The following is a 115,343-nucleotide window of genomic DNA, read 5'->3' on the forward strand; positions in this document are numbered from 1 at the left end:
GCCTTCCGCTTTTCCTACTGTCTAGTTCCAGGCGTTAGCTGCTCGAGGTCATAAGTCAATGACCGTAAAAGGTTAAAAAGACAACCTTTTACAGTCCTTGCCTTATTCTTGTCGCAGCTGAACAAACGCCTTCCGCTTTTCCTACTGTCTAGTTCCAGGCGTTAGCTGCTCGAGGTCATAAGTCAATGACCATAAAAGGTTAAAAAGACAACCTTTTACAGTCCCTGCCTTATGCTTGTCGCAGCTGAACAAACGCCTTCCACTTTTCATTACATAAACATAGTAGGTTGGAAGTCTATTGTTATTTGGAGTCTGCCTTTGTCTGTTTCTTCTTGGTAGTATTGTTGTATTTTGTTTAGAACGTCATAGAGTCCAGGCTCGGATTTGTATTTTACCACACATTGATAGCGAAAGTGGTCTTTTATTTTTGCTATTGGTGATGCGACTGGTCCTAATATTATTGATTGATTTGATAAGTGTTCTCTTAAGTAACTGGAAATTTGTTCGCTTACTTTTACTGTTTTTAGTAAATCAACATGAGAAATCGAGACTAAAACTAAGAAATAGAATGGTGGATAGCGAAAAGATCTCCTTATTTTCATTTCTTCTTCATAAAAGGCAACGAAGTTTTGAGATTTTGCTAATTCAATACTATAATGCTCTGGAGAATATGTTTGTATAACAACTTCACCTGGTTTTTCATGGCGACCAGCCCGTCCACTTACTTGGGTCAGCAAACTAAACGTTCGTTCACTTGCTCTAAAGTCTGGTAAATGTAATGAACTATCCGCTGCAAGAACTCCTACTAATGTAACATTTGGAAAATCAAGTCCCTTAGCAATCATTTGAGTTCCTAATAATATATCTGCTTCTCCATCTCCAAATTGCTTTAACATTTTTTCGTGTGCACCTTTTCGACTGGTTGTATCGTTATCCATTCGAATGACTCTCGCTTCAGGAAAATGCTGAGTAAGTGCTTCTTCTACTTTTTGAGTACCAGTTCCAAAAAATCGAATATGTTCACTTTGACAAGAGGTACACTGTTTTGGCATGTATGTTTCATACCCACAGTAATGGCATTTTAAATGATGATTATTTTTATGGTAGGTTAATGAAACCTCACAATGTGGACATTGAATTGTATAGCCACAATCTCTACACATCACGAACGAAGAATAACCTCGGCGATTTAAAAATAAGATGATTTGTTCTTTCTTTTCTAAACGATCGACAATTTTTTCATGTAGAGATGTAGAAAACATTGTCCGATTACCGATTTTTAATTGCTCTCTCATATCAACTATTTCTACTTCTGGCAATGGCCCTTGATTGACACGAACAGACATTGTATTAAGTTCATATACTCCTTTTTGGGCTCTTGCAAATGATTCAAGAGTTGGAGTTGCGCTTCCTAAAACGATTGGACAATGATGAAATTGTCCTCGCCAAATGGCAATATCTCTTGCATGATATCTCGGATGCTCGTCTTGTTTATAAGTTGTTTCATGCTCTTCATCAATGATGATAATGCCAATATTTTCGAAAGGAGCAAAAATAGCTGATCGTGCTCCCACAACAACTTTTACTTCTTTTCGTTGAATTTTTCTCCACTCATCATACTTCTCACCAATCGAAAGTCCACTATGAAGTACTGCTACGTCATTTCCAAATCTACTTTTAAATCGTCCAACTATTTGTGGTGTAAGTGAAATTTCTGGTACTAATACAATTGCTTCCTTTCCTTGTAAAAGGACTTCCTGAATCGTTTGCAAATATACTTCGGTTTTACCGCTTCCCGTTACGCCATGTAATAGATGTATTTTGTTTTGTTTCTCGTGAAAAGAAGATACAATCTGTTCAAATGCAGTTTGTTGTTCTTCCAACAATGCTAATGGCTTTGACTTTACAATTTCTTTCCCCACATATGGATCACGATAAACTTCAACTGTTTGAATAGAAATAACTTGTTTCTTCTCCAATGTCTTAATTGGTGAATCCGTAATACGAAGAAACTCTTTTAATTCCTTCATACTAGTTTGACCGTTCATTCTTAAATATTCAATGATGTCTTTTTGCTGTGGAGAAGATATTGATTCTAATTCTTCGTCCAACACTTTTAAAAGCGATACTACACGTTCTGTTTTTTTATTCGCTTTATTTTTCACTTCATACTCTATTTCTAGTAATCCATCTTTAATCGCTTTTTGAACTAGCGAAATTTTGCTAACTAAATCTTCAATCTCAGTCCATTCTCTTTTCTTTACAATTGAAAATAAAGTAGATAATTCCGGTACTAGTTTTTCATAAACATCGTCAGAAGTAATTTGTACATGCTTTTTATAAACTGCCTTTATAGCAGTTGGAAGCATAGCTTGATAGGCCGAAATTAAAAAACATAGAGTCTTTTCAGATATATAGGAACCAAGAAGTAAAAGTTCTTCTGTTAATACGGGCATTACATCTAGAACCTCTTCTATTTCTTTTACCTTTTCTAACTTGGTAGTTTCGTTAATAGAAAGAACGAAACCTTGAACTTTTCTAGGACCAAATGGAACAATCACTCTCATACCAGGTTGAATCGCATCTTGCCAACGGTCTGGAACTTTATAATCAAAAGGTCGATCAGTTTGTCTTACAGACACATCAACTAAAATTGATGCGTAAGTCATCTTAATTCCTCTTTTAATAAAGAATGTATTTCAAGTAGTATTTCTCTAGCTACTTCTTTTTTTGTCATGAGCGGTAGTGATTTCACGTTACCATTTCGGTTATAAATTGTTACGATATTCGTATCTGTTCCAAATCCTGCCCCGGCTTTTGTTACATCATTCGCAATAATCATATCTGCATTTTTCTTTAAAAGTTTTCCTTTTGCATATTCTTCCACTTGATCAGTTTCAGCAGCGAAACCAACTAAAATTTGATGCGATTTATTTTGACCTAATGAAAGAAGAATATCTTTTGTGCGTTTCATTGGTATTGAAAGTTCTTCATTACCCTTTTTTAATTTTTGATCGTACGTAATTGAAGGAGTATAGTCTGCCACAGCAGCAGTTTTAATGACAACATCCGCTTGAGCATAGTGAGACCAAATTGCATCATACATCTGCTCTGCTGATTCAACATTAATAACGTTACAACCATCTGGTGGTGTTAGATTAGTAGGTCCTGAAACTAGAATAACTTCAGCACCTAATGCAACTGCTACTTCAGCTAAGCTATAACCCATTTTTCCAGATGAGTAATTTGACAAATAACGAACTGGATCAATATTTTCTCGAGTTGGCCCTGCTGATATCACGATTCTTTTCCCTTTCAAAATGCCTGTTTCACTTTGAAAATAATCATTTACAGTTTGAACGATTTCTTCTGGTTCTGCTAATCTGCCCTTCCCTACGTACCCACATGCTAAATATCCTTCATTTGGTTCAATAAATTTAAAACCTAATTCTTTTAATGTATTCATGTTTTTTTGAACAATCGCGTGGTTGTACATATTCACATTCATTGCTGGAGCAATCCATACTGGCTTAGTAGCAGCAAGCAATGTAGTTGAAATCATCTCATCAGCCAATCCATTTGCTAGTTTCCCAATTGTATTTGCAGTAGCTGGTGCAACAATAATTAAATCTGGCCAATCCCCTAAATCAATATGAGCGATTTTCGAACTATCTTTTTCATCAAAAGTATCTATATATACATCATTTCTTGATAAAGCTTGAAACGTTAACGGTGTCACAAAATTTGTTGCCGAAGGACTCATCATGACCTTAACATTATATCCTGCTTGTACTAATTTACTTGTAAGAGCTGCTGCCTTATAAACAGCAATCCCACCTGTAACACATAATAGAATTTTTCTTTGTTCCATTTCACCCTTCACCCTTTCAAATCTTATTTTATCTATATAAATTGTCAAATAATAGGTCTTTTGGATGTACTATGTCTAAGATACCACAAATGAGTTTGAAATAAATGAAATCAAACTCACAAAAATAAGACTGTCCCTAAACTGCGTTTATCACCATGTCTTTAAGGAATAGTGTCGAGCACTAATTTGTCCTTTCAGTCATATGGAGATAATTGCAAATGTTTCGGGACAGCCTTGTCACACGTTCAAATATTAGTCTTCTTTTACTTCTTCCATTTTTCTGTAAGATAGAAGACCTGCATTAATTTCTTCTAACGCTTTACCTACAAATTTATCTGATACTGGTTTTTCTACACGTGAATCTTTGTTTACTTGCATTTCACGTGCACGTTTAGAAGCAACAGTTACAAGTGTGTATTTTGAATCTAATTTAGTTAATAAACGGTCAATCGAAGGATATAACATAGTTTATTCTGCCTCCATCATTCTTTTATAATAATTTGCAACTCGTTCACGCTTTAAGTGTTCACTAGTAATGATCGCTTTAATACGCTCGCAAGCTAATTCAACTTGGTCATTTTCAACTACATAATCATACGCATCCATCATTTCAATTTCTTCCTTGGCTGCATTCATACGATTCATAATAATTTCTTCTGTTTCAGTTCCTCTTGTCACAATACGATTTTGTAGTTCACTCATACTTGGAGGAGCTAAAAAGATAAAGATGCCTTCTGGGAAAGCTTTTTTAACTTGTAGTGCACCTTGCACTTCAATTTCTAAGAAAATATCTTTCCCATCATTTAATGTTTGTTCAACATAATCAATTGGGGTTCCATAGAAATTACCAACAAATTCTGCCCACTCTAGAAACTTATTTTCAGATATTCTCAATTGAAAATCATCTTTTGTCGTAAAGAAATAGTCTACACCATTTACTTCACCTTCGCGAGGATTTCTCGTAGTCATTGAAATACTATATTGTAAATCTAAATCCTTATTTTCAAAAATAGCTTTTCGTACAGTTCCTTTTCCAACACCAGATGGTCCAGAAAGTACGATTAATAAGCCTCTTTCATGCCTCATACATGACCCTACCCTTCTAATCTATAGACAGTTTAAATCATTAAAGGTCAATCCATTATATCATCCCTGAGTTAGAGTCGATTAATCAAATTAACTAGTCTTCTAATTCACATTGTTACCAGATCGAACCTCTATAAAACAAAACTTTTCTAACATTATTCGATATTTTGGACTTGCTCTCTAATTTTTTCGAGATTATTTTTAATTTCGACAACTTGTTTTGATATTTCTAATGAGTTCGCTTTTGAACCAATGGTATTGACCTCACGATTCATCTCTTGAACAATGAAATCTAATTTTCTTCCGATTGATTCTTTAATTTGTAATGTTTCATTAAAAAGATCTAAATGACTAGCTAGTCGAACTAATTCTTCAGATATATCACAACGATCGGCAAAAAGCATCATTTCTGTTAATAATCTTTGCTCATCTATATTTGTTAATTCAATTTCAGCTAATTTTGATTGAAGTTTTTCTCGATAAGATTTCAAAACAAGAGGAGCATGAGTTGCAATTTGTTTCTTACATACTTCAATTGCTCTTAATCTTTCAATCAAATCTTTTTTTAATTGACTACCTTCTTTACATTTCACATCATAAAATTGTTTACATGCATCTTTTGTAGTCGTTAATAATAACTGTTCAAAATTATCATTAATTTGTTCTACTTCACTTACAGTAGTAACTTCAGGCAGTTTTAACAAATCAATCGGATTATACGATGCTTTGTCTTGCCCATTTCCTGTTAGGTTTTCAATAGCTTCTTTATACTGTTTGATTAAGCCTTCATCTATTTGTAATGTACGTAGTAACAAACCTTCAATTGTAACAAAAACTTCAACACGGCCTCGACTTGTATACTCAGATACGATCTTTTTAATCGAATCTTCATAAGCTAACAATTGCCTCGGCATTCTCACGATTGTTTCTAAATATCGATGATTTACTGCTTTCATTTCAATATGTATTTTGTACTGTTCATTTGACAAAATGGCTTTTCCATACCCTGTCATACTTACAACCATTGTTTCACTTCCAATACACAAATTTTCTCTCTATCTTTTAGTATGTATACGGCTTTAAATTTATAAAAGAGAAAAGGTAATAGAGCATACCTCTACTACCTTAAGGAATTATATCATATTTTAAAATTGGAATCCATTTTGTTCTAAAATTATTTTTTCTTAGTAAATAAAGCGCCTACCAGCATGAATGTAGGAACTGCAGATAGTCCACCAATTAAGAACCAATCTCTTAGTTGAATTGGAAGAGTTTTAAAAATAGGCTGCAATGGAGGATAGTATATTACGACGAGCATTAATAATAACGATACAAATACTGCTCCGATTAGATACATATTTCCGAATACGTTTCGATGGAATATTGAATGCTCACTTCTACAATCAAATACATGGATTAATTGAGCTAATACTAAAGTTGCAAATGCTACTGTTTGTGCATATTCTAATTGTTCTGGATGTTGATTATACGAAATAATAAACGCTAACAAGGTTACAATACCTATTAAAAATCCTCTTGAAATAATCTTCCAACCTAATCCTCTAGCAAATATTCCTTCTGTAACAGAACGAGGGCTTCTTTTCATAACGTCGTCTTCAGCGGAATCCACACCTAAGGCCATTGCTGGCAATCCATCTGTCACTAGATTTACCCATAAAATTTGAACCGGAACAAGTGGCAGTGGTAAAGCTAATAACATTGCGAACAACATAACTAATATTTCTCCAACATTCGATGCTAATAAATATCGGATAAATTTCCGAATATTACTGTATATATTCCGTCCTTCTTTAATTGCAGACTTTATCGTTGCAAAATTGTCATCAAGTAAGACAAGTGCAGAAGCTTCTTTCGCAACATCTGTACCTGTTATTCCCATTGAAATTCCAATATCTGCTGCTTTAATTGCTGGAGCATCATTAACACCATCACCTGTCATGGCAACAATATGTCCATTCGCTTGTAATGCTTTTACAATTTTTAATTTATGTTCAGGTGAAACTCTTGCAAAAACTGCCGTATCCTCAACAAATTCTTGAATTTGTTCGATTGATAAAGAATCTAACTCTTTTCCTTCTACGACTCTTCCATTCTCTCTTAATACGCCTAGTTTCCTAGCAATACTAGAAGCTGTTAATTTATGGTCACCAGTTATCATAATTGTTTTAATTCCAGCTTCTTTACACTCTTGTACTGCTTGTGCAACCTCTGCTCTTGGTGGATCAATCATACCTTGTAAACCGATAAACGTTAAATTATTTTCAAGATCACGTTCGTTTAATACAGCATTCGCACTTAAAGGTTTGTATGCTATCGCAATCGTACGTAATGCATTATTTGCATAAGATGAAATTGTATTTTCAACTGCATTTTGTCTAAAAGTATTTAGTTGTTCTTCTCTTTCGTGCCATAAAATTGTATTACATCTTGAAAGCAAAACGTCAGGTGCACCTTTTGTAACTACAAATTGTTCTCCACTTCGATTCTTCACAACAACTGTCATCATTTTACGAGTACTATCAAAAGGAATTTCATGAATTCTTGAAAAATGACCATTTATATATTCACGATCAATCCCTGCCTTATATCCTGCAACAACAATTGCACCCTCTGTAGGATCACCATCTAAATAAACCTCTTTTTTCTTCTGTATCAATTGTGCATCACTACAAATTGAACCAAAGACTAATGTTTGAAATAATTGTTTATTTAACGTTGGATTAATTGAGCGTTCATTATATTTAAACTCTCCGTCAACTACATACCCGTTTCCAGATACGTCAAAGCTTGACCCACCTGTCCAAATATTCGTAACAGTCATCTTATTTTCTGTCATTGTTCCGGTCTTATCAGAACAGATCACAGAAGCACATCCTAAAGTCTCAACTGCTTGAAGTTTTCGTACAATTGCTTTCTTTTTAATCATCCGTTGAACACCTAGTGATAATGCAACGGTAACAATTGCAGGAAGCCCTTCTGGGATTGCAGCAACAGCCAAAGACACACCTGCTAAAAACATATGATAAAGTTCATTTCCTTGATAAACTCCAATAAATACAACAAGGGCAGTTAAAAATAATGCAAGAACAATTAAAATCTTACCTAATTGCTCTAATCTTCTTTGTAACGGCGTCACGATTGAGTCAGTATTTTGAAGCAAGTCAGCAATTTGACCCATAGCGGTTTTCATTCCTGTTGAAACAACAACACCTTTACCGTGTCCACGAGTAACAAGAGTTCCCATAAACCCCATATTATCTTGGTCACCAATACCAACATCATCAGATTGAATTGATTCAAATCTTTTTTGTACAGGTAACGACTCACCTGTCAGTGCTGATTCCTCTATGTATAAACTTGATGCTTCGATTATGCGAATATCAGCACCAATCCGATCGCCACTTGAAAACTTAATAATATCCCCAACGACTAAATCTTTCGAAGGCAGTTTTTTATACTGACCATTTCTTAATACATTAACTTGGGGAGCAGCAAGCTCTTTTAAAGCCTCTAATGATTTTTCTGCTTTTGCTTCTTGAAAATAGCCTAAAATCCCGTTAATTAGAACAATGGCCAGAATGGCAACTGCATCAACAACTTCCTTTAAAAAGATTGATATGATTGTTGCACCCAAAAGTACGAACACCATAAAATCATTAAACTGATTAAGGAATAAGACAAGTTTGGAAGTTTTCTCAGATTCCCTTAATTCATTTGGTCCAAACGTTTCAAGTCTTTTTCTTACTTCATCATCAGTTAAACCGGAGGAAACATTTGTATTCGTTACGTTTAGGACTTCTTCCGCTCTCATCCGATAAAAATTCATTTCTCGTTCACCCCTAAATATACATTAGGTAAGTTGTCCCCCTTACCTCTCATAAAAGCATATTCAGACTCGTCCAAATAAATGATATAATGATGAAAAATAAATACTGCTTAAAGACGAACGGAATTATATGACAAGTCTGATTGAAGTATTGTAAAATCAATACCTTAATGGTTTTGATTTAAAAATAAAGAACCTACATTAATCATATTAATGTTTGATAGATTAGGAAGTGAGACAATGTCTTTTGATGGACTTTTTACAGGAGCAATGACAAATGAAGTTGCTTCGAAAATAACAACTGGAAGAATTTCAAAAATAGTTCAACCAAGTATGTATGAAGTGCTTTTAACGATTCGTGCAAATGGTGCAAATTATAAACTTTTACTAAGCGCACACCCGAGTTATGCAAGATTTCATTTAACCGAACAAAACTATGACACACCATCAGATCCACCAATGTTTACAATGGTTTTAAGAAAACATTTAAATGGTGGGTTTATCGAAAGTATTTCACAACTTGAACATGAACGAATTATCAGTTTTAAAATTCGTAGCAGAAATGAAATTGGTGACGAACAATTACGAACGTTAAATATTGAGTTAATGGGTAGACATAGCAACATCATTTTAATTGATGAAGAACGAAATATTATTTTAGATAGTATTAAACATGTGCCAATGGCAGTCAATCGACACAGAATCATTCAACCTGGAGCTACTTATATTGCGCCACCAACACAAGAAAAATTAGATCCTTACCAAATCATAAATGAAGTTGAATTTAACCAGTTAATAAATCAACATGATATGTCACCAGCTCAAGCAATTGTTCAACAATTCTCAGGTATCTCACCACTCCTAGCAAATGAAATTGTTTATAGAGGTAAAGAAAATCTATTTGAGTCGTTTAAAGTTGTAATGGGTGACATACAACATGGTAACTATTCTCCATCACTTTATCGATCTGAATCAAAAGAACAATTTTATTTTATTGGACTTTCTCATTTAAAAGCCGAACAAACAATTTTTCCAAACTTAAGTGAACTATTAGATGTTTTTTACTTTGGAAAAGCTGAACGCGACAGAGTAAAGCAACAAAGTGGTGATTTAGAAAAAATTCTGCAAAATGAGCTAGCTAAAAATAAGAAAAAAATCAAAAAATTAAATAGAAGTTTAGAAGATACTGAGAAGGCTGAGAAAATTCAACTACAGGGTGAATTACTTACAGCTAATATGTATGCGATAAAAAAAGGGATGAAAGAAATCGAAGTGGTAAATTATTATGATGAAGAAGGTGCAACCATTGTCATACCACTATCACCATTAAAAACTCCTTCTGAAAATGCACAAAGTTATTTTACAAAGTATACAAAATTAAAAAATTCTGTAGCACATATCAAAGAACAAATTAACCTGACAAATGAGGAGAACCACTATTTAGAAACGGTCTTACAACAAATCGAATCTGCATCACCAAGAGACCTAGAAGAAATTAGGGAAGAATTAGCTGAAACAGGCTACGTAAGAAAAAGAAAATCTAAAAAGGCACAAAAAACATCTAAACAAAAAGTTACACTAGATGAATATCTTTCATCAACAGGTGAGTTATTACTAGTCGGTAAAAATAATAAACAAAATGATTATTTAACAAATAAACTTGCTAGTCGGGATGAGCTTTGGTTCCATACGAAAGAAATTCCTGGATCCCACGTTGTCATCCGAGCTAAAGATCCAAGTGAAACTGCCATAAAAGAAGCAGCAATTATCGCTGCCTATTTTAGCAAAGCCCGACAATCTAGTTCAGTACCAGTTGATTATACGGAAATAAGACATGTCAAAAAACCAAACGGATCGAAACCAGGCTTTGTCATCTATGAACAAAACAATACGGTTTATGTTACACCTGATGAAGAACTAGTAATAAAATTAAAGAAATAATAAAAGGTGTCCTTAAATTGGACACCTTTTTTGAATTAATGAATCCCTCTAAGTATTCATTATAAGTATGTTTCTAAATTTCCTAAACACTTTAATTGATACGAACTCAATTTACGATTGATGTTATTCCAATCGATGCGCTATATATGATCCAATTAATAAAACAAGCCCAAAAGCTACTCCTATTATCAGATTAAAATATACTTCATTTTCTTTAACATATTTAATAATGAAAATCGTTCCAAATAATAAAAGTGCTGTAATCCCAAAATATTTCAAAACATCCTTCATTTTCCCCATTTATATCACCCCACAAAGATGATTTATGTTTCGATACAATTATTTATAGTCATGTTTTTTATAAAAATGTAAAGAAAAGTCATTTTTATTGAAAAATTAAGGTAAAATAATCATTTATTCTAATAAATCCTAGCATTTAGATAGGCTTTGTACTAGCAAACTGTTGAAATTGATAATGATTGGGGCACAAAGGTGCGAGACTTCATTAGGAGTAGCGGTACTGGCCAGTTAAATACCTGGATACTAAGCCTAATACCAACGGATAGCAAGCATCCTAAAGTAGATATCTTCAAAATTCATTATTTAATAGCAACAAAGATTACGAAAATTGCCTAAAAAAAAGATAAGCTATAAAAGCTCATCTTTTACTTATCAATCTATTTAATGCTGTTTTCATTTTCTCAATGTATTGTTGATCGTGATTTGAGCACATAAACTTGATTGACGAGTTACCTTGAGTTTTTAATTGATTATTATCTGATAATAAGTGAATAAGTCTATTCACTGTTCCAATACTGCCATCAACAATCTGAACATCTGGTAAGATCTTCTTTAAAATATCTCTATAAAAAGGATAATGTGTACATCCAAGTACGACCGTTCCATATGAATGGATACTAAATGTTGAAAGTTTACTTTTAAAATAATCAATCATTACGTTTTCATCAAAATTTAGATTTTCACAATAACGGACTAGTTCTGGAAGTGGTAATGAATCGACAATACTTTGATCGTCTACTCGAGAAATTAATTCATTATACTTTGTCTGTTTCAATGTTAATGGAGTAGCCATAACTAATACTCTTTTGCCTGTTGTGCGGTTCATTTCAACTGCTGGTTTAACAGCAGGTTCCATACCAATTATAGGAAAGTTATACATCGCTCTTAATTCAGAAACTGCAATACTAGTTGCCGTATTACAAGCGATTACTAACGCCTTAACATCTTCCTCTATAATCATTTCAACTGATTGTTTTACAAATGCACTGACTTCTTCTTTTGATTTGGTACCATAAGGAACATGCAGTGTATCTGCAAAATATACAAATTCTTCATTGGGCAACTTTTTCATTGCTTCATTTAAAACAGTTAACCCACCGATGCCTGAGTCAAAAAATGCAATTTTCATTTTGTTCACCTAATAATAATAGATTTAATGAATTCCTATATGTAATGTTAAATATACTTAAACTTTATAGATTGGAGTATTCATTATAAACTGTCTATAAATAAATTAACCTAAAAGGAGTGTAATGTAAATTTTTCAGAAAAATATTTTTCATTTAACTAATTTAGTTAAAAATTATTGTATTCGGATTATACTTCTAAAAATGTATTAGGATATTTAATGACCCCTTCAACATTAGCGAGTGAGTTTTCTTTTAGTTCTAGAACCATAAAAACCTCATCTCTTACATGAAATGGTGCCTTAATTCCTTTTGAACTTGCAGGTACAAAGCCAAACTTCGGGTAGAATGTTGGATGCCCTAATACGACCACTGACTCCCATCCAAACTGTTTACAACGTTCTAGCCCTTCGTTTACTAGAGAAGAACCAATTCCTAGATTTTGAAAATCTGGTTTGACTGCCATAGGTGCCAAAGCAATCGATTCAACTTGTCCATTTATTGTCTCAATCGTTATACGACTAAATAAGATATGTCCTATAATTCCGTTTACATCTGATTCAGCTACAATCGATAAATTTGGATTAAACAGACTAGATTTTCGTAGATTCTCTATTAAATTCGATTCATTTTCGCCACCAAATGCTAGATTATTCACTTCTCTTATAGCAAAAAAATCAGCGGTTTTTTCTGATCTTATATGAAACATTTATTTTCTCCTTAAAAAGTTAGTTGATTCTACTAATTATGTCACTTTTTTGAAGTTAACTCTATGATAAGATATTATAATAAAATTCAATAATAAGGTGTTGAGTAATTTGCTTGAAGAAACGTTAAAGATTTTTGATGAAAATAGACATCAGATTGGTGAGGCTACTCGTGATGACGTACATAAAAATGGATATTGGCATGAGACATTCCAATGCTGGTTAATTAGTATAGAAAATGATCAGGCATCAATCTATTTTCAAATTAGAAGTAAAACAAAGAAAGATTTCCCTAATTTATTGGATATTACGGCTGCAGGCCATATTTTATCAAATGAAACTGTTGAAGATGGGATTAGGGAAGTTAAAGAAGAGCTAGGGATTGAAGTGAATTTTGATGAAGTTATATCACTAGGAGTTGTCAAAAATAAAATTGTTTTAGACGATTTTATTGATAATGAATTTAGTCATATTTTCTTATTAAAAAGTGATCAGCCTTTTACAGAATTTAAACTTCAAAAATCAGAGGTTTCAGGCATTGTGAAATCCAATTTTAATGATTTTTATAATTTTGCTCTAGATTTAAAAGAATCCATACAAATAGAAGGATTTGAAATAAATGATCATGATGAAAAAATCTTAATAAACAAAACTGTCAGCAAAGAACAATTTGTTTCACATGAGAATGAATACCTACTAAGGGTAGTAGAGTTATTAAAAGAACAACTTTAAGACATGAAAGGACGCCTGCACTTTTAAAATGAAGGCGTCTCTAGTTTCACTTATCAAATTACAAATAATCCTTCAAATACATTTTCTCTCAATATACTACCCTCTTACTATTTGCTTTAGTTAACGCCTGTTCTATATCTTCTACTATGTCCTCCCATGCCTCTAGTCCGACAGATATTCGTAGCAAATTATCGGTAATGCCCATTATTTGCTGTAACTCTCTTGGCACAACGGCATGAGTCATCGTAGCAGGGTGTTGAATTAATGTTTCAGTATCACCAAGACTCACTGCAATTTTTATCATCTTTAGATTATTTAGAATTTCTTGCGTTTCGTCTTTTGTCCCATCAACTGTAAAAGCAATAACACCTCCACCTTTTCTCATTTGCTTAGTGGAAATATAATAGTCTGGATTATTTGGATCACCTGGGTAGAATACATCACAAATCTTTGGATGTGATTGCAAAAATTCAACCACTTTTACTGCATTATCACAATGGCGATCCATACGTACTGCTAATGTCTTTAATCCACGCAATAGCAGCCACGCATCAAACGGAGACATAATACCGCCTGTATCCTTCCTTACGGGTGTCATTTGTTCAGCAAGTTCCTTTGTTTTGCACACAACAATTCCTGCAATCACGTCTCCATGACCACCGATATATTTCGTTGCACTATGCAACACAATATCACAACCTAGCGTTAATGGCTTTTGCAAATATGGCGAACAAAATGTATTATCCACAACCACTGTAATTTGTTTTTTCTTTGCAACTGCCACTACTTTCTCAATATCGATGACCTTCATGGTCGGATTAATCGGCGTTTCTATAAAAATGACCTTTGTATTGTCTTTGATCACGTCCATTAGTTCTTCTTCTGTCGCCATATCACTGAAGTCATGCTGTACGCCAAATTTTCTCTCCATCATTTCTAATAAACCAAATGTACATCCATATATACCCTTTGAGCATACGATATGATCACCAGCATTAATTAAAGAAAACAAGGTAGTAGATACAGCAGCCATGCCAGACCCAAAAGCCAATGCAGCTTCTCCCTCTTCTAAGGCAGCCATCCGTTCCTCCAAAATATGAACTGTTGGATTTCCTAACCTTGAGTAAATATAGTCATTGGTTTCCCCACTAAAGCTTTTTTCTCCATGCTGTGCGGTGGGAAATGTATAAGTCGATGTCTGAAATAACGGTGGTGTTAAGCTCCCTTGATACTCCCTTGATTGATATCCTTCGTGTATGAGCATCGTATCCATCTGTTTGTTCTTCATTTCAAGCTAGCTCCTCTCCATGAAAATTCAAAGTCATTCTATTTTATGAAAACGCTTTCTTTATTGTTCGATATTACATTCTACAAAAAACTGACAATTTCCTGCACAACATTTTTGATAAATCAGTTTTATTTAGCCAATTTTAGTCAGTAATACTCTTTATCTATTTTTAAAGATCAGTTTAAAACCAAAAACCTTCGATCACTTTAACGAAGGTTTTTAATGAAAACTAATTCAAATTAATAAATGATTCGAATACCTATAAAACTTCCGATTAACAAAATAACTGGTAGTAAACAAATTATTATACTAATTTTTGAAGGATTACAAAACAAACCGAAAAGAAACGAAATCCCACTGAATAATAGGATAAAAAATATAGGATCAAAAACTTCAAGTTCAAAAAATACTTTACTCCAAATAATGGCCGATAGAAATGAAAAAATTATAATATGTGCTATATAATTCCACTTTTTATTTGATAAGTAAATCAAGAAATAAACTAGATACGTTATGAATGTAGTAATGTATATAAAAGGTATGCTAATCAATATCACAAAGAATAAACTATCCAAAAAGGACCCCGAACCAATGAAACTCATAAAGCCAACATAACCTACAGATGAACTCGACCCAACGTTATTTTCTATGAAATAAAACAAAAGGTTAATCGATATAAACATAAGGTAGGAAATTGATGAACTTACAAAATATAAAAAAATTTTCGATTCACTTTTCTCCATTCACTCATTCCTTTTACAGCTTTTTTCAGATGATTTTTTGAACAGTATAAATAATTCCTGCAATTAAAAAGGAAATTAAACCGATTACTCCAGTCCAAAGAGAAAATTTAATATTAGACATTCGATGTTCCTTTGTTTCTGAATGAAAATTTGCTCGCTGTTGATCACCACTTACAAACACGCCGGATACAATTCCAGATAATCCTACACCTATAATTCCTACTAAAATAAATAGATTCATAATTTGCATATTATTTATCCCTTTCTTCTTTGGAAAATTAACCCATTTTATATCTATATTCTATATAACTTTTCTTAAGTCCTGCTAGGGTTTTACCTAACCAGTTTCTACTTATCATGTCACGGATTCTCTGTCAAAACACCGTTTCAAAAACAACTTTATAATATAAAAATACCATTGCCTAAAAATAGAAAAACCCTAATCTTTCAATTAGGGTCTTAACATTATTTAATCTTTTTACTATATGAAAAAGAAAGTTTATCATATTCCATTTTATCTTCGTAAAAACGATGTGCGTCAATTCTTTGCAGACCTGATTGGAGCGTAATCAATTGACAGCCATGCTTTTTGCCAAATTCATATAGATAATCTAGAAGTTGTTTACCATGTCCAGAAGAGCGTTTAGTTTCATCGGTCACTAAATCGTACACAAAAACATGCTTTCCATTATAGAGATTCGTTAGTATTATAATTCCTGCAACAGCAACTGTCACACCATTTTCTTCTAAACCAATTAAATGATAACCTTCCTTTTTCATCTCTTCATATAGCTCAAAAAAAGATTGTTCATCTAAATGAGTTCGGAGTTGTTTTAAGACGTGAAACCCCTTAACTAAATCATCCTTCGACTCATAATGTTTAATGAAAGTATGGCTGTTCATTTAAATCCTCCTAACGAAACAAACTAATTTTTTATACACTAATGACATTTTCACCGGTTTCTGCTTCTCGTTTAAACAATCTAGCATATACACCATCTATTTCAAGTAAAGAATGATGTGTACCCTGCTCAACAACAACTCCATTTTCAAGTACCACAATTCGATCAGCAGTTAAAACCGTAGATAATCGATGTGAAATAACAATAACTGATTGTTTCGATTTTCTCCTTTGGATGGCATCATTTATTTGCAATTCAGTTATTGGATCAAGTGCTGAGCTTGCTTCATCTAATATTAAAATAGGTGAATTTTTGACTAAAGCTCTAGCCAATGAAAGTCTTTGCTTTTGACCACCTGAAAGAAGTGCCCCTCTTTCTCCAATTGACGAATTAAGACCATCTGGTAATGAATTTAAATAATCAGATAATCCACTATCCTTTAACGCTTGTATTAGTTCATCATCTGTCGCAGATTCATTCCCAATTCGAATATTATCAGCTAAACTTCCATTCCTTAATTGAACATCTTGAGATACAAATGAAATTGAATTTCTTATCCATTTAGCACTTGCTTTTTCAATTGGTAAGCCATCAATTTCAATTACACCTTGATTAAGTGGATAAAACCCGAGTAACAAATCAACAATTGTTGATTTACCAGCACCACTTGGACCTACTATCGCAACAGCTTCACCGGGTTTAACATTAAATGATAAACCATTTAAAACATAGTCTTCTTTATTGGGGTAGCTGAATTTAACTTCTTTAAATTCAATTAAACCATCAATTCGATCTAACATCTTTCCTTCTTGTACCTCGAATATGGATGCAGGTTCGGATAATAATTTTTCCGAGCGATCCAGTGCTGGACCTGTACGTCGAACAGATAACCAGTTTCGTAACATTCTTTGAATTTCATTTGCAGCAATTGTCACAAGTCCTCCTGCAGTTAACATCTGTCCAGTTGTTATCTGTTCATTCGAAATAAGTAGCACGCTAATGAAGTAGACTGATGCTAACGCAAAGCCATTGTAGCTTCCAATGACGACGATTGACTGCATTCTAGCTTTCAATTCTATAATTGATTCTTTTACGAATGACTTACGAATGTCTGCCACACTTTGAATCTCGTAATCTGTTGCACCAAGAATTCTAGATAGCTGAATACCTGTCACAGACTCACGTAATCTTTCTAAATATCTCGATGCCTCATTTCTTGCCCTGGCTGAGGCTTGCCTAGTTCGTGCACCAACTTTATTGGAAGTCCAATAAAATAATACTCCTAGTACAACACTAGTAATCATTAAATATGGATTGATCCAAAGTAAGACTATACTATAAATAAAAACTCCTTGGACTGAGGCCATAAAAGTTGACCCTTCCCATGCTAAAAAGTTATGAAGAGTATCTGGATCATCGGACACTCTAGCTAATAATTCACCAGATTTTGACTGGTGAAAATAAGAATAAGGAAGTACTTGCAAATGTGTAAAAAGACGTAGTTTTTGCCAATTTGTAACTGACTTTGCAACATGATGACAAAAATACTCATCAATTACCATTAAGATTAAATCGAGAATAGCTGCAAATACAAGTAACCACATCAATCCCCAAAGCAGTGTATTTTCATGATTTGGGAGGATATGATCAATTAGCCATCCCATGCCTAATGTCGGAATTAATGCCGCACATACTTGACTAAGAGCGATAACAAAAGAATCAGCAAAAACCCATTTTTTATGTGGTTTTAGGAAATTAATAACTCTTTTTCCATCGCCTATCTTTTTCGTATTTTTCTGCATCATACAGCACTCTCCTTATCTAACTCACTGTACTGTGCCATATATAATTGATAATACTGTCCTTTAAGTGAAAGTAATTCTTCATGAGTTCCTTGTTCGGCAATTTGACCACGATCTAATAAAAGAATACAATCTGCGTCTTTTACAGTAACGAGTCGATGTGCAATTGTAATTGTTGTCCTACCTGGTATCAGTTTTTCTAAAGATGATTGTACTTTTTCCTCTGTTTCACCATCCAAAGAAGAAGTGGCTTCATCAAAGATTAAAACAGGTGGATGACGTAGAATAGCTCTAGCCAAAGCAACACGTTGTCTTTGACCCCCAGATAACTTTAATCCTCGTTCTCCTACAATTGTTTCAAATCCTTCGTGTAATGACTCAATTAATTCGTATAAATCTGCGGCTTCTACAGCAAGATTTAATTCTTCCTCCGTTGCATCCGGTTTTGCATATAATAAATTTTGTCTTAACGTACTATTAAGAAGAAATGTTTCTTGAGATACAACACCGATATTTTGACGTAATGACTGGAAATCATGTTTCGATAAGTCCTTATCGTCTACAAAAATAGTACCTGATGATGGTTGATACAGACCAAGTATTAACTGGATTAACGTACTTTTTCCTCCTCCACTCGTACCCACAATTCCTATATGTTGGCCTGCTTTGATAGAGAATGAGACATCCTTTAGTACTTCTTCAGTCGAACCTGGGTATGTAAATCGAATATTTTTCACGTCAATATTTCCTTTTACATTTTCAAAGATTGGTAAAGTATCAGGCTGCTCTGATGGTAAATCAAAGTATTCATAGATTCGGTTAAGAGCAGGAATTGCTTGTTGAATTGTCAAAGCATTTTCTGCCAGGGAACGGACCGGCATAAACATAGTCGGAATAAATCCTAACACTGCAATTAATGTTCCAATTGAAATGTCCCCCTGCCAGACGGAGTAACCCCCTATTAACATAATGACTCCTGGAGCACCATTATTAAATACATTTCCCAATCTCCAATTAAATTTACCGAATAGCGCTAAACGTATGGCAAAACTTTTCCAAATAGAAAGTTTTTCTTCTAGTTTTCTATTTTCATTGTCTTGTGTTTGGAATGTACGGACAAGGCGAACAGATTCAATACTCTCTTGTGTATGATTATATAAATCTGCACTCATATCTCGAGCGATTGCTCCCATTTTTCGTACCTTCGTTCCAATCATAAATGATGGAATTAAATAGATTGCAAATACGATTAGCATGACAACTGCTGCCGGCCAATATAAAGGGAACACAGCTATAAATGCTGCAATCGCGGCAATTACTTGCTGAATGAAACGAGGAATAACTGTATTGTTTAAATTTTGCACTGACTCCACATCATGAGTTAAACGAAATAACATATCTCCACGAGGTGTCGTCGAAAAAAATGACATCGGTGCCTTTTGTAGCCTCTTAAACGCGCGTAATTGCATATCTGTAATGACATCCAGACCGATTTTCACTTGAATAAATTCTTGCATCGATTCAAATATTACCTTTATTAAAAATGCGACCATGATCCCAAGAATTAAATAAAGTAGAATGTTTGAATTTGCACTTCCTAATAATTCATCAACAACTTTCCCAGTTAAAATTGGTGGAATAATTGCAAATGCTCCAGCTATTAAAGAAAAAACAAATGCAAGGAGTAAAACTTTCCAATAAGGTTTAAAGTGATAAAGTGTTTCGATTAAGATTTTCATGTATTTCCCCCCTAACTTGTAACATTTTACATTATTTTCATACTATTTTCATTATTTAAAAATCATTTTTTCGAAATAAATGAAAGATAAAACGTTTTTAATAAACAATACATATTTTCTATTTATTTCTTACTCTTAACATCTTATATAAAAAAGCAATTTTTTTCTTCGATAAAAAGAATGAGTTTTCTTACACGCTTTGATGTAAAACAAACAAAAAAATCTACATCCAAAGTTGTAGATTTTTTTTCATACATTATTTATTTTCATCCAATTTTTCTTTTAAGTATTGTTCAGAAAATCCTTTTGGGATACTTAAACTAGTGAATTGTTCATTTTTCACTTGTTTACCAACATATACGATTTGACCAATATGATAACTGTAATGACTAATTTGTCTATTTATTGCTTTTAAAACAGTATGAGCTTCTCCTCGAATAGTGATCGTTTCTAACAAATCATTTACGGTCAAACTTTCAATAGTTGAAAATACAACTTGCCAACCTTTTTCCCAAGCAGCCAATAGTTCATCTTTTGAATCATATATTCCTTCAAATTCTTCATCTCGATTACGCCATGATTTTTCACCATCAGAAGTAAGGAAATCAGTCCACCTTGACAACATATTTCCGCTTAAATGCTTAACGATTAAGGCAACATTATTTGATTCACTAGATGGCTTCCAATGTAATTCATCATTGTTTAATTGCTCCATTGTCCGATCACCCAGTTTTTTTATCCCTCGGAATTCCCATAATACATTTTGAAGAAACAGTTTTTTAAAACTCATGATAAATTTCCTCCACTCTGAACCATGCAACTTAAATATATTTTATTGTATGAATAGTATAAAAATAACACTTACTTTTAATCAACTATTTTGATTCAAACTCGTTTCTTCCTATTAGTTCTCATCATACCATCATGATAATTTTTATAGAGTCAAAAAAAAAGATGACCAACGTCATCTTTTTTTGTTAAACTCCAACTGTCATCCAGCTAGCGTCCTGTGGGTTTTTTCTCCATGCAGTTAGTTTCGCTACATGCTCTTCTTCAATCGAACCTTGTTCTTTAGCTACTTCTACTAAAGTATCATAGTCTGTTAATGAGTAGTAAACTACATCACTTGCTTCGAATTTTTCTAAAGCAGCTGGTAGATTATATGTGAAGATTGAGACAACACCTACAACTTCACATCCAGCTTCTCGTAAAGCTTCTACACAAGTAATTACGCTACCACCTGTTGAGATTAAATCTTCTACAACGACTACTTTTTGTCCTTGTTTAATTGGACCTTCGATTTGATTCCCTTTTCCATGACCTTTTGCAGAGCTTCTTACATAGACCATTGGTAAATTCATTATGTCGCTTGTCCAAGCTGCATGTGGAATTCCTGCTGTAGCAGTACCGGCAATGACATCTACATTTTCGAATTTAGATTGAATTAATTCGACTAAACCAGAAGCGATATTTTTACGAATTTCTGGGTAACCAAGTGTTAGGCGATTATCACAATAGATTGGAGATCTTATCCCTGATGCCCACGTAAACGGATTTTCAGGCTGTAAGCTTACTGCCCCTATGCTTAATAAATCGGCTGCAAAGTTCTTCTTCATATTGTTACGCCCTCCCATTGAGAAATTATTTCTTCATATGCTTCTACTGGATTTTCACTTTTTGTAATACTACGACCTACTACAATATAGCTACTTCCTAATTGCTTCGCTTTTGCTGGAGTCGTTACACGTACTTGATCATCAACACTATTATCTGCTAGTCGTATACCTGGAGTTACTGTTAAGAACGTCTCACTTTCAACGGCATCTTGCACTATTCCTACATCTAAAGGTGAGCAGACAACACCATCTAACCCACTTTCATGCGTTAATAATGCATATAATTGAATTGAATTTTTTAATGACGAAATACCTTGTTCTGTTGCAACTTGTTCATCAGATGTACTCGTCAACTGAGTAACCGCGATTAATAATGGACGTTTTTTACCAAGTGGCGTCCCTTGTTCTAAACCCTCTAATGCAGCTTTCATCATTTTCGATCCACCAGCAGCATGAACGTTTACCATATCCACTTCTAGCTCAGCAATATTCTTCATTGCCTGTTTTACTGTATTTGGAATATCATGTAACTTTAAATCTAAGAAAATTTGATGCCCTAAAGCTTTCAATTCTCTTACAATTGTAGGACCTTCTTTATAAAAAAGCTCCATACCAACCTTTACATATAATGATTTTTGAAACTGTTTAACAAAATTCATTACTTCATCTTTTGATGAAAAATCAAGCGCGATAACCACTTGTGATGACATGTTGTTTCCAGCTCCTTCCAATACATTCTTCAATCGAATGATATCCGTATTTTTCTAACACTTCAGGTAATTGTTCGATGATTGTTGGGCAAACAAATGGATCTACAAAATTCGCAGTACCTACACCGATTGCACTTGCACCTGCAAGGAAAAATTCAAGAGCATCCTCAGCATTCATTACCCCACCCATTCCAATAATCGGAATGTTTACAACTTGACTAACGTCATGGATCATTCGAATGGCAACAGGTTTAATGGCAGGACCAGATAATCCACCAGTTTTATTTGCTAGTATTGGTTTACCTGTTCGTAAATCTAATCTCATTCCGAGTAATGTATTAATCATTGTTAGTCCGTCTGCACCAGCATTTTCTATTGCTTTTGCAATTTCAACAATATTTGTTACATTCGGTGAAAGTTTTACATATAAAGGAACTTCACTAACTTCCTTTACTTTTTTAGTCACTTCAGCAGCAGTAGTTGGGTCAGTTCCAAATGCGATTCCACCACATTTTACATTCGGACATGAGATATTTAATTCTAAAGCTTTTACATTACCAACTTTTGATATTTCCTTTGCGACTGTTACATAATCTTCAATCGTTGAACCAGCAATGTTTGCAATGATTGGTACATCATAATTAGAAAGCCATTTTAATTCTTCATTGATAACTTTTTCTAGACCCGGATTTTGAAGGCCAATCGCATTCAACATACCAGCTTGAGTTTCCGCGACACGAGGTGTCTCATTTCCGTATCTCGTTTCCACAGTAGTAGCCTTTATCATTATTGCGCCAAGTACACTTAAGTCATATAAATTAGCAAATTCTCTTCCAAATCCAAAGCACCCTGAAGCAGGCATTATGGGATTTTTCAAATCTAAGCCTGGCAGTTTTGTTTGTAATGACATCATAATACTACCTCCCCAGCTTGGAATACTGGACCATCACTACAAACTTTGCGATAAGATCCTTCTTCTGTATGACACACACATGCAAAGCATGCGCCAATACCACAGCCCATACGTTCCTCTAATGAAATATACCCTTCCTTTTGACCTTTATATTGGTCTTGTAATGCCTTTAACATCACTGTTGGGCCACACGCAAAATACTGATCAAATTGAAGTTCTTTCTCTCGAATCACATCTGTGACAAATCCTTTAGTTCCCATCGTTCCATCTACTGTCGCGATATAAGTTGGTCCTAATTCAGCAAACTCATTCTCATAAAACGCTACATTACTTGATGCAAAACCTAGAACATGTATCACGTTTATACCACGTGCTTTAAACTGTTTAGAAAGTTCGTACAATGGAGGTACACCGATTCCACCACCGACCAGTAACGCTGTTTCACCTTTTTGTAGTGTTTCTAAATCGTACCCTTGACCTAACGGACCTAACACATCAACCTGCTGTCCAATGCTTGCTTCTTTTAAAAGCTTTGTTCCTTCACCTTCTGCTCGGAAAATCATAGTGAACTCACTGTTCTCTTTGTCGACCCGACATATACTGATTGGTCTTCTTAATAGTGGTGTTAGTCCACCAGTCACTTTTATATGGACAAACTGCCCAGGAGATACAATCTCCTGAACAAGTTCACCTTTTAATGTCATTTCGACAATTTGATGTGCAATTTCTCGGTTTGAGACAATTGTCATGAGTTCTTTTTTTATCATACTAATACGCCAGCCTTTATTTCTTTGTTTGGTAGTGCATAAGTAGAGAATGTTAAGCTTTCAATAACTGACAGAATAGCATTTGCTGTATCCAGTGATGTTAAGCAAACCACACCATTTTCAACAGATTCACGACGAATTCTGAATCCATCTCTAGCTGGTTTTTTACCTTTTGTTAGCGTATTGATTACGAACTGAGCATCTCCTCGTTTAATCATATCTAACATATTGTCTTCGTGCTCATTGATTTTATTTACTGCTTTTACTGGTACCCCATGAGTTTCTAAATGAGTTTTCGTTCCTTCTGTTCCGAAGATTGTGAACCCAATTTCATGGAATCGACTTGCAATATTTACGACTTCTTCTTTATCTTTGTCCGCTACTGTAATAATCACTGATCCGTGTGTTGGGATTTGCATACCTGATGCTACTAATGCTTTGTATAATGCTTTTTCAAGACTTACATCTTTCCCCATTACTTCACCAGTTGATTTCATTTCAGGGCCTAAGGTTGTATCAACAGAGCGTAGTTTAGCGAATGAGAATACTGGTGCTTTAACATACACTTCTTTTCCTTCTGGATGATATCCTGTTTCGTATCCAAATGAAGCTAATGTTTGTCCAAGAATTACTTTTGTAGCAATATTTGCCATTGGTACGTTTGTAATTTTACTTAAGAACGGTACTGTACGACTCGATCTAGGGTTCACTTCTAGTACGAAAACTTCATCTTTATCTGTTACAACAAACTGGATGTTTAGTAATCCTTTAATATGCAAACCTTTTGCAAGTTTAATCGTGTAATCGATTATTTTTTGCTTAGCAACATCTGATACATTTTGAGTTGGGTAAACTGCGATTGAGTCACCTGAGTGAACCCCTGCACGCTCGATATGCTCCATAATTCCAGGAATGTATACATCGATTCCATCTGAGATGGCATCTACTTCTATTTCTTTTCCAGTTAAGTAACGATCGACTAATACTGGATGTTCTGGATTAATTTTCACTGCGTTTTCCATGTAGTGAAGAATTTCATCGCGATGGTAGACAATCTCCATCGCACGACCACCAAGTACATAGGATGGTCTCACAAGAACTGGATAACCGATTTCGTCTGCAATCGTAGCTGCTTCTTCCGCTGTCATTGCAGTTTTACCTAGTGGTTGTGGAACTCCTAATTTTTGAAGTGCTTCTTCAAACTTATCGCGATTTTCTGCACGATCTAAATCCTCAAGAGATGTTCCAAGAATCTTCACACCGCGTTCCACTAATTTATCAGCTAAGTTAATAGCCGTTTGACCACCGAATTGAACGACTACTCCCATCGGTTTTTCTAAATCAATGATATGCATTACATCTTCAATTGTTAGAGGCTCGAAGTAAAGTTTATCTGAAATACTGAAGTCAGTTGAAACTGTCTCTGGGTTATTGTTAATTATGATTGCTTCATATCCCGCTTCTTTAATTGCTCTTACACAATGTACTGTTGCATAATCGAATTCGACCCCTTGACCGATTCGAATTGGTCCTGACCCTAGTACAACAACACTTTTTTGACTTGTAACAATTGATTCGTTTTCTATTTCATACGTGCCGTAGAAGTATGGCGTTGTTGACTCAAACTCTGCTGAACAAGTATCAACCATTTTATAAACTGGTATAATCTGATTTTGTTTTCTGAACTCATAAATTTCTTTATTTGTCGCATTCCAGTTTGCTGCAAGATATTCATCGCTAAAGCCCATTTTCTTTGCCTTTAGTAAGATATCTAAGTCAAAATGATTTGCTTTGATTGTTTGTTCCATGTTTATGATATTTTGGATTTTGTGAAGGAAGAAGAAATCAATTTTCGTAATTGAATGAATTTCTTCTATCGTCATTCCATTTCTCATAGCTTCAGCAACAATGTATAATCTCTCATCATCTGCTTTTGCCATTCGTGCAATCATTTCTTCTTTTGAAAGTTCTTTTACTGTATTTAATTCGATATGATCGATGCCTAATTCTAGTGAGCGAACTGCTTTTAATAATGACTCTTCTAATGTACGACCGATTGCCATTACTTCTCCAGTTGCTTTCATTTGCGTTCCTAGTAGACGATTTGCTGTTTCGAACTTATCAAATGGCCAACGCGGGATTTTCGAAACAATATAGTCTAATGCAGGCTCAAAGCATGCATATGTTTTCTTTGTAACTGGGTTAATCATTTCATCTAACGTTAGTCCAACTGCAATTTTTGCCGCTAATTTTGCAATTGGGTAACCAGTTGCTTTAGAAGCTAGAGCACTTGAACGAGATACTCGTGGATTTACCTCGATTACGTAGTATTGGAAGCTATCAGGATCCAATGCAAGTTGAACGTTACATCCACCTTCGATACCAAGTGCACGAATGATTTTTAGTGAAACATTTCGTAGCATTTGATATTCACGATCACTTAATGTTTGAGAAGGAGCTACTACAATTGAATCTCCAGTATGTACTCCTACTGGGTCAATGTTTTCCATGTTACATACTACAATCGCATGGTCGTTTGCATCACGCATTACTTCATATTCTATTTCTTTAAATCCAGCGATGCTTTTTTCTAGTAAACATTGTGTAACTGGGCTGTTTTTTAATCCACTTGCAACAATTTCTTTCAATTCTTCTTCATCATGGCATATTCCGCCCCCAGTACCCCCTAAAGTAAATGCTGGTCGAACGATGACTGGATAGCCGATATGCTCAACAAAATCATAAGCCTCATCTAGTGAGTGTATAATTGTACTTTCTGGTACTGGTTCGTTTAAGTCATTCATTAGTGTTCTGAACAAGTCTCTGTCTTCTGCTCTATTAATCGCTTCAAGGCTAGTTCCTAATATTTTCACTCCGCAATCTTCTAACACACCAGATTTTGCTAGTTCTACAGCTAGATTTAGTCCTGTTTGACCACCTAAAGTTGGAAGAAGAGCATCTGGTCGTTCTTTACGAATGATTCGGCTGACAAAATCTACTGTTAGAGGTTCGATATATACTTTATCTGCAGTTTGAACATCAGTCATAATTGTTGCAGGGTTTGAGTTTACAAGGATTACTCTGTAACCTTCTTCTCTAAGTGCTTGACATGCTTGTGTACCTGCATAATCAAATTCAGCTGCTTGGCCGATTACAATTGGTCCTGATCCGATCACTAAGATGGTTTCGATGTCTACGCGTTTTGGCATTGTAAGTTCCCCTCTCTTTTATGAGCTTCCATCATGTTCATGAATTCATCAAATAAGTAATTCGCATCTTCTGGCCCCGGTGAGGCTTCAGGATGATACTGTACTGTGAATGCTGGGTATGATTTATGTTTAAGTCCTTCTACTGTTCCATCATTAAGTGCTACGTGAGTAACTTCTATGTCTGTTCCTTTAATTGAATCCATCTCTACCGCATAACCATGGTTTTGAGAAGTAATTGCTACTTTACCAGTTTCTAAATGTTTTACTGGATGATTTGCTCCACGATGTCCGAATTTTAATTTTGAAGTATTTCCTCCATTTGCAAGTGCAAATAACTGATGTCCTAAGCAGATACCGAATAATGGTACTTTCCCTACTACTTCTTTAATCATTTCAATTGCTACTTGAACATCTTTTGGATCTCCAGGTCCGTTACTTAACATAATCCCATCTGGCGCTAAAAGGAAAATTTCTTTTGCTGAAATATTATATGGTACAACCGTTACATCACATTTGCGATTTGTTAATTCTCTTAATATGCCATGTTTCATACCGAAGTCTACTAATACTACACGATTTCCTCTACCTGGACTTCTATATGGTTTTTGTGTTGAAACCCTCTCAACATGATTTGTAAAGAATGGTGTGCTTGTTAATTCTGCTACCACTTCGTCTACATTTGCTTCCATACTGCAGAATTTACCTTTCATTGTTCCAACTTCACGTAATTTTCTAGTTAACATACGTGTGTCGATTCCTGCTAATCCAGGAATTCCTTTATCCTTGCAATATTGATCCAAGCTCATTTTATTTCGGAAGTTTGATGGATGCTCAGCATATTCCTTTACAATTAAGCCATGTACGGCTGGTACAATGCTTTCGAAATCCTCTAAGTTAATCCCGTAATTCCCTACTAAAGGGTAAGTGAAAGTTACGATTTGTCCACAGTAAGATGGGTCAGTTAATACTTCTTGATATCCTGTCATTCCTGTTGTAAATACGATTTCTCCTGTTGTTTCAACTTCGCTACCAAAACCTTCTCCTACGAATACTGTTCCGTCTTCTAATATTAATTGACGCATCATACTGTTACTTCCTCTCTTTCGTATACTAGTTTGCCATTTACCATTGTCATTACAGGCCAACCTTTACATTCCCACCCATTAAATGGTGTGTTTTTACCTTTTGAAAGAAAATTCGTTGAATCAATCTCTTCTTCCAGCTCTAAGTCAATTACGGTTAAATCTGCTACCACTCCAACTTCGATTTTTCCTCTGTTAAGTTTAAAAACTTCAGCCGGCTTTGTAGTCATAAAGTCTAACAATTGTTTTAAAGTCATTTTCCCTGTTTGCACAAAGTGAGTATTCAATAATGGAAAGGCTGTTTCTAGTCCAACAATTCCGAATGGTGCAAGCTGCATACCTTGTGCTTTTTCTTCTTCTGTATGTGGGGCATGATCTGTAGCAATCATATCGATTGTTCCATCTAAAAGTCCTTCAATTAGTGCTACTCTATCAATTTCACTTCTTAAAGGAGGATTCATCTTAAAGTTTGTATCCAGTCCTGGAATATCATCTTCACATAGAATTAGATGATGTGGTGAAACTTCTGCTGTTACATTGATTCCAGCACGCTTAGCATCTCGAACCACTCGTACAGACTCTTTTGTACTGATGTGGCAGACATGATAGTGACACCCAGTTGCTTCTGCTAATAAAACGTCTCTAGCAATTTGAACACTTTCACAGATCGATGGAATTCCGTTTAGTCCATTCTCTTTCGAAAATTTACCTTCATGTACACACCCTTTTTGAATTAACGTATTTTCTTCGCAATGTGCTACGATTGATACATTTAACTCAGCAGCTTTTTGCATTGCTTTATACATCATTTCTGCAGATTGTACGCCAACTCCATCATCGGTAAAGGCGAATGCACCATTTTCTTTTAATCCTTCAAAATCCGTTTGCTCTTCACCTGCTTGGCGAATTGTTATTGAAGCATATGGGAGTACATTTACTAGGGCTGTTTCTTCTATTTTTTGATTTAGAGCTTTTAAATGTTCAACTGTATCTGGTACTGGACGAGTATTTGGCATTGAAGCGATTGTTGTAAAACCACCTCTTGCTGCCGCATTTGTACCTGTTTTAATTGTTTCTTTATGTTCCCCACCTGGTTCACGCAGATGAACATGTACATCTATAAATCCTGGTGAAAGTAATTTTCCATTTAAATCTACTTGTGTAGCTTCATCATCAATGACTGTCTCAGCAATAACTGATATCTTCCCATTTACGACTAACACGTCTCGCTTTAAAAAATCACCATTTTCTTGTAAGATGACACCATTTTTAAACAAGTACTTCATTTTTCATCTCTCCCCATACAGTTGGTAAGGCTCTTTTTAGTACAGCCATTCTTACATATACACCATTTTCCATTTGTTTAAATATTCTTGAGCGCTCACATTCTACAAGCTCACTTGCTATTTCCACATCACGATTAAATGGCGCAGGGTGCATAATAATACTATTTGATTTCATTTTTGATTCTCTCTCGATCGTTAACCCATGTTTTTGCAAATAATTTTCCATGATATGATTTGTCTCTGAATCATGACGTTCATGTTGAACTCTTAACAGCATCATCACATCAACTTCTTTTACTAACTCATCTAAGTCTTTATAAATTCCATGTGGATTTTTTTCATCTTTCCATTCATCAGGGCTTGAGAAGAATACTTCAGCTCCTAATCGTGTTAGTGCTTCAGCGTTTGATCTGGCAACTCGAGAATGTCTTAAATCACCTACGATTGCTATCTTTAGACCATTGAAACTACCAAATTCCTGCTGGATTGTTAACAGATCGAGTAAGCATTGTGTTGGGTGATTACCGCATCCGTCTCCCGCATTTAAAATTGGCATTCCAGCGTCTTCTATTTCTTGAAAATATTCATCCTCTGTATGACGGATGACGACCGCTTCTACTCCGATTGCTTTTAATGTTTTCACAGTGTCATACAATGTTTCACCTTTTTGAATACTTGAACTTTCAACAGCTAAATTGATTACGTCTAATCCAAGTTTTTTCTGTGCTACCTCGAAGCTAAAGCGAGTTCTCGTACTATTTTCAAAAAACAAGTTTGCAACAAATGTCTGACGTTCTAAGTTAGTTTTTTCACCATTTGCAAAGTTTTGTGCTACTTTAAGCAAATCTTGTATTTCTTCTATAGTTAAGTCAGACATTTTAAGTAAATGATTCATTCGTCTTCCCCCTCTTGAATTTAAATGAATATCATCTGGTATTTAATGTTCATACATTTAATCTTTTGTTTAAAATGCTTTTTCATTCTTCATATCAATATTTCGATCTCCACCAATTTTTTCAGGGAGTACTAAATTTAGTAATACTCCTATTAATGCTGCTAATGCCATTCCTTCAAGAGTAAATACATCCCCTACATGAATTGCTGCTCCACCAATTCCTAGTACTAAGATGACAGAAGCGATAACTAAGTTACGTTGTTTACTAAAATCGACTTTATTTTCAACTAGAACTCTTAATCCACTTGAAGCGATGATTCCAAATAGTAGAATCGATATACCACCCATGACTGGTGTTGGGATTGAGCTAATAATGGCTGAAATCTTTCCTATGAATCCGAACATCATTGCGAAGATTGCTGCACCGATGAAAAGGTAAACACTGTACGCTCTAGTGATTGCTAATACGCCGATGTTTTCTCCGTAAGTTGTCGTTGTTGGACCACCGATTAAACCAGCGATCATTGTTGAAACTGCGTCTCCAAATAATGAACGGTCTAACCCTGGATCCTTAATTAAATCTTTATCGACTACGTTTCCAAGTACAACTTGATGACCGATATGTTCTGAAATTGTTACGATTGCGACTGGTATAAAAATAAGTAGTAATTGTACTGTAATTTCTGGTGTGTAATCTATAAACGGTACTGAGAAATCCGGTACTGCTAACCATTTCGCTTCAGCGATTTTCGTGAAATCTACAATTCCAAAACAAATCGATGTGATGTAGCCACCTATAATTCCTACTAAGATTGGTATGACTGATAAAAACCCTCTTGTAAATAACGCTGTTACAATTGTTATGGCTAAAGTGATTAAAGCGATTGTTATTGACGTTGAACTGTATTTTGCGTCTGGACCATTCATTGCCATGCCAACCGCTACTGATGATAAGCCTAATCCGATTACAATGATGACCGGACCAACTACGATCGGAGGTAATACTTTAAATAACCATTTAACGCCAACTTTGTTAATTATCAATGCGATCACCGCATATACAATCCCTGTGATGAATACCCCTACAAATGCTGCTCCAGTACCAAGATTCTTTATTGCGAAACTCATCGGTGCAATGAAAGCGAATGATGACCCTAGGTATGATGGTACCTTTCCTCTCGTAATTACGATGAAGACGATTGTTCCAATTCCGCTTGAGATTAATGCGATTGAAGGTGAAATTCCGATTAAGATTGGTGCTAATACTGTTGCGCCGAACATCGCAAATAAGTGTTGAATACTTAAGAAAAACCATTGACTTAGGTTAGGTTTTTCATTTATCTCTAATACCGGTTTTTGTTTTATCATTTCAATTCCCCCATTTTTCCCCAATAAAAAAACTCTTTGCGTTATACACAAAGAGTCCAATACGTTGCTAAGAAGGCAGCAACTAACTAGACCCTTTGGCGGCCTCTCTGGACCACATTAAAAGGGACTTTAATTTTCGAATATACTTACTTTATCATGATCATCTGTTTCTTTTAACGCTACGACTACTTTTTCGTCACTTGAAGTCGGTATGTTTTTACCAACATAGTCTGCACGAATTGGGAGTTCACGATGTCCACGATCGATTAATACAGCTAATTGAATTTGTGCTGGTCTACCTAAGTCCATAACAGCGTCCATTGCGGCACGTACTGTTCTACCTGTGTATAACACATCATCAACTAATATTACTTTTTTATTTGTTAAGTCAACAGGAACATTTGAACCTTTTACTAATGGTTCTTTATTTTCTGTCTTAGTTGTTAAATCATCACGATATAATGTGATATCTAAATCACCCATGATGACTTCTTTACCTTCGATTTGCTTAATTCGATCTGCAATTCGTTTTGCTAAATAAACGCCTCTAGTTTTAATTCCAACTAGAACTACATCTTGAATTCCTTTGTTGTTTTCTAGCATTTCATGAGCAATACGTGTTAATCCTCTTCTAATTGCAAGTTCGTCTAAGATGATTGCTTTTTCGTTCATTCGATACCCCTCCTACTCATATTTTGTAGAAGCAAAAAACCCTCTTGCCCGATGGACAAGAGGGTAGCACAAAAGGATACAATTATCCCTTTTATATTCCGCTTCCTTCTCAACCTCACGGGGTTGTGTTAAAGGTTCATTCAACTGTTTTCAGTATGACTCATACTGCTTTTATTGTCAACAGTTATCTTCTTAAATGTTCTATTACATCTTCCATTACTTTTGGAATTGGAGAACTGAATTCTATATACTCGTTTGTTTTTGGATGATTAAATCCTAAAACAGCTGCATGAAGCGCTTGTCCACCAATCTCTAATGTTTTTCGAGGACCATACTTTGGATCTCCTGCTAATGGGAAACCTATATATTTCATATGAACACGAATTTGATGCGTACGACCTGTTTCAAGTTGACATTCAACCAAAGTAAATTCTTCAAAGCGTTCAAGCACTCTAAAATGAGTTACCGCTTCTTTACTATTTTCATCCGTTACTGTCATACTTTGACGATCATTTTTGTCTCTTCCAATTGGTGCATCAATTGTGCCTTCTTCATGAGCAATTACACCGTGAACAATTGCAATATATTTACGTACAGTCGTTTTTTCACGTAACTGTTCTGCAAGCTTCTCGTGTGCTACATCATTCTTGGCAACCATCAATAAACCAGATGTATCCTTGTCAATTCGGTGAACAATTCCTGGTCTTAATATACCATTTATGCCTGATAAGTCTTTACAATGATACATTAACGCATTAACTAAAGTACCAGTTTCATGTCCTAATGCTGGATGAACAACCATTCCACGTGGTTTATTAACTACGATTACATCCGAATCTTCATAATAAATTTCTAAAGGAATGTTTTCAGCAATAATTTCTAATGGCTTTGGCTCAGGAACTGAAACAGATATTTCTTCACCTTGTTTTACTTTATAATTACGTTTTACTTTTTCACCATTCACTAATACTAAATCTTCTTTTAACCAAATTTGAACTTGTGAACGAGACCACTCATCATTTTGAGCAGTTATAAACGTATCAATTCTTTCTAAATGTTGTTCCTCTTGTACTGTAAATGCAAAAACTGTCATTGCTTAACTCCTCTTTTATCTTCCAATAAAGTAATTATAAATAATAAGATGACCCCTACACATAGAGCTGAATCAGCAATATTAAACACAGGAAAATCATAATTAAATATATAAACATGAATAAAATCTACAACTTCTTTTCTAAAGAAGCGATCGATAAAGTTTCCAATTGCCCCACCTAATACAAGACCTAATGATAAAGACATTAAACGATCCTGTTTAGCATGTTTTTGAATAAAGTAAATAACTGCAACTACAAAGACTAATGTAATCAAATAAAAGAATCCCATTTTGCCTTGAAGCATTCCCCATGCTGCGCCTCTATTACGGTGTGATGTTATGTAAAAAATATTTTTTATAATTTCAATATTTTCACCTAAATACATCTTTTTTAAAACTGCCAGTTTTGTCAGTTGATCAATTAAAATGACAATCACCGCAATTATATATGCCATATTTATCCCCTACCTTTTAGATATCTCATAAAATTTTAGCATAGGGGAAACTTTAATACAATGAATACTAAATCAATAATGATTCCGTACAAAACTAAAGTCGTCAATTGTACGCCCCATTGGAAGTACTTTCAGTTTCTCAATCGGAATTGGTTCCCCGGTTTTTTCACAATAACCGAATAATCCATTATCTATTTTTTGTATCGCTAAATCGATATCATATAAATCATTTTTCATATCATCAACAAGAGTTTGATGTTTCATCGTGTCTTCGAATAGTGAAAAGTGATTAACGACTACTGTATCTCTTATTGGTTCCGTAAATAAACGATGTAGCAATTCATTCTTAATCATTTCGAGCTCTTGCCTAATATGGTAAATTTCATTGCTCATCTTGTTCACTCCCAATTATTAATGTAACAATAATTTTCCCATAAGTGACTTTGATAACAGGTGAAACTTTTTCCTATTTAGGAAATACAATTAGAAATTACCAGTAATAGAAGCATTAAGAAAGAGCTATTTTAGTTAAAATCGCTACATTACACACTTGGGTATTTCATCTCTGATAGTAACTGTTTTTTTATCGGTATGTATATGTGCTTCCACGATACATTTTCATCTACTGAATTTTTTTGTTTCACTACTTCCTTTAATGTCTTGCACCCTTCACGTCAATCAAAACAATTCTTTTTGTTTAATATTTAAAATAAACATTAACAGATCGTTAAATAAAAGTATTTTCGAAATGCTCATTAGAAAAGTTTACTATCCTTACAAAAGAAAAACTCGGAAGGAACTCCGAGCATAAAATACTATTTTTATCTGGTTAAACTCATGCAAAAATTATTGGTTTAATGATCATAAAAATAAATAAAGTAACACCCAATACAGATGCAAAATAAAAACGAGTATTTACTTGTTTCTGTGCGACAAGAATTTCTAAATCCAACATTACTTCCTCATTGTTTTTCTCATCATTTAGCCAATTTGCTATAATTTTTTGTTTAGGAGTAATGAATCCAATTACAATGATTTGTATCAATATGTATAAAACTAAAGAACCAATTAACCATAGTTGGGTAAAAGAACCATAATTCCCGATTAAATATAAGACAAGTCCACTTAATACCGCAATGGTTCCACCAATTTTCGGAAATAATTCTAGATACTTAAAAAAACGATAACTAGCCCGTAATTCTTCCACTGTTTGACTTGGTCTTGTTAAAACGTGACCAAAAAAAGTAGGACCAACTCCAATAATAGCTGATAATACATGAATAAGAATTAATAATTCCATCTACCCAACCCCTTTCATCCAACAGTTAAAATATATGAAAAAAACATAAAAAATAGAGCCGAAAGTTTTATTCTTTCGACTCTTTTTTTAGTTGGAAAGCATTAACTTAAATATCCTTTACAACACTTGCACAGCGTAGGCATAGTGTTGGATGATCATTATCCTTACCAACTTCTTCAGTAACAGTCCAACAACGTTCACAAGTTTCACCAGTTGCAGGAGAAATTACGATACTTGATGTATCAAATTTCTGAGCGTTATCTGGTACTTGTTCACTTGTTTCGGCAACTTCAACTTGAGAAACAATTAATAATTGTTTTAACTCTTCATTAATTGAACTTAATAAAGTTGCAACTTCATCATTTGGATAAATTTTAACTTGAGCTTGTAAAGATTTACCGATTACTTTTTCATTTCTTGCTACTTCTAATGCTTTTAAAACATCATCTCGTAGATCCATGAATTTTTCCCATTTTGCTTCTAAAGCTTTTGTATCTCCATAATCATTTGTATCTGGCATTTCAGTTAAGAAAATGCTGTCTGCATTTTTTTCAGGCATATGAGACCAAACTTCTTCAGCTGTATGAGGTAAAATTGGTGCTACTAAACGAGTAAGAGCTTGTAATGATTCATGTAATACTGTTTGAATCGCTAAGCGATCTTTATTTTGTTTAGGCTCAATGTAAAGTACATCTTTCGATAAATCAAAGTAGAATGAGCTTAACTCAGTCGTACAGAAGTTTTGAATCGTATGATAAACTGTCGCAAATTCATATTTTTCATAAGATTCCTTAACTGTATTTACTACCCCATTTAATTTAACAAGCATGTATTGATCTAATTCACGAAGTTCACTAAACTCTAAAGCATCTTTCTCTGCGTTAAATCCATCTAAGTTTCCTAATAAGAAACGGAACGTATTACGAATTTTACGATATACTTCTGCAACTTGTTTCATTAATGCATCAGAAATACGTACATCTGATTGATAATCAACTGAGGCAACCCAAAGACGTAAAATATCTGAACCATATTGATTCATAATTTTTGAAGGTACTACGATGTTACCGATTGATTTACTCATTTTACGGCCTTCACCATCTAATACGAAACCATGGCTTACTACCGATTTATAAGGTGCTTGACCAGTAACTGCAACACTTGTGCTTAATGAAGAGTTAAACCAACCACGATATTGGTCAGACCCTTCTAAATAAACATCAGCTGGGAAAGATAATTCTTCTCGAATTGCTAAAACAGCTTGATGCGAAGATCCGCTGTCAAACCATACATCCATGATGTCTTTTTCTTTCGTAAATTTACCATTAGGAGAACCCGGGTGAGTAAAGCCTTCTGGCAATAATTCTTTTGCTTCTTTTTCGAACCAAATATTTGATCCATTTTGTTTAAATAGATTTGAAACATATTCAATTGTTTCCTCAGTGATAATTGCTTCACCATCTTCAGCATAAAACACTGGAATTGGAACGCCCCATACACGTTGACGAGAAATACACCAATCACCACGGTCACGAACCATGTTAAACAGTCTTGTTTCACCCCAAGCAGGGAACCATTTTGTGTCTTGAACAGCTTGCATTAATTCATTACGAATTGCTTCAATTGAAGCAAACCATTGTGCAGTTGCACGGAAAATAATTGGTTTCTTTGTTCGCCAATCATGTGGGTATGAATGCGTAATAAATTGTAATTTAAGTAAAGCACCTTTTTCTTCTAATGCTTTAGTAATTTCTTTATTTGCTTCATCATAGAATAATCCTTCAAAGCCAGGAGCTTCTTTTGTAAGGACACCTTTTTCATCAACTGGACATAATACTTCTAATCCATATTGTTGGCCAACACGGAAGTCATCTTCACCGTGTCCTGGTGCTGTGTGTACGCAACCTGTCCCTGCATCAGTTGTTACATGATCTCCAAGGATTACGACAGACTGACGGTCGTATAAAGGATGTTTACAAACGATACCTTCAAGCTGCTCACCTTTAAATGTGTTTTCTACAACTGAATCTTCCCAACCTAACTCTTTTGAAACAGATTCTCTTAATTCGCTTGCTACAACAAATTTTTCGCCATTTACTGAAACGACATCATAATTTAATTCCGGATGTAAACAAACAGCTAAATTTGCTGGAATTGTCCAAGGTGTTGTTGTCCAAATGATGAATTTCTCTCCACCATTTAAAAGATCCTTACCATTATCAACTGCAAATGCTACATAAATAGATGCTGATCGTTTATCTTGGTATTCAATTTCTGCTTCAGCTAAAGCAGATTCACTTGATGGTGACCAATAAACAGGTTTAAGTCCTTTGTAAATTAAACCTTTTGTTGCCATTTTACCGAATACTTTAATTTGTTCTGCTTCATATTCTTTTTCAAGTGTGATGTAAGGACGGTCCCAATCACCTAAAATACCTAAACGCTTAAACTGTTCCTTTTGACGTTCAACTTGCTCATATGCATATTCTTCGCAAAGTTTACGGAACTCTGCAACTGTCATTTCTTTGCGGTTAACTTTTTTATTCGCTAATGCTTGCTCGATTGGTAATCCATGAGTATCCCATCCTGGAACATATGGAGAACGATTACCGTTCATATTATTAAAGCGAACGATAAAATCTTTAAGTACTTTATTTAATGCATGACCCATATGAAGGTCACCATTTGCGTAAGGAGGGCCATCATGTAGGATGAATGATGGTTTTCCTTCATTATGTTTTAAAACTTTTGAATAAATATCTTGTTTATTCCATTCTTCTTGGATCTGAGGTTCACGTTGTGGTAGATTTCCTCTCATCGGGAAATCGGTTTTTGGCATCAATAAAGTATCTTTATACTCCATTTCATATTCCTCCTATTTTTTCAGTAATAAAACACTTATAATTGTCGAGTTCACATTAACGCATTGTATCCATCTTATAAATCTTTTATTAGTAATCTTGTTTTTTTCATTAAACTTTCACTAATGAAACATTTACTACTTCATTTTTACAAGCTAAACGACCATTCGTTAATATGAGATCAATTCGATGATAAGATGATAGAAGAACACAAAAAAACCTTCCTCATCCCAAAAAAGGGACGAGAAAGGTTCCCGTGGTACCACCCTAATTGACTTTAAAAATTACTTAAAGTCCTCTTAGCATTCATAACGTGAATGAAACGTCTTTTCTTACTAATTTTTCAGAAAAGCACTCTAGGGTGATTTTCTTTCTATATTCTACATCAAGCTTACACTATCCTTGACTCGCTTTCTAGACTAAATAGAAATACTCTTCCCTATCACCGATTTACTATTAATATTTAATAAATTATATGTAAAACTTTACAAATCGTCAAGGCTTCAGTGATTAGTTTGCAATTTCTTCTGATTCTTTGTCTAAAATATGGTCCCAATCCTCATGATTTAACATTTCTAATTGAGTTTCAATCGCCATACGTAGACGTGTACGGAACACTTTAGACTGTTTTTTCAGTTCCTCGAATTCCATTGTAACTTTTCTAGATTTAATTAATGATTCATTTATAATTCTGTCAGCATTTTTTTCTGCTTCTTTAATAATTAACTTTGCTTCTTTTTGTGCATTACCTTTTACATCTTCAGCAGCTTCTTGAGCAATTAGGATCGATTTGTTTAACGTTTCTTCAATCGTTGAAAAATGTTTTAGTCTATCTCTCATATCTAAAATTTGTTCTTCTAATTGTTTCTTTTCTCGAATGACTATTTCATAATCTTTAATTACTTGGTCTAAAAACTCATTAACTTCGTCTTCGTCATATCCACGAAAACTTTTACCAAATTCTTTATTATGAATATCAAGTGGTGTTAAAGGCACTTTATGCCACCTCCGTGTATATTTCTAATTATTAGGTTATTATAAACTTTCGACAGTTTCTACGTTTTCCCTTCAACAAATTGTGACTATTTTTTAACACCGTAGTAAATCCGCCATTTTTCCTTTTTAGACAATCCATCAATCGACAGTAAAATCCCTCTACCAAACCCTTTTACTGATAGTAAATCTCCTTCACCACATTGGAATGAAGTCGAATCTACTATTTTTTGATTAACTTTTACATGTCCGGCTTTTATGACAAGTTGTGCTTTTTGTCTAGAAATATTATAAAACTCACTTAATAACACATCCAAACGAAGTGATGATACTGTACTATTCTTGGTTTGCCATTCATCTTCAATTTGAATTAATTCATTTAATTGTATTTCCATTAATTTAATCGGCGATTTCCCGATAGAGTTTAAGTTATTTTCAACAAAACTTGCTATTTCTTTCGCAACAATTATTTGTACGACTTCGTTTTTTAGTAAAATATCACCAAATTTAGCACGTGTCATCTTAAGAGACATTAGGGTCCCTAATATTTGCCGATGGGATAATGTGTGAAATTTTGATGCATAGTTAAGATTAAAGGCAACAATTGAATAATCTTCATCTGAAGGTGTGTAGTAATTCGGATAAATCAGCGCACGTTTTCTTTCACTATCATCTTGTCCTCCAAAAAAAGAAACCAAGCATTCAGATTGACTACCTATAATTGAACTCATTATTGTTTGTTCTCTTAAATCTAAAAAATCAGTTAGCTTATATGTATATCGTTCAAGTACATGTTCTTTCCAGCTAATTACCTGATCTACAAATAGATGTTCCTCTTTTCGATAATGGTCGTATATACTCATTGATGTGGTCCTCTACTTCTAATTACTCTTTTCATATTAATAAAAAAGAGAACCCCTAAGATTCTCTTTTTTAGAAGAAACGTGAAATACTCGCAATTCCAATTCCAGCAAATTCTAATGCAATTAATGCTACAATTGGCGAAAAATCAAACATTCCAAAGGATGGTATGATACGGCGAAATGGCTCCAAATATGGCTCAGAAATTGCACCGATAAAACGTCCAAAGCCTGAATGTCGTACTTGCGGAAACCACGATAGGATAATATGAATAATCAAAATGATTTTATAAATTGCGATTGCTTGAATTAAAAGAAAAAAAATATAGCTCATTTATTTACCACCTTTTAATGGATTGTTCTTCCTCAAAAAGCATATCAGTTATTGTTCCTGAAATATCAACATTATCTGGGGTACAAATGAATGTATTTGATCCTATTTTTTTAATATCTCCACTTATTGCATAAACTGTACCACTTAAAAAATCAACAAAACGTTTTGCTTGGTCAATTTGCATTTGTTGAAGATTAATGACTACAGCTTTCTTCGATTTTAGATGATCTGCAACATCTTGTGCCTCTGCATATTCACGCGGTTGCGCTAAAACAACTTTTGACGTCAAGGATGCTCCTCCTGGTATACTTACTAATTTTTGCTTTGAACTATTACGTTCTTGATGAATTTCTTCATTAACATGTTTGGAAGTTACTTGCTGCTGCTCTTCATATTCATAATCATCTTCATACTCATCATCCATTGCAAAAAAGTTTTTAACTTTCCCAATTATACTCATAACTAATTACCTTCCCTTTCCTACTAAATCAGTTCCTATTCGAATAAATGTAGCGCCTTCTTCTATAGCAATCTCAAAATCATTAGACATACCCATTGATAATTCATGACATGGGATATTTTCTAACTTCAATTCTTGTATTTGCATTTGTAATTCTTTTAAGTTTTTAAAACAATTTCTTATCATTTGCTGATCTTCAGTAAATGGAGCCATCGTCATTAAACCTACTACTTGTACTTTATCCAACTCTGCTATCTCTCTAGCAAACTTTATGACATCGTTTGGATTCATTCCATGTTTTGATTCTTCACCAGAAACATTCACTTGCACAAAGCATTTCAAAGGTTTTATAGCCCTTTTTTGAATTTCTTCTGCCAGTGAAATACGATCTAAAGAGTGTAAATAATCAATACGGTGTATGATATCTTTCACTTTTCTAGTTTGAAGAGACCCAATAAAATGCCATATTATGTTTTTATTCATATAGTCCTGTTTATTTTGTAATCCTTCAAAACGGTTTTCACCAAGTTGATTTAATCCTACTTCTAAAACCTCTTTCGCTACCTCTACAGATACTTCTTTTGTAACAGCAATTAATGTAACGTTATCTGTTCGATTTGAACGCAACTTTGCTAATTGGATTTGTTCACTAATTCGTTCAAAGTTTTGTTTTACAGTCATGATGCTATTTCCTCCAACCAATAAAGCTCATCATTCTACCAGTTTTTCCTTCATCTCTTCGATGTGAAAAAAATGTATTCGGATTGCAGCTTGTACAATAGTTAGTCATACTAATATTTTCTTCACTAATCCCAGAATTAATAAGCAATTGTTTGTTTGCTTCTTTCAAATTTAATGCGTATTTTCCATTTAACTTCTTTGTAATGACTTTATGAGGAATATCATCATTAAATGCTTCACTCACTTTATTCATTACAAAATCATCTACCTCATAACAACATTCTCCGATTGAAGGACCAATAACAATTTGAATATCTTCTAGTTTTATATTTTCTTCTTTTAACCATTTATCGATCAGTTTACCGCCTATATTAGAAACGGTACCCTTCCAACCAGCATGGGCAAGGCCGATATATTTTTTTGTTGGTTCAAGGAAGTATAATGGCACACAGTCTGCATAACATGAGGTTAGTAAAACCTCTTCTTCATTTGTGTAAAAGCCATCTGTATCTGGAATGCTACTTAAATAATCAGTAACACCTTTCCCCTGATCATCTTTTGATACTTTTAAAACATTATAACCATGTACTTGCTTAGAACAAACCCACTTAGATGTTGAAAACTTAAGTTGATCTGCGAGTAATTCTCGATTATTTATGACATGGTTTGTTGAATCATTTACATGTAAGCCTAGATTAAAAGAGGAGAAACAACCTTGACTAACTCCATCATTTTTAGTAGTAAAACCAGCAACTAATTGTTTGTATGAGTCTTCCCAAGGTTGAATCTTAAAAGTACTTTCAGTCGATTGAATGAAGATTTCTTTCATATTTTTAGGACCTCACAAAACTAGTTTAGTAATTCCCATTTAGGGTTTCCTATATTTTACCATAGATTTCATATTTTTGATTATTTTTGACAAAAGACGCTATATTTTTATGTGAATTTAATAGGATTTGGAGTTTTTTCTTCTAAATCGACTGTCGAATGATATTTTACTAAGATGACATCTTCACCAATTTTAACAATGTCACTCCAATAAATGGTCATCTCTTCTTCCTTACTAAAAAAATTTAAACCCTTACCTGGCTTTGTTAAAATAATTGATGTAATTTTCCCACTAACTTGGTCAATATCTAAATCAACAATATTTCCTAATTTTTTACCATCAGCAACATTCACAACATCTTTTACTTGAAAATCAGAAATTCTAGCCACTCTTACTTCACCATCCTTTTTTTAAAATATATGAAGTAAAAGCAATATATATTGATTAATTCGAAAATAAAAATGTGTTAAACAATGTATGATTTCCCATTCATTGTCTAACACATATTTTATCGGATACCATTCGCTTAATTGAAGTAGATAAAGTTATTAAAGCTATTAGATAAATATGTAATCCAATTTTTTATGAATTTAAGGACGCTTATTCATATTTTAGGACGTACAGTTCCAAGATGATTGGAGTTCGTCGTCTAATTTAATGATGTGTGTTGACGTCTAGTTCCAAGCGTTAGCCCCTCGAGGTCATAAGTCAATGAACTGTAAAGGTAAAAAACCACCTTTCCAGCTCCTTGTCTTATGCTTGTCGGGGCTGAGCAAACGCCTTCCACTTTTCGAGTTGTCTAGTTCCGCAAGCTAGCTCTTCGGTAATATTCCATTAATCTTTGAAGTGGAAAAACCACCACTTCTTCAGATGAATGGAGATATTCCCTTCTGAGCTGGGCGAGCTTGCTCCACTTTTCATAGTTGTCTAGTTCCGTAAGCTAGCTCTTCGGTAATATTCCATTAATCTTTGAAGTGGAAAAACCACCACTTCTTCAGATGAATGGAGATATTCCCTTCTGAGCTGGGCGAGCTTGCTCCACTTTTCATGTTACCCCTGAATATTTTTATTCATTTGTTTAATTGCGGATTTTTCTAGTCTTGATACTTGAGCTTGTGAAATTCCGATTTCTTCAGCAACTTCCATTTGTGTTTTCCCTTGGAAAAATCGTTTACTTATTATCATTTTTTCTCTATCATTTAAGCGTTTCATGCCTTCACGTAATGCTAATTCTTCTACCCATTGCTCGTCCTTATTTTTATCATCACTTAGCTGATCCATTACAAAAATTGGATCTCCGCCATCATTATATATAGGTTCAAATAACGAAACTGGATCTTGAATTGCATCTAGTGCAAAGACTATTTCTTCATGAGTTACACCTAAAACTTCTGCTATTTGAACCGGTGTAGGTTCTTTTGAATTTTCTGCTAAAAGTCTTTCTCTAACTTGTAATGCCTTATAAGCAATGTCTCTTAATGATCTAGACACCCTTATTGGGTTATTATCCCGTAAATATCTTCTAATTTCACCAATAATCATCGGTACGGCATATGTTGAAAATTTAACGTTTTGACTTAAATCAAAGTTATCAATTGATTTCATTAAACCAATGCAGCCCACTTGAAATAAGTCATCGACAAATTCTCCACGATTATTAAAACGTTGAATAACACTAAGAACTAGACGTAAATTTCCATTTACAATTGTTTCTCTAGCACTTCTATCACCGCTTTGCATCGCATGAAATAACTTACGCATCTCATCATTCTTTAAAACTGGAAGTTTTGATGTATCTACTCCACATATTTCTACTTTGTTTCGTGTCATGATGTTCCCTCCTATTTGGAGTTGCTGTACTATAGGTAAGTATCTCCTTCGGTGGAAAATTTATGCACGAAAACATATTTACAAAATATTTATCATTTTACATTCAAATACAAAAAAAACGACTAGATGTTGATGGATCTCAACAACTAATCGTCTTATATAATTTTCTGTTATTAAAAACTTTGTTGGCCTTAAAAATAGAGATTTGCAGACTACCACTCCAGATTGCTCGCTCTTTCGTGAGGTGGTCGGTGAGCCTCATTTAGCGGCAGACGCGCCTGCGGGGTCGCACCTTTTTGATACTCCCATAGTAGTCTCGCATCTTCCGTTCCAATCTATTTCCATATATCAGTAGTTTAAAAAACATCAATCTTTTAGAAAATTGCCGTTTTATCAAACCATTTTATTGAATTCTTTTCTTAGTCTTTTAATAATGCGTTTTTCTAAACGCGAAATATATGATTGAGATATTCCAAGCATATCAGCAACATCTTTTTGTGTTTTTTCTTCTGTTCCATCTAGTCCAAATCTAAGCTCCATAATCTGCTTCTCTCTGTCATTTAATTGATCTAATGCTTTTGTTAGTAAAGATTTATCCACATTCGCTTCTAAATCCTTTGTGATAATGTCTTCTTCAGTTCCTAATACATCAGAAAGTAATAATTCATTTCCATCCCAATCGATGTTAAGAGGTTCATCAAAGGATACTTCTGATCGATTTTTATTATTCCTACGTAAATGCATTAGTATTTCATTTTCGATACATCTAGACGCATATGTTGCTAATTTAATTTTCTTTTCTGGATTAAATGTATTAACAGCTTTAATCAGTCCAATCGTACCAATGCTAATTAAATCTTCAATATTAATCCCCGTGTTTTCAAACTTTCTAGCGATATAAACAACTAATCTTAAATTTCTCTCAATCAACAATGATCTAGCTCCAAGATCACCATTCGGTAATTTTTGCAAAAGTTTTTCTTCTTCTTCACGTGTCAAAGGTGGCGGTAATGCCTCGCTACCTCCTATGTAAAAAACTTCATCGGCTTTCAAACCAAGTTTTACTAACAGCTTATAAAATCCTAATTTTAGTTTTAAGAAAAATCGATACATTTTCTACCTCCTATGCTATTTCATTAATAGTTCCCTGCATCATTTTTGGGTGTAGGATACACTCATATAAATTGTCTGATGACAAAGTAACATGGCTTAATCCTAATAATACAGATTTCGTAGAGTACCATTTTCCATTAATTTTTAATCTGACTAAAGTAGGTTTAATTGCTACAAGTAATTGATTACTCTGACCAATACTCTTATATGGTACAAAAGAAGCATGAAAAAAACTTAATACATCTAGTGAATCTTTGTTTTGTAACGTATTTTCTGAATCTCTTACTAAATTAACTAGCTCTGTAGGCAGTCCGAAATCATTTGTTGAACAATCTAAGATAATTACCGGTTTTCTTGAAAGAGGTTCGTGTAGCGAGTTACCACTATCCATCAATCCTCTAACTTTAATTGTCGTATTTCGCCAAACGATTTCCATTTCATACATCTCATTTAATTTCCATTTCGTAAAGGCAATTTGGTGAATTGACTTTCTAGCATAAAATATGACGATTGGGATCATCCCTAAAACAAAGTACCAGCTTACAGGATCACCGTAAAACGATGATTTGGTTAAATTATTCGAATTTGCATTAAATAAATAATGTAATCCTAATAATGCCCCTCCTAACAAGAAGGTAGAAAAATAAAAGATACTAATAATTTGTAGAAAAGTAATAATGCGTTGTCTTCCAAATGCTGAAAATACAATAAAAAACGATAATAATATTTTCATAAAGGGTGAACTAACAACATATGCATATGGAGTAAACGTTAATAAAACAACGATTGAACCTAAAAATGCTCCAATTAAAGAACGAAAAATAGATACATTTCTCTTCAGCACTAAACCTGTGAGTTGAATAATTAAAAAATCCATTAACAAGTTTAATAACCAAACAAGATCACCATATATCACCAAATTTGTCGCCATCCTTAAAAAAGTATTTCATTTATTTGTAAGTATAGGATGAGCACGGTAAGAAGTCTGTCAAAAAAAGGGATATCTAACAAAGAGTTTTTCGACAGAAAAGTGGAAGACTTTTTAAAATAATAATATTTTTAGAAAGGCTGTTTTCGTAAACTTTGTCGCTATTAAAAAATTCCGCGGTGCTTGCCCACCTTTGGGACGCACCTTCCGTTCCGATCTTCTTCTTTATTTTAAGTTTGATTTAAAAAGAGCCTATTTAAAATAAACAAATAAAAAAACCAAGTTAGGTGAAATCAATCATCCTGACTTGGTTTTTATTTATTTCGCAAATTAGCGTTTTTTACGGTTACGTAAAAATGCTGGGATATCTAAGTCATCAAGACTTGTGATATTTTTAGCTGGTTCAACAACTGGCGCTTCTTCACGAACAGTTTCACGTTTTACAGTTGTTTGAATAGCTTGGTTCGAAGAAGAAATTGATGGTCTTGCCATTGGCTTTGGAGTAGGTGAAGGTGCAACACCTTCGAATCCAGTCGCAATAACAGTAACAATAATCTCATCTTTTAAGTTTTCATTAATAACAGAACCAAAAATCATATTTACTTCTGCATCACATGCAGTAGAAACAATATCAGCAGCTTCTTGAACTTCATATAAGCTTAAGTTCGTTCCACCCGTAATATTCATAAGCACACCTTGTGCACCATTGATTGAAGTTTCTAGTAATGGACTTGAAATAGCTTTTTTAGCTGCTTCTGCTGCACGGTTTTCACCACCAGCAACTCCAATACCCATTAATGCAGATCCTTTATTAGACATAATAGTCTTTACATCTGCAAAGTCCAGGTTAATTAGACCAGGAACTGCGATTAAGTCAGAGATACCTTGAACCCCTTGACGAAGTACATTATCAGCTTCACGGAATGCTTCAAGCATTGGTGTGTTACGATCAACGATTTCTAATAATCGGTCATTTGGAATAACGATTAAAGTATCAACACTTTCTTTCATTGCAGCAATACCTGTTGCAGCTTGTGTTGAACGTTTTCTACCCTCAAAAGTAAATGGACGAGTTACTACACCTACAGTTAAAGCACCTAACTCTTTTGCTACTTGAGCAATTACTGGAGCTGCTCCTGTACCAGTTCCGCCACCCATTCCAGCAGTAACGAATACCATGTCCGCTCCTTTAAGAGCTTCTTGTAATTGTTCTCTACTTTCTTCAGCTGCTTTTTTACCCACTTCAGGATTAGCACCTGCGCCTAAACCACGAGTTAATTTCCCACCAATTTGCATTCTAATGTCTGCTTTTGATAGGTTAAGAGCTTGTGCATCTGTATTTACTGCAATAAAGTCTACACCTTGTACTCCGTGTTCAATCATTCGGTTTACGGCATTATTACCACCGCCACCTACACCAATTACTTTAATTTTTGCTAACGCATCTAAGTTTGTATCAAAATCTAACATGTCTGATCCCCCTACTATTTCAAATTCAGTACAAAATTAATCCCATAAATACTTAAAAATGCTCTTAACTTTACTCATGACACGTTCTTCATCCTGCTGTTTTGGTTTTGAATTTGAATTTGAAACAGCTACAGGCTTTCGTTCATTTGATTCGAATGCAATATTAGAGCTAAGTTTTTTACCACGCATTTTCGATTTATAAAAAGCATATTTTATTAATCCTACTCCAGTAATATATTGAGGCTCTCGAACGCCAATATAATCTGGTGTTGCAATTCTTACATTATTTTTGAATACTTGTTGAGCTAGTTCTATTACTCCAGTCATAGAAACAGTTCCCCCAGTTAGAACAAATCCTCCTGGTAAGTTACTACCTCTCATTCTAGTTAATTCATTTTGAACCATATAGAAGACTTCTTCAAGCCTAGCTTCAATAATATCCGATACTTCTTGTTGACTATATTGTTGGTGTTGCTCACTACCCATAATCGGCACACTCAATACTTCCTCCGATAAGGCTGTATCATAGAAAGCGTGTCCGAATTTCACTTTAATTTTTTCGGCATCTTCTGTTGAGGTTTTAAGCCCCATTGATAAATCTTTTGTGATATGTTCTCCGCCAACAGGAAGAACCGAAGTTGCCATCAGTACACCTTCTCTAAAAAGAGAGATGGTTGTAGAACCACCACCGATATCAACTAAAGCTACACCTAAATTTTTTTCATCTTGTTTTAGTGCGATTGTACTAGCAGCCATTGGTTGTAAACAAATATCAGTAACCTCTAATCCTGCACGTTCAACACAACGTAAAATATTATGTACAAGTGTCCTTGAACCAGTAATCAAAGTACCTTCCATTTCAAGTCTAACACCTATCATTCCTCTTGGATCTTTCACTTCTGAAAGGCCATCTACAATGTATTCATGTGGAACAACATCAATAATTTCTCTTTCAGGAGGAATTGATATAACTTGAGCCTGCTCCATTACTCTCAATACGTCTTCATTATCAATTTCTTTATTTTCTTTAGAAACTGCCACTACACCGTTAGTGTTAATTAACTGCACTTGGTTTGCACTAACCCCTACGATTACCTTGTCAATGTGAATGCCAACCATTCTTTCTGCTTGGTCAATCGCTTTTTTAATAGATTTAACTGTTTCATCTATATCAACTATTGACCCACGTTTTAAGCCCGAAGATTTAACATTACCTACGCCGATAATGTTTAGTGTGTCATTAACTAGTTCTCCAATGATTACTTTAATTGTCGAAGTTCCAACGTCAAGACTCACATAGATCTCATTGCTGTTCATGATGGCACCTCCTTTTTCTCTCTATCTATTATAATCGAACTTCAATTCATTCTTAAATAACATATATGAAAACTATTCAACATTTAAAGGGATTTATCCTCTTTTTAATTTTGATTTTTCATAATCTTTTTAATTTTTTTTATTAATATCTATTTAACTAATAGTCTACACTAACATTAACAGATAAAAAAGACTTGAAAGTACTGATTTCTAAAGTTTAAACAGTTATTTCATTACATTTTTACTATTTGAATCGTACGGTGAAAAATATGCCCCAACTTCAAGATGAATGATTCCTTTTTGATTTTTAGGTATTGACTTTAAAATCAGTGGGTAATTAGACATTTTATTAGAAAATTTTCTAATTGTTGTTCTTACTTCATAACCTTCATTCATATAGACAGTTACAAGTAAAACATCATCTTTACTTGGAGTATACTCAACCTCAGAAATTGAATGAAAAATACTTTGAGGTAATTTAGCAAGTTCCGCAGCCATTTCTTGTAATTCATCACCTTGGTTCCAACCTGTAAGTTCTGGGACCATTGTATTTCCTAGAGAATTATTTTCTTCAAGTAAAATACCACTTTGTAAAAGTAAATACTTCTTCCCATTGAATAGAGCTTGTCCAACAGGATAAAATTCTTTTATTGTGATTTCTACTTTGTTTGGGAACCTTTTATTTACAATTGCAGATTGGATAGTATTTTTACTTTCAAGTTTCTGTTCGACTTTTTTTGCTCGAATTGTTAAAAAGCTATCATCATGGTTTAAATCGGCTAATTTTAGAATTTCTTTATCGGAATATAGACTATTTCCTTTAATTTCTAATTTTATTTCTGAACCAATTGATGTTTGGAAATATAAAACGCATAAAATCAACGCAAAAAACAAAAAAATTGTCATAAGTAATCGCATATTTGCTTTTTTACGTTTTTTATTACGCAAGACGGGTACACGGTCTTCTAAACTAATAATCTTATTTTCTTGCATGATTATGCCTCCATGATCAATGTCAATGTTCAAATAAATAAATTTGTCTATCTAGCTGATTACTTTTATGTATTATGCAATTTAAGAATAATAAAAAATAGAATAGCATATGCATGCCATTCTATCTTGGTCATCTTATGCTATTGTAAATTATAGCATATTATTAGTGTAGATTTTAAGAAACTTACATTTTTTTCCCAACAATTTCAACTTCTGTTTCAAGTATCACATTAAATTTTTCTAATATAGTTTTCTTGATAAAATCAATTAATTGTAAAACATCCTTTGAAGTTGCATTTCCTGCATTTACGATGAAATTCCCATGCATTTCAGATATTTTAGCACCACCGATTTGATAGCCTTTTAAATTAGCTTTTTCAATTAAATTTCCAGCGTATTCTGGTAATGGATTACGGAAAATACTCCCTGCACATGGGTAATTCCATGGTTGAGTTTCTCTACGGTAGTCCTTATTTTTTTGCATTAAAGCAGTTGAGACTTCTTTTGTGCCCTCTTCTAATTGAAGTTCTGCTTCTAAAACAAAGCCTTTTCGCTTTTTTTGTAAAATAGACGTACGATAAGAAAATTCAAGTTGGTCATTAGATAACCATTCAATTGTTCCATCTTGAAATAATATATTTGCTCTTGTCGTTATCTTTGAGAAATCAGATTGATGAGCACCAGCGTTCATATACACCGCTCCGCCCACACTTCCTGGAATTCCACTTGCAAATTCTAATCCTGTAAGACCTTTACGGCTTATTTGAGTAGCTAATCGAATAACTGAATAACCAGCACCTACTATTACTTTTGTGCCGTTTAAATCAATATGATCTAAACAATCACTTATTTTAATGACAATACCTTCAATCCCGTTATCTGAAACAAGTAAGTTAGATCCTCTTCCTATAACAGTAACATTGATTTCGTATTCATTTGCAAGTTTAATTATCTCTTTTATTTCATTTATATTTTTAGGTATCACTAAGTAATCCGCAGCTCCACCTATTTTCATAGTCGTATGATTTGCTAAAGGCTCATTTATTAGAAGACTCGAGTCCATTATAATTTCCTTTAATCTAGTTTCAAACATCCTAATCATTTCCCCCTTTAGCTAATAGCATCTTCTGATACATGTTTATTGATTTACTAACTTGTTCGTGCATGGTTCTACTTTCTAATTTCTTCTAAAACATTAACAAGTTTTTTTGCGGCATCTGGGACACCTATTTTTAAAGCTGCTTTTTTCATTTCTTCAAGTTTGATAGGATTTAATAATACTTTTTCAATTTCATTAACCAAATATTCATTATTGAAATTTTTTTCTAAAATAACGATTGCTGCACCATTTTTTTCGAGAGATCTTGCATTCACTTCTTGATGATTATTCGTCACATATGGACTAGGTATTAAAATACTAGGTTTTCCTAATGCAGTTAATTCAGCTAAAGTTGTTGCTCCAGCTCTTGAAACAACCAAATCAACCTCTCGTAGCACTTCAGGCATATTATGCAAAAATGGTTTTACTACGATATTTGATGGATTACCAACTTTATTAATTTCTTCTATAACCGAATTATAATGAGCTTCACCTGTCACATAAATCATTTGATAGTTCTTCTCTGCTAACTGATCCACACTTTTTAAAAATGCTTCGTGAATCGGACGAGCACCTCTAGACCCACCTACAATTAAAACAGTGCGCTTACCTTTTTCTAAACCTAAAGTTTCTAATACGGGTGTTATATTTTCACCGACCACTTCCGAAGCTCGAGGATTACCAGTAAAAACAACTTTTTCTTGATTAAAATGAGATGCTACTTCATCAAAGCAGATTGCTACTTTTGTAACATAACGATTTAAAAATTTATTTGTTAATCCTGGAATACTATTTTGTTCATGAATGACTGTTGGGTATCCTAGTTTTGCCGCTGCATATACTACAGGACCACAAACATAACCACCTGTACCAACGACTACATCTGGATTAAACTCACGAATTATTTTTTTACTATCAGAAACACCTTTTAAGAAACGATAAATAGTTTTAAAATTTTCAAATGATAGGCTTCTTTTAAATCCTGAAATAACAATTGATTTAAATGGTATATTTTGCTTTGTTACAATACCTTTTTCAAGCCCATTTTCAGTACCAACATATAAACATTCTACATTGGAATCTTGTTTTTTCAACTCTTTAATTAGCGCAAGTGCTGGATAAATATGTCCACCAGTACCCCCACCACTAACTAAAATTTTCATAAAGATCCTCCTAAATATCAAAACATATGTAATAAAAACTCATTAAATAGTTATTATACCACTTTACATCATTCATTCTAATTCTTTTTTATACAAAAATAAAATTGACCGACTCAAGTTTGAAATTACCAAGTACACTATCATCAATTTAATTTAAGCTTTTTGATCAGCATAAACATAAATTGATGTACTTGTTTCATTTTGAGTCGGCCCTTTTATGAACGCGAATGTCTACTAATATTTAATAATACTCCAACAGCTAGGAGCATCAATGTTAAAGATGAGCCACCATAACTTAAAAATGGCAACGTTATTCCTGTTACTGGCATTAACCCAATTACTACACCGATATTTATCATTACTTGAATAGCAATCATTGAAACAATACCTACTGCTAAAAACGTTCCAAATAAATCAGGTGCACTTAGTGCAATTCGAATACCTCTCCATAATAAGAAAGAAAATAATAAAATGACAAAAGAGCCACCGATAAATCCCAACTCTTCTGAAAGGATTGCAAAAATAAAGTCAGTTTGTGGTTCTGGCAAGTACATAAACTTTTGCCTACTTTGTCCTAATCCAAGTCCAAATAAACCACCAGGACCAATTGCATAAAGAGATTGAATGATTTGAAAACCTGTTCCTAAAGGATCAGACCAAGGGTCAAGAAAAGATGTGATCCGTTTAATTCGATATGGGGCGGAAGCAATTAGAGCAACAAAACCTGCTATTCCAACTAATCCTAATCCCATAAAATGAGAAATTCTTGCACCAGCAACGAAAATTATGATGACACATGTTCCAACCATTACAGTACCTGTCCCTAAATCTGGTTGGAGCATAATCAATCCAAATGCTAAGAATACTAGCCCTAGTGAAGGAATTAAACCCTTCTTAAAAGATGTAATGTTTTTTTGATTATCAGCTAAATATTTTGATAGAAAAACCATCATTCCAAGTTTCATAAATTCAGATGGTTGAATAGAAAATGCACCGATACCAATCCAACTTCTAGCACCACCTCGAACTAACCCCACTCCAGGAACTAATACGAGTACCAACAAAATAAAACAAGCGATTAGAATTTTTTTGGCATGAGTTCGAAATAACCAGTAATCAATATTTGAAACAATAAACATACCAACTACTCCAACTCCAGCAAATAATAATTGCCTCTTTGCAAAAAAGAACGAATCATGAAACTTATAAGATGCCCATATTGCACTAGCACTGTAAACCATAATCATACCTACTGTTAATAATGATAGCGTAACGAGAACTAGAATCATGTCAGGACTATTTTTCTTTGTTGGCACGAAATAACACCTCAACTTTTGAATTAAACAAGCGTTACATTAATTTATGCACTGCTTGTATAAATTTATTACCACGTTCTTCAAAAGTCTTAAATTGATCCCAACTTGCACAGGCAGGTGACAATAAAATAATATCTCCGACTTCTGAATGAGTGAATGCTTCTTTTACAGCTTCCTCAACATTATCAACCGATTTTATTGCTTTCAACCCTGCTTTTTTAGCTGAATCAATTAATTTCTGTGATGTTTGACCATAAGTGACCATATTTTTAACGTTCTTGAAATAAGGAATTAAATCATCAAAATCATTACCACGGTCCAATCCACCTGCAATTAAAATGACCGGTTTTTGAAACGACACTATTGCTTTTTGAGTCGCTAATATATTCGTTGCTTTTGAATCATTATAGAATTTTCTTTGCTGAATCTCAGTTACAAATTGAAGGCGATGTTCAACACCTGTGAAAGTTGTTAATACTCTTTCAATCGCTTCATTATCAACACCTAATAGCTTCGCAACTGCAACCGCAGCAAGAATATTTTCTAGATTATGTTTTCCTGGTAAAACAATTTTCTTAATTTCGATGACTTCGGACTCTTGAAAGAAAATAGATCCGTTCTTTACATATGCACCATTACTAACTACTTTCGTAGATGAAAACGGCACAATTGTTGCTTTACATTCTTTCACCATTTCCAAAACGTTTTCATCATCAAAATTAACTACAGCAAAATCTTCTTCTGTCTGATTTTTAAATACGTTAGCTTTCGCTCTAATGTATTCTTCTTTCGTACCATGATAATCTAAGTGCGCTTCAAAAATATTAGTAACTAACGAAATTTTAGGTCGAAACTCTTCAATACCCATTAACTGAAAAGAAGAAAGTTCCGTGACGATTATATTTTCTGATGTTGCTATTTCTGCAACTTCACATGCAACTGTACCAATATTCCCTGCAACTAACGGATTCTTATTGCCTTCTTTTAATATATTTAATGCTAATGTTGTTGTTGTTGTTTTTCCATTTGAACCAGTTATACCGATAAAAGGTGCTTCACTAATTAAATAAGCAAGTTCAATTTCCGTATAAATTGGTATATTTCTTTCTATCGCTTCCACTAGTAATGGATTTGAATAGGGAATCCCTGGATTTTTAACAATACAAAAAGGATTATTATCTAAAAGTGATAAAGGATGTTCACCACATATTACGTTAAACCCTTCACTCTTTAGTTTTTGAGCGATTGCATTTTGTTCAAAAGGTGTACGATCATTCACTGTAACATTTGCACCTAATTTTTTTAATAATTGACTCGCTGCATAACCACTTTTTGCCATTCCTAATACTAATACATTCTTATGATGAAAATTCCCCACGTTTTTCAATTACATCCACACCTCGATATAGATTCCTATTAAAGCAAAGAGAAGTCCTACAAACCAAAATGTCACTACTACACGCCATTCAGACCATCCAGATAATTCATAATGGTGATGTAATGGACTCATTTTAAATACTCTTTTTCCTGTTGCTTTAAACGATGCAACTTGAATCATGACTGAAAGTGTTTCAATTACGAATACACCACCAATGATCACAAGTAAGATTTCTAAGTTAGTAACAATCGCGATGGCAGCTAGCGCACCACCAAGTGCTAAAGATCCTGTGTCACCCATAAAAACTTTTGCTGGATGAGCATTAAATACTAAGAAGCCTAGTACAGCTCCTACTACTGCTATTGAGAAAATAGATACATCCAATTGATGTAGATTATATGCAAGCACTGCATAAGCCCCAAATGCAATAGCTGCAGTCCCAGAAACTAAACCATCTAAACCATCTGTTAAGTTAACAGCATTCGAAGTACCGACAAGCATGAATACGATTAATAAGGCATATAGAAAACCAAGATCTATTACATAGCTAGTACCTGGAATTGCAACTGATGTAGATACTCCGATTGTACGAATGGCGAAAAATACAATAATGGATACGATCACTTGGCAAATAAATTTTTGCTTTGAAGTTAATCCAAGATTTCTTTTTTTAACGACTTTTATATAGTCATCTAAAAATCCAATAATTCCAAAACATATAGTCACAAATAATAAGATATATGTACGTTTTGATAATACTCCAAAATACATAGAAATTAAGAGTGCAGATACACTTAATGCAATTAAAATAATAATTCCACCCATAGTAGGTGTTCCAGATTTCTTTTTATGAGATGACGGACCTTCGTCACGTATACTCTGTCCAAATTTAAGTTTTCTTAAGTACGGTATAAAAATAGGCGATAGAATGACTGCAATGATAAATGCTGTAATCATAGCAACTAAGATTGACGGTTCAAGCATTGTTCGCCCTCCTTTCTGTGATAATTCCATTGATTATGTAATAGTTTAATTCTTTTGAAAAGAATTATTTATGAATTAATATTTTTTGGCAATACAAAGAAGAGGAGATTATCCTCTTCTTTGCAAAATTGCTTCTTTAGCTTCTTCAACATCATCGAAGTGGAAAACATTTGTTCCGACTATTTGATACGTTTCATGTCCTTTACCAGCAATTACAATAATATCATGTTTTTTAGCATTTTGAATCGCAAAATTTATTGCTTTTTTACGATCTTCTATTACCGTTATATTATTATGCTCTAATCCGCGTTTCATGTCTTCTAATATTAAATTTGGGTCCTCAGTTCTAGGATTATCTGAAGTGAATATTGCTTGAGTTGAAAGATCAGCAGCTATTCTCCCCATTAGTGGGCGTTTTGTACGATCACGATCTCCACCACATCCAACAACGGAGTATATATCATTTTTAGCAAATTGCTTAACAGTTTTCAGAACATTTTCTAAGCTATCTGGAGTATGTGCATAATCAACAATTACTGTAAAATCCTGCCCAGCATTTACAGATTGGAATCGACCCGGCACTCCTTCTATTGATGCGATTGCATCTAAAATTGTTTCCATTTTAATATTCAAAGCAATTCCCGCTCCGATTGCTGCTAATACATTATAAACATTAAATGTTCCAATTAATTTCATCTCAACAATATAACTTTCATTAAGGAAATGTAAAGTAAATCTAGTACCAGCATTCGTTAACTCAATATTTTTTGCATACAAATCAAATTGTTCACTTAATCCATATGTTAATATATTTGCTTGAGTAAAAGCCATAAATTCCTTCGAAGCCTCATCATCACCATTTAATACAGCAAACTTAGGTTTTGTTGAAGAAAAACTATTTCCTAATTGAGAAAATAATAGACCCTTCGCTTTTTTGTATTCTTCCATTGAGCCATGGTAGTCTAGGTGATCCTGAGATAAATTTGTAAAAACAGCGATATCGTATTCACAACCATGCACACGGCCAATATGAAGGGCATGAGAAGATACTTCCATTACAGCAGTATTTACATTCGCTTCAACCATTTTTGCAAACATTGATTGTAATGTTAAGCTATCAGGTGTAGTATTTTTTGTTTCAAATACTTCCTCACCAATTTTCATTCCGATTGTTCCAATAACACCTGTTTTTTGATTATTTCGCTTTACGATTTCTTCAATAATGTAAGAAGTCGTAGTTTTTCCATTTGTACCTGTAATTCCTACTAAATTTAATTTATGTGTTGGATTTTGATAAAAAGAATTACCAATAACTGCCATAGAACGATTCGTATCTTTCACGTAAGCAACCGGTACAGATGTTTCGATTGTTTTTTGTGAAACAATGGCAACTGCTCCATTTTCTACAGCTTGTTTTACATAATTGTGACCGTCTACTGTATAACCTTCTATACAAATAAATAAGTAACCTGGTTTCACATTACGGGAGTCCATTTCCACTCCAGTAATTTCTGGATTTTCAGTCGGTATTGAGACCAAAGGTTGTAAACTTGATAATAAAGTATGAAATTTCATAGCTAATCCTTTCGTTGAAACTAGATCAATTTTTTTTCTTTGATTTAGTTTCTTCTTTCGTTCCTAAATAAATTCTGATTTTAGAGCCTTCTTTTAACTTAACACCAGCCTTTGGAGCTTGGTCAACAACAATATTGCCAGTTCCACTATATTCAATAGTAAAAGTATCTAGCAAAGGTTGCAAATCTTTTTTCTCTAAACCGATTAAATTTGGTAATTTATATGTTCTTGTGTCTCCATAAACAAACTCTTTTTCAATTTGATTTTTTCTAGGTGGTACCCCTAAAACCTGCATACTATCACGAATTATATTTCCTACAATAGGAGCTGCTACTACTCCACCAAACTGTACAGTACCTTTTGGATTATCAACTGCAATATAAACAACTATTTGAGGGTCGTCTGCAGGTGCAAATCCAATAAATGAAACGATAAAGTTACTATCGTCATATCGACCATCTTTTACTTTTTGTGCTGTTCCAGTTTTCCCACCGACTCGGTAGCCCTCAACAAATGCCCCTTTACCAGTTCCTTGTGCTACTACACTTTCAAGAGCTAATCGAACTTTTTTGGATGTTTCAGGTGAAATTACACGTCTTTTTGCAATCGGCGTCTTCCTACTAACCACTTCATTCGTAACCGGATCAACAAATTCTTTCGCAATATATGGCTGATAGAGAATACCACCATTAATTGCTGCTGATACTGCAGCCACTTGCTGAATCGGTGTAACAGAAACTCCTTGACCAAAAGCAGTAGTTGCTGCTTCAACTGGCCCAACGCGATCCATACTAAATAAAATACCCGTACCTTCACCTTGTAAGTCAATTCCTGTTTTTTGACCAAAGCCAAAATCACGAATATATTTAAAAAGCTTTTCTTCACCTAAACGATTTCCTAATTCAACAAATCCTGGGTTACAAGAATTTTGAACAACTTCTAAAAATGTTTGTGAACCATGTCCTTGTCTTTTATGACAGCGTAATCGTGCCCCTGCTACTTCAGCAGCACCATCATCATAAAAATGATCTTTATTCAAGTCCACTTTCCCTTCATTTAAAGCCGCTGCAAGGGTAATAATCTTAAAGGTTGATCCTGGTTCATAGTTCGCCCAAACTGGTAAATTACGATTATAAACTTCTGGCGAAACATTTTTAAAGTTAGTTGGATCGAAACCTGGTCTACTACTCATTCCAAGTATTTCACCAGTTTTAGGATTCATCGCAATCCCAATCATTGCATCCGGGTTATACTGTGCTGTGGCATTATTCATCTCTCGCTCTAAAATTGTTTGGATTCGTGAATCGACTGTTAATCTTAAATTCAATCCATTAATCGGAGGAATATAGTCATCTGCGATATTAGGCATTCTTTGACCTTTTGCATCAGAATAAAATTGAACGCTACCTTTTTCACCGCTTAACTGCTTATCATAATAAAGCTCTAATCCATTTAGACCTTGATTATCAATACCTGCAAAACCAAGTACATGAGATAGGTAATTACCAAAAGGATAATAGCGTCTTGAATCTTCAGCTATGTAAACGCCTTCTAAGTTCAAATCCCTAATTTCTTTTGCTTTTTCATTTGTAATTTTAATGCCTTCTGTACGAATATGTTCCATTCGGGATTTTTTTGTCAAAATTTGATATAACTTAACTTCGGAGATTTTTAGGATTGGGGCAAGTTTTTTTGTTGTTGACTCTGGGTCTTTAATTTGTCTTGGAACGACTAATACAGATGGTGCACTTTTATTTGTTGCAAGAGCGACACCATTTCGGTCTAAGATTTCACCTCTTTTTGGTTCAAAGGGGATATCTCGACTCCAAGAATCTTTCGCTCGCTTAGATAAAAAATCACCTAAGGCGAATTGAACATATCCAAGTCTAGTAGCAATAATCGAAAATATTAATAAACCACCAATAAAAACAATAAATAAACGTTTACGTACCGTTACATTAGATACTCGCATTGAAACGAACACTCCTCTACAATATGTTCGTTTCAATATATGCTTGTACCAAATACATTAGACCTTTTACTAATTTAAGAGAGGAAAAGTATACATCATTCCATTTTGCTATTCTTGAATGTTAACTTTAATTTCTTTTTCAGTAGAATCTTTTTCTTGAGGTTTATTTAATTCAACTGCTAAATAATCTTTTTCTCTTAGTTCAGCATTTTTCTTTATACTTTGACTCGTAATAAAACCGCTACCTTTAATCGTTAAATTTAAATTAAACAATGCACTTAAACGATTTACTTCAGTTCTTGACCACCCAATGATCGATGGCATACTATTTGTTCCATCTGTTTTAAGGTAGATTTTTGTTCCTCTAACAACCTCAGTACTTTTCAGAATCGATTGACCTGACACTTTATTTCCAATACCTAATGAAACAGCCTTTAAACCATCTGAAATAGCTAGTGATTTAGCTTCACTAATAGATAGACCGTTAAAATCAGGTACTTCTACACTCTCTTTATCAATAAGTTTACTTACATCCGCATTTTTTACAGGTTCAACTTTTCTATATTCAAGTGCGCCTTTTGTTACACTTCTAAAGATTTCAGAAACAGGATCCGAACCTAATTCTGTATCTTTAAGTTTTGGTCGAAGAACAGCCACATAAACTACTAGTTCTGGATCCTCTGCTGGAGCCATTCCAATAAATGAAAATAGGTTTTCACCGTGACCTTTTATATATTTACCATGTTCATCAACTACTTGAGCTGTACCAGTCTTACCAGCAACAGAGTATCCTTTAATTGCATAATTATGTCCTGTACCACTTGGTGCTGTAACGACAGACTCAAGTAATTTTCTTTCCCTTTTTGCCGTTTCTGATGTAATTGGATTGCCAGCAACTTCAGCTTGATAGTCATCAACGATTTTCTTCGTATCGTGGTCAACTACTTTATCAACAATATAAGGCTTCATCATTTTACCATCATTAGCGATTGCACTTGCAGCTTGAATTATTTGGATTGCAGTTACAGTCGAACCTTGACCAAAGGCAGTTGTTGTTTTCTCAAGAGGATATTTAAACACTAATTGTCCACTTGACTCACCTGGTAGGTTGATATTTGATTTCTTTGTGAAACCAAAATTTTTATAATATTGCAGGAAACGATCTGCACCTAGTTTTTCGTTTAACAAAATCGATATACCCACGTTTGAAGACCTTTGAATACCTTCATCAAACGTAATAGATCCCCAACCATTTCTATTCACATCATGAACTGTTCCTCCACCTGGTACTTTATATCGTCCAGATTGAAAATATTCTTTTCCGTTATAAACGCCCTCATTCATAGCAGCACCTAATGTAAATATTTTCATCGTCGAACCAGCCTCAAACGCATAAGAAATTGGATCATTTGTATAGTTTGTAATATCATTTATATTTGGATTAAAACTTGGTCGGTTCCCCATTGCGATGATTTTCCCAGTTTTTGGGTCAGACACAATCGCCATGATTTTCTCCGGTTCATATTCTTTATCAACTCGAGTCATCGCGTCTTCTAGTAAACTTTGAATCTTCGTATCTATTGTTAAATAAATATCAGAACCATTTTGAGGTGGATCAACTTTTTCGTTCTCATAAGGTAAAATATTTCCTTTTCGATCACGTAGAAAGCTTTTCTTACCATCTCTTTCGGTTAATTCATTATTTAACGATTTCTCAAGTCCCATCTCCCCAATTAATTCTCCATTTTCATTTATGCTTGTATAACCAAGGGTATGCGAAGCAAAAACACCATTAGGATAGTATCGTTTTTGGGATGGAGTAAAAACAATACCAGGTAGCTTTAATTTCTCAATTTTTTCTTTCTTACTTTGAGAAATATTTCTTCCACCTGGTCCGAGTTCAACTTGATATTTAGGTTTACCTAACATTGATAAAAGTTCTGCCTCATCCGTTTCTAAAATTGGTGACAGTTCTCTAGCTGTTTTTACTTTATCAACCACATGTCTTTTAATTTTAGAATTTTTAGAAGCACTTGGATCTAGAACAGCAGAAACAGTATAAGAAGTAACTTCTTCAGCAAGAGGAATTCCATTCGCATCATAGATCGTTCCCCTTTTAGCAGGGATTATTTGTGATGTATTGTAATTTTCATCAGCATAAGCCTTTAAATTTCTTCCTTCTACCCTATCTGATAATTGCAGATAACTAATACGAGCTATGAGAGAAATAAAAAGTATGAAAGTTACTAGAAAAAAACAACGTATTCCTAAATTTGTATACTTATTTTTTTTCTTACTCATAATATGATCTCCTAGTTGCTAGTGTCTGTAAATTTCACATTATTACTATCGATCTTTAGACCAAGCTCTTTTGCTTTTTTCCAAATTCGGTCATATGTGCTTAATTCATCAACTTTCATTTTAAGTTCTGAGTTATGTTGTTTCTGTTTAGCAACATCATTCTTCACATTTTCAATTTTTATATTTGTATCAAAAATTGCAGCTTGTGTACGAATTATTTTAGTCCCAATAAAGAAGCATACAAAAATAAATGACACATAAAGAATTTTTTCAAAAGTAGTAATTTTAGATTGTTTCTTTTCTTTTTTCTTGATAGAAGGTCTTGGTTGCAAATCAGTAATCTGTTTTTGATTTAATTTTCTAGCCAAATTACTCATTGGATTCCCTCCTTATAATTTTTCAGCGACTCTTAATTTCGCAGATCTAGCTCTTTTATTTGCTTCCAGTTCATTTTCAGTAGGTAAAAGAGGTTTTCTTGTTATCAATTTAAACTTCGGTTTAAATTCATCTGGAATGATTGGTAATCCAGGTGGAAGTGGTGGAAGCGAGCTTGCTTCTTTAAAAATCGTTTTACAAATGCGATCTTCTAAAGAATGGAATGTAATCACACTAATTCTACCCGAAGATTTTATAAGTGTAAGTGCATCTTTTAGTGCCTCTTCAAATACACCTAGTTCATCGTTAACAGCTATACGTATTGCTTGGAAAACTCTCTTTGCTGGATGACCACCTGTTCGTCTTGCTGCAGCTGGTATGGCATCTTTAATAATCTCAACTAATTCACCTGTTGTCTCAATCGGTTTCTTTGCTCTTACTTCCTCGATTTTTCGTGCTACTTGTTTGGAGAATTTTTCTTCTCCATAACGGAAAAATATTTTTACAAGTTTTTCATATGGCCAATCATTCACCACTTCAAAAGCTGATAAAGACTGTTCTTGATTCATTCTCATATCAAGTGGTGCATCTTGATGAAAACTGAAACCCCGTTCTGCCACATCTAGTTGAGGTGAAGAAACTCCTAAATCAAATAAGATCCCATCTACTTCCTGGATTCCTAATTTATGAAGTTCTTCTTTAATATTTTTAAAATTACTTTTTACGATCGTTAATTGATTCTCATACTGCATCAATCGTTCTTTCGCATGTCTGATCGCTGTTTCATCTTGATCAAACGCAATTAATTTTCCATTTGGAGATAATTGTGATAGTAAATACTCACTATGACCTCCACCACCAAGTGTACAATCTACATACGTACCATTTTCATTAATATTTAAGGAATCAACAGTTTCTTTTAATAAAACTGTAATATGCTCAAACATGTTGCTCACCTCTTATAATATCGGAAAAAAATTTACCAAATTAGATTGATAAATTCTTCCAAGTCAAAAATATAGTTTAATTTATAAATCAAATCCAATTAAGTTTTCTGCTAAGTCTCCAAACGACTCTTCAGACTCATTCATGTATGTATTCCAAGTTGATTGATCCCAAATCTCAATTCGATTTGTCACACCAACCACAACACATTCTTTCTCCAATTTGGCATATTGACGGAGATTAGGTGTTATATTAATTCTCCCCATCTTATCCATCTCACATTCCATTGCACCTGAAAAGAAAAATCGTGTAAATGCCCTGGCATCTTTTTTCGTTAGTGGTAGTGTTCGCAATTTATCTTCAATTACACGCCATTCGTCCAATGAATAACCAAATAAACATTGATCCAAACCTCTTGTAACGATAAAGTTTTCACCAAGCTTGTCCCGAAATTTGGAAGGAATAATCAGACGTCCCTTTACATCGATATTATGTTGATATTCACCGATAAACATCCTATTCCCCCACTTTCTAACACAAACTTACCACATTCCCCCACTTCTTACCACCTTTTATAAAAAATTCTTTAAAAAAACAAAAAATCCTGCTAATTAACTAGCAGGATTTAGTATTATCTAATTTAAAGTTTTACAATTTGATGAGAGTAATCCCATGATAATTCCAATCCACATAATTCGTGTACAAAATCAAATCCATATTTATTAATATAATACATTATATTAAGGATCCTCTCTTGTGGCTTACCATTAGGAGTAATCGAACAAATAATTCTGTCCCACTTCGCAAGTAGTTCCTCGTGTTGTTTTAAAATTGATTCGTCGATTTTTCTTTCTAAGAGCAATAATTGATCTTCTAATTTCAAAAAGTTCTTTTTAGAGAAATCAATTAAATTAGGTGTTACATTTTTAGTAACTTCTTGAAGTGGTATGTGTAACTCTTCTAATAATTTTTTAGCATTTAAAAAATCTTCTTTGTAATTCATTTTTACTTGGTCGTTTAACCACTTACTTTTCTTTTCTTCAATTGATCCTTCAAGTACTTCATCTGTATTAAGAGAGAAATCTTCTAAGGCTGAAACAATATTTCGCTCAAATAATGTAAACATATGTCTTAAAAAGACAGGCGGCATCTCTAAATTAAACACATTAAAAATATCTTTTAACTCTGCCCAATATGCAACTTCACCAGGTCCACCTACAAAAGCTAAAGTTGGAAATAAGTATTCTTGCATGATAGGACGTGTAACAACATTATTACTCAATAAATATGGTGATTCCTTTGCAATTTTACTTAATTCTGCTTCCGTAAAACTATAGCTTTTATTTTTAGTCTGGAATATCCCATCGGTTTCAGAGACCTCTAATAGTTGCCTGCCTTCGTTACTATGATAAAAGAGATGGATACTCTGTTCTGAAATTTGAAGTGTTTCTCCGTAACCAGCTTTAACTAATCTACTTTTTGAATCCTTTAATACACTTCTCACAATGTCTTGCTTACAAATCATCTCAGTAAATAGTGATGCTTCAATTTTACGAACCTTCAAGTCATCAGCATCTATTAAAACTAATCCTTCTTTTTTGAACAATTTAAAAATAACTTTTGCGAAGAAATCAACATAAGTTGAAGAGTCTTCTACTATTTTATTTAGCTCAAAAACTAAGTCATTCGTAAAACTCGTTTCATCATATGTTTTGATAATTTTTTCAATCCATTTTTTCATTTCTTGTTTATCTAATACCGTTTTAGATGCAGCATGAGAATATGTTGTTTTCTGATAAAATGTTTGTTTTTTAATTTTATGATTTTCGATCGTATGTATGTGATTTATTTCATCAATATCATGATCTTCTCCAGCTATCCAAAACACTGGGACAACAGACACATTAAAATCTTGTTCATATTTTTTAGCTAATTGAATGATCGAAATAATTTTATGTATCGAATATAATGGTCCCGTTAACAAACCTGCTTGTTGTCCACCAATTACTACGAATGTGTCTTCTTTTAGTAGTTTTCTAACATTTTCATTTGATTCATCGCTAGCTTGATGTTTTTTATGAAAATGCTCTAACGCAGCTACTAAGTCACTACGGTTATATTGACGATCCATTACATGTTTAATTCTAATTTCCATTTCTTCTTTATTTAATGGATTTGCACCAAAGAAAGAAGAAATTGACTCATTTCCATTTACAAAATCATTCAGCATTTTATTCTGACTCGCTAAATGGACTTTACTAATTTGCATTACGAACTTCCTCTCTCGTACTTCAATTAAGCATTGTATTCAGATATTTTAAGAGCTAACCCAGCAATTAAGGTTATAAAATGAAGAATAAAAAATGATATAAATGATATTCTCCAAAAACCTTTAAGTAACTTAAAGAATCGGATATCTCGCTTTGCTTTCCATTGAAGAATAATACTAATGAATAAGATGATTAATAATAAGTTTATTAAGATCCAACCGGTTGCCGTTGGAAAAAACATATTTAATATAAAATAGAACGAACTAATATATAGAATTGTAGAGAAATCCAACGTAAAAAGCAAAAGTTTACGCTTGTTATTTTTAAAAAACAATTTTAAAAACATATATATGAAAATTGTCGAAACGATTGGAAATTCAATTAATAATGAAATGAAGAAAATGAAAAATTTTTCCAAAAAGAATTACCCCTTCTTCTTCTCTAGTCCTTTAATCATATTGTACACAAGATCAATCGTTGGTACATTTATTTTTTTTTGAATGGCGATGTTTTGAACATACCCAAGCATACTGTCGATTTCAGTTTGCCTGCCATGGAATAAATCACGATTCATAGATGAGTAATTACTGGATGTCTTTTCGCATATTTCTTCAAATTTATGCCATTCTTTTTCCTTATGTAAATCTAATACATTTGAAACTTCACTAAATAATATTTTGCTAATTTGATAAAAATAGTCATTAGCTATTAATTCACCATTTCTTATATTAAATATAGCGGTTAAAGGGTTAATTGTACAATTAATTAAACATTTCTGACTCAATATATAAAACCAATTATTTTCAAGTAGGATAGGAAAATCGTTTGTATGTAATGTTAGTAATTGGTCCAACGCTTTAGGTTTACCTTTAACTTGGCCTATCTTAATTATTCCTTTGCCAGTATGACTAATTTCATTACCAGACTTTTTAAGTGCCCCATGTTCTACAATTCCAATAAAGCAATTTTCAACTGATAATTTTTTTACAATTTCTATATGCGACATACCATTTTGCAAGAATATAATATGACTACCTTTATAATTATTTATTACAGGTAAAATTGTTTCTAAACTATATTGTTTCACACATACAAATAATAGATCGAATTGATCAATCTTATTAGAAAGGAGACTAGCTTCTATCTTTATTTCAGTATCAAAATCATTTACTGATAAAATAATTCCTGATTGATTAATTAAATTTGCTTGTTCTTTTGTTCTTGTATATAAAGTTACTTTCTGATTGTTTTGATAAAAGTATGATGCGATTAAAAGTCCAATAGCACCACCGCCAATTATACCTATATTCATATTTTGCTCCATTCAATTTATTGATTTAATCATACGTTATAGTTACCAAAAATAATATTTAAATTGAATCATCTTTTTTTAAATTTAATTGTACGCTATAATTATATTTGAAATATTAAAAATTTACATTCTATTTAAGGGGGAGCTTTTTTTGAGCAACAAGATCGAACGCTTACAAATAAATTTTAAAACACTTGAACAATTTCAGCAATTTTCAGGTTATGGTTTACAGGAACTTTCTATGTTGGAAGATCTTGAATCAAACTTAATTGACAATGAGTTCCAATCACCTTTCTATGGTATATATTTAGGCAAAGCCCTTATTGCTCGAATGAGCTTGTATACTCATAAAGAAAACAACGAAGAAGTAATTGAGATTAACAAAATGGAAGTATTGCCATATTATCAAAAAAATGGATATGGTAAAGAACTTGTCAATTTTGCTAAATCATTCAACAAACCAATTAGAACAATCCCAAGAGCAAATTCAAACGAATTTTGGAAAAAATTAGATTTTACCGATTCTAGTTCAGAATTTGTTGTTTGGAGACCTTAATATCAAACAAAAACACAACACCCCCAATTTGGAGGTGTTGTGTTTTTTACTCTTTTTTCACCTTAACTTTTTTTTCGTTTTTTGAGTTCGAAACATTTACAAATTTTCTTTTTTGGTCAATAAACTCAAAAAGGTTTTCGTATTCATTCTCTAACTCAATCACTTTCTCAAGTAATTGTTGCTTTTCTGCTTTTAATTGATCGATTTCTTGTCTATTTTTTATTAATTTGTTTTCAAGTGATTGAATTTCTTTTAGCGAATAATGTGAATCAACTTTTTGTCTCACATTTTCTAGAAACTCATATACATGCTCAAAAGTTAATTCTGTGCTATTTTTAGAACTTAAACTAACCTCTTCTCTTGATTGTTCGGCAACAGTCTCTGGTAATGTTTCAATTTCATCTGACTCATTTTTTGATATAGTTTGCTTTTTACTACTATTTTTGGCATTTTCTATTTCTTCTTTATAAAACTTTCGAACATACGAATTCCATCGATAACCACACGCTGCAGCTGTTCTTGATAAAGCTTGAGCAACTATTTTAAATGCCATTAATTGAGTTGACCCATCATTTATCGATTTTAAAACTACTTCGGCTAAGTAGTTATCCTCCTCTTTGGTCCATGCATCCTGGCGATTTGCAACCATTTGCAATCCCCTCCAATTTCTTATGCATTAAGCAGATTTTACTAATTCATATGCACAAAAAAATGAAGGTAGAAGATTACTTTTCCAATTTTTTTATAAATTGTTCAATATTTTTTAAATGTTCATTAGAAAACCATAACGGAATGGCCGAAATAACCTCTTCTTCCATTCTATTTTTTAAATTCCCTTGGAGCCATTTACGAATTAATATTTTCTTGTTTTGGAGGTGAATCTGGGTTGGAATACTTTTAGCCAGACTTATAAAACTTTCATTATGCAATGAATTTAAGTCTTTAGATAGTTCTTGAACAAAGCCAATCTTCTTAGCTTGAAATGCGGTATATATATTTGAGGATGATAATAAAGTTAACCAATCTTGATCATTCATTTTCTCTTGCAATAAAGTTCCTCCACCCCAAGATGTTGGAATCCCCATTTGTCCTTGTATAAATCCAATTTTCGCATGATGACTTGCATATCTAAAATCAAACGCACTCGCAAGCTCACACCCACCACCAAGTGCATATCCATTTATATAACAAATTGTAAGTTGAGGTAACATTGCAATTTGGTAAATTAAATCACACATTTTCAAATTAAAAGTTTCTAATCCATTAATATCATCTTTAAATTTATAAATTGTTTTCAAATCCCCGCCAGTACAGAAATAATTCATCCCTTCACCCGTTAAAATCACAAGCTTACTTTTTGATTTAAGGTGAATATCTTGAATAATCTCAGATAATCGAAGCGCCATATTTTCATCAATGCAATTTCCGTTTTTAGGTCTATTTAAAAAAATATAATCTATTTCATCTCGTTGATATGTAATTACTTCAGACATTGCCATCCCTCTCTCTATATTTCAATTATCTAATTCTTATTTTTAGGGTGTTTGCAAAAAATATTTTTGCTTTAAGTATGATCTTAGTTGATTTCCGTTCCAGGTTGCCCGATTCCGTGGGGCGAGCGCTGAGCCTCCTCGGCGCATTCGCGCCTATGGGGTCTCAGCGCTCGCAACTCCCACAGGAGTCTGGCATGTTCCATTCAACTGAATGTCAAACTTCGTTAAATATTTGCCTAAAAAATATCATTTAGTAATAACCAGTATTTTAATTATACTATAGGTTTTTATAATAATAAGTAGTTTCCGTGTAAAATGTTTGAAAAATTAGATAATTTAAAATAAAAAAAGAAAAGGAAAAAGCACATAGTCTCCTATGTGCTTTAAATAATTAGCTTATTTGCTAAGTACTTGTTTTCCTTTGTAGTGTCCGCATGATTTACATACGCGGTGTGCTAATGTTAATTCACTACAGTTTGGGCATTCAACCATTCCAGGTACCGCTAATTTAAAATGCGTACGACGCTTTCTTTTTACAGTTTTGGACGTTCTTCTTGCAGGTACTGCCATTGATCCCACCTCCTTAAAGTGAGTTTTAGTTATGAAGCCGGTAATCCGGAACTTCTCAATTATCTTTTTTGTCAAAAAATTTTGCTAATCCAGCAAGTCGAGGGTCAATTTTTTGCTCTACTTCGACGTGTTCCTTAACTTCCCAATCTTTTCCAGATGTCGGTGCTGTTTCTTGACCTTCAGTATCCTCAGCAAAAACTTGCAAAGGAATTTCAGCTAAAATACATTCCTCAATCACAGGTGTTAAGTCTAACACATCACCCTCTAGGATGTGAAAATTCTCATCTTCACTTTTCCATTCAGATGTTGTAAAAAACGTTTCTGTTGTGGTAATCGACAAAGGATATTTTACATCAACTAATGTTCTTACACAAGGTAAAATTAAATATCCAGTTATTGTTAAATGAAACGTATATCGGTTCGTTCCAAAATCAACTCGTCCAGTAACTCGAATTGGAGAAACCTCACGTATCTCGGAATTTCGTTCCTTTATTTGACTTACATCAATTGTCTCATCTAAATTTAAACCTTTATGTCTTAATTTCTGCAACTGGTGCACTGACCATTTCATAAATAACCACCTCAAGGCAACAATGAAAATTATATATTCCTTATAACCATTTGTCAATATTTTTTCTTTACAGTATAAAAAGCGAAATGCATTGGATAAAGCAGTGACAAGCATAAGATATTTTTTGGAGAAGAGAACTCTTATTTAACAGCTTATTTCTTGTACTCCACTATATGTTATTCTCTCTTTCGCGAGAGTCTCGTACCTTCCGCTCCAATCAAACTTCTTTTATTAAACGTTTGATTAAAAAAACTATTAAAAACGTTTTTCATTTAGAAAAGAGCCATAAAAAAATCTTCAATTTTATGAACAAATAACGATTGATTTCAAATACTTCGTATAAAATTTAAGACTTAAAAAGTTAAGTTTTTTAGCTAATTTACAGCTCACGTTTTTTATGTAACTCATTTAATATATTATTTTCTGCAAAAAATTACAATACAATTCACCATATGTTGCGATTTATTTCTAGAAACTGTTATTCTTAAAGTATAAAAACCAGTTTTTAGCAAATGTTGGAGGTGTTTTCCATGAGATCAGTTGGTGTTGTCGTTGAATATAACCCACTTCACAATGGACATGTTTTTCATTTAACTCAATCGAAAGAAAAAACAAAAGCAGATGTTGTTATTGCAGTAATGAGTGGTCAATTTCTACAAAGAGGCGAACCCGCAGTTGTTCCGAAACATATTAGAGCAAAATTAGCATTACAAGCAGGCGCTGATCTCGTGATCGAGCTCCCATATAGTTACTCCACCCAGCACGCAACACTTTTTGCAAAGGGTGCTATTTCGATTTTAGACTCTTTAAACTGTGATGCAGTTTGTTTTGGGAGTGAAGAAGGAAAGATTGAAACCTTTTTCGAACTAATAAAAAACAAGAAACAGCATACCTCCTCTATTAATGCGAGTATTCGCTCATTTCTTTCAGAAGGAATGAGTTATCCTTCAGCATATAGTATAGCTTTACAACGAAATATCGAAACTTCTAATTTAGATGTTTCATTACCAAATAACATATTGGGCATCCATTATTTAGAGGCAATCGAACATTTTAATAGTAAAATGGAAGGAACTACTATTAAACGAATTGCAGCAAACTATCATGATGAAGAAGCAACTCATCAAAGTATTGCAAGTGCGACTGCCATTCGAAAATTACTTAAGGAAGAAAACAATTCAATATCAGATTTCGTTCCTTCCTTCACAAAAACAACTATTGAAGAATATATCAATGAATTTGAAATATTGCACTCCTGGAACGAGTATTTACCCTTTTTGAAATACAAATTAACTACAAGTAACTTTCATGAGCTTGAGAAGATATATGAAGCAGTAGAAGGTTTAGAAAGAAGAATATTTTATTCCATTTTAAAATGTTCGAACTTTGAAGATTTAATGACATTAATTAAAACAAAAAGATATACATGGACACGTATTCAAAGATTATTGACACATATATTAACGAATACAACAAAAAATGAAATGTTATCAATTTTGGAAAAAGATCGCGTTCCATATATACGTTTACTCGGCATGTCCAAAAAAGGTAAAGCTTATTTAAATATCAATAAAAAGTCGATTGATATACCAATCTACACAACGATTAATCAAGACAATATAAATCACTTAAGAACTGATTTAAAAGCAACTCATGCTTATGCATCTGTTTTACCACTTAAATCACAGCAACAGCTAATTAATTCAGAGTATGCTCTTTACCCAATCATTTTTAATGAGGATGAGAATGAATTTATTCGAGGTTAAATAAAAAACTGTTTATGATTAATCACTTTAACATGATTACATAGACAGTTTTTTTATTATTTTAATTTTTCCAAGTAAGCTATAGCTTGATGATAGCTGTTAATTGGAATAACTTTTATTTTTAGATGATGTGCTCTCGCACTTTTTACAGCCTCGTTATAGTTGGAATCTTTCTTACCGTTTTCATAAGGTGCAAAGAAAATTTCTGCGCCAGATTTAGAAGCAGCAACTATTTTTTGTGAAATCCCGCCGATTGGACCTACCATTCCTTTATTATCGATTGTTCCAGTACCAGCAATCTCATGCCCTTTTGCTAAGCTTTCTTTTTCTAGTTGATCATAAATCTCTAAAGCAAACATTAGGCCTGCAGATGGCCCTCCTATTTCCTCTGAATTGATCTTAACTTTAGGATTCGTACTTAATTTAATATTTTCAACAATTGAAACGCCTAAACCTGCACGATTTGGTTCATTTTGAAACGGTTTTGTTTTAATAGAAACATTTTTTGTTTTTCCATTTCGATTGATTTGAAGATTAAATCGTGTTCCTGCTTTTGCGGAAGAAAGAATAGTTGTAAACTCTTTTGCAGAATCTACTTCCCTTTTGTTAATTTTCGTAATAACATCTCCCAATTTTAGTGCATCAAAGGCTGGCATACCTTTAATTATCGATACAATAATAATTCCATTTTTAGTCACCTGATAATGTTTTCCTGCTTGTTTGTAGGCATTTATTATAGCAGCTTGTTTTGACTCTTCCATATAGCGCAGTTGACGAAACTGGTAATCTTCATTACTTTCGCCTTTAACCATTATTTCATCCGTTTTATATAGATGATGATCTGAGTTAACCAACGTACCAATGTAAGAATAAATATTCGCTTTACTCATCGAAACAGTAGTCATCATAAATTCGCCTTTATCTTTATTTGCACCTTCCACCTTTACATATGGTCTCAATGGCTCTGCTAACCCAGGCTTTGTTACATAATAAGGTAGTGGAATAAAAACTAATAGAACCAATATTATCCCGAATACTAAAAGAACATTAAGTATTCTTATCCTTTTTTCCACTATTCTTCTCCTTCCATTCTTCTATCTGATCAAGAATCTCTGGAATAATTTCTTCCGTTGCTTCTTCACCAATTTGAATAATTTTCTCTAAGTCAGTAAAATTTCTCGAATTAAACTGTTCTAGCTTCGGTCTAATCATAATATTTGAAGCAATTTCTCTATTTCTAACAAGTTCATGCTGCATAATTTCAATACTTTGCATAATGACATCGTAAATCGTTGAAACTTCCCCACTCACTTTAATTGGTGAAACGTCTACTCCAATAATAAAGTCCGCTCCCATTTCTTTTACTACTGAAACAGGAATTCGATCGATTACCCCGCCATCTACAAGTAATCTACCTTCCCACGGCTCAGGGACAAATATTCCTGGAATTGAAATACTTCCTCTAACTGCAGTTGGAATATCACCTTCTAGAAATACGATTTTTTCTCCAGTTAACAAATCAGTTGCTATGATTGCAATTGGAATATCTAGTTCTTCAATTTTTTTACCAAATGATAGCACTTTTATTAATTCTTTTACTCGTTTCCCAGAAATCAATCCCATTTTAGGGACTACGTAATCAAGATAAAACTTTGATTTAAACACTTTAGCTATGTTATACAATCTATCAATATTCGAACCTGCCCCATACAAAACAGCGATTAGTGATCCAATACTACTTCCTGCAATAAAGTGTATAGGTATATTATGCTTTTTTAACACAGAAATTACACCGATATGAGAAAAACCTCTTGCCCCACCTGAACCTAAAGCTAAACCAATTTTCGGTTCCAAGTATTTCCCCTCCATTTAAACTCATTGGTCTAAAACTGAAATCAACTAACGTATATTAAATGGTACAAGTATTTTAATTAACCCTTATATGACTATCATATTTACGAATCACACTTCTTACGACAATTGTCATATTCAAAGATTAATTCCAATTATTTGTTGGAGGTTTATAGATGTGAAAATAAAGTATCTTACAACATTAGTCATTTTTGTCTTACTCGTTTTATTAACAGCGATGATTATATTACATCCTGATGTTGCGTTTAGAGGTTCTACAAGAGGGTTAGAAATGTGGTGGGGAATCGTTTTTCCATCCTTATTACCATTCTTTATATTAAGCGAACTTTTGATATGCTTTGGGGTTGTACAATTTATTGGTATTTTTTTAGAACCAGTTATGAGACCATTATTTAAAGTACCTGGTGTAGGAGCTTTTGTGTGGGCGATGGGGATGGCTTCTGGGTTTCCTTCTGGGGCCAAACTTTCTGCAAAACTTTATAAAGATGGCGAGTTAACTAAATTAGAAGCTGAACGATTAAATTCATTTACAAATTCTTCAAATCCATTATTTATTTTTGTCGCAATTTCCGTCGGTTTTTTCCACAATGTTAATATTGGATTAGTGTTAGCTCTTAGTCATTATTTGTCTAACGCGCTTGTTGGGCTCATTATGAGGTTTTACGGCAAAAACAGACCAAACTACTCTAGGAGAGAAAGAATCCATTCTAATCGCTTTAAATACGCTTTTCAAGTATTGCATGAGAAGCGTCTACATGAAAAGCGACCAATTGGAAAAATATTAGGTGATGCAATTGCTTCATCAGTTCAAACTTTGTTAATGATCGGCGGATTCATAATTGTCTTTTCTGTTCTAAATATGCTTTTAATTGAAATAGGTTTTATTGCTCAAGTTGGAAAAATCATTTCATTATTGTTTTCACAACTTAATATTAATCATGAATTATCAAATCCATTCGTTTCAGGGTTATTCGAAATTACATTAGGCTCTAAATTAGTAAGTGAAATTTCAAATAGTACGTTAATGCAACAAGTAGCTTTAACTAGTTTTATATTAGGATTTGGAGGTTTTTCAATTCATGCTCAAGTGGCGAGTATTATATCTGAAGTGAAAATGAGTATGAAGCCATATATTATTGGACGTTTTTTACAATCAATGATTGCACCTATACTAGCAGTTATATTGTGGAAACCATTTTATCTTGATCGAATTACAAGCACTTCAAATAATGAAGCAATTACAGTAATTAAGCATTTCGCCGAAAAACATTTTACTTCTGATGTTATTATCTCAAATGGTCCTCTTTTCACACTCATTTCGATTTATATTTATGTAATCATCTTGCTTTATCGAATGTATATCCAAAAAAAGAAACCTCAGTTTAAATCCTAAACTTGAGGTTTCCTAAATTTATATTCTAATGCAGTATTTACACATTCAGGCACTAAATCTTTCACATTCCCACCGTATTTAGCAACTTCTTTTACAATTGAAGAACTTAGGAAAGAATATTGATTATTTGTCATTACAAAAAATGTATCAATTTCATCTACTAATTTTTTATTCATCGCAGTAATCTGCATTTCATATTCAAAGTCTGAAACTGCTCTCAATCCTCTTAAAATGGCTGAAGCATTAATTTCTTTTGCATAATCCATTAACAACCCACTAAATGAATCTACTCGAACATTTGTTATTGATTTTGTAGCTTCAGATATTAACGTCGTTCTTTCTTCTAACGAAAACAATGAATTTTTTGCAGAATTATTTAAAACGACTACAATTACCTCATCGAAAACTCTTGCTCCACGTTTAATAATATCTAAATGTCCTAAAGTAATTGGGTCAAAGCTCCCAGGACACACTGCAACACGTCTCATTTCGTACCCCCTAAAAATTACTCCATACGTTTATGATACACGGAAACGGCACAAATTCCATATTTTTCTGCTTTTTTTCGTTCAAAATTCCCAATAACTTCTGGTAATTCGATATCTGTCGCATGCTCGACAAGGATTGTACCATTACTATCTAGTAGATTTTTTTCATCGAAAATCTCCATTAAAGTCACTATTTGCTGCTTTTTATACGGAGGATCTAATATGATTAAGTCAAATTGAATTTCTCTTTTTATGATTGCTTTAACGGCTCTCTCTGCATCGTTACGATAAACCTCTGCATTTGAAGTTAGATTACACGTTTCTAAATTATCTTTAATCGTCTTAATTGCCTTCATTTCACGATCAACAATAATCGCTTTTTCCATCCCTCTACTTAATGCTTCAATTGAAAGTCCACCGCTACCACCAAATAAATCAAGTACCGTTCCACCTTCAAAATATGGACCAATTATATTAAACATTGCTTCTTTCACTTTATCAGTTGTTGGTCTTGTACTCATCCCTGGTACAGCTTTTAAACTTAAGCCTTTACATTTTCCTGATACGACTCTCATCATTAACACCTTCTATTAAAATCAATTCTGAACATATCCTATCACAAAAAACGACAAACCAAAACATTTCTTTCCATATTCCTCTTCTCATGTATAAAATCATTCTCATTGGTTATAACTATTTTTAACAACATCTCAGTTGATGTTGTTGCCAACCGCGGAGAAGACTTACGTTTCCCCATAAGTTCTTCCTCCGGTTTCTCCTCTCCCTTTGCCTTCTTTTAAGTGAATTCACTTTAATAAGAGGGGCCCTGCAAATGCGGGGTTTTTTTTTATTTCTTTATCCTGTAAAATAAATGAAGCATAATCGTGGATACATATAAATTATGAATATAAAAACTTGAATGTTTTAAGGGGGATACATCATGATACAACGCTTGATTGAAATTGGGGAAGGTTACTCTGACCTTTATGAACTAATTGAGACGACAAAAGCTCAAAAAGATAGAGTTAAATTTTTACTTAAATTAACTTGTGAACTTAATGGTTCAAAATTCTGTTCTTTTGGGGTAATTTTAAATCCAACTTCTTTAGGTGAATTCCAACCAATATATTATTGTAGAGAGGGAATAACTTTAAAAGAAAATTCAGTAACTAAAAGAGAAGAACTTTTTGAAGAACTTGCTACAAATGTAAATAAAGAAATGGTTACATTACAAATTAGGCACTCTAGTTCCTTTCATGAAAAAGAACTTTTCCACCAATATATTATAGGTATTTTAAGACTTAACCACTTAATTCCACCTATGAAATAAATAGACGAAAATTGCAAATTAAAAAAGAAGTAACTTTTCTAAAAGTTATCGTTCATAAAAGGTTTTATAAAAAACTTTAAATAAAGTAGATAATAAGAACTGTAGGTGGAAGAGACATTTGCAGGCGAGCCGAGGACTCTCATCTCCTGCCCCAGGGTAATCTAACTCCCAGGATTGGACAGCTACAATTCTCCATGTTTGACTTGCAACAAAGTTTACGAAATCCTATAAAAAGAAAATAAAAATGACACATTTAAACGAAAAACGATTGAACGGTTTTTTAATTTAGAAAAGTATCTACTTTCCTAAATTAAGATGTACCATTCAATCGTTTTTAATCTACTTGATAATCATATTCCTTCGCAAGATCAGGCTTTGCATTTTCAAATTCTGTTTTAATAAAAGGTTTATAAGATAAATCAATTCTTTTAACAAAATGAAATTTTTTCAATCTTTCTATTGTTCGATCAATATCGTCCATGTTACAGTACAGGACAACATATTTCAAACGTTTAGAAACAAAATGGATATTTCCAAATTTTCGTAACATTTTTGCTTGCTTTAATGACTGTAAATAAATAATAATACCTTGTCTTTGCACGAACATAGCCTTCTCCTTTAAAAATCCGATAAAAATAGCATATCATATCCCAATTTTCTTTTGCAATGAAACTTTACTAATTAGTTCATTGAAAGAGGTGTTAAATATGTTAGATGAAATATGGGAAAATTTTTTAATTTGTTTAACTACAAATGAAAAACTAATCCTATGTACAAATAAATTAATTTGTGGTGTGAACTTTTTATACGTTCTTCCAAAACAACAAATGAATGAGGAAACTGTCAAAAACATAATTACTACTTGTTCTAAACAATTTACTCAAACATTTACTCTTAACTATCGTATAGAATTCGTCCGTATTGATCAGGAGCAATTAATTTTTAGACATCGATTTTATGTTCCAAATAAAAAAATGTTTTGTTGTGGGAATGAATGTGTAGATTGTACACGATTTCGAAAATAATGTATCGATTTAAAAGAAGGCTCACTATTAATAATTAATAAATGAGCCATACTTAATCTAACTTATATTACTTTGTTTTACATCCACACTTACCGCCGGTTCCACAACCACCAGTACTACATCCTCCGCCTGAATTAACAAAAAATGGATTACCGGCAGGAACTTTCACTGAAGGTGAAACAGCTTGAGCAATTAAGTAACTAGTTTCATCCAATAGCAACTGAATTGCATCTTCCGCTTGTTTAAACGCTGCAATTGTATTATTTAATTGCAATTCTCTCTTCACTTCACTCATATTTTTACGAATTTCTTTATAATCCGGATGATACTTTCCAAAGCGTTGTACATCTTCGTATAAATCTTTCGTTTTCGCAAAGCGGTTTATGATATCTTGTGCGGTCTTGTCATTATTTAAAGCGATATATGAAGCTCTATACTGATCTGCAACATCAGATTGTACGATCATAGAAGCTATTTCTTCTGATACTGACATAAGTTGCAAGGTTTCAATTGTTGCATACATTTCCTCACACCTCCAAGAATAAACTATACCATAAATAATTCGTAAAATAAAAGAACTAGTCCTAGTTATTTTATATGGTCCGAAATATTAAATGCATTTATTTTCCATTTCCCATCAATCAATTCTATATAATTAGCACATGCGTTATTTAAGCTTGTACGAAAATTTACTTTATTAGGAGCAATTCGGTGAAGGATCGCTTTAATTGTGTGTGAATGTGCCACTATTATAATTCTTTTCCCATCATGATTTAGAGCTATTTCTTCTAAAGCATGGAATGCTCGCTCCATCAATTGATTGCTCGTTTCCATTCCTATTATATCATCATTATAAATACGTTCACGAACATCAGATATTGGCTTTCCACTTGCCTCTCCAAATTCCCTTTCAATGAAACCTTCATCTTCTATTATCGTATCTATTTTAGAAAATTCGGCAATTGCCTTTGCCGTTTCCTTTGCTCTTACTAAAGGACTCGATATGATTGCATCCCATTTTTCAGCACTTAAAAAATGCGCACTATCTTTAGCTTGCCTTTTACCTAAATCATTTAAAGGAATATCTTCTCGACCTTGAATTATATTATTAAAGTTCCAATCAGTTTGTCCATGTCTGACTAAACAAATTTCTGTCATAACTTTTTGCTCCTTTCGAAACTTTGCTATTACTATTGTAGCAAAAAGATATGACAGATTGAACTCTATTACTCAGTTTCATTTTTATTTGACTCATCTTTTGTTTCAGTATTCGTCTCATCACTACTTTGACCTTGTTGTTCCTTTAAAACTTGAAACATATCGATCATAAATGACGCCATTTGAACTTGATTTTGCAATTTATCTACCCGTTGAGGAATGGTTTTGCCAAAAAATTCAAGAGAAGCCAGTCTGAATTCATCTAATTTTTCTGGGTATCGAGTAAGTTTACGATACCACTTCGGCTGTTGTCTTATAAATTTTAAATAATCTTCTTCGCTCTGAATAAAGTCTAATACGTCTTTTCTCATAAACTTAATCCTGTCTAAAGTTAAATGGTTGTGACGTCTCTTTTTGTTCGCGTTGACTAGATGTAGCTGGAGATTTAAATTGTGAAATTAATTGTTGAATATTATTTAATGTAGAATTCACATTTGATAAATGATCTTGAATTTGATCAGGATCTAGATTCTTTACAAATGACATCATTTTACCAACATAGCCTTCTTCATTTTGTTTATTCTCGGCTTTTTTAGAACTAGTGGTACCACTTCCCGTTCTAAACTCATCCCACACATCACTTTCTTCACCGTATAAATACCATTCTTCGAAATATTGTTGCCATGTTTTCTTCCCATTCTTTACTGCTTCTCGTAATTTTGGGTGATCTTTGACAAATTGCCTAAATTGTTCGATTGATGGACGGTTATTTTCATTTCTCATACATCTCACTCCAATTAAAAGCATTTACTACAAAAATATGTATTGAGAATATTTTGGTGCATGTATGGAAATAAAAAAAACAAGCACATAACTTTTGTTATGGCTTGATTTTAATTTATTTTATAAAATTTTGTGTGTAATACTTGTTAAAGGCACCTACACCAAGTGAAGTATAATCCTTTTTGTACATATTTACCCGATGGCCTTTACTATTAATCCATCCATAGACAGATGCAATACCATCTACATAGTTTGCTGAAATATTTTCACCTGCTAAACGATAAGATACTTCAGCGTCATTTAACCGATCAGCTAAACTTCCATATTTTTTTGAATTATGGTCAAAATACTTATTTTCAACCATATCTTTACTATGTCCTAAGGCGACTTTTGCTGCTTCACTATTCCATTTTAAAGTAGATAAATTCATTCTACTTCGATAAACATTTGTTAAATTAAAAATTTCTCTTTCTTCTTCTTTATCAACTGTTAGTTGCTTAGATTCATCTAAATTCTTCGCGCTTAGTAATTTGCCACTATAGACTAATTCATATGGTCTTTGCTTTATTAGAGTTTCTGGAGAGATAAAACGAACTCCTAATAAACTACCTGTAAAACGGTCAAAATAAAGTTGAGCAAAACTATTATTAATCGTTACAAGTGGTCGTTCATGTAAATCTGTTGTCGATAATTTAAACGTATATTGATTATTTAAGATAGAAAATGCAACTTGTTCATGTAAACTAACATTATCCATTGATTCTTCATAGTGACTTCCAATCATAAATGGAGAAACGTCAATTTTATTCCCAGCAACAAATAGCGTTTCCACTTTACCATTTAGGACACCAAATTGGATATATTTTGAAGGATCTTTATCGTAAACTAACCAGTCATAATCATATTGAGAAGGAACTTTTCTTGTCGGCTTTCCAAAAACTTGCAAAATTTGCTTCTCACTTTTCCCGATATATTGTGACACTGAGTTTTTCGCACTATATGTATCTGCATGTTCAATCATCGGCAAATTCACTTGATTTACTCTTTGAAGATGTTTCACAGCCGACATATTTGCAATCCAATCTTTAAAGAGTGGACTGAACATAAACACAGTAATAAAGCTTATTGTAAAAAAGAAAAGTTTTAAAAGCTTTTCCAATATTTCTCTTCCCTTCCAGGTGAATAAATTCGTTATATATTCATTGTAGCCAAATTATTCAAAAAAATATATAAATTAGTTAAAATACATTTATCAGCTTTTCATTGCTAATTATTGTCATTGATAATATTATATTAGTAGGGATTTTTTCTAAGTAATTTAGGGGGTAATAACATGAAATTTGAAAATACAAATTTAGAGAACCATGTAGTTAATGTAAATTTATTAAATGAAATCATGGAAGAATTAGGTTTTGTTCTTGCTGGTCAATGGGATTACGAAAGAGTAACTTACGATTATAAATTCGAACTTCGTAACGAAATCTACTATTTACGTGTTCAAGGCTATGCTGTTGAAGGTCACGTTGAATCATCACAAGGTAAAATCCAATTACTTACACCAGTTTTAGGTAAGTACTACTATCCACACGGAGTAGAATATGGCGAAGGTGAAAGCTTCCCTCAAACAATCGTTGATAAAAGTGCTGAACTATTAAAGAAAGCTGAAGAACAAATTGCACTTGTAAGTAAGTTCATTATTCTATAATTTATTAAAAAGAGTGAGTAATAGAAGTACAATCTTCTATTACTCACTCTTTTTTTCATATCATTTTATTTACTTTGCAAATTAGAAACCTAACACTGCTTTAATAACAGATGTCGTTTCTCCACCTTCATAAATTACATATAAGAGACAATAAACAAATACACCTGTAATCGCTGTAAAAAACCAAATGATACTTGTAATCGGACCAATCTTTCTATGTAATTTTAGTTTGTTTTTATAACCTGAAAATATCGAAACTAAGCCAAATACACCACCAGTTGTCGCTAAGAAAATATGGAAGAATAAAAATAAATGATAGTACAACTTAATACTTTCTGGTCCACCAAATGATGTATTTCCGATAAATATTGTTCTTGTTGCATAAACAATGAAAAATGCTAGTGCAAAAACTCCACCAAAAAACATAACCTTTTTGTGAGCCTCTACTTTTCTTTTTGCAATTAGTACCCAACCTATTGCAACTAAAATAGCACTAATTACAATGAAGCTTGTACTGATTGTTGGTAATATTGGTAAATTCAAAATTTCCACCCCTACGATTTTTTAAGTAACAATGGATTATTACTGATTGGATCAATTTTATTTCCATTTTGTTCTCTTTTGGCCCATTTGAAAAAGTTATAACCTATAACCCAACCATAAACTATTTCCTGGACAATTTTCATTATTACTCCGCCTACTTGTTGATCTTCCCTTGCAGTCATAATATTTAGTACTTCTGGGCCTGAAATATTTAATGATTTTAACAAATCAGGTGACACACATAATTCCATTGCTTTACCCCATAAAACAGGATCTGTATAAGTAGCATAAAAAGAATGACCTGCAAAAATAATAAGTGCACAAGCAGGAGTTAATAGAATACCATTTCCAAACATATAACCTATTTTTTGAATATCCGATAAAGTTTGTCTTTCTGACAAATGATTAATTACTGGGAACCACATAAAAATCGCCATGATAAATAGTACATTTGTAAATAAGAAATGATACGTACCATTCGTTTTTACTGTATCAAATACTAGCGGATAATGGTAAATGGAAAATACACCATTAAAAATAATTAATGCAATAAGAGGCTTAGTGAAAAAAGTAAAAAACAAATTAATGAATTTCGGTTTAAGTATACTTCTCCAAAGCCAATTTGGAATCCCATTGATTATAAAGATAGGTGCTACTAAATATAATAACGCCATTTCAGTCATATGAGCACTAAATATGATATGTCCTATTAAATCAATTGGACTTCCTTGTGCAATATATATTATTGCGATACCTAAAATAAAATAAACTTTCTGTTTAGTTACTGTAACATTTTGGTTTGATTTAAATTTATTAATTACATAAAAATAAAAAAGGTTTACTAAAACTAAAAATACGAATAAGTATGGACTCCAAAGTGCTTTAAACCCAAACATCCCAAAACTAACCATTAATGCACACCCTTTATCTCTCTTGTAGTCACTCATATTTTCAACTAATGCTTTTAAAACTAAAAGTGTAACATTCAAATAAGCATTAATTCAATCATATAATAAATAAAGAAATAATCCAAACTATTATACTACTAAATTATATAACAGTAATGACCGATAGTACAAATTAAAAAGAAATAAGGAAAAGTCTCATCTGTCTTACAATCAATACTCATATAAAAAAGGAAGTGAATAAATTCACTTCCTTTTTATATTATAACCAGATAAGTGTTAAGAATGTTAAAAGTGTAATTGCAGCAACAGTAACTCCTGAGTATAAAAAGAATGCCTGTGTGCTATGTCCTTTATTTTTCATATGCATGAAATAGTAAAGTTGGAAAATCAATTGAACTACAGCTAGTAACAAAATAAACGGTACCGTAAAATACGGACTAAATTTATCTCGGTAAATCACAGCTGCAAATGATGCAAGTGTTAAAATAATCATTAATAAAAATGAAATTAATTGTTGCTTCATCTCTTCCTTGTGTTTACGTCTATGGTACTTTAATTCAACTTGATTGTGATGAGAGTGTGTATTTGTACCCATAATTATTACCCCACCATTCCCATTAAATATACTACTGTAAAGATGAAAATCCATACTACGTCAATGAAGTGCCAGTATAAACTAGCTACATAAAATTTAGGCGCATTGTATAAATTTAAACCTCTTTTTGCATTTCTAAGCATTAAAGTCGTGATCCACAGTAAACCTACAAAAACGTGGGCACCGTGAGTTCCAACTAATGTATAGAATGACGAACCAAATGCACTACTTTTAATTGTAAACTTATATTCGTGCATATAATGTTTAAATTCGTTAATCTCTAGTATTAGGAAACCTAAACCTAATAAAACAGTTACAAATAACCAAATCATCATTTTTTTATGTTCGAAATTTTTCATGTGGTACATTGCATATACACTAGTAAGTGATGATGTTAAAAGCAACATTGTAGCAATGAATACTAATTTAGGTTCGAACATTTCGGCAGCACTTGCTCCACCTGCTGTAGAGTTTCTTAAAGCTAAGAACGTACCAAATAATGAAGCGAATAATACTGTTTCTCCACCAAGAAATAGCCAAAATGCTAAAAACTTATTTTTGCCTTCTTCAGTAGCTTTTTCAGGGTTATGAGGAAACGTTTCGGCTGTAAACTTTTGATTCATTTCCATTATGCTTTAACCCCCTCGTCTACTAAATCTTCCTTGTGAATATGGAAACCATGATCATCAATCCATGAACGTAAGAACATAGAACCAAAAGTAATCACTAATCCAAGAATTAATACACCTACTGCTGTGTGGTTTTTAAGCGTGTCATTATATAATGCCCCAAATGCAGCAACGAATAATCCAAATGACATAACAAACGGTAGAATTGATGAATTTGGCATATGAATATCACCTAATGGCTCTGCAGGTGTCATTTTACCGTCACCTTCCATTTTTTCTACCCATAATGCATCTAAACCACGAACATATGGAATTTGAGCAAAGTTATATTCTGGTGCCGGAGATGAAATTGACCATTCAAGTGTACGACCAACGCCCCAAGCATCACCTTCTGCTTTTTCACCTTTAACTGCTGTGTAAATTACGTTAATTAATAATATGATAGTTGCTAGTCCCATGAACATAGCACCAATCGAACTGATTAAGTTTCCTGTTTCTAAGCCTTGTCCTGGTAAATATGTAAAGTAACGACGAGGCATACCCATTAATCCTAAGAAATGTTGAATAAAGAATGTTAAATGGAAACCAATAAAGAATAATGTAAATGTAAGTTTACCTAATTTTTCATTAAGGATTTTACCAAACATTTTTGGCCACCAGTAATGTGCACCTGCAAAAAGACCAAATACTACTCCACCTACGATTACATAGTGGAAATGAGCTACTATGAAATAACTATCATGGAACTGATAGTCAGCTGGTGCTGCTGCATTCATAATACCTGTTACTCCACCTAATGTGAAAGATGGAATAAATGCAACTGACCAAAGCATTGGAGTTGTAAAACGAATTTGTCCGCCCCACATTGTTAATAACCAGTTAAAGATTTTAACTCCTGTAGGAACAGCGATCGCCATTGTTGCTACTGCGAAGATGGCATTTGCAACCGCTCCAAGACCATCTGTAAACATGTGATGTGCCCATACCATGAATCCTAAGAAACCGATTAAAACTGTAGCGAATACCATTGAAGAATACCCGAATAATCTTTTCTTAGAAAACGCTGGAATGATATCAGAGAAAATACCAAACGCTGGTAAAATAAGGATATATACCTCTGGATGTCCAAATATCCAGAATAAATGTTCAAATATCATCGAATTTCCACCTAATGAAGCATCAAAGAATGCAGTTCCGAATAGGCGGTCAAACATTAGTAATGCTAACCCAATTGTAAGAGCTGGGAATGCAAATAAGATAAGTGCAGATGTTACAAACACTGTCCAAGTAAATAGTGGCATACGCATGTAAGTCATACCAGGAGCACGCATGTTAATTATCGTTGCTAGGAAGTTAATACCACCTGCTAATGTACCAATACCTGAAATTTGTAGACCTAATAGATAGAAGTCTACACCATGTGATTTACTTGCCAACGCAAGGGTTGCATATGATGTCCAACCTGCATCAGGTGCTCCACCTAAGAACCAACTTAAGTTTAAGAAAATTCCCCCGAAGAAAAATAACCAAAAACCTAAAGAGTTTAAAAACGGGAATGCTACGTCACGAGCACCAATTTGTAAAGGTACTACCGCGTTAAAAAATGCAAAGATCAACGGCATCGCCGCTAAGAAAATCATTGTTGTACCATGCATTGTTAATACTTGGTTGTATGCATCACCAACTAAAAACGTGTTGTCTGGCTTTATTAATTGTATACGAATAAATAACGCTTCCATTCCACCAACTAAGAAAAATAATCCACCTGCTATTAAATACAGGATTGCAATTTTCTTATGGTCGACTGTCGTTAAGTAGTCCCACACTAGTGGTTTCTTTTTCGCTACAGAACTCACAGTATTACCCCCTTTGCTTCATATCCAATAGATTATTTTGCAATTTTCAAGCTAGTTAAATATGCAGTTAACGCATTAATTTCATCTTCAGTTAAATCGCCATATTTACCAGTCATAAGATTTCCTGGTTTCATAGCTTCTGGATTTGTTAACCATTTTTTTATGTTAGCTTCATTATTTTTAGCAATACCAGCAACCATATCACGATCACCAAAGTTAGCTAAGTTAGGAGCTAGACGTGCAACTGGTGGTCTTGTGTCATTTGCATCTGCAGCATGACAACCAATACAGCTTTGTTTGAAGATTTTTTCGCCCTCTTGAGCATCTGCAGTTACAGCTTGACCTTTTTGATCCTTCATAGAAACTAACCATTTGTCATAATCAGCTTGGCTTACAGCTTTAACTTTAAATTGCATTAATGAATGCGAAGGGCCACAAAATTCTGCACAGAAACCATTATATGTACCTTCTTTATTTGCTGAAAGCCACATTCTATTTGTGCCTTCAGGGTTTGTATCGATTTTACCAGCTAATGATGGTACCCAGAATGAGTGTTTAATATCTTCACCTTTTAGGTTTAAGATAACTTTTTTCCCTACTGGAATAATCATGTCTTGAGAAGTCACGAATTTTTGTTTCGGATACTCAAATTCCCACCAGAATAGATGAGCGTTTACATTGATTACAATTGCATCCTTTTTCTTCTCATCTTTAGCAATTTGTTTTTCATCAGAAAGCTTGAATGTTTGAGATACTGTTGGTACTGCTAATACAATAAGTAAAATAACAGGAATAATTGTCCAAAGCAGCTCTAAAGTATGATTACCTTCAACTTGCTTAGGAATGACATTTTCTTCACCTTTGCGATGGCGGAATTTCACCACTACATAAAGGAAAAGAACTGTTACTACAGCAACAACGAATACCATGATAATAGTACTAAGCTTCATAAGATCGTATTGCATTTGTGCTACTTCACCTTGAGGAACAAGTGTTGATTGATTTGCGTTTCCACATGCACTCAATATCACTGCTATCAAGGAAATTAGCGAGACTAATCGCCAATGTTTCATAAGTATACTTCCCCCTCTTTCAATTTAAAGTGTTTCATTCTTATTTGAAAATAAGATTAAACAATCAATAAAATTTCCCCCGTAATACCCCTAATTAAAACGAAATTGTAAACACAATCATTGACATGAATAGAAGAGTTAAATAGTTAATTGAATAAATAAACATTAATTTAGAGAACTTTTGATCGTCCTTTTGTTTATAACAATATATTCCTAAAATAACCCAACCTATATTCAATATTGTTGCAAAAATAATAAATGGTAAACCTAGAGCTTGCATGTAAAATGGCAATGGTAATAAACATAATACCCAGATCATCACTTGACGTTTTGTCATTTCAAATCCGTACACCACTGGTAACATTGGGATTCCTGCTCTTCTGTATTCTTCAGAGCGTCTCATCGCAAGTGCTAAAAAGTGTGGTGGTTGCCATATAAACATGATTAAAAACAGCATCCAAGCAATAAAATGCAAATTCGCATCCATTGCCGCCCATCCAATTAATGGGGGTGCTGCACCAGATATACTACCTACTACTGTGTTTAACGTGTAATTACGTTTCGTCCAAAGAGTGTATAGTACGATATATGTAAATGCACCAATAAATGCATATACAACAGCCATTAAAGTAGTAAAAGCCATGAATATAAAGCCAAGAATCAATAAAAATATTCCAAGTGAAATTGTAATACTTGGTTTAATATTACCTGTAACAGTTGGTCTATTTTTTGTTCTTTCCATGTATGGATCAATATCTCTATCAATGTAGTTATTGATTACACATGATCCTGCAATAATTAATGAAGAACCAATTATTGTAAGTATTGCTTTAGGTAAAGAATCTAATATGTCTAATCCATTTAATTGGATTGCTAACCAGATACCTGTAAACGTTGTCAGTATATTAGAGTTTACGATCCCTATTTTCATCAAAGAAAGCAAATCTTTCCTTAATGAAGTAGAAGGATGATCCATCTCACTGTCATTAGAAACATTATTAGCTAATTGTTCCAAGTCAATCCTCCTCTTTTCAATAAAACATCATTAATTTAATGACTTACTAATAGTCATTAATGAAAATTTAATTACAGCCTATATCTATTAAACTAAACTGAATGAAATTTTTGCGATTAATATATGTACAAATTGTGTACGTTTCAAAAAAATTTTAACGTAAACAGACTCTCTTTTCAATACTAAATACTATTTAATTATAAAATTAATTATTTCTATATTTTAAAAATGAATACATCCAAAGTTAAGAAAAAACAAATATTATGTCTAAACATGTAGGTAATCTTTGAATTTTGTGTCGATATCTTATATGATATAGTAGTATTATTTGCAGAATAATTTTTTTAATAGATAAATTTTAAAAAGAATTATTATTTTATAAAAGTGGGTGTATATACTTTGCTACGTGTTTTAAAAGGGGTATCATTAATAACCTCATTCATACTTCTAATTGTTCTATTGGGTGGGGCACTCGTAACAAAGACAAATTCTGGACTAGGTTGCGGAAAATCATGGCCATTATGTAAAGGTCAAATCATTCCTGTTAATTTAACCATTGAAACGGTAATTGAGTTATCTCATCGAGCTGCTTCAGGTCTTGCTGGGATGTCTGTATTATTACTTGCCGTGCTTGCATGGATTATTATTCCTCAAAAAAGAGAAACGAAATTTTTAGCAATCATTTCTTGTGTATTTCTAGTTGCACAAGCATTAATCGGCGCTGCAGCAGTTGTTTGGGGACAGATTCCCGCTGTGAGAGCCATCCATTTTGGTATTTCACTTATCTGTTTTGCTGCTGTTGTCATGTTAACACTATTAATTTTTGAACGTGATCGCAACTATCAAAAAGATACATTTTTTGTTGGAAAAAAAATGAAATTCCATACTTATGGTCTATGGATCTATTCGTATATTGTTGTGTACACTGGTGCTTTAGTTCGACACGAAAAAGCTAGTCTGGTTTGTCCGAGCTGGCCAATGTGTAGTAAAGTTAACAACGGATTCCCAACTCAATTCCACGAATGGGTTCAAATGGGACATAGACTGGCAGCATTCATGCTATTTGTTTGGGTATTAATTGCTTTTTTACATGCATTTAAACACTACAAACAAGAGCGTGGAATTTATATAGGCTGGTTAATTTCATTAGTTTTAGTTAGCCTACAAGTCATTTGTGGTGCATTAATTATCATGACAAACTTAAACATTTACGTTGCGCTTACGCATGCAATTTTAATTTCTTGTTTATTTGCGATCTTTAGTTTCCAATGTTTAGTTTGTACTAGAAGTCAAAAATCAAAGTCACAACTATTACAAAATAAAACTGTTTCATAAATAAAAAAGGTATTTCTCCTACTAAATTGTAGAAGAAATACCTTTTTTATTATCTTTGTACAAGTTCAATTAATAAGTCACCGGTAGCTATACTTTCACCTGAAGTTATAAATAAATCCTTTACTACTCCAGTAAATGGAGATTGAACAGTCGTTTCCATCTTCATTGCCTCTGTAATTACTAACGTTTGCCCCTTCTCAACTACATCACCTTTTTTAATTAAAACATCTAGCACCGTACCAGGCATCGTTGCATTAATATGATTCGGATTACTTGGTTCACCTTTTCTTTTTTGGATTACGGTAGATTTAATCGAATAATCTTTTATGACGATCTCACGAGGTTGTCCGTTTAATTCGAAATAAATGACTCTAGTCCCATCTAATTGTGCTTGTCCAATTGAAACTAGTTTGACAATCAAAGTTTTACCACGCTCGATATCTACTTTTATTTCCTCATCTAACTTCATTCCGTGGAAGAATGTAGGTGTATCTAGTACCGATAAGTCTCCATAGCTATCGACATTTTTTTGATAATCCATATAAACTTTTGGATATAGACAATATGCTAATACATCAAAATTTGTTACTTGTCGCTTTAATGAACGATATAAATATTCTTCAACATCCTTAAAGTCAATTGGCTTTAAAGTCTCACCCGCTCTTTCAGTTAACGGCTGTTTACCTTTTAAAATAATTCGTTGTAAACTTTTCGGGAAACCTCCATGAGGTTGTCCCAATTGTCCTTCGAAGAATTCAACTACTGAATCAGGAAAATCTATTCCTTCTCCTTTTTCATAAATATCATCTTCGTCTAAATTATTTTGAACCATGAATAATGCCATATCACCAACAACCTTTGATGATGGTGTTACTTTTACAACATCTCCAAATAATTGATTTACACGACCATACATATCTTTAACCGATTCAAAACGTTCACCTAAGCCTACTGCTTTCGCTTGTTGCTTTAAATTAGAATATTGACCACCAGGCATTTCATGTTGGTATACCTCTGTATGCGGTGATACCATTCCACTTTCAAAGCTACTATAATATTTTCGAACACCTTCCCAATAAGTAGAAAGCTGCTCAAGACCTTTAATATTTAAATTCGTTTCAAAATCCGATCCTTGTAGCGCATAATATAAGCTATTTGCGCTTGGTTGAGAAGTTAAACCTGACATACTTCCAATTGCCACGTCAACAACGTCTATACCCGCTTCAATTGCTTTTACATATGTGTACAAGCCGTTTCCACTTGTATCATGTGTATGCAGGTGAATAGGCAAATTAACAGTATCTTTTAATTCACTAATTAATGCATAAGCTGCTTGAGGTTTTAATAAGCCTGCCATATCTTTAATTGCAAGAATATGCGCACCAGCAGACTCTAAGTCCTTAGCAAGCTCTTTATAATAGGCTAAATTATATTTTGTTCTAGTTGGATCTAAGATATCGCCAGTGTAACAAATAGAAGCCTCAGCTAACTTACCATTATCACGAACAGCATCAATTGCCACTTCCATACCTTTTATCCAGTTCAAGCTATCAAATATACGGAATACATCTATTCCAGCTTGTGCAGATGCTTCAATAAATTTTTTAACAAGATTATCTGGATAATTTTTATATCCAACTGCATTAGAACCTCTTAATAACATTTGGAATAAAACATTTGGAACTTGTTCTCTTAAATTTAATAATCTTTCCCATGGATCTTCGTTTAAGAATCGGTAAGCAACATCGAATGTTGCCCCTCCCCACATTTCCATTGAAAATAAGTTTGGTAATAATTTTGACGTTTGCTCCGCAACTGCCTGCAAGTCTTTCGAACGAATTCGTGTTGCGAGTAGCGACTGATGAGCATCTCTAAACGTTGTATCAGTAAATAATACATTTGGCTGATTTTTTAACCATTTAGAAAATTCATCTGGTCCAAGCTTATCTAATAATTGTTTCGTTCCTTTATCAGCAACTTGGATATCACTCACGTTTGGAATAATTACCTCTTCAAATGAAGGTTTTTCCTTCACAGTAATGCCTGGAAAACCATTTACAGTTACATTTCCGACATAATTTAAAAGTTTAGTTCCACGGTCTCTACGTTTTGCAAAAACAAATAATTCAGGTGATGAATCAACAAAAGATGTATTATATTCACCAGATAAGAAATCAGGATGCTGCATAACATTTTCTAAAAATGGAATATTTGTTTTAATACCTCTGATTCGGAACTCTCTTAAATTTCGGTTTAACTTTGCAATTGCTCCGTCAAATGTTAGCGCGTGAGTTGTCACTTTTACTAGCAGCGAATCATAGTACGGAGTGATTACAGCCCCTTGAAAGCTATTTCCAGTATCAAGTCTTACGCCAAATCCTCCGCCTGAACGGTACGCCATTATTTTCCCTGTGTCAGGCATAAAGTTATTTAAAGGATCTTCCGTCGTCACACGAGCTTGAATGGCAAATCCTATTCTAGGGATATCATCTTGCGTTGGTATTCCAACTTTATCACTATGTAAGCTATTACCTTGTGCAATTAAGATTTGTGTTTGCACGATGTCAATTCCAGTTATCATTTCTGTGATTGTATGTTCAACTTGAACACGTGGATTCACCTCAATAAAATAGAAGTCATTCCCAGAAACTAAAAATTCAACTGTACCTGCATTTACGTATTCAACATCCTTCATTAGCTGAACAGCAGCATCACAAATTCTTTGTCTTAAGTCTTCTGTAATTGATGTACAAGGTGCTACTTCAACTAATTTTTGGTGTCTTCGTTGAATTGAACAATCTCTTTCAAATAAATGAACGATATTGCCTTGATTATCTCCTAAAATTTGAACTTCAATATGTTTCGGATTTTCAATATATTTTTCCACATATACTTCATCACTACCAAAAGCGGCTTTTGCTTCTGATTTCGCACGTTCATATGCTTCCTTCAAACCAGACTGGGTACGCACGATTCTCATACCACGTCCACCACCACCTAGGGCAGCTTTAATAATTATTGGATAGCCAAATGATTCGCCAAACGTAACAACGTCTTGTAAGCTTTCTACCGGGCCATCGCTTCCAGGTATGATTGGTAAATTTGCATGGAGAGCTTGTTGTTTTGCCTTAATTTTATCTCCAAACATATCAAGATGTTTTGAATGAGGACCAATAAAGATGATTCCTTCTTCTTCACATCTTTGTGCAAACTTTATGTTTTCAGATAGGAATCCATACCCTGGATGGATTGCATCTACACTATTTTTCTTAGCAATTTCAATAATTCCTTCAATATCAAGATAAGCATCAATTGGTTTTTTTCCTTTTCCAACTATATATGCTTCATCAGCCTTATAACGGTGGTACGAACCTTCATCCTCTTTTGAATAAATACCAACTGTTCTAATTCCTAATTCAGTACATGCTCTAAAAACTCGAATGGCTATTTCGCCACGATTAGCAACTAAAACCTTTTTAATTTGTTTCGTAAAAGTCATTATAAAGCCTCCCGTATTCATGAAAGATAATTATCAATAAATAAACAATAAAGTTTACTAAGACCAATATAAATTGTTACAAAGTTTCTTTTGAAATTTTATTTCGTATTGATATATTCATTAAAATACCTGCCATCGAAAGCATAACAATCATGGATGTTCCTCCATAACTAACATAAGGTAAAGGAACACCTGTAAGTGGGATAAGGGAAGTTACCCCGCCAATATTAATAAATGTTTGAATTGCGATCATCGCACAAATACCTGTTGCTAATAACGTATCGAATGAATCATTCGATTTATGAGCAATAAGCAAACCACGCCATACAATTAAAAATAAACAAGTAATGACAATAACTACCCCAATTAAACCTGTTTCTTCGCCAATTATAGCCAAGATAAAGTCTGTGTGAGGTTCAGGTAAGTACCCTAATTTCTGTATACTTTTACCTAACCCTACTCCCGTTAGACCACCATTAGCAAATGCAATCATTGAATTTACTATTTGAAATCCAATCCCTTGAGCATAGTCAAATGGATTACGGAAAGCTAAAAACCGATTTACTTGTACATCTGTTAATCCAACACCAAAACTTACGCAAAAACTAACAAGCGGATAGAGTACCAGTACTCCACCTGTAAATAATACAATCAATCTTTTCACGATAAATCCGCTACAAAACGAGACGGTCGCACATGCAAGTATGATTAGAATCGCTGTTCCTGTATCAGGCTGCATCCTAAGTAAAACGACAAACAAAAAGATTACAATCCAAGGGGCAAAAAGCATTTTCCAGTTTTTTGTAATTCCCTTTTGTCTCTTTGAGTACCAACCTGCTAACAGCATAATTGAACTTAATTTAATTAACTCGGCAGGTTGAATTCCAAAAACCCAACTTTTTGCGTTATTAACTACTTGACCAAATAGCAATACTGCTATAAGTAACAAAACACTAATGATTAAATTTAAAAATAAAATAATTCTTTTCCGAAAAATAGTTGCTGGCATTAACATTAAAAATATAAAAGCTACCATACCAACTTCAAATGACAATAATTGTTTTCGAAAAAAATAATCACTAGGCCAGTGCATGCTTTGATAACGAATTGTTGGTAATGCCGAGCTTGCACTATATACCATAATCAATCCAAATAAACATAAAATTAGTAGTGGAACTATAATCATATAATCCATATTCTTCAAATATTTTTTTAACATTATTAAATCATCCCTGCTTTGATTCTTTATACATTATGTATTCAACGATTTTGTAAAATTCCCTTTTTAAATAATCATATTGTAACATAGATTAATAGATTAATTCCTTTTGTATTTTAAAAAATGATTGTTTTCGAAAACTTTGTTGTTAATAAACATTTAGATTCCATAATTCCCACTCTAAGCTGCTCTTATTATTTTCACATTGCCAGAAAAGGTCCTAAAAAATATTAAAAAAGCTCAAACAACTTAATGTTTGAGCTCATGAAAATTGAAACTATCTATTTTTTTTGTTTGTGTATGCTTCATGCAAAGCAGATAATTGACGTTCAAGTTCTGAAAGAAGGTCTTTACCTTGCTCAACTTCAATTAAACCAAGTCGAGAAGCAAAATCAATTTCTCTAGAAAGACCGAACATTTGAGTATCTAAAACCTCTTCATATAGAGGGCATTGTGGCATTGTTAAATGATCAAGTTGTACATTTATTAATTTTAGTATCTTTTCAGCATCTTTTTTTAGTAATTCAAATGCTTTTTCTTTATAATCTGTTACAGCATCAGACCTCAATTTTCTCCCTCCGCTTCCGTACACGCTATACTATTTAATATTATAGTTCTTTTTAATAAAAATCAACACTTAAGCTATATATTTCCAAATATGTAAAAAAACAATTACATGCTCAATCTAAATCACTTGTTTCAACAAATTAAGTATAGTACATTTTCACGTTTTGATTCTTTTACTTCTATCTATTTTTAAAATACAACTGATTTCCATTCTATGATGCTCGCTTCCCTTTGAGCTGGCGTTGAGCTACCTCGTTGCATTAGTTCCTACTAACTAAGTTCTCACCTTCCTTATAAAACCAAAGGAGTCTCACCTCTCAGATTAAACATATTCTTAATCTACGGTTTGCTTAAAATATACCCCTTCAAAAACAATGCTCAATTTGAAAAGAGTCATTTTTATGATTATTTATCAATATTTTGACTAATAAATTGCCTTACGATTGTTAATAGTCGTACACTATAGATATATTTTGTATTCGAAGGAGTTATACAATGAGTGATGTTTTTTTAATTTCAGGCGAAGTAGATTTTCCCCTAACAATCGATCCAAGTGTTTGGATATTTGATGAACGAAAAATTGAGTTAGAGAACTTATTTAATGACGACAAAGTGAAAGAAGATGCAAATGAAAAGTATACAAAAGCGGTATCAAAGCATTGGGATCGAGAAATTACTGAAGGTTCAAAGGTAGACAATAGTCAACCTTTTGCAGCTCAGAAAAAACAATGGTTAAAAGAGTCATATGCGATGCCATTTTCTTATTTCATAGAAAATAGCAAACCTAGAAACCGAAATCAAAATGTTACAATTGAAACAGAAAATTCAACGATTGTTTTACCTTTTGAAACTGTTTTTGAAAGTTTTTTAGCATTTTCAAATAAAGGCAAAATGATTACTGAAGGTGGACCCGTACATCTTTACTTTAACGACGGTTCAAACAAAGATACACCGATTACGTCAATTCGCAAGATAATTTTCTAAACAAAAGAACATCCTACCTGTTTTACTCGGTAGGATGTTTTTTTAAAGTAGGTCTGCAGCAAGTTGTGCTATTGATGAGCGTTCCCCTTTAATTAACTTTACATGACCACTAATTTTTTGGTCCTTAAATTTCTCAACAACATATGTTAACCCATTGTTATATTCATCTAAATATGGATGATCAATTTGTTCTGGATCACCCATTAACACAATTTTACTCCGATCTCCAACTCGAGTTAAAATCGTCTTGACTTCATGTCGCGTCAGATTTTGAGCTTCGTCAATAATAATAAATTGCTCAGGTATACTTCTACCTCTAATATAAGTTAAGGCCTCCACTTCTATTGAGCCCATCCCAGCTAAAATGGCATCAAGTTCTCCTGGTTTTTTAGTATTAAATAAATATTCTAGATTATCATAAATCGGTTGCATCCATGGTCGTAGTTTTTCATCTTTCTCACCTGGTAGATAACCTAAATCTTTCCCAACAGGTACGATTGGTCTTGCAACTAATAACTTTTTATAATTTTGAAGGTCCTCTGTTTGCATAAGTCCAGCTGCTAAAGCTAATAATGTTTTTCCTGTACCAGCTTTACCAATTAATGTAACAAGTGGAATATCATCTCTTAATAATAATTCTAATGCCATCGATTGTTGAGCATTTCTTGGTCGAATTCCCCATATATGTTCATTTGAAAAAACAAACTTTTTGATCTTCGTTCCAGTTTTATCTACGATTCCTAAAGCTGAACTTGAACCACCTAAGGCATCTTTCAAAACAATAAATTGATTTGAATAAAACGGATGATTTGCAATATCTGAAACTGGCAACTCTGCTTTTTCATAAAATTTATTTAATAAATCTGTATTTATGTAGTACTCTAAATAACCAGTGTAAATATGATCTACTTCAACTACTCTATCACTTAAATAATCTTCAGCTAGTAAATTTAAGGCATCAGCTTTTACTCGAACTAACGTATCTTTACTAACTAAAATGACGGTTTTTCCACTTACCTTTGCCTCTTCTTCAAGTGATAAGTTTTTAGCAACTGCTAAAATTCGATTATCATTTGTTTTTTCAACAAATATTTCTTGAAGCTGTTGAAATGATCGATGATTTAATTCAATTCTAAACGTACCACCATTTTCAAGAGGAATACTTTCATGTAATTTTCCTAGTTCTCGAAAGCTATCGATTAATTTGGAAACATATCTAGCATTGCGACCAACCTCATCCATATATCTCTTCTTTGAATCTACCTCTTCTAATACAACTGCTGGTACAACGACATCGTTGTCTTCAAACGAAAAGATCGCTAGTGGGTCTTGCAATAGTACATTGGTGTCGAGAACATATATTTTACTCAATCCTTAACCTCCTGACTCAAATAACTAAGAATAAAATAATTTTATTTAATTCTAAATACATGTTTTAAAAACATGGTTACTAGTCAAAGAATGGACGAACCGTTTATATATTATATGAAATTCTCTATACTTTAGAATACGTTTTAATTACCATCAAGCCTCATAGGTTTTCAATCCGTTTAGTACTGCCAGATCTAATTTCTTTGCAGCTCTTTCATCATATGTTTTTGCGTATGCTGGCTCTGTCACTATTTTTGAGCCATAAAATAATATATTTTTAACTTCTTTTATCTCTACTTCAATACAAGCTAACTTTAATGGAATTGAAGGCAATTGCTTTGTTAAAACTTTTGCATCTCCTAAAATACTGTACACTGTTTCATTTGAAAATAAGCTTAATGAAACTCCTTGAACTGCTTCAATATTTGAAACAATAAATGAACGTTGATCTACTGCAAAACGAATTGTTTTATCATCTAACGCGATCAACCAAGAAATTGCATTTGTTACCGGTGTATTTTTTTCGTTGTTCACAGTACTTAAAAATACAATTTTTTCTCTGTTGCAGTCTTCAAATAAAACAGGCGACAATGTTTTTTCAATACTATTTGCCATCAAGGTTTCATCTCCTTTAATTAAAGAGTATACTAATATAATTCAAAGTTTACCTGAAAACTTCCTGCTAATTAAATTGATTTCTAAAAATATATTCTGAACCGTGCTATAATTATGTTAACTTAAGTTATAGATATAAGGAGAGAAACTTTACATGAGAGTTAAATGTATGATTTGTGATAAAACAGAATCCATCAGTGATGAATCACCAATCGCAAAAAAATTAAGAAATCGTCCTATCCATACATATACTTGTTCTGAATGTTACGATCGAATTGCTGTAAAAACTGAACAAAGAATCGCTACTGGTAAATTCCGTTTTTTAAAACCAATGAAAGACAATGATGAATGGTAAAAACAAACTAATTACAATCCATTTTTTATATTTTTTTCAATGGTTGTAATAATGTATATTTTTTGTTTTAAAAAGAAATCAACATTCATTTATAACGGAGCCTATTCAAAAAAAAAAGCCTAGATTTCAATATCTAGGCTTTTAATATTTCTCTGGATTTACTTTTACTTGATCTAAAAAACAATCGATCATTTCAATTGGAAAACGAGTTGTTCGTTCTTTCTCCCCTTGAGTAAAGGTAATTAAATAATAATCATCAATCACTTCAATTTGTACATCTGAAACTTTATGATCTTCCTTTAAAATCGAATCAAACATCTCATAAGTCTCTTTTGCGGCTTCATCAGATGGTCTCGCATCATATATTACTTTAATTGTTAACCAGTTATATAAAGCATCCTGAACAGAATTCATCATATTCCCACTTTCTAAATCAATTAAACTTATGTAGTCGCTTTACTCTTTTTGGATTGATGTAATCGAATTTTATATATTCCTAATACAAATACACTAGCTAGTAATGCTTCTACAATCGGAATTCTAAGTGCTAAAAATGTTAGAAAACTACAACCGAACATTAATAAAATATAAGTAATTAACATTTTAAGTATACTTAATTTCTTAGCAAATCCTAAATGATATACAACGATACTAAGAACAACGATCATACCATATAATATCCACATTGAAAGTTTCGTATCGTTCGTTAGATTAATTAATTGTGTTATGACAAATCCTAACCCTTGTGGAGTTTGCAATTTGATATCCCCCTATAAAATAATAAAACCGACTAATTTCTAGTCGGTTTTTATTATATCATAATTATTTTAAAATTTAATTATTCTTATTCAGCGAATTTTTTCTTTTTCGCTACACGCTCACGCTCATTTTTATCAAGAATTTTTTTACGTAAACGAATTGATGAAGGTGTAACTTCACAATATTCATCATCATTTAAGTATTCTAATGATTCTTCAAGAGTCATTAAACGTGGTTTTTTCATTGTTGTAGTTTGGTCTTTATTAGCTGAACGAATGTTAGTTGCTTGTTTAACTTTAACAACGTTTACTGAAAGATCATTTTCACGATTGTGTTCGCCAACGATCATACCATCATATACTTCTGTTCCAACTTCAAGGAAAATCACACCACGGTCTTCTAATCCCATAATACCGTAAGTTGAAGCTTTACCAGTTTCCATAGATACTAATACGCCTTGACGACGTCCACCAACTTGACCTTGGATTGCTGGTTGATAACTGTCGAATGTATGATTAATAATTCCATAACCACGAGTTAATGTTAAAAACTCAGTTGTATAACCAATTAGGCCACGAGCAGGCACCATAAATGTTAAACGAACTTGACCACTACCATTATTTACCATGTCTTTCATTTCACCTTTACGAGCTCCCATTGATTCCATGATAGAACCAGTATACTCTTCAGGAACATCGATTTGAACATGCTCAACAGGTTCACATTTTACACCATCAATATCACGAATAATAACTTCAGGTTTAGAAACTTGTAGTTCATATCCTTCACGACGCATGTTTTCAATTAAGATTGATAAGTGAAGTTCTCCACGACCACTTACGATCCAAACATCAGGAGAGTCAGTGTTTTCTACACGTAAACTAACATCTGTTTGAAGTTCTTGTAATAATCTTTCTTCAATTTTACGTGAAGTAACAAATTTACCTTCACGACCAGCGAATGGTGAGTTATTTACTAAGAATGTCATTTGAAGAGTTGGCTCATCAATACGTAAAATTGGAAGTGCATCTTGGTATTCAGCAGGACAAACTGTTTCACCAACATTGATATCTTCCATTCCAGATACTGCTACTAGGTCACCAGCATGAGCTTCTTCAATTTCAATACGTTTTAATCCGATAAAACCGAACATTTTTGTGATACGGAATTGTTTAACTGATCCATCAAGTTTCATTAAAGCAACAGATTGACCAACTTTCATTGTTCCGCGGAAAATACGTCCAATACCAATACGTCCTACATAATCATTGTAATCTAACAATGTTACTTGGAATTGTAATGGTTCATCACTATTATCGATTGGTGCAGGGATATGCTCAATAATTGTGTCGAATAATGCATTCATATTGTTTTCTTGTTTTGCAGGATCAGGTTCTAAACTTGAAGTTCCGTTAATTGCTGAAGCAAATACTACTGGGAATTCAAGTTGATCTTCATTAGCTCCTAATTCAATAAATAAATCAATTACTTCGTCTACTACTTCTTCTGGACGAGCAAAATCACGGTCAATTTTGTTTACAACAACGATTGGTGTTAAATGTTGTTCTAAAGCTTTTTTAAGAACGAAACGAGTTTGAGGCATACATCCTTCATATGCATCAACTACTAATAAAACTCCGTCTACCATTTTCATGATACGTTCTACTTCTCCACCAAAGTCAGCGTGACCAGGTGTATCCATGATGTTAATACGTTTTCCTTCGTATTGAATTGCAGTGTTTTTAGCTAAAATAGTAATACCACGTTCACGTTCTATATCATTTGAGTCCATTGCTCGTTCATTAACACTTTCGTTTGAACGGAATGTACCAGATTGTTTTAATAGTTCATCAACTAATGTTGTTTTACCATGGTCAACGTGCGCAATAATCGCTATATTGCGTAAATCTTCTCTTTTTTTCAAGTATATTCACTCCTAAAATGTTTACACATCTGTTTTCATTATTAACTAAAACATTATAGCACATGCATTGAGTAATATCTCAATAAATTATTTTTTATCTACTATAAAATTTATATAAATATTTGGTAAAGAAAGCTTTTTCAAATTTACAACGTATTCAACATTCTGTAAAATAGAATCTGGAACAGGGGGTTTCACAATGTCAAGCGCAAAATATCGTCTATTAGTTATTGCCATTTTATCTGTCATTTTTCTTATTCTTGTAGGGGTTACTTTAGCTGAAAAAAGTGTTATTGGTGCATCCATCTCACTTATTTTATCAATCCTAACAGTAGGTTATGGTTTCATAACGCGTGCAAAATTAAAAAGAGAAGGTAAGCTATAATACTTACCTTCTCTTTTTATTTCGGAAAAAATTCAATATAATTGGTTAATAATTCTTTTTGGATTGAAGAATTACTTACTAACACTGAACTTTTATTTAAAATCGAAAGTTCTTCATTTGTAAGTGTCGTACATAAGCCACCAAGTTCTTCAACAATTATTTTTCCTGCTGCAAAATCCCACGGAGAAAGTCTTGGTGTAATATATGCGTCGATTCTCCCAGTTGCTACATAAACCATTTCAATGGCTGCCGAACCGTAAGACCTACTACCCCTTATTTTTCTTACAAGACTCGCAAGTTTCTCATGATTTAAATATCGATTTTTAGTCAACCAGATCGCATTAACAGCTATAATCGCTTCTTCCAAAACAACTTCCTTTAATGGCTCAATTTTTTTATCATTAAGAAAGGCACCTTCACCTTTTTTGGCAAAATAAAGTTCATTATGTATTACATCAAAAATAAAGCCCATTTTTCCAATACCATTTTCATAAATACCTAATGAAATTGCAAAATTTCGTTTTTGGTGAACAAAATTCATAGTTCCATCAATAGGATCAAGTATCCAAACAATTCCATTTACTTTATTTAATTCATCGCCTTTTCCTTCTTCACCTAGTAAAAAATGGTCAGGATATTTTGATTTTATTTCCTTATAAAAAAATTTTTCTATTTCTTCATCTTTATTAGTAACTAAATCATTTTCATTTGATTTCGTATTAATTGTAATGGAGTCGTAGAGAGAGGTTTTTATATTTCCAGCTGCTTCAAACAGTAGTTTTCTTGCAAATCGTTCAATTTCAATCCAATCTTCATTCATTTTAAACACTCCAATATCTACATCGTAAACTAGTTGAATTGTTCTCCTGTATATCAGTTTACCAATTATATCCTAAAAAAATCTAATGAAATGATTTTTAATTCTAATTTTGAGGAACTTTTTTTTGGAGGTGGGCATACATTAAATCATTGGGCGGAGAAAAGTGTGCACAGAAAAACGAACCTACTTAAAGGTTCGGTAAATAAAACTCGCTAGGCTTCTAAACGAATTAATTCTAATCTTAATACTTCTAATTTCTTTTTACATTCAATCATTGCTTCGCTATCATTAACTGTCATTGCATCAAATAAAGTTGCAAGTTCATAGTCTAATTCTAATCTAAGTACCGGAATTCTTTTTTCAGCATCAGTTCTTTTTAAAGCATTAATCACTTGTCTCATTAATATCCCTCCATAGTATAAGTTTGCAAAACATACTGTGTTCAGTTTAATTAACTAAATTTTCAGATTTTTATTTTGCTACTAATATATGTTATTTGAGCTTATAATGTAACTATTTTATAGAGAAACATTCTACCCATTTGTTTTTGGACAAACATGGTATAATAATTAGAGAATTTTTTCTAGGGGGTCCAAAATGATTCAACGTTTTTTTACAGAAAGTGATTTTGAAATCTTTACAACAGATGCAACGCTTGAAAATAGAATGAATTTAATCCAAACAAACATTCAACCAAAATTTAAGGAAATTGAGCAAGAAATCTTACCATTCTTAAATAACTCAACAGACGAATTTTTTTATGGCCATATTGCCAAACATGCTCGACGTACTGTCAATGCTCCAAAAGATACTTGGATTGCATTTGCTACAAATAATCGAGGGTATAAAATGCTTCCACATTTCCAATTCGGACTTTGGGGTACTCATCTTTTTGTTTGGTTTGCAAATATCTATGAGAGTGCAAACAAACAATCAATTGCTAAAAATTTTGATAAGAGCAAAAATAAACTTTACAAAATAATTCCTAAAAACTACGCTATTTCATACGATCACATGAAACCTGATGTTTTACTAAAAAGTAAAATGAAAAAAGAAGAATTTAATCAAGGTATTCAAAGATTTTACGATATCAAAAAAGCAGAATATCTATGTGGAATCACTATTCCAAAAGATGAGGCAATTACACTTTCAAAAGATGAACTAATCAATCGAATAAAAGATACTTATAACACTTTACTTCCTTTATACAAAATCAGTATAAGTGAATAAATTTTTATAAGTGTTGTTTAATTATACATATGTAAAAATCAAAAGTCTATGCCCAATCTTTACACATTTTTCGACAGTTCGCCCACAAAATAAGGCATGCTAAAACGACTCCTTTCTGTCGGGACGTAAGCATGACCCACTTTCATTCGGCCCAAAACATAAAAAAAGTCGGTAAAAAAAGCAATTGATTTCCTAATGGAATATCAATTGCCTTTTTTTACATTTTTATTTTCTCACCTGGTGATGCACTCTTTGCTTTTTGCATTACTCGATATGCTGAGTACCCTGATAATTCTTCTAATTCGCCGCATAATTTCTTTTCATCTGCAATACTAGGAACAATCGTTTTAAATTGCTTATATGCTGACATTAATTCGTCTCGGTTAATTCCTTTTTCATAAGCTTTTTCAATAGATGAGTAAAACTGTATAACTTCGATTGTTTCATTTGTACTCCAATCATAAAGTATTGGGTATTGATAATCCATTTGTACCACTCCTAAAAACAATTTATCTCATACATATTAACATATATATCATTTTCTTTTCTTCTATTAAATATTGATATAATTTCATTTGAATGAATAATATTTCATATCTTTACTATTTTTTTCTATACAGAAAATTCATAGAATGATATAATTTTTTTGTTTTTCAAATGAAGGTAAAACAGTTTATAACTTAATGAGAGTAAACATTTGATTTGTTTACAAACATACCACTTCCGAAAAACACTATTATTCATAAATGGGGTGTATGTTAAATGAACCAAAATGAAACACCGTTGTTTTCTTCTTTATTAGAGCATGCAAAGAAGGATCCAATTCAGTTCCATATTCCAGGTCATAAAAAAGGAAATGGAATGGATCCTGAATTTAGAGAGTTTATAGGCGATAACGCGCTATCCATCGATTTAATCAACATTGCTCCTTTAGATGATTTACATCATCCGAAAGGTAAAATAAAACAAGCACAAGATCTTGCAGCTGAGGCTTTTGGTGCTGATTATACTTTCTTTTCAGTACAAGGTACTAGTGGGGCTATAATGACAATGGTGATGAGTGTTTGTGGGCCTGGTGATAAAATTATCGTACCTAGAAATGTACATAAATCCGTATTGTCTGCCATCATTTTTTCTGGTGCAACACCAATATTTGTGCATCCAGAAATTGATATTGAGTTAGGTATATCTCACGGAATTACAACTAATGCTGTAAAAGAAGCAATTTTAAGCCATCCTGATGCAAAAGCAGTTTTGGTAATTAATCCTACATACTTTGGCTTTGTGGCTGATTTAAAAAGCATCGTAGATTTAGCACATTCTCATGGAATTGCCGTTTTAGTAGATGAAGCTCATGGCGTACATATCCATTTCCATCATGAACTTCCAATATCAGCCATGCAAGCAGGCGCTGACATGGCTGCTACGAGTGTTCATAAGCTTGGTGGCTCATTGACCCAAAGTTCAATATTAAACGTAAAAGAAGGCATTGTGAATGTCCACAGAGTACAATCTGTTTTAAGTATGCTTACAACGACTTCAACTTCATATTTATTGCTTGCTTCATTGGATGTAGCCAGAAAACGATTAGCTACCTTTGGAGAAGATTTAATTTCAGATACAATTAGATTAGCAAATGAAGCTCGAAACAAAATAAATAAAATTGATGGATTATATAGCCCAGGTTATGAGTTAGTCGGTAAAGAAGCTACATATCATTTCGATCCTACTAAACTATTAATTAGTGTAAAAAAATTAGGGATCACTGGTCACGATGTAGAAGTGTGGCTAAGAGAACGCTTTAATATCGAAGTTGAGATGTCAGATTTATATAATGTTCTTTGTATTCTTACGTCTGGTGATAGCAGTGAAGCTATTGACAAATTAGTTCACGCTTTCGAAATACTAGTTCAAGAATTTCCTATTTCAAAGAACTATATGAACTTAGATGTCACAATCCCTACAATTCCTAACTTAGCAGTTTCACCTCGAGATGCATTTTATTCAGAAACAGAATCTGTTCCTTTAGAGGAATCAGTTGGACGAATTATCGCAGAGTTTGTGATGGTCTATCCGCCAGGAATTCCTATATTCTTACCTGGTGAAGAAATAACACTTGAAAATTTAATTTATATTAAGAAGAACATTGAAGCTGGTCTACCGGTGCAAGGTCCAGAGGACGAAGAATTATTAACTTTAAAGGTCATTAAATAAATAGGTTCCATTAATTGATTATTTATATTAAGTTCTGTTACAGCAGGAGTTATTATAGAATTGTTGCGGGAGATGCGAGCCTCCTGTTGGAATGTACGTGATTGTAACTAAGGAGGCTCAGTGTCGTTCAATTAAAAGTGATCATTCATGATTGAAAATCTTTTTAAATCGCAACAAAAATTACTACCCTATAAATAAAATAATAGAATGTTTAAGAAGACTAGGAAAAAATATCCTAGTTTTTTTGTTATGAAAATCACATCTACATTAATTGGGCATATGATAGGTAACGTAATTACATTAATTCATATTGAAAATTGCAATAATGATAGGATGTGAACCTATGATAGTCGTGAATAATAAAATTGTTCAGGCTTCATTAAAAAATAGTGAAGATTCAAGCAACCCGCTTTTTCGAGAAATTCTAAAAGGATTAACGGATAGTAGAAAATCAAATATTTATAAATCGAATCGAGAATTATCATTCGACTTAACTTTACGTACTTATATTATTAAGGCATCAAAAGAATTGCTTGCGAGCAATATGCAATTTAGGGTTTTTAGAAAAGCTTATTGTAATCCAATGTTTTGGTTTCGTACACCACAAGGTGGTTTCAGACTTAGGCCAGGTGTAAGAGCGTCAGCAGGTATTTATGATATTTTTAGAAATGGACAATTTTATGCAACAGAGTGTGCTACTGCTATGGTTATGATTTTCTATAAGGCATTATTGGACTTATACGGTTATGAAATATTTGATCAATTATTCCAAGGCTTATATTTATATACTTGGAATTACGATCAAAACTTAGCTATTCGTACATCAGAAGTAGATCGACCTGCTCCTGGAGATATCGTTTATATTAAAAACCCTCAAGTAGATCCAATGACCCCTGAGTGGCAAGGTGAAAATACCGTTGTAATGGGAAGTGGTTATTATTATGGGCATGGCATCGGAATTCGTACACTTCCAGAGATCATATTCCACTTAAATATGCATCGATATCCTTTTGCGATGATAACAGCCTTCTTAACGAACTTAAACACAAGAATAGATGCTGATGAAATGGCAAGTTATCTAAAAGATGATTCAAAGCTGATTCCTGTAAGTTCGAAAGTCGTTTCGAGTGAGGTAATTACTGCTCGAATTGGAGATCAGTCTCAAATCGCATAAAAATAGAGGGTACCTATAGGTACCCTCTTTATCATGTTTATCTTATTTAATTAGATAATTATTTAATATTAACAAGTTTCTTCAGAAGACGGCTCACAATGCTCACAATCTTTAACATATAACGTTGTAACTTTCTCATCCTCGAAATGACCTACTGTTTTATCACAACATTTACATACGAACGTTCCCATCTTGTAACCCCTTTCATAATGATGTATCAATTAACTATCCTCATTATAAAGTGTTATACTTATTTACGCAATAGGCAAATAAGTATAACTCATATTTTTTATTTAATGAGTGCATCCCTTTTAATACATTGTATTAATTACCTAATTAGTATGTCACATTATTATTTTCCTATTCGTAACTCTCTTCAATTCTAGGAGCTGGTAACCAGTCTGCTAAATACTCAGCCAGTTGCATTGCCTCCTCTTCACTTTTCAATTTGCAAAGGAATTTTAATTGACTAGGAAATGAGACATCTTGTCGATCTAATACAATACATTGACGGGATTGCATGCAAATGACGAGTGGTTTCCCGAAGAACATGTTCGTGTATACAATGCCTATATCGTATCTTATGTCATTAGCGATAAAACCAACAAATCTTACTCTAGGATTTTCGATATCATCATATAATTTTTCAAACATATTATTTTCCACTCCTCACATTTGTGTTGTAAGTCTATACTTATGATGTGATTGTGAAATTCATTCCGAATACTTGTCTAAAAATTTGAAATAATGTTATGATATTACTAATGAAAAGTTTTTTGGAAAGACAACTTAGGGGGAAATATAAATGGTTCAACAAGCTACCATTCAATTAATGGATAAATCAAAATATGAAGAGGCAAATTTAGATTTATTAAAAAACTTAATTAATGACTACATACAATCATCAAATAAAATAGGGCAACAAGTTGATTGGAAATACGAAAGTGCTTCCTTTCCATATAATATCTCTACAAAAAAATTGGATGATCAAGATGCTCTTTACTTACAAAGTAATGATAGTAATGATCCCAGATATAATCACTTTGTTGTATCAGTTCAAGATGACAAAAATATTGTTATTACACTTTTGCCTAATTCAACTTATGGTGATAAAGGTAAAGCGAATGAGTTTTGCAGATTTTTAGCCCAAAAAGTAGAAGGTAAATTAGAATTATTTAATAAGAGAATTATGTATTTTTACAAAAGATAAAGATTAAAACATATTAATGATCATTTGACAAAAGAAAAATATGCTAGCATTGAAGCAAGTAATCATAATACTTGCTTTTTTGCTGTTTCCAACATACTGAGCTATAAGATAAAGTTGAAAAAAAAACACTAAAAATAAAATGATTTTTGAATGTATTTGATCTCTTTTTGATAAATACAATACAAAAGAAAATCCGATCCAAAAAATTTGATGTATGAATAAAACAATAATTGGCTTTCTCACAGGAAACGACACCACCATTCAACCTCTCAATAAAAATTGTGTTATTTAAACGTTATGCGGATTAAACTTTTAACATGCAAAAAAACCTACTAAATTAATAGGAGGTTTTTTTGATTTATTTCTTGTTTCTGGGCCAAGACCCTTGAGGTCAAAAAACAAATAACAGTCGTGGTTTTAGCAAAGACGCCTCCACAATTCGTACTGTCTAGTTCAAGGCGTTAGTTGATCGAGCTCATAAAACAAGGACCAGCAAAGGTTAAAAACCAACCTTTACTGATCCTTTTCTTTTGCTTGCGGAAGCTTTAGAGAAAGCGCTCCACTTTTCGTATTATTTTAATACGTGAATTGGATGACCCATTGCTAATTCAGCGGCTTCCATTGAGATTTCACCTAATGTAGGATGAGCATGAATTGTTTGAGCAATATCTTCAACACTCATACACGCTTCGATTGCAAGTCCAAGCTCAGATATAATATCTGATGCATTAACACCAGCTACTTGAGCACCAACTAGTACGCCATCTTCTTTACGTGAAATTAGCTGAACGAAACCATCTGTAGAGTTTAGTGATAATGCGCGTCCATTTCCACCAAATGGGAATTTTGAAACTTTTACATCTAATCCTTCTTCATCAGCTTGTTTTTTAGTGTATCCAACAGTAGCTAGTTCTGGATCAGTAAATACTACTGCAGGGATCGCTAAATATTCAATTTCACTTGTCATTCCACTAATTGCTTCTGCAGCTACTTTACCTTCATAAGAAGCTTTATGAGCTAATGGAGGTCCAGCAATTACATCGCCAATTGCATAAATATTTTTAACTGTTGTACGAGCTTGTTTATCTGTTGTAATTACACCACGTTCGTTAATTTCAACACCGATATTTTCTAAACCGATTTCACGAGAGTTAGGGAATCGTCCAACTGTTACTAAAACGTAATCAGCATCGATTTCCTTCATTTCACCATTTGTTTCGAACTTAACAGTAACGCCATCTTCACGTTCTTCAACGCCTTTACCAAACGCTTTTGTCACGATATCTACATTACCTTTTTTCTTTAATCCACGCTTAACAATTGAGCTCATTGATTTTTCAAAACCATTTAAGATTTCATCACCAGCTTCAAGAATTGTTACATGTGTACCAAAATTAGCATAAGCAGTACCTAATTCCATACCTATATAGCCGCCACCGATAACAACTAATTTTTTTGGAATTTCAGTTAGGTTTAATGCACCTGTAGAATCAATTACACGTTTGCTCCATTTAAAACCTGGAATTTCGATTGGAGTAGAACCTGTAGCGATAATCGCATTGTTAAAAGTATATGTTTGAGCTGAATCATCATTAATTACACGAATAGAATTTGTGTCATTAAAATATGCTTCCCCTGAAATAACTTCTACTTTGTTACCTTTTAATAAACCAGCAACGCCACCAGTTAATTTTGAAACAACACTGCTTTTCCATGCTTGAACTTTTGTAAAATCAACTTTTACGTTCTCAGCAGTTATACCAATGTCTTCTGAATGCATTGCAGTTTCATAACGGTGACCTGCCGTAATTAATGCTTTAGAAGGTATACAACCAACATTTAGACATACACCACCAAGTGTACCTTTTTCAATTACAGCAACTTTTTGTCCAAGTTGAGCTGCACGGATAGCAGCAACGTAACCACCAGGACCGGCACCGATAACGACCGTATCTAGTTCAATTGCAAAATCTCCTACTACCATTTATCTTACGCCTCCATTAATAATAATTCTGGATCATTTAATAATCGTTTAATATGGTTTAAAGCGTTTTGAGCCGTTGCACCATCGATCATACGGTGGTCAAAGCTTAATGATAACGCTAATACTGGAGCAACTGCGATTTCTCCATTTATTACAACAGGTTTTTCAGCGATACGACCAATACCTAAAATAGCTACTTCTGGGTGGTTAATTACAGGTGTAAACCATTGTCCACCAGCAGAACCGATATTTGAAATTGTGCAAGTTGCACCTTTCATTTCAGCAGGAGCTAATTTTCCATCACGAGCTTTTGTAGCTAACTCGTTAATTTCAGCAGAAATTGAGAAAATAGCTTTACGGTCAGCATCTTTAACAACTGGTACTAATAAACCTTTATCAGTATCTGCAGCAATACCGATGTTATAGTAATGTTTGTGTACGATTTCGCTAGTAGCATCATCGATTGATGTATTTAATGCTGGGAATTTACGTAATGCAGAAGTTAACGCTTTAACAACATAAGGTAAGAATGTTAATTTGATACCTTGTGCAGCTGCAACTTCTTTATATTTTTTACGGCTAGCAACTAATTTCGTTACATCTACTTCATCCATTAATGTTACGTGTGGAGCAGTGTGTTTAGAGTTAACCATTGCTTTTGCAATTGCTTTACGGATCCCACTCATTTTTTCACGAGTTTCAGGGTATGCACCTTCAGGAGTTGGCATTGCTTTTGGAGCTTCCTGTTTAGCAGCTGGAGTTTCTGTAACTACTTCAACAGCAACTTCAGTTTGTGCTGCAGCTGCCGGTGCTACTCCACCTAGTAAGAATGCATCTACGTCTTGTTTTGTTACACGACCATTTTTAGCTGAACCCGGTACGATACGTAAATCTACGTTTTTCTCACGCGCATATTTACGTACAGATGGCATTGCAATTACATGAGCTTTTGGTTCAATTGCAGCAACTGGTGAAAGTGGTGCAGCATCAGTTTTTGGTTCGTTTTGCTCATAAGATTCTTGTACTTTTGCTTGAACCGCGTCAGCAGCTTCTGGTACTGGAGTAGTTGTTGGAGCTTCTTCAGCATGTTGACCTTTAAAGCTTATGTTTTCATAACCAGGTGCATCTAAACGTACTAAAACGTCACCAACAACTGCTACTGTTCCTTCGCTAACTATAACTTCTAAAACTTTTCCTTTTACAGGTGATGGAATTTCAACTACTGATTTATCGTTTTGAACTTCACAAATGATATCATCTTCATTTATTTCGTCGCCTGCTTTAATAAACCATTTTACAATTTCACCTTCGTGAATACCTTCACCGATATCTGGTAATCTAAATTCAAATAGACTTGCCACTGAGTTTGACACAGATTTCTACCTCCGAACAAAGTTAATATTTTTAAATTCTCATCTATAATGTAAGAAAGGTATTGATGAATACATCAAATACCTTTCACTATTTTTGTTACACACTTATTAGAAGTTTAATACTTTTTGAATACCTTCAACTACATCTTTATGGTTTGGTAACCAAACAGTTTCTGCTTCTGAGAATGGGAATACTGTGTCAGCTGCAGTAATACGTACAACTGGTGCTTCTAATGAAAGGATACAACGATCATTAATTTCAGCAACTACATTTGCAGCAATACCAGCTTGTCTTTGTGCTTCTTGAACAACAACAGCACGGCCAGTTTTCTCAACAGATGCAACGATTGCATCGATATCTAATGGGTGCACAGTACGTAAGTCTACAACTTCAACTGAAACCCCTTCTTTTTCTAATTCTTCAGCTGCTTTTAATGCAGCGTGAACCATTGCACCGTAAGCAAATACAGATACGTCTTTACCTTCACGTTTAATATCCGCTTTACCTAATTCGATTGTGTAATCACCTTCAGGTACATCTTCACGGAATGAACGATATAATTTCATGTGCTCTAAATAGATAACTGGATCATTATCACGAATAGATGAAATTAAAAGTCCTTTTGCATCCTTAGGTGTTGATGGAATAACTACTTTTAAACCAGGAGTTTGAGCCATTAATCCTTCTAAACTATCCGCATGCATTTCTGGTGTGTGTACTCCTCCACCAAATGGTGAACGGAAAGTAATTGGTGAAGTAAAACGACCACTTGTACGGTAACGCATACGAGCAGCTTGACTAGCGATTGAGTCCATAATTTCAAATAAAAATCCGAAGAATTGAATTTCTGGTACAGGACGGAAGCCTTGAGTTCCTAGACCAATTGCTAATCCACCTATTCCTGACTCAGCAAGTGGTGTATCGAATACACGTTGTTCACCGAATTCTGCTTGTAAACCTTCAGTTGCACGGAATACACCGCCGTTTAATCCAACGTCCTCACCGAATACCACAACAGTTGGATCGTTCTTCATTTCAACGCGTAATGCATCTGTGATAGCTTGAATCATTGTCATTTGCGCCATGACTTACTTCGACTCCTTCTCTTTATAAATTGCATATTGCTCTTCTAAATTACTCGTTTTCGTTTCGAACATATTTGCCATTAAATCAGTAACTTTTTGTTTTGGCTCTTGGTCAGCAAGTTTAATTGCATCTTTAATTGCTTCTTTTGCTTCTTCGATAACTGCATTTTCTTCTTCTTCAGTCCAAAGACCTTTTTTCTCTAAGAATTTACGGAAACGAACGATTGGATCTTTTGCTTCCCACTCATTCTCAGTATCTTTAGTACGGTAACGAGTAGGGTCATCACCAGCCATTGTATGTGGTCCATAACGGAATGTTAATGTTTCGATTAATGTTGGACCTTCACCATTGATTGCACGTTTACGAGCTTCAGATGTAGCTGCATATACTGCTAACGGATCCATTCCATCAACTTGAATACCAGCAATACCTACTGCAATTGCTTTTTGAGCAATCGTTTTAGCTTTTGACTGCTTAGAAACAGGAGTTGAGATTGCGTATCTGTTATTTTGAACAACGAAAATCGCAGGAGCATTATAAGCACCAGCAAAGTTCATACCTTCGTAGAAATCACCTTGAGAAGCTCCACCGTCACCTGTATATGTAATGGCAACAGATTTTTGCCCCTTTAACTTCATACCAAGTGCAACACCTGCAGCTTGAATAATTTGTGCACCAATAATAATTTGTGGGAACAATGTATTTACATCTTCAGGAATTTGACTTCCTACAAAATGTCCACGTGACCATAAAAATGCTTTATATAATGGGAATCCGTGCCAAAGCATTTGAGGCACATCACGGTAACCAGGTAAGATAAAGTCTTCTTTTTCAAGAGCAAAATGGCTCGCTAATTGTGAAGCTTCTTGACCAGCTGTTGGAGCGTAGAAACCTAAACGACCTTGTCTATTTAATGAAATTGAGCGTTGATCAAGAACTCGAGTCCATACCATACGCTTCATTAATTCTTTTAATTGCTCATCAGATAATTCAGGCATAGCTGCTTCATTAACGATTTCGCCCTCTTCATTTAAAATTTGAAGAGTTCCAACTGAATCACCAAATTGAAGCATTTGATCCATTAATTCAGAAACAGTTTGTTTATTCTTCATTTCTGTTTTTTCCTTTCCATCTACTTTCTTCGTAGTAGTTGCCACTAAACCCACACCCTTCTTTATTATGGAGCCTATTATTTATTAACAATATCCATTTGTGTAATTTCAGATAATAATTATCAGTGATACCAATCCGATCCACTCATAATTAAAAACTGTACTTATTCTAATTGTGTATTACATTAGTACAACGTTGAATACTAGTACAGTTTATCGCACGTTCACAAACTCGTCAAATATTTTGTTGTATTATTTCCCTCATGGTTTTTTAACATTTTTCAGACTTGAAAAATAATCTGTATCACCGTTGAAACACCTATCTGTTATACAATAAAAGAACTTCCCGTAAATTATACTTCAATAGCTAATTCCCATGTTTTTTTTACACGTTTCACAAACTGTACTACAACGATTTTTTTCGATAAAACCTAATAAAACACACTTATTTACCATATTTTTCATATAACACTTTTCTCTCATTATTTAATTTCTGAGTATAAAGATTTAGTTTATCATTTAGTTTTATAACATCTTTATAAACAGTATTTGTGTTCTTTGTCATACTTTTAACATTCTTCAAATCAACTTTTTTCTGAGATAATAAGTTATATATCCTAAGGTCAATCTCAATTGCTTCCTTGTATTTTTTATTTAATTGGTCGTACAACCCTGTTCTCTTTTTCCAAGTTTGCACGAACTGATTTACTTGATCTCGAAACTCTTCATCTTTTGTTTCAATATTTATTGTTTGAAGTTCTTCGATTTTTATGTCTATATCATGAATTAATTTTGATTCATTCTCTATTCGCCCTCTTCGTTCTTTCAACAAATTTACTGCATTTTTTGCGGTTTCTTGCCTTTTGGCAACATCCGAAATCTTGAACGAAAAAATTTTTTCATATGACTCCAGTTCTTTTATTTCTAATTCCTGTATATGTTCCCCCGCTTTTTCAAATTTTTTTTCCATTTTTGTTATTTTATTTAATTGATCAAAAAGTAAATTCTTATGCTTTTGTTGTGATTCACAAGCTGAACAAATTATGAAAAAGAGCATCAATACCATGAATACTCTAAGCGTTTTTTTATGCATGATTTCACCTATTTTTTTTTATGTATTGTTTTCATATTGCATCTTTTTAGACTTTTTATACGCTTCCGAAATAAAGTTAGTCACTTACCCACACACTTTACTTAGTTTTTCATATTTTGTAGTATCCGCTACTTGCGGAAACACCTTAAAGGGAGGTTATATTATGTACGGTTACGGATACGGTGGAAAAGGCGGATACGGTGGCTATGGTGGATGTGGTTACGGTAGTGGATTCGCATTAATCGTTGTTCTATTCATTTTATTAATTATCGTAGGTGCTGCTTTTCTAATCTAAGAATTACACTTAACACCCTCTATATTTTATGTATAACCACAAACTGTAGGGAGCGAATTTTATTCGCTCCTTTTTAATTTCATAATAAACGGTGCTATACTGACAACTTCAATAAGATTTGTTAGACTATTATTACTAATAATTTTTACATATCAAGTATTGCAAGAATTTAGGTTAGGAGTGAATCATTTGATTACAATGAAAGATATTATCCGTGAAGGCGATCCTAGGTTAAGAGAAGTCGCAGCTGAGGTCAGTCTACCACCATCAATGGATGATATAAATTTAGCAAATTCTTTATTAGAATATGTTATAAATAGCCAGAACCCTGAAATTTCTCAAGAGTATAGCTTACGTTCTGGTATTGGATTAGCTGCACCCCAAATCGGTATTCTCAAAAGGGCAATTGGTGTACATGTCCATGATTTACAAGGAAATTTATTTAGTTATGCTTTATTAAATCCCAAAATTGTGAGTCACTCAGTTGAACAAGTGTACTTAGCTGGGGGAGAAGGCTGTTTATCAGTTGACCGAGATGTACAAGGTTATGTTCCTCGATACGCTAGGATTACTGTATCAGGATTTGATACAAGATTAGG

Annotated in this window: 113 protein-coding genes, 1 pseudogene and 1 other annotated feature (1 of these 115 running past the window's edge); of the genes and pseudogenes, 18 read left to right on the forward strand and 96 right to left on the reverse strand. The window is 33.3% G+C overall.

Going from position 1 to position 115,343, the window contains the following annotated elements; translation table 11 throughout:
• Nucleotides 1-269: 269 nt before the first annotated feature.
• From priA to B7R65_RS16070, 6 genes are all read right to left on the reverse strand, one after another.
• A complete protein-coding gene (gene priA, locus B7R65_RS16045; protein WP_088043851.1) occupies nt 270-2,669 on the reverse strand; it encodes a primosomal protein N' in 2,400 nt (799 codons plus the stop codon).
• Nucleotides 2,666-3,871: a bifunctional phosphopantothenoylcysteine decarboxylase/phosphopantothenate--cysteine ligase CoaBC gene (gene coaBC, locus B7R65_RS16050; protein WP_088043852.1), complete on the reverse strand. Its 1,206-nt coding sequence runs from the start codon at nt 3,869-3,871 to the stop codon at nt 2,666-2,668. Before coaBC ends, priA begins: the two co-directional genes overlap by 4 nt.
• 252 nt (nt 3,872-4,123) lie before the next feature.
• Entirely contained in the window at nt 4,124-4,336 is a 213-nt protein-coding gene (gene rpoZ / locus B7R65_RS16055; RefSeq protein WP_088043853.1) for a DNA-directed RNA polymerase subunit omega, read from the reverse strand.
• A gap of 3 nt (nt 4,337-4,339) precedes the next feature.
• Nucleotides 4,340-4,957 (reverse strand): guanylate kinase, encoded by a 618-nt coding sequence (gmk, locus tag B7R65_RS16060; RefSeq protein WP_088043854.1) that lies wholly within the window; start codon nt 4,955-4,957, stop codon nt 4,340-4,342.
• A 155-nt stretch (nt 4,958-5,112) separates the two neighbouring features.
• On the reverse strand, nt 5,113-5,982 hold the full coding sequence (locus tag B7R65_RS16065) for a YicC/YloC family endoribonuclease (RefSeq protein WP_088043855.1): 870 nt from the start codon (nt 5,980-5,982) through the stop codon (nt 5,113-5,115).
• 149 nt (nt 5,983-6,131) lie between these two features.
• A complete protein-coding gene (locus B7R65_RS16070) occupies nt 6,132-8,804 on the reverse strand; it encodes a calcium-translocating P-type ATPase, SERCA-type (protein WP_088043856.1) in 2,673 nt (890 codons plus the stop codon).
• Between the two features lie 240 nt (nt 8,805-9,044).
• Here B7R65_RS16070 and B7R65_RS16075 point away from each other — a divergent pair, with 240 nt between their 5' ends.
• Nucleotides 9,045-10,745 carry an Rqc2 family fibronectin-binding protein gene (locus B7R65_RS16075; protein WP_088043857.1) on the forward strand — a complete coding sequence of 567 codons (1,701 nt, stop codon included), beginning with the start codon at nt 9,045-9,047 and terminating at the stop codon, nt 10,743-10,745.
• A gap of 123 nt (nt 10,746-10,868) precedes the next feature.
• Here B7R65_RS16075 and B7R65_RS21395 read toward each other — a convergent pair whose 3' ends face one another.
• From B7R65_RS21395 to B7R65_RS16085, 3 genes are all read right to left on the reverse strand, one after another.
• Nucleotides 10,869-11,045, reverse strand: a complete 177-nt coding sequence (locus tag B7R65_RS21395; protein ID WP_179194899.1) for a hypothetical protein — start codon at nt 11,043-11,045, stop codon at nt 10,869-10,871.
• Nucleotides 11,046-11,403: 358 nt separating this feature from the next.
• Nucleotides 11,404-12,174, reverse strand: a complete 771-nt coding sequence (gene murI, locus B7R65_RS16080) for a glutamate racemase (RefSeq protein WP_088043858.1) — start codon at nt 12,172-12,174, stop codon at nt 11,404-11,406.
• Nucleotides 12,175-12,362: 188 nt separating this feature from the next.
• Nucleotides 12,363-12,881 (reverse strand): GNAT family N-acetyltransferase, encoded by a 519-nt coding sequence (locus B7R65_RS16085; protein WP_088043859.1) that lies wholly within the window; start codon nt 12,879-12,881, stop codon nt 12,363-12,365.
• 109 nt (nt 12,882-12,990) lie between these two features.
• Here B7R65_RS16085 and B7R65_RS16090 point away from each other — a divergent pair, with 109 nt between their 5' ends.
• Nucleotides 12,991-13,611, forward strand: coding sequence for an NUDIX hydrolase (locus B7R65_RS16090; protein WP_088043860.1), 621 nt, complete (start codon nt 12,991-12,993; stop codon nt 13,609-13,611).
• An 88-nt stretch (nt 13,612-13,699) separates the two neighbouring features.
• Here the strand turns inward: B7R65_RS16090 and megL are convergent, their stop codons facing one another.
• The 48 genes from megL to B7R65_RS16335 all read right to left on the reverse strand — a co-directional run bounded on the left by megL (nt 13,700) and on the right by B7R65_RS16335 (nt 66,810).
• Nucleotides 13,700-14,899 (reverse strand): methionine gamma-lyase, encoded by a 1,200-nt coding sequence (megL, locus tag B7R65_RS16095; RefSeq protein WP_088043861.1) that lies wholly within the window; start codon nt 14,897-14,899, stop codon nt 13,700-13,702.
• 768 nt (nt 14,900-15,667) lie between these two features.
• Complete coding sequence (locus B7R65_RS16105; RefSeq protein ID WP_218780447.1) at nt 15,668-15,883, reverse strand: DUF5316 family protein; 216 nt, start codon at nt 15,881-15,883, stop codon at nt 15,668-15,670.
• A gap of 224 nt (nt 15,884-16,107) precedes the next feature.
• Entirely contained in the window at nt 16,108-16,545 is a 438-nt protein-coding gene (locus B7R65_RS16110) for a GNAT family N-acetyltransferase (protein WP_088043864.1), read from the reverse strand.
• 31 nt (nt 16,546-16,576) lie between these two features.
• Nucleotides 16,577-18,349 carry an ABC transporter ATP-binding protein gene (locus B7R65_RS16115; protein ID WP_088043865.1) on the reverse strand — a complete coding sequence of 591 codons (1,773 nt, stop codon included), beginning with the start codon at nt 18,347-18,349 and terminating at the stop codon, nt 16,577-16,579.
• On the reverse strand, nt 18,346-20,085 hold the full coding sequence (locus tag B7R65_RS16120) for an ABC transporter ATP-binding protein (RefSeq protein WP_088043866.1): 1,740 nt from the start codon (nt 20,083-20,085) through the stop codon (nt 18,346-18,348). Before B7R65_RS16120 ends, B7R65_RS16115 begins: the two co-directional genes overlap by 4 nt.
• 256 nt (nt 20,086-20,341) lie before the next feature.
• Nucleotides 20,342-20,875, reverse strand: a complete 534-nt coding sequence (locus B7R65_RS16125) for a DUF1572 family protein (protein ID WP_088043867.1) — start codon at nt 20,873-20,875, stop codon at nt 20,342-20,344.
• A gap of 187 nt (nt 20,876-21,062) precedes the next feature.
• On the reverse strand, nt 21,063-21,701 hold the full coding sequence (gene pyrE / locus B7R65_RS16130) for an orotate phosphoribosyltransferase (protein WP_088043868.1): 639 nt from the start codon (nt 21,699-21,701) through the stop codon (nt 21,063-21,065).
• A complete protein-coding gene (gene pyrF, locus B7R65_RS16135; protein WP_088043869.1) occupies nt 21,698-22,411 on the reverse strand; it encodes an orotidine-5'-phosphate decarboxylase in 714 nt (237 codons plus the stop codon). Before pyrF ends, pyrE begins: the two co-directional genes overlap by 4 nt.
• Nucleotides 22,383-23,324: a dihydroorotate dehydrogenase gene (locus B7R65_RS16140; RefSeq protein ID WP_088043870.1), complete on the reverse strand. Its 942-nt coding sequence runs from the start codon at nt 23,322-23,324 to the stop codon at nt 22,383-22,385. Before B7R65_RS16140 ends, pyrF begins: the two co-directional genes overlap by 29 nt.
• Nucleotides 23,321-24,091 carry a dihydroorotate dehydrogenase electron transfer subunit gene (locus B7R65_RS16145; protein WP_088043871.1) on the reverse strand — a complete coding sequence of 257 codons (771 nt, stop codon included), beginning with the start codon at nt 24,089-24,091 and terminating at the stop codon, nt 23,321-23,323. Before B7R65_RS16145 ends, B7R65_RS16140 begins: the two co-directional genes overlap by 4 nt.
• Complete coding sequence (gene carB, locus B7R65_RS16150; protein WP_088043872.1) at nt 24,088-27,300, reverse strand: carbamoyl-phosphate synthase large subunit; 3,213 nt, start codon at nt 27,298-27,300, stop codon at nt 24,088-24,090. Before carB ends, B7R65_RS16145 begins: the two co-directional genes overlap by 4 nt.
• On the reverse strand, nt 27,285-28,385 hold the full coding sequence (locus tag B7R65_RS16155) for a carbamoyl phosphate synthase small subunit (protein WP_088043873.1): 1,101 nt from the start codon (nt 28,383-28,385) through the stop codon (nt 27,285-27,287). The genes carB and B7R65_RS16155 overlap by 16 nt, the downstream gene beginning before the upstream one ends.
• On the reverse strand, nt 28,382-29,668 hold the full coding sequence (locus B7R65_RS16160) for a dihydroorotase (RefSeq protein WP_088043874.1): 1,287 nt from the start codon (nt 29,666-29,668) through the stop codon (nt 28,382-28,384). The genes B7R65_RS16155 and B7R65_RS16160 overlap by 4 nt, the downstream gene beginning before the upstream one ends.
• The gene (locus B7R65_RS16165) at nt 29,652-30,563 is read right to left on the reverse strand and encodes an aspartate carbamoyltransferase catalytic subunit (RefSeq protein WP_088043875.1); all 912 of its coding nucleotides are present in this window, start codon (nt 30,561-30,563) and stop codon (nt 29,652-29,654) included. Before B7R65_RS16165 ends, B7R65_RS16160 begins: the two co-directional genes overlap by 17 nt.
• Before the next feature lie 69 nt (nt 30,564-30,632).
• A complete protein-coding gene (gene uraA / locus B7R65_RS16170; RefSeq protein WP_179194908.1) occupies nt 30,633-31,928 on the reverse strand; it encodes a uracil permease in 1,296 nt (431 codons plus the stop codon).
• Between the two features lie 132 nt (nt 31,929-32,060).
• Nucleotides 32,061-32,603, reverse strand: a complete 543-nt coding sequence (pyrR, locus tag B7R65_RS16175) for a bifunctional pyr operon transcriptional regulator/uracil phosphoribosyltransferase PyrR (protein ID WP_088043877.1) — start codon at nt 32,601-32,603, stop codon at nt 32,061-32,063.
• A 184-nt stretch (nt 32,604-32,787) separates the two neighbouring features.
• Nucleotides 32,788-33,696, reverse strand: coding sequence for an RluA family pseudouridine synthase (locus tag B7R65_RS16180; protein ID WP_088043878.1), 909 nt, complete (start codon nt 33,694-33,696; stop codon nt 32,788-32,790).
• Nucleotides 33,693-34,151, reverse strand: coding sequence for a signal peptidase II (gene lspA, locus B7R65_RS16185; protein ID WP_088043879.1), 459 nt, complete (start codon nt 34,149-34,151; stop codon nt 33,693-33,695). The genes B7R65_RS16180 and lspA overlap by 4 nt, the downstream gene beginning before the upstream one ends.
• 72 nt (nt 34,152-34,223) lie before the next feature.
• Nucleotides 34,224-34,544, reverse strand: coding sequence for a TraR/DksA family transcriptional regulator (locus tag B7R65_RS16190; protein WP_088043880.1), 321 nt, complete (start codon nt 34,542-34,544; stop codon nt 34,224-34,226).
• Nucleotides 34,545-34,986: 442 nt separating this feature from the next.
• Nucleotides 34,987-35,451, reverse strand: a complete 465-nt coding sequence (locus B7R65_RS16195; RefSeq protein WP_088043881.1) for a DUF2269 family protein — start codon at nt 35,449-35,451, stop codon at nt 34,987-34,989.
• Nucleotides 35,452-35,557: 106 nt separating this feature from the next.
• Nucleotides 35,558-38,314, reverse strand: a complete 2,757-nt coding sequence (gene ileS / locus B7R65_RS16200; RefSeq protein WP_088043882.1) for an isoleucine--tRNA ligase — start codon at nt 38,312-38,314, stop codon at nt 35,558-35,560.
• 232 nt (nt 38,315-38,546) lie between these two features.
• Nucleotides 38,547-38,767, reverse strand: a binding site (T-box leader).
• A gap of 55 nt (nt 38,768-38,822) precedes the next feature.
• On the reverse strand, nt 38,823-39,308 hold the full coding sequence (locus tag B7R65_RS16205) for a DivIVA domain-containing protein (RefSeq protein ID WP_088043883.1): 486 nt from the start codon (nt 39,306-39,308) through the stop codon (nt 38,823-38,825).
• Nucleotides 39,309-39,394: 86 nt separating this feature from the next.
• Entirely contained in the window at nt 39,395-40,168 is a 774-nt protein-coding gene (locus tag B7R65_RS16210; RefSeq protein WP_088043884.1) for a YlmH family RNA-binding protein, read from the reverse strand.
• Nucleotides 40,169-40,238: 70 nt separating this feature from the next.
• Entirely contained in the window at nt 40,239-40,499 is a 261-nt protein-coding gene (locus tag B7R65_RS16215) for a YggT family protein (RefSeq protein ID WP_088043885.1), read from the reverse strand.
• A 4-nt stretch (nt 40,500-40,503) separates the two neighbouring features.
• Nucleotides 40,504-40,959 carry a cell division protein SepF gene (locus B7R65_RS16220; RefSeq protein WP_088043886.1) on the reverse strand — a complete coding sequence of 152 codons (456 nt, stop codon included), beginning with the start codon at nt 40,957-40,959 and terminating at the stop codon, nt 40,504-40,506.
• A gap of 6 nt (nt 40,960-40,965) precedes the next feature.
• Nucleotides 40,966-41,640 (reverse strand): YggS family pyridoxal phosphate-dependent enzyme, encoded by a 675-nt coding sequence (locus B7R65_RS16225; protein WP_088043887.1) that lies wholly within the window; start codon nt 41,638-41,640, stop codon nt 40,966-40,968.
• Nucleotides 41,641-41,644: 4 nt separating this feature from the next.
• Nucleotides 41,645-42,469, reverse strand: coding sequence for a peptidoglycan editing factor PgeF (gene pgeF, locus B7R65_RS16230; protein WP_088043888.1), 825 nt, complete (start codon nt 42,467-42,469; stop codon nt 41,645-41,647).
• Nucleotides 42,470-42,576: 107 nt separating this feature from the next.
• Nucleotides 42,577-42,858: a YlmC/YmxH family sporulation protein gene (locus tag B7R65_RS16235; protein WP_088043889.1), complete on the reverse strand. Its 282-nt coding sequence runs from the start codon at nt 42,856-42,858 to the stop codon at nt 42,577-42,579.
• Between the two features lie 661 nt (nt 42,859-43,519).
• The gene (gene sigG / locus B7R65_RS16240) at nt 43,520-44,299 is read right to left on the reverse strand and encodes an RNA polymerase sporulation sigma factor SigG (RefSeq protein WP_056471070.1); all 780 of its coding nucleotides are present in this window, start codon (nt 44,297-44,299) and stop codon (nt 43,520-43,522) included.
• Nucleotides 44,300-44,692: 393 nt separating this feature from the next.
• Nucleotides 44,693-45,412 (reverse strand): RNA polymerase sporulation sigma factor SigE, encoded by a 720-nt coding sequence (gene sigE, locus B7R65_RS16245; RefSeq protein WP_088043890.1) that lies wholly within the window; start codon nt 45,410-45,412, stop codon nt 44,693-44,695.
• A gap of 10 nt (nt 45,413-45,422) precedes the next feature.
• The gene (gene spoIIGA / locus B7R65_RS16250) at nt 45,423-46,343 is read right to left on the reverse strand and encodes a sigma-E processing peptidase SpoIIGA (RefSeq protein WP_088043891.1); all 921 of its coding nucleotides are present in this window, start codon (nt 46,341-46,343) and stop codon (nt 45,423-45,425) included.
• A 327-nt stretch (nt 46,344-46,670) separates the two neighbouring features.
• The gene (gene ftsZ / locus B7R65_RS16255; RefSeq protein ID WP_088043892.1) at nt 46,671-47,810 is read right to left on the reverse strand and encodes a cell division protein FtsZ; all 1,140 of its coding nucleotides are present in this window, start codon (nt 47,808-47,810) and stop codon (nt 46,671-46,673) included.
• 36 nt (nt 47,811-47,846) lie between these two features.
• Nucleotides 47,847-49,127 (reverse strand): cell division protein FtsA, encoded by a 1,281-nt coding sequence (gene ftsA, locus B7R65_RS16260; RefSeq protein ID WP_088043893.1) that lies wholly within the window; start codon nt 49,125-49,127, stop codon nt 47,847-47,849.
• A gap of 225 nt (nt 49,128-49,352) precedes the next feature.
• The gene (locus tag B7R65_RS16265) at nt 49,353-50,120 is read right to left on the reverse strand and encodes a cell division protein FtsQ/DivIB (protein WP_088043894.1); all 768 of its coding nucleotides are present in this window, start codon (nt 50,118-50,120) and stop codon (nt 49,353-49,355) included.
• Nucleotides 50,121-50,304: 184 nt separating this feature from the next.
• Entirely contained in the window at nt 50,305-51,213 is a 909-nt protein-coding gene (gene murB, locus B7R65_RS16270) for a UDP-N-acetylmuramate dehydrogenase (protein ID WP_088043895.1), read from the reverse strand.
• Between the two features lie 77 nt (nt 51,214-51,290).
• Nucleotides 51,291-52,382 (reverse strand): undecaprenyldiphospho-muramoylpentapeptide beta-N-acetylglucosaminyltransferase, encoded by a 1,092-nt coding sequence (gene murG, locus B7R65_RS16275; RefSeq protein ID WP_088043896.1) that lies wholly within the window; start codon nt 52,380-52,382, stop codon nt 51,291-51,293.
• Between the two features lie 215 nt (nt 52,383-52,597).
• Nucleotides 52,598-53,698 (reverse strand): stage V sporulation protein E, encoded by a 1,101-nt coding sequence (spoVE, locus tag B7R65_RS16280; protein WP_179194901.1) that lies wholly within the window; start codon nt 53,696-53,698, stop codon nt 52,598-52,600.
• Nucleotides 53,699-53,732: 34 nt separating this feature from the next.
• On the reverse strand, nt 53,733-55,085 hold the full coding sequence (murD, locus tag B7R65_RS16285; RefSeq protein ID WP_088043897.1) for a UDP-N-acetylmuramoyl-L-alanine--D-glutamate ligase: 1,353 nt from the start codon (nt 55,083-55,085) through the stop codon (nt 53,733-53,735).
• A complete protein-coding gene (gene mraY, locus B7R65_RS16290; protein WP_088043898.1) occupies nt 55,086-56,060 on the reverse strand; it encodes a phospho-N-acetylmuramoyl-pentapeptide-transferase in 975 nt (324 codons plus the stop codon).
• A 108-nt stretch (nt 56,061-56,168) separates the two neighbouring features.
• Nucleotides 56,169-57,635 carry a UDP-N-acetylmuramoyl-L-alanyl-D-glutamate--2,6-diaminopimelate ligase gene (locus B7R65_RS16295; RefSeq protein ID WP_088043899.1) on the reverse strand — a complete coding sequence of 489 codons (1,467 nt, stop codon included), beginning with the start codon at nt 57,633-57,635 and terminating at the stop codon, nt 56,169-56,171.
• Nucleotides 57,636-57,660: 25 nt separating this feature from the next.
• Nucleotides 57,661-59,607: a stage V sporulation protein D gene (locus B7R65_RS16300; RefSeq protein WP_088043900.1), complete on the reverse strand. Its 1,947-nt coding sequence runs from the start codon at nt 59,605-59,607 to the stop codon at nt 57,661-57,663.
• Between the two features lie 108 nt (nt 59,608-59,715).
• Nucleotides 59,716-61,908, reverse strand: coding sequence for a penicillin-binding transpeptidase domain-containing protein (locus tag B7R65_RS16305; protein WP_088043901.1), 2,193 nt, complete (start codon nt 61,906-61,908; stop codon nt 59,716-59,718).
• Between the two features lie 11 nt (nt 61,909-61,919).
• Nucleotides 61,920-62,285: a cell division protein FtsL gene (gene ftsL / locus B7R65_RS16310; RefSeq protein WP_088043902.1), complete on the reverse strand. Its 366-nt coding sequence runs from the start codon at nt 62,283-62,285 to the stop codon at nt 61,920-61,922.
• Nucleotides 62,286-62,297: 12 nt separating this feature from the next.
• Nucleotides 62,298-63,230 (reverse strand): 16S rRNA (cytosine(1402)-N(4))-methyltransferase RsmH, encoded by a 933-nt coding sequence (gene rsmH / locus B7R65_RS16315; protein ID WP_088043903.1) that lies wholly within the window; start codon nt 63,228-63,230, stop codon nt 62,298-62,300.
• A gap of 81 nt (nt 63,231-63,311) precedes the next feature.
• Nucleotides 63,312-63,743 (reverse strand): division/cell wall cluster transcriptional repressor MraZ, encoded by a 432-nt coding sequence (gene mraZ / locus B7R65_RS16320; RefSeq protein ID WP_088043904.1) that lies wholly within the window; start codon nt 63,741-63,743, stop codon nt 63,312-63,314.
• A 125-nt stretch (nt 63,744-63,868) separates the two neighbouring features.
• Nucleotides 63,869-65,497: a bacillithiol biosynthesis cysteine-adding enzyme BshC gene (bshC, locus tag B7R65_RS16325; protein ID WP_088043905.1), complete on the reverse strand. Its 1,629-nt coding sequence runs from the start codon at nt 65,495-65,497 to the stop codon at nt 63,869-63,871.
• A 26-nt stretch (nt 65,498-65,523) separates the two neighbouring features.
• Entirely contained in the window at nt 65,524-65,916 is a 393-nt protein-coding gene (locus B7R65_RS16330) for a DUF3397 family protein (RefSeq protein WP_088043906.1), read from the reverse strand.
• Nucleotides 65,917-65,922: 6 nt separating this feature from the next.
• Nucleotides 65,923-66,810, reverse strand: a complete 888-nt coding sequence (locus B7R65_RS16335; RefSeq protein WP_179194902.1) for a 2-dehydropantoate 2-reductase — start codon at nt 66,808-66,810, stop codon at nt 65,923-65,925.
• Between the two features lie 151 nt (nt 66,811-66,961).
• Between B7R65_RS16335 and B7R65_RS16340 the strand changes: the two genes are divergently transcribed.
• The gene (locus B7R65_RS16340) at nt 66,962-67,366 is read left to right on the forward strand and encodes a GNAT family N-acetyltransferase (protein ID WP_256941362.1); all 405 of its coding nucleotides are present in this window, start codon (nt 66,962-66,964) and stop codon (nt 67,364-67,366) included.
• Between the two features lie 46 nt (nt 67,367-67,412).
• Here B7R65_RS16340 and B7R65_RS16345 read toward each other — a convergent pair whose 3' ends face one another.
• The 4 genes from B7R65_RS16345 to B7R65_RS16360 all read right to left on the reverse strand — a co-directional run bounded on the left by B7R65_RS16345 (nt 67,413) and on the right by B7R65_RS16360 (nt 70,000).
• Nucleotides 67,413-68,015: a Myb-like DNA-binding domain-containing protein gene (locus tag B7R65_RS16345; protein ID WP_088043908.1), complete on the reverse strand. Its 603-nt coding sequence runs from the start codon at nt 68,013-68,015 to the stop codon at nt 67,413-67,415.
• Nucleotides 68,016-68,091: 76 nt separating this feature from the next.
• Nucleotides 68,092-68,859: an enoyl-CoA hydratase/isomerase family protein gene (locus B7R65_RS16350; RefSeq protein WP_179194903.1), complete on the reverse strand. Its 768-nt coding sequence runs from the start codon at nt 68,857-68,859 to the stop codon at nt 68,092-68,094.
• Between the two features lie 396 nt (nt 68,860-69,255).
• Nucleotides 69,256-69,429 (reverse strand): 50S ribosomal protein L32, encoded by a 174-nt coding sequence (rpmF, locus tag B7R65_RS16355; RefSeq protein WP_025672195.1) that lies wholly within the window; start codon nt 69,427-69,429, stop codon nt 69,256-69,258.
• Between the two features lie 55 nt (nt 69,430-69,484).
• Entirely contained in the window at nt 69,485-70,000 is a 516-nt protein-coding gene (locus B7R65_RS16360) for a YceD family protein (protein ID WP_088043910.1), read from the reverse strand.
• Nucleotides 70,001-70,530: 530 nt separating this feature from the next.
• Here B7R65_RS16360 and B7R65_RS16365 point away from each other — a divergent pair.
• Nucleotides 70,531-71,766, forward strand: coding sequence for a nucleotidyltransferase (locus B7R65_RS16365; RefSeq protein WP_088043911.1), 1,236 nt, complete (start codon nt 70,531-70,533; stop codon nt 71,764-71,766).
• A 56-nt stretch (nt 71,767-71,822) separates the two neighbouring features.
• On the opposite strand, the gene B7R65_RS16370 is transcribed toward B7R65_RS16365, so the two are convergent.
• Nucleotides 71,823-72,839 carry a SepM family pheromone-processing serine protease gene (locus B7R65_RS16370; protein ID WP_088043912.1) on the reverse strand — a complete coding sequence of 339 codons (1,017 nt, stop codon included), beginning with the start codon at nt 72,837-72,839 and terminating at the stop codon, nt 71,823-71,825.
• Nucleotides 72,814-73,635 carry a patatin-like phospholipase family protein gene (locus B7R65_RS16375; protein WP_088043913.1) on the reverse strand — a complete coding sequence of 274 codons (822 nt, stop codon included), beginning with the start codon at nt 73,633-73,635 and terminating at the stop codon, nt 72,814-72,816. Before B7R65_RS16375 ends, B7R65_RS16370 begins: the two co-directional genes overlap by 26 nt.
• Before the next feature lie 220 nt (nt 73,636-73,855).
• On the opposite strand from B7R65_RS16375, the gene ylbJ reads away from it, so the two are divergent.
• The gene (ylbJ, locus tag B7R65_RS16380; protein ID WP_373419591.1) at nt 73,856-75,031 is read left to right on the forward strand and encodes a sporulation integral membrane protein YlbJ; all 1,176 of its coding nucleotides are present in this window, start codon (nt 73,856-73,858) and stop codon (nt 75,029-75,031) included.
• On the opposite strand, the gene coaD is transcribed toward ylbJ, so the two are convergent.
• Entirely contained in the window at nt 75,028-75,519 is a 492-nt protein-coding gene (gene coaD, locus B7R65_RS16385) for a pantetheine-phosphate adenylyltransferase (RefSeq protein WP_088043915.1), read from the reverse strand. The two genes, ylbJ and coaD, sit on opposite strands and share 4 nt — an antisense overlap.
• Before the next feature lie 17 nt (nt 75,520-75,536).
• Nucleotides 75,537-76,094, reverse strand: a complete 558-nt coding sequence (gene rsmD, locus B7R65_RS16390) for a 16S rRNA (guanine(966)-N(2))-methyltransferase RsmD (RefSeq protein WP_088043916.1) — start codon at nt 76,092-76,094, stop codon at nt 75,537-75,539.
• Nucleotides 76,095-76,459: 365 nt separating this feature from the next.
• Here rsmD and B7R65_RS16400 point away from each other — a divergent pair, with 365 nt between their 5' ends.
• Nucleotides 76,460-76,849 carry a DUF7147 family protein gene (locus tag B7R65_RS16400; RefSeq protein WP_088043917.1) on the forward strand — a complete coding sequence of 130 codons (390 nt, stop codon included), beginning with the start codon at nt 76,460-76,462 and terminating at the stop codon, nt 76,847-76,849.
• 334 nt (nt 76,850-77,183) lie between these two features.
• Here the strand turns inward: B7R65_RS16400 and B7R65_RS16405 are convergent, their stop codons facing one another.
• Entirely contained in the window at nt 77,184-77,456 is a 273-nt protein-coding gene (locus B7R65_RS16405) for a YlbG family protein (RefSeq protein WP_088043918.1), read from the reverse strand.
• Between the two features lie 100 nt (nt 77,457-77,556).
• Between B7R65_RS16405 and B7R65_RS16410 the strand changes: the two genes are divergently transcribed.
• Nucleotides 77,557-77,874, forward strand: coding sequence for a hypothetical protein (locus B7R65_RS16410; protein ID WP_088043919.1), 318 nt, complete (start codon nt 77,557-77,559; stop codon nt 77,872-77,874).
• A 67-nt stretch (nt 77,875-77,941) separates the two neighbouring features.
• Here the strand turns inward: B7R65_RS16410 and B7R65_RS16415 are convergent, their stop codons facing one another.
• From B7R65_RS16415 to B7R65_RS16435, 5 genes and pseudogenes are all read right to left on the reverse strand, one after another.
• Nucleotides 77,942-78,397 (reverse strand): YlbF/YmcA family competence regulator, encoded by a 456-nt coding sequence (locus B7R65_RS16415; protein WP_088043920.1) that lies wholly within the window; start codon nt 78,395-78,397, stop codon nt 77,942-77,944.
• A 65-nt stretch (nt 78,398-78,462) separates the two neighbouring features.
• Complete coding sequence (locus B7R65_RS16420; RefSeq protein ID WP_088043921.1) at nt 78,463-79,032, reverse strand: histidine phosphatase family protein; 570 nt, start codon at nt 79,030-79,032, stop codon at nt 78,463-78,465.
• Between the two features lie 137 nt (nt 79,033-79,169).
• Nucleotides 79,170-79,403 (reverse strand): annotated as a pseudogene (locus B7R65_RS16425) (YlbE-like family protein); the annotation flags it as partial.
• Nucleotides 79,404-79,407: 4 nt separating this feature from the next.
• Nucleotides 79,408-79,815, reverse strand: a complete 408-nt coding sequence (locus B7R65_RS16430) for a YlbD family protein (RefSeq protein WP_179194904.1) — start codon at nt 79,813-79,815, stop codon at nt 79,408-79,410.
• A gap of 115 nt (nt 79,816-79,930) precedes the next feature.
• A complete protein-coding gene (locus tag B7R65_RS16435) occupies nt 79,931-80,974 on the reverse strand; it encodes a CAP domain-containing protein (RefSeq protein WP_088043924.1) in 1,044 nt (347 codons plus the stop codon).
• A gap of 174 nt (nt 80,975-81,148) precedes the next feature.
• On the opposite strand from B7R65_RS16435, the gene B7R65_RS16440 reads away from it, so the two are divergent.
• Nucleotides 81,149-81,520 carry a YugN family protein gene (locus B7R65_RS16440; RefSeq protein ID WP_088043925.1) on the forward strand — a complete coding sequence of 124 codons (372 nt, stop codon included), beginning with the start codon at nt 81,149-81,151 and terminating at the stop codon, nt 81,518-81,520.
• An 81-nt stretch (nt 81,521-81,601) separates the two neighbouring features.
• On the opposite strand, the gene B7R65_RS16445 is transcribed toward B7R65_RS16440, so the two are convergent.
• From B7R65_RS16445 to cyoE, 7 genes are all read right to left on the reverse strand, one after another.
• Entirely contained in the window at nt 81,602-82,063 is a 462-nt protein-coding gene (locus tag B7R65_RS16445) for a DUF420 domain-containing protein (protein ID WP_088043926.1), read from the reverse strand.
• An 11-nt stretch (nt 82,064-82,074) separates the two neighbouring features.
• Nucleotides 82,075-82,974 (reverse strand): cytochrome c oxidase assembly factor CtaG, encoded by a 900-nt coding sequence (ctaG, locus tag B7R65_RS16450; protein WP_088043927.1) that lies wholly within the window; start codon nt 82,972-82,974, stop codon nt 82,075-82,077.
• A gap of 256 nt (nt 82,975-83,230) precedes the next feature.
• The gene (ctaF, locus tag B7R65_RS16455) at nt 83,231-83,566 is read right to left on the reverse strand and encodes a cytochrome c oxidase subunit IVB (protein ID WP_088043928.1); all 336 of its coding nucleotides are present in this window, start codon (nt 83,564-83,566) and stop codon (nt 83,231-83,233) included.
• Between the two features lie 5 nt (nt 83,567-83,571).
• Nucleotides 83,572-84,195, reverse strand: a complete 624-nt coding sequence (locus tag B7R65_RS16460; protein WP_088043929.1) for a cytochrome (ubi)quinol oxidase subunit III — start codon at nt 84,193-84,195, stop codon at nt 83,572-83,574.
• Nucleotides 84,195-86,051 (reverse strand): cytochrome c oxidase subunit I, encoded by a 1,857-nt coding sequence (gene ctaD / locus B7R65_RS16465; RefSeq protein WP_088043930.1) that lies wholly within the window; start codon nt 86,049-86,051, stop codon nt 84,195-84,197. The genes B7R65_RS16460 and ctaD overlap by 1 nt, the downstream gene beginning before the upstream one ends.
• A 32-nt stretch (nt 86,052-86,083) precedes the next feature.
• Entirely contained in the window at nt 86,084-87,124 is a 1,041-nt protein-coding gene (gene coxB, locus B7R65_RS16470) for a cytochrome c oxidase subunit II (RefSeq protein ID WP_088043931.1), read from the reverse strand.
• A 94-nt stretch (nt 87,125-87,218) separates the two neighbouring features.
• On the reverse strand, nt 87,219-88,100 hold the full coding sequence (gene cyoE / locus B7R65_RS16475; RefSeq protein ID WP_088044073.1) for a heme o synthase: 882 nt from the start codon (nt 88,098-88,100) through the stop codon (nt 87,219-87,221).
• Between the two features lie 438 nt (nt 88,101-88,538).
• On the opposite strand from cyoE, the gene B7R65_RS16480 reads away from it, so the two are divergent.
• Nucleotides 88,539-89,474 (forward strand): COX15/CtaA family protein, encoded by a 936-nt coding sequence (locus B7R65_RS16480; RefSeq protein ID WP_088043932.1) that lies wholly within the window; start codon nt 88,539-88,541, stop codon nt 89,472-89,474.
• Nucleotides 89,475-89,523: 49 nt separating this feature from the next.
• Here B7R65_RS16480 and pyc read toward each other — a convergent pair whose 3' ends face one another.
• The 3 genes from pyc to B7R65_RS16495 all read right to left on the reverse strand — a co-directional run bounded on the left by pyc (nt 89,524) and on the right by B7R65_RS16495 (nt 94,760).
• The gene (gene pyc, locus B7R65_RS16485; protein WP_088043933.1) at nt 89,524-92,973 is read right to left on the reverse strand and encodes a pyruvate carboxylase; all 3,450 of its coding nucleotides are present in this window, start codon (nt 92,971-92,973) and stop codon (nt 89,524-89,526) included.
• A gap of 76 nt (nt 92,974-93,049) precedes the next feature.
• Entirely contained in the window at nt 93,050-94,192 is a 1,143-nt protein-coding gene (locus B7R65_RS16490; RefSeq protein ID WP_088043934.1) for an FtsW/RodA/SpoVE family cell cycle protein, read from the reverse strand.
• A gap of 277 nt (nt 94,193-94,469) precedes the next feature.
• Nucleotides 94,470-94,760, reverse strand: coding sequence for an Fpa/YlaN family protein (locus B7R65_RS16495; RefSeq protein ID WP_088043935.1), 291 nt, complete (start codon nt 94,758-94,760; stop codon nt 94,470-94,472).
• Between the two features lie 494 nt (nt 94,761-95,254).
• On the opposite strand from B7R65_RS16495, the gene B7R65_RS16500 reads away from it, so the two are divergent.
• Entirely contained in the window at nt 95,255-95,743 is a 489-nt protein-coding gene (locus B7R65_RS16500) for a hypothetical protein (RefSeq protein ID WP_088043936.1), read from the forward strand.
• 42 nt (nt 95,744-95,785) lie between these two features.
• Here B7R65_RS16500 and B7R65_RS16505 read toward each other — a convergent pair whose 3' ends face one another.
• Both B7R65_RS16505 and B7R65_RS16510 read right to left on the reverse strand, forming a co-directional pair.
• Entirely contained in the window at nt 95,786-97,114 is a 1,329-nt protein-coding gene (locus tag B7R65_RS16505; protein WP_088043937.1) for a PhoH family protein, read from the reverse strand.
• A 153-nt stretch (nt 97,115-97,267) separates the two neighbouring features.
• Nucleotides 97,268-97,729 (reverse strand): pyridoxamine 5'-phosphate oxidase family protein, encoded by a 462-nt coding sequence (locus B7R65_RS16510; RefSeq protein WP_088043938.1) that lies wholly within the window; start codon nt 97,727-97,729, stop codon nt 97,268-97,270.
• 154 nt (nt 97,730-97,883) lie between these two features.
• Here B7R65_RS16510 and B7R65_RS16515 point away from each other — a divergent pair, with 154 nt between their 5' ends.
• Complete coding sequence (locus B7R65_RS16515; RefSeq protein WP_088043939.1) at nt 97,884-98,084, forward strand: YlaI family protein; 201 nt, start codon at nt 97,884-97,886, stop codon at nt 98,082-98,084.
• A 141-nt stretch (nt 98,085-98,225) separates the two neighbouring features.
• Here the strand turns inward: B7R65_RS16515 and B7R65_RS16520 are convergent, their stop codons facing one another.
• The 3 genes from B7R65_RS16520 to typA all read right to left on the reverse strand — a co-directional run bounded on the left by B7R65_RS16520 (nt 98,226) and on the right by typA (nt 100,767).
• Nucleotides 98,226-98,498 carry a hypothetical protein gene (locus B7R65_RS16520; protein ID WP_088043940.1) on the reverse strand — a complete coding sequence of 91 codons (273 nt, stop codon included), beginning with the start codon at nt 98,496-98,498 and terminating at the stop codon, nt 98,226-98,228.
• Nucleotides 98,499-98,527: 29 nt separating this feature from the next.
• Entirely contained in the window at nt 98,528-98,842 is a 315-nt protein-coding gene (locus B7R65_RS16525; protein WP_256941370.1) for a YlaH-like family protein, read from the reverse strand.
• 86 nt (nt 98,843-98,928) lie between these two features.
• Nucleotides 98,929-100,767 carry a translational GTPase TypA gene (gene typA / locus B7R65_RS16530; protein WP_088043941.1) on the reverse strand — a complete coding sequence of 613 codons (1,839 nt, stop codon included), beginning with the start codon at nt 100,765-100,767 and terminating at the stop codon, nt 98,929-98,931.
• A gap of 199 nt (nt 100,768-100,966) precedes the next feature.
• Here typA and B7R65_RS16535 point away from each other — a divergent pair, with 199 nt between their 5' ends.
• Nucleotides 100,967-101,152 carry a DUF5325 family protein gene (locus B7R65_RS16535; protein WP_088043942.1) on the forward strand — a complete coding sequence of 62 codons (186 nt, stop codon included), beginning with the start codon at nt 100,967-100,969 and terminating at the stop codon, nt 101,150-101,152.
• A 16-nt stretch (nt 101,153-101,168) separates the two neighbouring features.
• Here B7R65_RS16535 and B7R65_RS16540 read toward each other — a convergent pair whose 3' ends face one another.
• Together B7R65_RS16540 and B7R65_RS16545 are read right to left on the reverse strand one after the other, a co-directional pair.
• Nucleotides 101,169-101,972: an inositol monophosphatase family protein gene (locus B7R65_RS16540; protein ID WP_088043943.1), complete on the reverse strand. Its 804-nt coding sequence runs from the start codon at nt 101,970-101,972 to the stop codon at nt 101,169-101,171.
• 212 nt (nt 101,973-102,184) lie between these two features.
• Nucleotides 102,185-102,373, reverse strand: coding sequence for a hypothetical protein (locus B7R65_RS16545; RefSeq protein ID WP_088043944.1), 189 nt, complete (start codon nt 102,371-102,373; stop codon nt 102,185-102,187).
• Nucleotides 102,374-102,569: 196 nt separating this feature from the next.
• Here B7R65_RS16545 and B7R65_RS16550 point away from each other — a divergent pair, with 196 nt between their 5' ends.
• Nucleotides 102,570-103,202, forward strand: a complete 633-nt coding sequence (locus tag B7R65_RS16550) for a YktB family protein (RefSeq protein ID WP_088043945.1) — start codon at nt 102,570-102,572, stop codon at nt 103,200-103,202.
• A 217-nt stretch (nt 103,203-103,419) separates the two neighbouring features.
• Here B7R65_RS16550 and B7R65_RS16555 read toward each other — a convergent pair whose 3' ends face one another.
• On the reverse strand, nt 103,420-103,689 hold the full coding sequence (locus B7R65_RS16555; protein WP_088043946.1) for a UPF0223 family protein: 270 nt from the start codon (nt 103,687-103,689) through the stop codon (nt 103,420-103,422).
• A gap of 275 nt (nt 103,690-103,964) precedes the next feature.
• Between B7R65_RS16555 and B7R65_RS16560 the strand changes: the two genes are divergently transcribed.
• Complete coding sequence (locus B7R65_RS16560) at nt 103,965-105,416, forward strand: aminotransferase class I/II-fold pyridoxal phosphate-dependent enzyme (RefSeq protein WP_088043947.1); 1,452 nt, start codon at nt 103,965-103,967, stop codon at nt 105,414-105,416.
• Nucleotides 105,417-105,759: 343 nt separating this feature from the next.
• On the forward strand, nt 105,760-106,590 hold the full coding sequence (locus B7R65_RS16565; RefSeq protein WP_179194905.1) for a protein-glutamine gamma-glutamyltransferase: 831 nt from the start codon (nt 105,760-105,762) through the stop codon (nt 106,588-106,590).
• Nucleotides 106,591-106,658: 68 nt separating this feature from the next.
• Here the strand turns inward: B7R65_RS16565 and B7R65_RS16570 are convergent, their stop codons facing one another.
• Together B7R65_RS16570 and B7R65_RS16575 are read right to left on the reverse strand one after the other, a co-directional pair.
• Entirely contained in the window at nt 106,659-106,781 is a 123-nt protein-coding gene (locus B7R65_RS16570; RefSeq protein ID WP_088043949.1) for a GapA-binding peptide SR1P, read from the reverse strand.
• Nucleotides 106,782-106,950: 169 nt separating this feature from the next.
• Entirely contained in the window at nt 106,951-107,244 is a 294-nt protein-coding gene (locus tag B7R65_RS16575; RefSeq protein ID WP_088043950.1) for a DUF3055 domain-containing protein, read from the reverse strand.
• Nucleotides 107,245-107,395: 151 nt separating this feature from the next.
• Between B7R65_RS16575 and B7R65_RS16580 the strand changes: the two genes are divergently transcribed.
• The gene (locus B7R65_RS16580; RefSeq protein WP_088043951.1) at nt 107,396-107,800 is read left to right on the forward strand and encodes a DUF1885 family protein; all 405 of its coding nucleotides are present in this window, start codon (nt 107,396-107,398) and stop codon (nt 107,798-107,800) included.
• Between the two features lie 571 nt (nt 107,801-108,371).
• On the opposite strand, the gene lpdA is transcribed toward B7R65_RS16580, so the two are convergent.
• The 5 genes from lpdA to B7R65_RS16610 form a co-directional block, all read right to left on the reverse strand.
• Complete coding sequence (gene lpdA, locus B7R65_RS16590) at nt 108,372-109,784, reverse strand: dihydrolipoyl dehydrogenase (protein WP_088043953.1); 1,413 nt, start codon at nt 109,782-109,784, stop codon at nt 108,372-108,374.
• A 5-nt stretch (nt 109,785-109,789) separates the two neighbouring features.
• Nucleotides 109,790-111,145: a dihydrolipoamide acetyltransferase family protein gene (locus tag B7R65_RS16595; protein ID WP_088044075.1), complete on the reverse strand. Its 1,356-nt coding sequence runs from the start codon at nt 111,143-111,145 to the stop codon at nt 109,790-109,792.
• 120 nt (nt 111,146-111,265) lie between these two features.
• Entirely contained in the window at nt 111,266-112,243 is a 978-nt protein-coding gene (locus B7R65_RS16600) for an alpha-ketoacid dehydrogenase subunit beta (RefSeq protein ID WP_088043954.1), read from the reverse strand.
• A 3-nt stretch (nt 112,244-112,246) separates the two neighbouring features.
• On the reverse strand, nt 112,247-113,326 hold the full coding sequence (pdhA, locus tag B7R65_RS16605) for a pyruvate dehydrogenase (acetyl-transferring) E1 component subunit alpha (RefSeq protein ID WP_373419592.1): 1,080 nt from the start codon (nt 113,324-113,326) through the stop codon (nt 112,247-112,249).
• A 475-nt stretch (nt 113,327-113,801) separates the two neighbouring features.
• A complete protein-coding gene (locus B7R65_RS16610; RefSeq protein ID WP_088043955.1) occupies nt 113,802-114,449 on the reverse strand; it encodes a YkyA family protein in 648 nt (215 codons plus the stop codon).
• A gap of 163 nt (nt 114,450-114,612) precedes the next feature.
• On the opposite strand from B7R65_RS16610, the gene B7R65_RS16615 reads away from it, so the two are divergent.
• Together B7R65_RS16615 and def are read left to right on the forward strand one after the other, a co-directional pair.
• Nucleotides 114,613-114,744, forward strand: coding sequence for a YjcZ family sporulation protein (locus B7R65_RS16615; RefSeq protein WP_088043956.1), 132 nt, complete (start codon nt 114,613-114,615; stop codon nt 114,742-114,744).
• A gap of 189 nt (nt 114,745-114,933) precedes the next feature.
• Nucleotides 114,934-115,343 carry the 5' portion of a peptide deformylase gene (gene def, locus B7R65_RS16620; RefSeq protein WP_088043957.1) on the forward strand. The gene runs 151 nt beyond the window's last position, so the window shows 410 of its 561 coding nt (coding positions 1-410); its start codon is at nt 114,934-114,936; its stop codon lies off the right edge, out of view.

The organism is Bacillus sp. EAC, assembly GCF_002156875.1.
Lineage (GTDB): Bacteria > Bacillota > Bacilli > Bacillales > Bacillaceae_G > Gottfriedia.

Bases quoted from the DNA above. Each gene is read 5' to 3' on its own strand.
- priA (WP_088043851.1), bottom strand. From the start codon at position 2,669: ATGACTTACGCATCAATTTTAGTTGATGTGTCTGTAAGACAAACTGAT.
- coaBC (WP_088043852.1), bottom strand. From the start codon at position 3,871: ATGGAACAAAGAAAAATTCTATTATGTGTTACAGGTGGGATTGCTGTT.
- rpoZ (WP_088043853.1), bottom strand. From the start codon at position 4,336: ATGTTATATCCTTCGATTGACCGTTTATTAACTAAATTAGATTCAAAA.
- gmk (WP_088043854.1), bottom strand. From the start codon at position 4,957: ATGAGGCATGAAAGAGGCTTATTAATCGTACTTTCTGGACCATCTGGT.
- B7R65_RS16065 (WP_088043855.1), bottom strand. From the start codon at position 5,982: ATGGTTGTAAGTATGACAGGGTATGGAAAAGCCATTTTGTCAAATGAA.
- B7R65_RS16070 (WP_088043856.1), bottom strand. From the start codon at position 8,804: ATGAATTTTTATCGGATGAGAGCGGAAGAAGTCCTAAACGTAACGAAT.
- B7R65_RS16075 (WP_088043857.1), top strand. From the start codon at position 9,045: ATGTCTTTTGATGGACTTTTTACAGGAGCAATGACAAATGAAGTTGCT.
- B7R65_RS21395 (WP_179194899.1), bottom strand. From the start codon at position 11,045: ATGGGGAAAATGAAGGATGTTTTGAAATATTTTGGGATTACAGCACTT.
- murI (WP_088043858.1), bottom strand. From the start codon at position 12,174: ATGAAAATTGCATTTTTTGACTCAGGCATCGGTGGGTTAACTGTTTTA.
- B7R65_RS16085 (WP_088043859.1), bottom strand. From the start codon at position 12,881: ATGTTTCATATAAGATCAGAAAAAACCGCTGATTTTTTTGCTATAAGA.
- megL (WP_088043861.1), bottom strand. From the start codon at position 14,899: ATGAAGAACAAACAGATGGATACGATGCTCATACACGAAGGATATCAA.
- B7R65_RS16105 (WP_218780447.1), bottom strand. From the start codon at position 15,883: ATGAATCTATTTATTTTAGTAGGAATTATAGGTGTAGGATTATCTGGA.
- B7R65_RS16110 (WP_088043864.1), bottom strand. From the start codon at position 16,545: ATGAACAGCCATACTTTCATTAAACATTATGAGTCGAAGGATGATTTA.
- B7R65_RS16115 (WP_088043865.1), bottom strand. From the start codon at position 18,349: ATGATGCAGAAAAATACGAAAAAGATAGGCGATGGAAAAAGAGTTATT.
- B7R65_RS16120 (WP_088043866.1), bottom strand. From the start codon at position 20,085: ATGAAAATCTTAATCGAAACACTTTATCACTTTAAACCTTATTGGAAA.
- B7R65_RS16125 (WP_088043867.1), bottom strand. From the start codon at position 20,875: ATGAGTTTTAAAAAACTGTTTCTTCAAAATGTATTATGGGAATTCCGA.
- pyrE (WP_088043868.1), bottom strand. From the start codon at position 21,701: ATGAAGAAGAACTTTGCAGCCGATTTATTAAGCATAGGGGCAGTAAGC.
- pyrF (WP_088043869.1), bottom strand. From the start codon at position 22,411: ATGTCATCACAAGTGGTTATCGCGCTTGATTTTTCATCAAAAGATGAA.
- B7R65_RS16140 (WP_088043870.1), bottom strand. From the start codon at position 23,324: ATGATGTCATTACAAACAAAACTGCCAGGCTTAGATTTGAAAAATCCC.
- B7R65_RS16145 (WP_088043871.1), bottom strand. From the start codon at position 24,091: ATGATAAAAAAAGAACTCATGACAATTGTCTCAAACCGAGAAATTGCA.
- carB (WP_088043872.1), bottom strand. From the start codon at position 27,300: ATGCCAAAACGCGTAGACATCGAAACCATCTTAGTGATCGGATCAGGA.
- B7R65_RS16155 (WP_088043873.1), bottom strand. From the start codon at position 28,385: ATGATGCGTCAATTAATATTAGAAGACGGAACAGTATTCGTAGGAGAA.
- B7R65_RS16160 (WP_088043874.1), bottom strand. From the start codon at position 29,668: ATGAAGTACTTGTTTAAAAATGGTGTCATCTTACAAGAAAATGGTGAT.
- B7R65_RS16165 (WP_088043875.1), bottom strand. From the start codon at position 30,563: ATGAATCATTTACTTAAAATGTCTGACTTAACTATAGAAGAAATACAA.
- pyrR (WP_088043877.1), bottom strand. From the start codon at position 32,603: ATGAACGAAAAAGCAATCATCTTAGACGAACTTGCAATTAGAAGAGGA.
- B7R65_RS16180 (WP_088043878.1), bottom strand. From the start codon at position 33,696: ATGACAGTTTTTGCATTTACAGTACAAGAGGAACAACATTTAGAAAGA.
- lspA (WP_088043879.1), bottom strand. From the start codon at position 34,151: ATGGCATATATAATTGCGGTGATTGTCATTTTAATTGATCAACTGACA.
- B7R65_RS16190 (WP_088043880.1), bottom strand. From the start codon at position 34,544: ATGAGCAATGAAATTTACCATATTAGGCAAGAGCTCGAAATGATTAAG.
- B7R65_RS16195 (WP_088043881.1), bottom strand. From the start codon at position 35,451: ATGGAATTATTAATTCTTATTCATGTATTATCAGCTATTATTGGAGTT.
- ileS (WP_088043882.1), bottom strand. From the start codon at position 38,314: ATGGAGTATAAAGATACTTTATTGATGCCAAAAACCGATTTCCCGATG.
- B7R65_RS16210 (WP_088043884.1), bottom strand. From the start codon at position 40,168: ATGAGTATATACGACCATTATCGAAAAGAGGAACATCTATTTGTAGAT.
- B7R65_RS16215 (WP_088043885.1), bottom strand. From the start codon at position 40,499: ATGAGCTATATTTTTTTTCTTTTAATTCAAGCAATCGCAATTTATAAA.
- B7R65_RS16220 (WP_088043886.1), bottom strand. From the start codon at position 40,959: ATGAGTATAATTGGGAAAGTTAAAAACTTTTTTGCAATGGATGATGAG.
- B7R65_RS16225 (WP_088043887.1), bottom strand. From the start codon at position 41,640: ATGACTGTAAAACAAAACTTTGAACGAATTAGTGAACAAATCCAATTA.
- pgeF (WP_088043888.1), bottom strand. From the start codon at position 42,469: ATGAAAGAAATCTTCATTCAATCGACTGAAAGTACTTTTAAGATTCAA.
- sigG (WP_056471070.1), bottom strand. From the start codon at position 44,299: ATGACACGAAACAAAGTAGAAATATGTGGAGTAGATACATCAAAACTT.
- sigE (WP_088043890.1), bottom strand. From the start codon at position 45,412: ATGTATCGATTTTTCTTAAAACTAAAATTAGGATTTTATAAGCTGTTA.
- spoIIGA (WP_088043891.1), bottom strand. From the start codon at position 46,343: ATGGCGACAAATTTGGTGATATATGGTGATCTTGTTTGGTTATTAAAC.
- ftsZ (WP_088043892.1), bottom strand. From the start codon at position 47,810: ATGTTAGATTTTGATACAAACTTAGATGCGTTAGCAAAAATTAAAGTA.
- ftsA (WP_088043893.1), bottom strand. From the start codon at position 49,127: ATGAACAGCAATGAGATCTATGTGAGTCTTGACGTTGGAACTTCGACA.
- B7R65_RS16265 (WP_088043894.1), bottom strand. From the start codon at position 50,120: ATGCAAGAAAATAAGATTATTAGTTTAGAAGACCGTGTACCCGTCTTG.
- murB (WP_088043895.1), bottom strand. From the start codon at position 51,213: ATGTTTGAAACTAGATTAAAGGAAATTATAATGGACTCGAGTCTTCTA.
- murG (WP_088043896.1), bottom strand. From the start codon at position 52,382: ATGAAAATTTTAGTTAGTGGTGGGGGTACTGGTGGACATATTTATCCA.
- mraY (WP_088043898.1), bottom strand. From the start codon at position 56,060: ATGCTTGAACCGTCAATCTTAGTTGCTATGATTACAGCATTTATCATT.
- B7R65_RS16295 (WP_088043899.1), bottom strand. From the start codon at position 57,635: ATGAAATTTCATACTTTATTATCAAGTTTACAACCTTTGGTCTCAATA.
- B7R65_RS16300 (WP_088043900.1), bottom strand. From the start codon at position 59,607: ATGCGAGTATCTAATGTAACGGTACGTAAACGTTTATTTATTGTTTTT.
- B7R65_RS16305 (WP_088043901.1), bottom strand. From the start codon at position 61,908: ATGAGTAAGAAAAAAAATAAGTATACAAATTTAGGAATACGTTGTTTT.
- ftsL (WP_088043902.1), bottom strand. From the start codon at position 62,285: ATGAGTAATTTGGCTAGAAAATTAAATCAAAAACAGATTACTGATTTG.
- rsmH (WP_088043903.1), bottom strand. From the start codon at position 63,230: ATGTTTGAGCATATTACAGTTTTATTAAAAGAAACTGTTGATTCCTTA.
- mraZ (WP_088043904.1), bottom strand. From the start codon at position 63,743: ATGTTTATCGGTGAATATCAACATAATATCGATGTAAAGGGACGTCTG.
- bshC (WP_088043905.1), bottom strand. From the start codon at position 65,497: ATGCAAATTAGTAAAGTCCATTTAGCGAGTCAGAATAAAATGCTGAAT.
- B7R65_RS16335 (WP_179194902.1), bottom strand. From the start codon at position 66,810: ATGAATATAGGTATAATTGGCGGTGGTGCTATTGGACTTTTAATCGCA.
- B7R65_RS16345 (WP_088043908.1), bottom strand. From the start codon at position 68,015: ATGGTTGCAAATCGCCAGGATGCATGGACCAAAGAGGAGGATAACTAC.
- B7R65_RS16350 (WP_179194903.1), bottom strand. From the start codon at position 68,859: ATGTCTGAAGTAATTACATATCAACGAGATGAAATAGATTATATTTTT.
- rpmF (WP_025672195.1), bottom strand. From the start codon at position 69,429: ATGGCAGTACCTGCAAGAAGAACGTCCAAAACTGTAAAAAGAAAGCGT.
- B7R65_RS16360 (WP_088043910.1), bottom strand. From the start codon at position 70,000: ATGAAATGGTCAGTGCACCAGTTGCAGAAATTAAGACATAAAGGTTTA.
- B7R65_RS16365 (WP_088043911.1), top strand. From the start codon at position 70,531: ATGAGATCAGTTGGTGTTGTCGTTGAATATAACCCACTTCACAATGGA.
- B7R65_RS16375 (WP_088043913.1), bottom strand. From the start codon at position 73,635: ATGGAGGGGAAATACTTGGAACCGAAAATTGGTTTAGCTTTAGGTTCA.
- ylbJ (WP_373419591.1), top strand. From the start codon at position 73,856: ATGATTATATTACATCCTGATGTTGCGTTTAGAGGTTCTACAAGAGGG.
- coaD (WP_088043915.1), bottom strand. From the start codon at position 75,519: ATGAGACGTGTTGCAGTGTGTCCTGGGAGCTTTGACCCAATTACTTTA.
- rsmD (WP_088043916.1), bottom strand. From the start codon at position 76,094: ATGAGAGTCGTATCAGGAAAATGTAAAGGCTTAAGTTTAAAAGCTGTA.
- B7R65_RS16400 (WP_088043917.1), top strand. From the start codon at position 76,460: ATGATACAACGCTTGATTGAAATTGGGGAAGGTTACTCTGACCTTTAT.
- B7R65_RS16405 (WP_088043918.1), bottom strand. From the start codon at position 77,456: ATGTTCGTGCAAAGACAAGGTATTATTATTTATTTACAGTCATTAAAG.
- B7R65_RS16410 (WP_088043919.1), top strand. From the start codon at position 77,557: ATGTTAGATGAAATATGGGAAAATTTTTTAATTTGTTTAACTACAAAT.
- B7R65_RS16415 (WP_088043920.1), bottom strand. From the start codon at position 78,397: ATGTATGCAACAATTGAAACCTTGCAACTTATGTCAGTATCAGAAGAA.
- B7R65_RS16420 (WP_088043921.1), bottom strand. From the start codon at position 79,032: ATGACAGAAATTTGTTTAGTCAGACATGGACAAACTGATTGGAACTTT.
- B7R65_RS16430 (WP_179194904.1), bottom strand. From the start codon at position 79,815: ATGAGAAATGAAAATAACCGTCCATCAATCGAACAATTTAGGCAATTT.
- B7R65_RS16440 (WP_088043925.1), top strand. From the start codon at position 81,149: ATGAAATTTGAAAATACAAATTTAGAGAACCATGTAGTTAATGTAAAT.
- ctaG (WP_088043927.1), bottom strand. From the start codon at position 82,974: ATGGTTAGTTTTGGGATGTTTGGGTTTAAAGCACTTTGGAGTCCATAC.
- ctaF (WP_088043928.1), bottom strand. From the start codon at position 83,566: ATGGGTACAAATACACACTCTCATCACAATCAAGTTGAATTAAAGTAC.
- B7R65_RS16460 (WP_088043929.1), bottom strand. From the start codon at position 84,195: ATGGAAATGAATCAAAAGTTTACAGCCGAAACGTTTCCTCATAACCCT.
- coxB (WP_088043931.1), bottom strand. From the start codon at position 87,124: ATGAAACATTGGCGATTAGTCTCGCTAATTTCCTTGATAGCAGTGATA.
- cyoE (WP_088044073.1), bottom strand. From the start codon at position 88,100: ATGGATCATCCTTCTACTTCATTAAGGAAAGATTTGCTTTCTTTGATG.
- pyc (WP_088043933.1), bottom strand. From the start codon at position 92,973: ATGACTTTTACGAAACAAATTAAAAAGGTTTTAGTTGCTAATCGTGGC.
- B7R65_RS16490 (WP_088043934.1), bottom strand. From the start codon at position 94,192: ATGTTAAAAAAATATTTGAAGAATATGGATTATATGATTATAGTTCCA.
- B7R65_RS16500 (WP_088043936.1), top strand. From the start codon at position 95,255: ATGAGTGATGTTTTTTTAATTTCAGGCGAAGTAGATTTTCCCCTAACA.
- B7R65_RS16510 (WP_088043938.1), bottom strand. From the start codon at position 97,729: ATGGCAAATAGTATTGAAAAAACATTGTCGCCTGTTTTATTTGAAGAC.
- B7R65_RS16515 (WP_088043939.1), top strand. From the start codon at position 97,884: ATGAGAGTTAAATGTATGATTTGTGATAAAACAGAATCCATCAGTGAT.
- B7R65_RS16520 (WP_088043940.1), bottom strand. From the start codon at position 98,498: ATGAATTCTGTTCAGGATGCTTTATATAACTGGTTAACAATTAAAGTA.
- B7R65_RS16535 (WP_088043942.1), top strand. From the start codon at position 100,967: ATGTCAAGCGCAAAATATCGTCTATTAGTTATTGCCATTTTATCTGTC.
- B7R65_RS16540 (WP_088043943.1), bottom strand. From the start codon at position 101,972: ATGAATGAAGATTGGATTGAAATTGAACGATTTGCAAGAAAACTACTG.
- B7R65_RS16545 (WP_088043944.1), bottom strand. From the start codon at position 102,373: ATGAGACAAGTGATTAATGCTTTAAAAAGAACTGATGCTGAAAAAAGA.
- B7R65_RS16550 (WP_088043945.1), top strand. From the start codon at position 102,570: ATGATTCAACGTTTTTTTACAGAAAGTGATTTTGAAATCTTTACAACA.
- B7R65_RS16555 (WP_088043946.1), bottom strand. From the start codon at position 103,689: ATGGATTATCAATACCCAATACTTTATGATTGGAGTACAAATGAAACA.
- B7R65_RS16560 (WP_088043947.1), top strand. From the start codon at position 103,965: ATGAACCAAAATGAAACACCGTTGTTTTCTTCTTTATTAGAGCATGCA.
- B7R65_RS16565 (WP_179194905.1), top strand. From the start codon at position 105,760: ATGATAGTCGTGAATAATAAAATTGTTCAGGCTTCATTAAAAAATAGT.
- B7R65_RS16570 (WP_088043949.1), bottom strand. From the start codon at position 106,781: ATGGGAACGTTCGTATGTAAATGTTGTGATAAAACAGTAGGTCATTTC.
- B7R65_RS16575 (WP_088043950.1), bottom strand. From the start codon at position 107,244: ATGTTTGAAAAATTATATGATGATATCGAAAATCCTAGAGTAAGATTT.
- B7R65_RS16580 (WP_088043951.1), top strand. From the start codon at position 107,396: ATGGTTCAACAAGCTACCATTCAATTAATGGATAAATCAAAATATGAA.
- lpdA (WP_088043953.1), bottom strand. From the start codon at position 109,784: ATGGTAGTAGGAGATTTTGCAATTGAACTAGATACGGTCGTTATCGGT.
- B7R65_RS16600 (WP_088043954.1), bottom strand. From the start codon at position 112,243: ATGGCGCAAATGACAATGATTCAAGCTATCACAGATGCATTACGCGTT.
- pdhA (WP_373419592.1), bottom strand. From the start codon at position 113,326: ATGGATCAAATGCTTCAATTTGGTGATTCAGTTGGAACTCTTCAAATT.
- B7R65_RS16610 (WP_088043955.1), bottom strand. From the start codon at position 114,449: ATGCATAAAAAAACGCTTAGAGTATTCATGGTATTGATGCTCTTTTTC.
- B7R65_RS16615 (WP_088043956.1), top strand. From the start codon at position 114,613: ATGTACGGTTACGGATACGGTGGAAAAGGCGGATACGGTGGCTATGGT.